Consider the following 115,343-nt stretch of genomic DNA (forward strand, 5'->3'; position numbering starts at 1 on the left):
GGGCGGCAGCCCCATCTCCCGGCCAACCTTGATGATGATCGCCGCGTTCCGCATCTGACTCGCCTTGTACGGCCCGACCAGCGGCAGGTCGCCGTCGGTCTTGACCGGCTCGGTGTCGCCGCAGCCGAAGGTCGCCGCCGCCAGGTTCTCCTCCTCGGAGGCGAACATCGTCACCAGGAACGCACCGGTGCCGCCGACGCAGCAGAGCAGCGCGAGTACGCCGGTCAGCACCACCGCCAGCGCGACCCGCCGTACCGGTCGCCGGGTCGGACCCCGGTCGGTCATCCCGCACCCACCTCCCCGCGCCCGCTCAGCGCCGTTGCCAGTCCACCGTGTCCACCCGCCAACGCCCCTGCACCGCCACCAGGCCGAGCCGCAGTTCGCCGGAGTCCACCGGTACGACCACCTCGACCAGGCTGTCGTTCTGCGGTACGGCCAGCAGGTCCCCGGTGATCCGGTCCGCCGGCACGGTGGCCGGGTCGACCCCGGTCAACTGCTCGGCGAGATTGTCGGTGGCGAGCTGCCGCAGCCCCGCGTGCCACTCGTCGGCGGTGGTGTCCCGGTGGTCCAGCCAGGCGGTGGCGAAAGACCGGGCCACCTGTGCCGGCTCGGGCGCGCCGGGACTGGTCCGGGGCGACGGCTCCTCGGTCACGGTCAGCCCGTCGTCGCCGGCCTCCGGGTCGGTGATGCTGATCGGGCCGGGCGTACCGCCGACGAGTCCGGGCCGGTCGTCGCCGGGGCCGGCGATCAGCCGGGCCGCGCCGACGATCCCGACCACCAGCACGGCGATGACGATCGCGATCCCGAGCCGGGACCGGAGGAGCCGGGTGAAGAGGAACTCGACGGCGCGCCGCATCCCGTCACCTCGCCTCGGAGCGGATCCGGGGCGCCCGGGGGGCGGGCGTCGGGTCGGGGGCGGGCGCGGAGTCGGGCCGGTAGATCACGTAGGAGGGGTTCTCCACCGGTACGTCGGGCTCGGTCCACTCCGCCGGCCGGCGGCGGGACGGCCGGGCCCGGTCCGGGCGCGAGCCGGAGCCGCCACCCGGGGCCGCCGCCGGGGGAGAGTCGGGTGCCTCGGTACCCCGCTCGGGGCTGCTCTCCGAGCGGCTGCCGGCCCCGGTCTGGGCCGGGTCCTCGTGCCGGGCCTCCGGGCGTACGTTGGTCTGCTGGATCACCACGCTGCGGTTCTTGACCCGGATGTCGGTGCGGTGGTCCGGGTCGTCGAGCTGGGACGCGGCCCGGACGTCCCGGAAGAACCGGCGGTGCCAGGAGCCGGCCGAGGCGATCACCTCGGTGCTGTCCTTGCCGCCGAGTTGGGTGATCCGGCGGTACGGCCGCAGCAGCAGCCAGCCCACCACGCCGCAGAGCCAGACCAGCACCACCTGGAGCCAGCCGGGAATGGTGGAGGTGCTCATCACCAGGTCGACGGCGAAGAGATAGATCGCCGCACCGGTGCCGAAGATGGCGATGTTGAACACGGCGGCGACGACGGCGTTGCCCAGCCGGCGCAGCCCGGCGCTGGCCGGGCGGAGCAGCCCGACCGTGCCGAGCACCGGGGCGGCGATCACCGCCCACCGGAAGAGCAGGAAGCCGAGCAGCACCAGTACGGACGCGGTCAGGTCGAACATCGCGAAGAGGATCGCGGCCAGGATGGCGATCAGCCCGGCGCCGATCCGGTCCGAGTCGCGGGCGCCGCGCAGGTACTCGTACGCCTCCGGGTCCTCCCGCTGGATCTGCTGGGCGACCTTCATCCACTGTTCCTGCTTGGCGGAGACGGTGGTCTGCCGGGTGCCCGGGTTGGCGGCGATCCGGGCGGTCTCCTCCCAGGTGAACGCCTTGGCGTCGTAGAGCGCCCGGCCGTACTTGCGGGCCGTCTCGCTGTCCGAGGAGCCGAGCGCGCCGCGCAGCCAGTTGCGGTAGAGCATCGTCTCGGTCGCGGTGTCACTGGCCCGCAGCGCCGGTGGCCGGTTGTCCTTGCAGCCGGCCGGGTTGAGCGAGCCGCAGCGGTCGGCCGGGATGCTCTTGTCCCGGGGGCCGACCGCCTCGTGCACCACGTTCAGCGTGGTGACCAGGGTGCCGTCGGCGACGTTGGCGGACCGGACCGGCCAGGCGGCGATCGCGGTCACCGCGACCATCACCAGCACCGCCCAGCCGGCGGTGGTCATCGCGTTGCTCATGTCGGACTGCCGGGAGCGCCAGAGCAGGTAGACGCCGACGACGCAGAGGGTGATGATGCCGAAGACGCTGAAGACCCGCTCGTAGACCGCCTTGGTGGCCTGCTCGACCAGCGGGTCGGCCCAGTCCCACATGCTGCTCGGGTCCCAGGCCCGCTCGCGCAGCGCGTTCGAGGCGCCGATGATCGCGGCGGCGATCCGGATCTCGCCGTCCGCGATCTTGTTGAACACCTTGCTGCCCGGGTCGATCACGTCCGAGGCGCAGCCGCCGGAGTCGTCGTACGTCTCGTAGCTGTAGCCGGCGTTGCCGTACTCGGTGTACATCCCCTTCACGCCCGGCTTGCTGCTCGCCTCGGGACGGGTGGCGAACCAGCCGCCGAGCCCCTGGTCGGGCGCGCTCGGGGTGGGCGCCGTGACACAGTCCCGGATGTGCTGGCCGACGTTGGCGAGCCGGTCGACGCAGTCCCGGAAGTTCGCCTCCCACTCGGCGGTGGTGCAGAGCGCGACCTTGGCCTGGCTCGGCACCGGCACGGCGGCGGAGGCCGGCGTGGCGCCGCCGATCACCGGCCAGACCAGGGTGGCGGTCGCCAGCACCCCGATCGCGAGCAGCAGGGCGGCGAGCCGGGCTCCGAACCTCATGGTCAAGCCTCCAGGTCCGCGACGGGGGAGGGCAGGTTGGCCGGGGCGGCCTTCGCCGTGACCGGGGTGGTGTCCAGGTGGTCGAGCAGGCCGGGCACGTACGAGACGTCGACGCGTACCTTCTGCACCCGGCCGTCGACGTCACGCATCACGAACTCGCGGAAGCCGAGCCGGTCCGCCGAGGAGGCGTCCACGCTGGAGAGCGAGGCGAGGGTCGCCTCGTAGCCGTCGTTGACCGGTACCCGGAGCAGCCGCAGCGCCTCGGAGGCGATGTCGACGTCCTCGGCGATCCGGCCGACGAAGACGGTGGAGACGAGGTTCTGCACGTCGAGCCCGAGGATGTCCTTCGGGTTCTGCGAGGAGACCAGCGCGGCGAGGTTCCACTTCCGGGAGTCCCGGGCCAGCCGGACCAGGAACGACCGCCCCGAGCGCCAGCCCTCCATGAAGTGCGCCTCGTCCAGGCCGACCAGCTTGCGCGACGACATCGCGCCGCCGTAGCAGCGGCGTACCGCCAGCCGGTGCGCGGTGTGCAGCATCGGCAGCGCCAGCGCCTCCTCGGCCGACCAGTACTCCCGCTCGATCTTCAGGTCCGGCAGCCGCAGCCCGGCCATGGTGATCACGGTCAGCGTGGCGTCGGCGCCGAGCAGCCCCTCCGGCGGGCGGCCGAAGAAGAGCAGCGCCAACGGCATCTCGGCGGTGTCCAGCAGCAGGTTGGCCAGCTCCCGGCCCTCGTCCTCCAGCCCGGCCAGGCAGGCCACCACGTCGTCCAGGGTGGAGGTCTCCTCGGCCGGTACCTGCCGGACCGCGTGCCGGAAGAGCGTCGCGGTGGACGCCTCCCGGGCCACCTGCGGCGGCACCAGCATCATGCAGATGTCCTGCACCAGCATCCGCCGCTCGGCGCGGGCGTTGGAGACGGCGATCTGGAACTCCCGGTCGCCCGCCGAGCCGGCGGCGAACTCGCTGCGCAGCGGGGTCGGGATCAGCGCGTACGGCGCCAGGGTGCCGTGCTCGGAGCCGGTCAGGTTCAGCACGCGTGAATACGGTCGCAGCTCCGGCATCGCGCAGAGCCGGGCCAGCGGGCCGGACGGGTCGAGCAGGGTCACCTGCACCCCCCGCCGGGCGGCCAGATAGCCGAGCGCGCCGAGCAGGGTCGACTTGCCACCGCCGGGCTCGGCGACGAAGACGGCGAGCCCGGAACGCTCGCGTACCTCCATCGGGAAGTGCAGGTCCAGGAAGACCGGCCGGCGGCAGGTGCCGGCGGTACGACCGATCAGGTCGCCGCGCCGGTCCCCGACCGTCGAGGCGGCCTGCGGCAGTGCGGCCGCCAGCAGGTTCACCGGCATCCGGCGCAGGTAGCCGGTGTTGGCGATCGGTTCGCCGGGAATGAACTCCCGGGCCAGCCAGTCCTGGTTCTTCGGATGCTGGAGCGAGATCCGCAGCTCCCGGGAGTAGAGCTGGATCAGCCGCCGGGCCCGCTCCAGGCACTCCTCCCTGGTCCGCCCGCCGACCGCGATCCGGTGCCAGCCGTGCGCCCGGGCCGACTCCACCGGCAGCCCGGTGGTCATCTCGTCCCCGATCACCAGGGCCCGCTTGGCCAGCCGCTCCAGCTCCGGCGGGGCGTCGATGCCGTGCTCGGCGTAGTCGAGCTGCTGCGAGCGGATCATCCGCAGCCGGTGCTCCAGATTGCGGAACGAGTCGCCGGGACCGAGGATGTCGACCCGGGTGGAGAGCTCCATCGGCCAGGGCAGCCGCTCGTGGAAGTGCAGCCACGGCTCGTGCCGCTCCGGGATCTCCAGCGGCTCCATCCGGCCCACCGCGAGTACCGCGACGTGCCGCTCCTCGCCGGTCATCCGGTTGACCAGCTTCACCGTCGACCCGTACGGGGTGCGGTAGCGCTCCACCTGCTCGGTCAGGGCGAGCAGGTCGCCGCGCTCCCACCGGCCGTTGGTGACCGGCGAGAGCTGGCCGGGCGGGGCCATGCAGAGCGCCACGGAGCGGTACATCAGCCACTCCAGCTCCTCGGCGCTGACCTGCCGCCCCCGCATCCCGAACGCGCCGAGCACCTCGTCGAACTGCTCGACCGTCCGGCCCAGCTTGCGGCGCTCCCCGTCGGGGGTGCCCCGGCCGAAGGCCCGGAGGATCCGCTCGGCCAGCGAGTTGCCGAGCGACCGGCGGGCGAAGGTGACCCCGAGATAGGTCTGCCCCTCGGCGTGGTTGACCGAGAGCAGGTGCCGCTGGGCGGCGACCAGGTGATCCGACCAGCTCGGCGCGCCGGAGACGGTGGCCAGCGGGTGCGGGGTGTGCTGGTCGATCGTCCGGGCCCACTCGTCGGCCGGGAACGGCCGGGTGGTCCGGCGCAGGTGCAACCGGAAGCCGGCCAGCCCGGCGTACTGCTCGGAGATGGCGGAGAGCAGCGCCTCCCGTTCGGCGTCCGGCCGGAACGCCCAGCGCACCTCCGGCAGCCAGTACCAGGCGGTGACGGTGTTCGGGGTGAAGGTCAGGTGGCCGGCGATCTCGGTGATGGCCAGCTCGACGGCGGGATCCCGGTCGCCGAAGCGGAGCTTCGGTGCGCGTACCCGCTGGGGTTTGGTCAGCGGCTGCGGCCGGGTCGGCTTCGGCGTGCTCCGCCGCTGCTTCGGCGCGACCGGCGCGGTCTCCCGCTCCGGTCGCCGGCCGGGCCGCCGGTCCGGCTCGGCCGGGCGGCGGGTCGGCTGTTCGGCGGGCTCGCGGACGATCGGCAGCGCACCGGAGTGCTCGCCGCCGCGCTGCTGTGGCGCCGGGGTCGGCCGCCCGGGGTGTCCCTCGGCGGGAGCGGCGGGCAGGGCTCCGGCGCCGCCCGGCGCGGCTCGGGGGGCGGGTGCGTCGGCCGGCCATTCGACGGCCGGGCCGGGGTCGAGGCTGGCGGGTCCGACCGGGCGAACGGCGGCACCGGGGTCGGCGATGGTCTCGTCCTGCGCCGGCAGGGCGGGCTGGGCGGCCGGCGGAGCGTACCGGGCGGTGGGCTGCCCGGACGCGATCTCCCGCTGCCCGCCGCCACCCGCCGGGAGTTCGTCCGGCTCCCAGGCCGGCAGGCCGACGGCGGCCTCCGGTTCCTCGCCCCAGCGGCCCCGCGGATGCGGTGCGGGCGGGCGGGGCGCGGGGCGGGGTGCCGGCGCGGCGGGTGGGCTCGGCGGCGGCGCCGGCTGGACCGGGCCGGCACCGAAGAGGTCGAGGAAGGGCGAGTCGATGTCCGGGTGCTCGACCGGGGCCGGCGGGCGGGCCGGCGGCGCGGCGGGGGGTCGGGCCGGGCGGTTCCGGGCCGGTGGTTGCGGCGCCTGGAAGACCGCTACCGCACCGTGCCCGGTGTTGCTGAGCAGCGCGGCGTCGTACTCGCTCTCCTCGGCCAGCTCAGACTGGTTGTAGCCGGAGGACTGCGTACCGTTACCAGCGTTCTCGGCCGGGCGACCTGCCGGGTGAGACGAGCCCGGCCGGGAGGGGCGGGTCATGCCGCCGCCTCGCCCGGCCCGGAGGGCTCCACCGTCCAGCGGCAGAGGAATCTGGTTCGCTCGGTCACGCCGTCACCTCGCTGCGGTCGGTCATGTCAACTGCTCCCGGATCCGGATACGGGTCGCGACCAGGCGGGGGTCGCGCTGCTCTGTCGCCGGTTCGCGGGTGCGCCGCCAGTCGGTCAGTGCCGTCCGGATGACCATCCGGGCGGGCCGGTCGGGGTCGACGTACCGGAATACGAACGAGGTGGTGACGATCGCGAGCGCGATCTCCCAGGCGGGGATCAGCTCGACCTTGAGCGTGAAGAGGTAATGAATGAACATGAAGAGCGGCACCAGCAACATGAACAGCCCGTACTGCGTGTAAGGCAGGTGGACGGGCAGTGTGTAGCCGGGCGGCCCCAGGTAGACCAGGCGGGCCCGATAGATGTCGTCGTCGGTGCGCAGCCGCATCTCGTGCTCCGCGGTCTATTCGAAGATCAGGTTGATCAGGTTCTCGCCGACGAAGAACAGCGTCGCCGCCCCGGCGATGAAGGCCAGGCCGAGCAGTGCGATCGCCGAGCTGGTCAGCACCTTGGAGACCTCGCCCTTGCTGGCCCGACCGATGAAGATCACGCCGAGTACGGCGAGCAGGATGGGCGCGATGTTGGTGGCGAAGAAGCCGACGATCCCGTCGGTGTCGATATTGCCCTCGGGCTCGGCCGCCGTCACGAACGCGAGGGTGTGGAGCGCGTGCGTGGCAGCCGGCCATGCCGTCTCCACCAGCTCCATGGCGAACATCGGAATCCTCCCCGGTGCGGTGACGCCCCGCCTCCGCACTGCTGTCAAGCCCGGTCAACCGGGTCGGTCGTGGGGTGTTGATCGACCCTGCGTCTCGCAATCACCGCAAAGGGTGATGGTTTGTGGGCATCTTTGTCCTGATTCGGCCCATCTCTTAAGTTCTGGCATCTGGCTGATGCGAGCGTACGGCGCGTGCCTGTTTGGAACAAGCGGCCCGGAGTGCCACCGATCGCTCCTCCCCGGCCGGTTTTCACGCGCCTCGCCGACGCCGGGCCCGCCACCGGTACCGCACCGATCCCGGGGCGGGGCGGGCCGCGCCCGGCCGGCAGGACCACCGGCGGGACCACCGGCGGGACCCGGGGGCGACCGGGCCCGGAGTCGGGCAGGTGGGTAGCGTCGAGTCGTGACCGAGTCAGTCCAGGGAGCCGCCGCGACCGACGGTGGGTGGCGGGCCGGCGCGGACCTGCTCCGCTCGCCCCGGCCGGTGGTGATCGGCGTCCTCAACGTCACGCCCGACTCCTTCTCCGACGGCGGGCGGTACGCCGACCTCGACGCCGCCGTACGGCACGGGGTCGAGATGCACTCCGACGGCGCCCACCTGGTCGACGTCGGCGGCGAGTCCACCCGGCCCGGCGCCGACCGGGTCGACGCCGAGACCGAGGCCGCCCGGGTGCTGCCGGTCATCCGGGAACTCGCCGCCCGCGGCGTGCCGATGAGCGTCGACACCTACCGGGCCGGTGTCGCCGCCGCCGCGCTGGCCGCCGGGGCGACAGTGGTCAACGACGTCTCCGGCGGACTCGCCGACCCGGACATGGCCAAGGTGGTCGCCGAGGCGGGCTGCCCGTGGATCCTGATGCACTGGCGGGCGCACGCCAAGCGGATGCAGGAACTCGCGCGCTACACCGACGTGGTCACCGACGTACGCACCGAGCTGGCCCAGCGGGTCTCCGACGCCCTCGCCGCCGGGGTCGCCGCCGACCGCATCGTGCTCGACCCCGGCCTCGGCTTCGCCAAGCGACCCGCCGACAACTGGCAGCTCACCGCCCGGCTGCCGGAGCTGCTGGCGCTCGGCTACCCGCTGCTCTTCGGGGCCAGCCGCAAGTCGTACCTCGGTGCGCTGCTGGCCGGCCCGGACGGTACGCCACGGCCGACCGACGGGCGTACCGCCGCCACGATCGCCACCAGCGTGCTCGCGGTCGCGGCCGGCGCCTGGGGGGTACGGGTGCACGACGTACGGGAGACCGTGGACGCGCTCGCGGTGTGGACCGCCAGCGGACGTCCCCGGCTGACCACCGGGGAGGTGGCCGGATGACCGGGCCGGCGGGCGACCGGGGTCGACCGGGGGACGGGTCCACCGGGCTTCCCGGGCCGGGCACCGACCGGATCGTGCTGACCGGGTTGCGGGCGCGCGGGCGGCACGGCGTCTACGACTTCGAGCGGGCCCAGGGGCAGGACTTCGTCGTCGACGTCGTGCTGGAACTCGACCTGACGATGGCGGGCCGCTCCGACGACGTGGCCGACACCGTGCACTACGGCGAACTCGCCGGCCGGCTGGTCGCGATCGTGACCGGCGAGCCGGTCAACCTGATCGAGACGCTCGCCGAGCGGCTCGCCGCCGCCTGTCTCGCCGATCCACGGGTACTGGTCACCTCGGTCACCGTGCACAAGCCGCAGGCGCCGATCCCGCACGACTTCGCCGACGTGGCGGTCACCGTGACCCGGCGGAGGTGAGATGACCCGGGCCGTGCTCTCGCTCGGCAGCAACCTCGGTGACCGGCTCGGACACCTGCGCACGGCGGTCGACGAGCTGCGGGACGTACTCCTGGTGGCCTCCGGGGTCTACGAGACGCCGCCGTGGGGGGATCCGGACCAGCCGGCGTACCTGAACGCCGTCCTGCTGGTCGCGGACGACGCGGCCGGGCCGGGCGACTGGCTCGACCGGGCCCGGGCCGCCGAGGCGGCGGCCGGCCGGGTCCGCGACCCGCGGCGCCGCTTCGGCCCGCGCACCCTCGACGTGGACGTGGTCGCGGTCTGGTCGGCCGACGGCGAGCCGGTGCGCAGCGCCGACCCCGAGCTGACCCTGCCGCACCCCCGGGCCCACCTGCGGGCGTTCGTGCTCCGGCCGTGGATCGACATCGACCCGTACGGGCGGCTGCCCGGCCACGGCTGGCTGACCGACCTGATGTCGACCGAGCCGGTCGCCACCGACGTGCTGGACGTGCGCCCCCGTCCAGATCTGCGGATAGAGTCGGATTGACGGCGACCGCGGCGCGGACCGGACGAGCCAGCAGCACGACCCGGTTCCGGGCGGTCCGTGGGAAGCGGTGCCGACGAGCGGAGTGAGGAAGAGTTGTGACCGAGCGCAGACCCCCGACGCGCGGCCCGGCCCCCGAGCGCGGGCGGATGGGTCCGACCAGACCCGCCTCCCTGGTGGTGGCCGGACTCGCCTCGGCGGCCCTGGCCTGGTTGCTGGTCAGCAGCTTCTACAGCCACATCCCGCCGCTGCCCTGGCTGCCCATCGTCACCCTGCTCGGGCTGGCCGCCCTGGAGGGGTACGCGGCGGCGAACACCCGGGCCCGGATCGAGCGCAGGCCCGGACGGGATCCGGTCGACCCGCTGGCGGTGGCCCGCTTCGTCGTACTGGCCAAGGCGTCCGCGCTGGCCGGGGCGATCTTCGCGGGTTTCTACGCCGGGCTGGACGTCTGGCTGCTCATCGAGCGGACCCGGGCGGCCGCGAACGACGTACCGGCGGCTAGTGCGGGACTCGGCGCGTCGCTCGCCCTGGTGGGTGCGGCGCTCTGGTTGGAACGCGCCTGTCGGGTGCCCGATCGTGATGATCGTAATTCGGAGAGTGACGATCTGGATCGGCGCGACGAGCGCTGAACAGGCCGCGCGGCGAATCGACGCGCACCGGGGGTGACGGCCGGGCGTGCGCGCGGGTACGGTGCCTCCGACCGGGCCGGATCCGCCCGCTTCGCTGGATCTTGCCCACGTCCGACCGCTCCGCCCCCGGATGGCGCCCCGGGTCGGGGCCTGTTCGGCGGGACGAAACAGGAGGCGCGCGCGATGGCGTACGACGATTCCATCTATCGGCGACGGGACCCCGGAGCGGATCCGGTGGGCACCGGTGCCCGGGAGGATCCCCGGTACGGCGCGGACCCCGGTTACGACGCCGACCCCCGTACGTCGTCCAGCCACGTCACCGGCCGGTTCATGGGTGGCGAACCCGCCGTGGCGACCGACCCCGACCCGGCCGAGCCGACCCGGCGGCGGAACGTCCCGCCGGCCGCGCTGGAGAACGTCTTCGACGATCCCGCACACGGCGAGCCCGGGCGGGACCGGATCGGCGTGCACCTGCTCTGGGAGCTGGTCCTGCTGGTCGTGGTGGCGGTGCTGCTCTTCCTCTGCAACCGGGACTATCCCGACCTGCTCCGTGGCGAGCAGCGGGAGAGCCTGCTGGTCTTCGGCACCGCGCTCGGGCTGCTCACCCTCGGCGCCGGGCTGACCCTGCGCACCGCCGCGCCGAACCTCGCGCTGGGTCCGGTCGCCGTCGCCGCCGCGCTGCACTTCGCGGAGAACTCCGACCGGGGCGTCGTCTCGGCGATGCTGCCGGCGGTGGTCGCCGGGGTCGCCGTCGGCCTGGTGATCGCCGTACTGGTGGTGGGCTTCCACGTGCCGGGCTGGGCGGCCAGCCTCGCCGCCGGACTCGCGGTGGTGGTCTTCGTCGAGCAGCGCACCGCCCCGGTCGACGTGCAGGGCGAGTACGACCCGAACCAGCACGCGCTCTACCTCTTCGCCGGCTTCGCCGCCGTCGCCGTGCTGGCCGGCCTCTTCGGCACCGTCAAGACGGTACGCCGAGCGGTCGGCCGGTTCCGGCCGGTGGGCGACCCGGCGCTGCGCCGGGGCGGTGCCGCGGCCGTCATCGTCACGCTCGGCCTGGTGCTGTCGACGGTCTTCGCGGTCGCCGCCGGGATGCTGCTCGCGGCCGGTGCCACCGGGCCGGTGGCGCCGACCACCGGGATCGAGTGGACGGGTCTGGCCTTCGGCGCCGCGCTGCTCGGCGGCGCCAGCGCGTTCGGCCGACGGGGCGGGGTCGCCGGAGGGCTGCTCGCGACCGTCGCGCTCGCCCTGTTCATCCGGTACGCCGACGAGCGCAACCTGGACATCGCGCCGACCGCCCTCGCCGCCGTACTGCTGGCCGTCGGCCTGCTGGTGACCCGGCTGGTCGAGGCGAACGGCCGCCCCCGGTCGTACGCCGAGCGGGACTGGGTGGAGGAGCCGGCGACCCCGGCGAGCTGGGACAGCGCCCAGACGGCCCAGCCACCGGAGCCGTGGAACTCCTCGCTGCCCGGCCAGCCGACCGACCGCTGGGGCGGCGACCGCTGGGACGGCCCGGACCGTTGACCCGGGCCGGGCGGGGCAGGACGGGCCGGCCGGGCGGGCGGGACGGTCGGTGCGGCTTGCGGCGGTTCGGGCCGATAGGCTCGGCGTCATGACGGAATCCGGTCCCGAGTCCCGTACCACGCCGACCTTCGCCGAGCTGGACGCGCTGTCCACCGAGGAGTTGCGCGAGCGGGCCTTCGCGCTGGCCCGGGAACGGCGGGACATCGGCTTCTTCTGGTCGGTGATCCGGCACCTGCCGAACGCGGACGAGGCGGCGGCGCTGGACGGCTCGCCGAACGCGGCCGGTCCGACCGTGGACGAGGCGGTCGCGCTCTGGCGGGAGTTCACCGGCCACGGCTACGAGGAGACCGCGCCGCTGCTCCGGGCCGCGTTCATCGACTATCTACAGAAGCACTGACCGGCTGCCGAAGCACTGACCGGCTGCCGAAGCACCGGCCGGTCGAATCCCCTCATCGGCCCGTCAATGGCGCGGATCGGTTGAAGCCAAGCACATTCCGGGAATCCGGCACCGGGTTTCGCGATCAGATTCCGCTGGGAATTAGCTGTGCATGGCTCTCACCAACAGATACAAGACGGCCACGGGTGCGGGCACGCTCGCCGCACTCGTACTGGTCCTGGTCTTCGGCAGCCCCTGGTATGCCGACTGGGCCGGGGACGAAACCGACGAGAACACGGCGGGTGGCTGGTTCCTCCGGCTGCTCGCCTGGCCGGCGTGGCGGTTCGACTCGGACGACACGATCCAGAACGTCATCGCCGCCGACCTCAAGGCGATCCTGGTGGTGGTGCTCACCTGGGTCTTCCTCTACATGCTGCCCGGCTCGCAACTGGCCCGGGCCCGGGGCACCCTCAGCCAGTTCCTCGCCGGCTGGTCGGCGTACGTCTTCGCCGGTGCCTTCGCCGCGCTCTTCGCCACGCTGATCGGCAGCAACCCGTCGCTGCTCGGCGCATTCCAGGCCGCCGGCAGGGGTGCCGCGTACGGCTTCTTCGTCGGCTGGATCATCGGCCTGGCCACCCTGGGCGGCTGGCGGGGCCGACGCTGAGCCGCACCGGCCGCGCTGGTCCAGCAGGTCGTCGACCTCGACCCGCGGGCGTACCGCCCGCTCGACGGCGCCCGGAGTGCCCGATCGCTTCCCTCCCGCGACCGGCACTCCGGGCGCCGTGCCGTCCGGGGCCAATCGCGAGCCCGTGCACCGGGCCGGGACTGGCGGAGGGCCTTCCACGAGCGGGCGGGGAGAGGTGCCGCGGCGGCGTCAACCGCCGACCGGGTCGGCCGGATAGTCGATGCTGAGGATCTGGTGCCGGCTCACCGTCCCGACCAGCTCGCCACCCTCGTCGGTCACCCGGGCGTCGTCCGAGTTCGTCCGCAGCAGCACCGCCAGCGCGTCGTAGAGCGACGAGCCGAGCGGCACGGTCGGCAGCCCGGCGGTGGTGGCGGCGTCCGGCGGGATCGGACGCAGCAGCTCCCGGGTGACCGGGGTGACCGCCAGCCGCCGGATCGCCCGGTCGGTCCCGACGAACTCCCGGACGAAGGCCGAGGCCGGCTCGCCGAGCAGGGTCGCCGGGCCGGCGTACTGCTCCAGCCTGCCGCCCTGGGAGAGCACCACGATCCGGTCACCCAGCCGGACCGCCTCGTCCAGATCGTGGGTGACCAGCACGATCGTCTTGCGTACCTCCGCCTGGAGCCGCAGGAACTCCTCCTGGAGCCGGGCCCGCGCGATCGGGTCGACGGCCGAGAACGGCTCGTCCATCAGCAGCACCACCGGATCGGCGGCCAGCGCCCGGGCCACCCCGACCCGCTGCCGCTGGCCGCCGGAGAGTTCGTGCGGATAGCGCGGCCCGAAGGTGGTCGGGTCGAGCCCGACCAGGTCCAGCAGTTCTGCCGTACGGGCCGCGATCCGGGCCCGGGACCAGCCCGACAGCCGGGGTACGGTGCCGACGTTCGTGGCGATGGTCTGGTGCGGGAAGAGCCCGACGTTCTGGATCACGTAGCCGATCCGCCGCCGGAGCTGGACCGGGTCGGCCCGGGTGACGTCCTCGTCGCCGAGCAGGATGCGCCCGGAGGTCGGCTCGATCAGCCGATTGATCATGCGGAGCACGGTGGACTTGCCGCAGCCGGACGGCCCGATCAGCACCACCAGTTCGCCGGCCTTGACCTCCAGGCTCAGCTCGCCGACCGCCACCGTGCCGTCGGGATACTGTTTGCGTACCTGGTCGAGGGTTATCGCGGCGGCACCCGTGGTGCCGGCGGGCCCGGCGGAACCGGCCTCCGGGGTAACGTCCACGTATGTCCTTCCGGGTGATCGACCGGGCGCACCCGGGTAATCCGTGGTTCTCCTGGGACTATGTGCAGGGCAATTCGGAGACCATTCTCGCCGCCCTGCGGGAGCATGCCGCCCTCACCGCCCAGGCGGTGTTGATCGCGGCCCTGGTCGCGATCCCGCTCGCCGTGCTGGCGTACTGGTTCCGGCCGCTCACCGGGCCGATTCTCGCACTCTCCGGCGTGCTGTACACGATCCCCTCGCTGGCGCTCTTCGCCTTCGTCGCACCGTACCTCGGCACCGGGACCACCACGGTGCTGCTCGGACTGGTCCTCTACGCCCTGCTGCTGATCGTCCGGAACGCGCTGGCCGGGCTCAACCAGGTGCCGGAGGAGGTCCGGGACGCGGCCCAGGGGATGGGGTACGGCCGGTTCGCCCGGCTGCTCCGGATCGACCTGCCGCTGGCGTTGCCGGGCATCTTCACCGGGCTGCGCCTGGCGACCGTCTCCACGGTGGCCCTGGTCACCGTCGGGGTACTGGTCGGGCACGGCGGCCTCGGGCAGCTCATCCTCGGCGGATTCCGGAACAACTTCTTCAAAGCCGAGATCATGACCGGGACGCTGCTCTGCGTACTCCTGGCCCTGGTCCTGGACCTGGTCCTCGCCGGCCTCGGTCGGCTGCTCACGCCGTGGGCCCGCCGTCGCGGAGCCGCAGGATGAGCGCGAGAGGTGAGTACGAATGAACCCGATCGAGCAGGCCGTGGTCTGGCTCAACGACCCGCTGAACTGGACCAATCCCGGCGGGGTCCTCGACCGGCTGGTCGAGCACCTCGGCATCTCCGCCGCCGCCGTGGCACTCGGTTGCCTGGTCGCCTGGCCGCTCGGGCTCTGGCTCGGGCACACCGGCCGGGGCGGCGGCGCCGTGGTGCTGGTCTCCAACGTCACGCTGGCGATCCCGACCATCGCGCTGCTCACCATCCTTCCGCTGACCGCGCTCGGCTTCGGCAAGCCGCCGGTGATCATCGCGTTGGCGGTCTTCGCGGTGCCGCCGCTGCTGGCGAACGCCTACACCGGGATCCGGCAGGTCGATCCGGAGGTGCGGGACGCGGCGCGCGGGATGGGGCTCTCCGGCGGGCAGTTGCTGCGCCGGGTGGAGTTGCCGCTCGCGGTGCCCTACCTCGCGGCCGGGTTCCGTACCGCCGCCGTGCAGGTGGTGGCGACCGCCGCGCTCGCCTCGTTCGTCAACGGCGGCGGGCTGGGGCAGATCATCAGCGCCGGGTTCGGGCTCGGCATAGCGGTCGGCGGCGGTCAGATCCTGGCCGGCGGGCTCCTCGTCGCCCTGCTCGCACTGCTGGTCGAACTGGTCTTCGCGCTGGTGGAACGGCTGGTCACCCCGAGGCCGCTGCGCCGGAACCGGCGCCGGACCATCCGGCGGGCCGACCAGCGGGCGGCGGCGGCGATCACCGGCTCCTGACCCGCCGGCAGCCGACCGGCCGGTCGGCCCGTCGGTGTGGGTCTGATCACGTTCGGCGACCCTCGGCGCACCCGACGGGGCCACCCGGCACGCGTGATTATCGCGAAGAGTAGTCGCCTCTGCGCGCCTCGTGTCCGTTTGCGTGACGATCCGATGACGAAGCCGGCATCGGATTGTCGTACCAGACGGGAGGATGTTTCGTGAGTACTCGCGGGCGGCCGTCCTGTCCTGTCGCCCGTCGGACACGCGGCCGGCCCACCCGGGCCGCGCCGGGACACAGGAGGCGGGCGTTTTCATGCGTACACGTACACGTCTGGCAGTCGGCGCCGCCGGTGCCGTCGTCGCGGCCGGTTTTCTCGCCGGCTGCGGTGGAGCCGGCTCGTCCGGCACCCAGGCCCCGGCAACCGGGGCGCAGGGCGCCGGTTGCGCACCGGTGGCCGGATCCAGCCTGGTCGTGCTCGACGACGACAAGAAGCTCCAGAACACCGACAACATCATCCCGGCCATCAACAGCAAGGTGGCCCAGCCGCAGTTGGTCGCGGCCCTGGACAAGGTCTCGGACAGCCTCGACACCAGCAAGCTGATCGGGCTGAACAAGGCGGTCGACGTCGACCGCAAGACCCCGAAGGTGGCCGCCGAGGAGTTCGCCTCGGCCAACAACCTCACCGCCGGCATCCCGACCGGTGGCACCGGCTCGATCACCGTCGGCGCGGCCAACTTCAGCGAGAACCAGACCCTGGGCGAGCTGTACCGGATCGCCCTCACCGCCGCCGGCTACCAGGTCAAGGTCCAGCAGATCGGCAACCGCGAACTCTACGAGCCGGCGCTGGAGAAGGGCGACATCCAGGTCGTTCCGGAGTACGCGGCGACGATGGCGGACTTCCTGAACAACAAGGTGAACGCGAAGGGCGGGGCCACCCCGCCGCCGATCTCCTCCCCGGATCTCAACCAGACCGTGAGCGGGCTGAAGGCGGCCGGTGAGAAGGTCGGCATCACCTTCGGCAAGCCGTCGGCGGCCCAGGACCAGAACGCGTTCGCGGTCACCAAGGAGTTCGCCGACAAGTACGGCGTCCGCACCCTCAGCGAGCTGGCAGCGAAGTGCTCCGGCTCGGCGACCGTACTGGGCGGCCCGCCGGAGTGCCCGCAGCGGCCGAAGTGCCAGGCCGGGCTGGTCCAGGTCTACAACTTCAACGCCGGCCGGTTCGACTCGCTCGACGCCGGTGGTCCGCAGACCAAGTCGGCGCTGACCAGCGGCACGATCAGCGTCGGGTTGGTCTTCTCCTCCGACGGCGCACTCGCCACGAGCTGACGAGCGATGCCCGGGGGCCGCAGCTTCCGGGTGCGAGCGGTGGAACCGACCGGGGCCGGTCGACGGCAGTGCACGTGCCGTCGACCGGCCCCGTACGCTGGCGCCGCCATTTCCGTCCCCGGCAACTGTGGGTAGGCTCGACTGCCATGTCAGCCCGCGAGGCCTCCGAGGAAACCCGCCGTCGGCCGCTGCTGACCGTACTCTTCTGGGTCGGGGTGGGGTTGGCTCCGCTGGCCGCCCTGTTACTGCTGGTCGGGCAGGGGAACGGGCCGCTGCGGATCGCGGCGGTGCTCGCCGTGTTGGCGGTCGTACTCATCGGACTGTCGATCACGTTGCGTGGCGACTCGGAGGGTGTCCGGCTGGACCTGGAGGAGACCCTCATCGAGGAACTCGACGACCTGCGGGGCGAGCTGCGCAACGACATCGCCACGGCCGCCCGCGCCACGCACAAGGCGTTCGGCGAGAAGCTGGAGGTCGTCCAGGGCAACGTCGAGGCGCTGCGTGGCCAGATCGAGGCCGTCCGGGCTGCCGCCGCCGTACCGGGTGCCTCCGCTCCGGCCGCCGCGACCGGTGCGGCCGCCACGGCGGCGGTGGTCGGTGGCGCGGCCGGTTCCGCCAGCGTGCCCGCCGGGCGGGCGGCGGCCGAGCCGGGCGGGAGCGGCTGGGCCGGCACCGATCCGGGCCGGACCGGTCGGGTGCCGGACGAGCCTGCCTCGGCAGGCTGGGCGCCGGGCGGACCGGGCCGGGAGGGTTCCGGCGCCCGCCCCGACGGGCCACGCCGAGCGGGAAGCGGTCCGGCTCCGTCGCACGCCGCAGGTTCGCCGCACGCCGTGGGTCCGTCGCATGCGGCGGGTCCCTCCCACGCCGCCGGTCCGTCGCATGCTGCGGGTCCGGCGCACTCGGTGGACCAGGGCGACACCGGCGAGTTCCACGGTGGGCCGGGCGGCGGCTACCAGGGTGCTGCCGGCTACCGAGGCGGCAGTTATCCGGGGAGCGGCCGTCCCGACGGTGACCGGACCGGGCCGGGCCGGGGGCGGTACGGCCGGGACGAGGGCGCGGCGGCTGAGCCCGGGCAGTACGGCCACTCGTGGGCGCAGGGCGCCCGGCCGCGCGGCCCGGGCGGGATGGCGGGCAACCCGGGTGGCGTCTCCGGGCCCCCGCTCGGCCGGGGCGTGGTACGGCACACCGAGACCGTGCAGGTGACCACCCGGCAGACCATCGTCGGCGGGCACGAGGACGACGACCATGCCGGCTACGGCGGCGGCACCTACGGTGGCGGTGTCTACGGCGGCGGCGCCCAGCCGGGCGGCTACGGCAACGGCGGCTACGGCGGCGCCGGCCAGCCCGGCGGCTACGACGGTTACGGCAGCCAGGCTGGCTACGACGGCCAGGCTGGCGGCTACGGCGACGGTGGCCAGCGAGGCGGCTACGGCGCCGCCCAGCCCGGTGGCACCTACGGCGGTGGCACCTACGGTGGCGGCACCTACGGCGGTGGCGCCTACGGCGGTGGCGCCTACGGTGGCGGCGAGGAGCCGGCCGGTGGCCCGGGTCGAGGCGGTGACGGGCGTCGGGGTGGTGCCGGCCACGCCGGCGGCAGCGCCTACAACGGCGGCGGCAGCGGCTACGGGGGCGGCCCCGAGCGGGACGGGCGCGACGGGGACCCGGACGACTGGCGGCCGGCGCAGGGGCGGCAGGCCGCCGAGCCCGCCGACGAGGGGCGGGACGGACGCCGGACCGGCGGAGACGGCGGCTGGCGTGGCCGTTCCGCCGACCCGGATCCGGATCCGGGGATCGGCGACCCGGCCGACGACTCGTACTGGGCCGAACTGCGGGCCGGCGACCGCTGGACCTCGGTACGCAGCGACGACCGTGGCCGCGAGGTCCGGATGGGCGAGCGGCGGGCGTCGATGCGCTCCGACGAGTCGGGTACCGAGCTGCGGGTCGAGGACCGCTGGGCGGAGATGCGCCGGGAGGAGCCGGGGCCGGGCGAGGACCGGCGGGCGGGTCGCCAGTGGTCGGAGTCCCGGGACGACGACCGGCGCTCCGAGGGTCAGAGCGGTCAGCGCGGTCAGAGCGGTCGCAGCGGTCAGCGCGGTCAGCGCGGTTCCGGCGGGTGGGCTGCCGACGACGCCGTCCCGCGCGGCGATGCTGGCGACTCCGGCGACGGTCGGGGCTGGGAGCGGTCCGGGGGTGCGCCGGCGCTGCCCGCCGGAGGTGTGGACCCGGCGTCCGTCTGGGGTCCACCGCGACAGGAGCCCGAGCCGGAGCCGGCCCGGCGGGGGCGGCGGCACCGGGACGACGAGGAGTACGGCTACCCGCCGCTGGACGAGGCGCCCCGGGCCGGCGGTACCCGACGGTCGGAGTACGGCTACCCCGCCGAGGGCGACTGGCGCTGACCGGTGCGCCACCGTTCCGGGCCACCGGAGTGTTCCGCCCGGCGGTGCGGCCGGTACGTCACTTGTCGATGTCGCCGACGACGAAGAACATCGAGCCGAGGATCGCGATCAGGTCCGGCACCAGGCAGCCGGGGAGGAGCGTGGCCAGGGCCTGCACGTTGGCGTACGAGGCGGTGCGCAGCTTCATCCGCCACGGCGTCTTGTCGCCCCGGGACACCAGGTAGTAGCCGTTGATCCCGAGCGGGTTCTCGGTCCAGGCGTAGGTGTGCCCCTCCGGCGCCTTCACCACCTTCGGCAGCCGCACGTTCACCGGACCGCTGATCCGGTCGACCTGGTCCAGGCAGCGTTCCGCGAGGTCGAGCGAGACGTACACCTGGTCGAGCAGGACCTCGAACCGGGAGTGGCAGTCACCGGCGCTCCGGGTGACCACCGGCACGTCCAGCGAGCCGTACGCCAGGTAGGGCTCGTCGCGGCGCAGGTCGAGGTCGAGCCCCGAGGCCCGGGCGACCGGGCCGGAGGCGCCGTACGCGGCCGCGTCGGCGGCGGAGAGCACCCCGACCCCGACGGTACGGGCCAGGAAGATGTCGTTGCGCCGGATCAGGTTGTCCAGGTCCGGCAGGCGGCGGCGTACCTCGCCGATCGCCGCCCTGGCCCGCCGGGTCCAGCCGGCCGGCACCTCCTCCTTGAGCCCGCCGACCCGGTTGAACATGTAGTGGATCCGGCCGCCGGAGACCTCCTCCATGACCGCCTGGAGGGTCTCGCGTTCCCGGAAGGCGTAGAACATCGGGGTGATGGCGCCGATCTCCAGCGGGTAGGAGCCGAGGAACATCAGGTGGTTGAGCACCCGGTTCAGCTCGGCGAGCGCGGTACGCAGCCAGACGGCCCGCTCCGGCACCTCGATCCCCATCATCCGCTCGACCGCCAGCACCACGCCCAGCTCGTTGGAGAAGGTCGACAGCCAGTCGTGCCGGTTGGCGAGCACGATGATCTGCCGGTAGTCGCGTACCTCGAAGAGTTTCTCGGCGCCCCGGTGCATGTAGCCGACGATCGGCTCGGAGGAAATCACCCGCTCGCCGTCGAGCACCAGCTTGAGCCGGAGTACGCCGTGGGTCGACGGATGCTGCGGCCCGATGTTCAGCACCATGTCGGCGGTTTCCAGGCCCGCCCCGGTGCCGACGGTCAGTTCCCGCAGCGCCCCGGTGTCGGCAGTCATGCCCGTCATCGTGCCACGATCCGCCCGGCCGCATCGCCGGCCGGCGCGACGTCCGGTCCGGCGCCGAGCCATCCAGCCGTCCCGGCACCGAGCCATCCGTCAGGTCCGGGGTCGACGCCGACCGGTTGCAGCAGCCACCAGTGGCCGCCGAGGCCGGCCGGGTCGGTCAGTTCGGCCGCCGTGGAGGCCCGGGCGAGCGCCCGGACGTAGCCGGCCGGGTCGGTCGAGGCCAGCGTCAGCGCCGGTCGTCGCCCGTCGGCCCCGAGCGCCCGCAGCGCACGGTGCTGTTCGACCAGGGTGTACGGCAGGCCGGCCCGCGCCGTACCGGCCGCCGCCACCGAGTCGACCGCGACGTGCGCGGTCAGGTCGCAGCTTCCGTCCGGTACCGGGTCGACCTGCCGGCCGGCCCGGAACCCGGTCAGCGTGCCGCGCACCGGGCGCGCGTCCCGCAGGTGTCCGTAGTCGACGGCGAGGGCCAGCCCCCGGTGCAGGCTGCCGACCGCCTCGGCCCAGGCGGCGTCCCGGGGCAGTCCGATCTCGACCCGCTCCGGCGGGCGCGGGGCGGACCCGTCCCGGCCCGGGGTCGGCCACCAGCGGGCCAGCCACTGCGTCTCGGCCGGGTCGAGCGGGCCGCCGGGGGACTCGGCACCGGTGGCCGGGTCGACGAGTACCCGCCGCCAGCCGGCCGGGCCGGCCTCCGCCACGTCCAGCGGTACGTTGTCCAGCCACTCGGTGCCGAGCAGCAGCCCGACGATCCGCTCCGGCGGCTCCGGCCGCCAGTCGATCGTCTCCGGCAGCGCATCCGGGCGCGGGGCGAGTTCGACCCCGGTCAGCCGGAGCCGGGCGGCGAGTTCCGGCGGGGCGAGCCGGGCCAGCGTGCCGAGGAGTTCACCCCGGCCGGCACCGACGTCGACCACCTGCAACGGGTCGGGCCGGCCCAGCGCGGCGTCGAGCCGGTCGAGCAACCGCAGCAGGGCAGCGCCGAGCACGGGTACGGCGTGCGCGCTGGTCCGGAAGTGCGCGGCCGGTCCGGCACCTCCGACGAAGAATCCCCGGTCACCGTAGAGCGCGGTGGTCATCGCGGCTCGCCATCCGATCGGCACCGGCCCAGGTTATGCGGCGCCGGTCACCCCGGGCCGCCACCCGCCCCGGACAGCAGGCGACCGGCGGTGAAGGTTTTCACAACCTCTTGGTCCCGAGCTGGCCGGACGGCGCATACTTGCGATCGACCGGTACCACTTATCGAGGACTGGATCACGCTATGAGCGCTTCCGCGCGCCCGCAGGCCGGCACCTCCGGCGGGTCGGCCCGGCCATCGGCCGCCGCCCCGAGCCGTGATCCGGCCGGTCAGGGCCAGTCGCACCCCATGATCCCCCGCCAGCTCACCGTCGGCGTGATCGGCGCCGGCCGGGTCGGAGCGGTGCTCGGCGCCGCGCTGGGCCGGGCCGGACACCGGGTGGTCGCCGCCGCCGGGGTCTCGACCGCCGCCCGGGACCGGATCGCCCGGCTGCTGCCCGGGACCTCGGTACGCCCCGCCGACGAGGTGGCCCGCGCCGCCACCGACCTGCTGCTGCTCGCCGTACCCGACGACTCGCTGGCCCCGGTCGTGGCCGGGCTGGCCGGGACCGGCGCGCTCCGCCCCGGGCAGGTGCTGGCGCACACCTCCGGCGCGCACGGGCTCGACGTGCTCGCCCCGGCCGTGGCGGTCGGGGCGCACCCGCTGGCGCTGCACCCGGCGATGACCTTCACCGGTACCGCCGAGGACCTGCGTCGGCTGCCCGGCATCTCGTACGGGGTGACGGTCCCGGAGCCGCTGCGGCCGTTCGCCGTCCGGCTCGTCGCCGACCTCGGCGGGGTACCCGAGTGGGTCGCCGAACCGGATCGCCCGCTCTACCATGCCGCGCTCGCGCACGGCGCGAACCACCTTGTCACGCTGGTCAACGAGGCGGTGGAGTTGCTCCGCGCCGCCGGGGTGGCCCAGCCGGCGAAGGTGCTCGGGCCGCTGCTGCGGGCCGCCCTGGACAACTCGCTGCGGCTCGGCGACGCGGCGCTGACCGGGCCGGTGTCCCGGGGCGACGCCGGTACGATCGCCCGGCACCTGGACCGGCTGGCCGCCACCGCCCCGGAGTCGGTACCCGGCTACCTGGCGCTGGCCCGCCGTACCGCCGACCGGGCGATCGCCGCCGGCCGGCTCCGCCCGGCCGACGCCGAGGCCCTGCTCGGGGTCTTGGCGGACCGGGACCGGAAGGTCACCGCCGCGTGACGACCGAGCGGCGGGAAGAGCGGCAGGTGACCGGGGAGGAGTGGGGAGCGAGATGACCACGGTGTTGCGCACCCGGGCGGAGTTGGCGGCCACCCTGGCCCCGCTGCCCGGGAGGCTGGCGGTGGTGATGACCATGGGCGCGCTGCACTCCGGGCACGAGGCGCTGCTGCGGGCGGCCCGGGAGCGGGCCGACACCGTACTGGCGACGATCTTCGTGAACCCGCTCCAGTTCGGCCCGAACGAGGACTTCGACCGGTACCCCCGGACCTTCGAGGCCGACCTGGCGGTCTGCCGGGCGGCCGGGGTGCGGTACGTCTTCGCCCCGTCCCGGGAGGAGCTGTATCCGGGCGGCGAGCCGATGGTCCGGGTCGACCCGGGCAGCCTCGGCGAGGAGTTGGAGGGCGCCAGCCGCCCCGGCTTCTTCACCGGGGTGCTGACCGTGGTGGCGAAGCTGCTCAACCTGCTCCGGCCGGACGTCGCGCTCTTCGGCGAGAAGGACTACCAGCAGCTCACCCTGGTCCGCCGGATGGTCCGCGACCTGGAGCTGGACGTCGAGATCGTCGGCGTGCCGACCGTACGCGAGTCGGACGGGCTGGCGCTCTCCAGCCGCAACCGCTACCTGTCGGCCGAGGAACGGGTCTCGGCGCTGCGGCTGTCGGCGGCGCTGCGGGCCGGCAGCGACGCCGCCGGGGCCGGGCGGGGTGCCGACGGTACGCTCGCCGCCGCCTACCGGGCCTTTGGCGAGGGTACGACCGGCGCGAAGCTGGACTACCTGGTGCTGACCGCCCCGGACCTGGGCCCGGCACCGGTCACCGGACCGGCCCGGATGCTGGTGGCCGCCTGGGTCGGCTCCACCCGACTGATCGACAACATGCCGGTCGACCTGGCTCCGGCTCCCGCTCCGGCCGGCTGAGGCCCCGACCGTCCGACGACCGCCAGCGACATCCCTGCACCACGGAGGACGTACCGATGTTCCGCACGATGCTCAAGTCGAAGATCCACCGGGCCACGGTGACCCAGGCGGACCTGCACTACGTCGGTTCGGTGACCATCGACGCCGACCTGCTGGACGCCGCCGACCTGCTCCCCGGCGAGCAGGTCGCGATCGTGGACGTCACGAACGGGGCCCGGCTGGAGACGTACGTGATCCCCGGGGAGCGCGGCAGTGGCGTGATCGGCATCAACGGCGCCGCCGCGCACCTGGTGCACCCGGGTGACCTGGTCATCCTGATCTCGTACGGCCAGATGGACGACGCCGAGGCGCGGACGTACCAGCCCCGGATCGTGCACGTCGACGCGGCGAACCGGATCATCGAACTGGGCGCCGACCCGGCGGATGCCGTACCGGGAATGGTCGGCGACCCGGTCCGGGGCGACCTCGTCGCCACCGCCTGATCCGCCGACCTCTCTTGGAGCGACCCGCCGGGGATCCTGGAGCGACCCGCCGGGGAGATGATCTTCCCTTCCGGGTGACCCCGCCGGTTAACGTAGGGTGCAGCCATCCGGACCGTTGGTCGCCCTGGGGAGGACGCGATGCGCCGTTGGACGAGCGCCCTGGCGCTGGCCGGGGCGGTGCTGCTCGGCGTCGCCGGCTGTGCGCCTCCGGGTGGCACCGACGGCGACCTCACCAACGACTGGGCGCCGGTCGGCGAGCCGGCGGTCTTCACCCCGGCGGCCGAGACCTGCCACTCGGCGGACTTCTCCGAGACGGTCTACCTCTCCTCGTACCTGCCGGTGGAGTGCACCAGCAACCACCGGCTGGAGACCGTGCACGTGGGCACCTTCGCCGGGGCGGCGGGCGAGGCGGAGAAGCCGCCGGCACCGGGCTCGGCCGGCTTCACCACCGCGTACGCCGAGTGCGACAGCCGGGCGCGCGGATTCCTCGGCGCGGACTGGCGTACCGGGCGGCTCTGGCTCGGTGTGGCGGTGCCCTCCCCGAAGGGCTGGTCGGCCGGGGCCCGGTGGTTCCGCTGTGACCTGACCGAACTGTCCAACGTCGAGGAGGACGGCGACGCGGTGAGCCGGACGGCGAGCCTGAAGGGCGCGCTGCGCGAGGCCGGACCGCTCCGGTTGGGCTGCTACGCCACCACCCTGACCCGGACCGAGACGATCGACCGGATGCCCCCGGTGGAGTGCTCGGCCCGGCACAACACCGAGTTCGCCGGGGTGTGGCGGGCACCGGCGACGTTGAAATACCCGACGGCGGAGCGGGACTGGCAGCCCTTCTACGACGGCTGCTACACCATCGCGGCCCGGTTCGTCGGGGTGTCGCAGAGCACGGTCCGGTTCCGTACCGGGGTGGTGACGCTGCCCGGCGGGCGGGACGACTGGACGTCGGGCAACCGTGGGGTCCGGTGCTACCTGTGGGTCTCCGACGGCAAGTTCACCCGCTCGCTGAAGGGTGCCGGCGCGAACGGGCTGCCGATCCGGACCGGTTGATCTCGATCGATCCGGTGCCGGGCGCCTCGTCGTCCGGTCGGCGGAGCGTCTTCGCCAGAGCGTCGTAGGCCACTTCTCCCGCCCCCGGGGCGCCCCGGCCCACCCGTACGCGGTTGACTGGAGCGATGCAGTTTCCGACCGTCGACCTGCCGGTGGTACCCCGGCTGCTGGCCGCGCCGGCACCCGGCTGGGTGGAGACCACCGACGTGGTCGTGATCGGGTCGGGCATCGCCGGGCTCACCGCCGCACTACACCTGCGCGAGGCGGGACTGCACGTGACCGTGGTGACGAAGGTCAACATCGACGACGGCTCGACCCGGTGGGCGCAGGGCGGCATCGCAGCCGTACTCGATCCGCTGGACACCCCGGCCGCGCACGCCTCGGACACCGAGCTGGCCGGGGTCGGGCTCTGCGACCCGGCGGCGGTCCGGGTGCTGGTGGAGGAGGGGCCGACCCGGCTGCGGGAGCTGATCCGGGCCGGGGCCGAGTTCGACCGCAACCCGGACGGTTCGCTGATGCTGACCCGGGAGGGCGGGCACCGGGCCGACCGGATCGTGCACGCCGGCGGGGACGCGACCGGGGCCGAGGTGCAGCGGGCGCTGCACGCCGCGGTCGGCCGCGACCCCTGGATCCGGCTGGTCGAGCACGCCCTCGTCCTCGACCTGCTCCGGGCCCCGGACGGCGGCTGGGCCGGGCCGGGGCGGGCCTGCGGGATCACCCTGCACGTGCTCGGCGAGGGCAGCGAGGACGGCGTCGGCGCGATCCTGGCCCGGGCGGTGGTGCTGGCCACCGGCGGGATGGGGCAGGTCTTCGCCGCCACCACGAACCCGGTGGTCTCCACCGGCGACGGCGTCGCCCTGGCGATGCGGGCCGGTGCCGCCGTGACCGACCTGGAGTTCGTCCAGTTCCATCCGACCGCGCTGATGGCGCCGGCCGCGGCCGGGGTCGACGGCGTCACCCCGGCCCGCTCCGCCCAGCAGCCGCTGGTCTCCGAGGCGCTGCGCGGCGAGGGCGCGCACCTGGTCGACGCGGACGGCAAGCGGTTCATGGTCGGCCAGCACGAGTTGGCCGAGCTGGCCCCCCGGGACGTTGTGGCCAAGGGCATCCACCGGGTACTCCTGGCCACCGGCGCCGACCACGTCTTCCTGGACGCCCGACACCTCGGCGCGGAGTTCCTGGCCCGGCGCTTCCCCACCATCGTCGCCTCCTGCCGTTCGGCCGGGATCGACCCGGCGGAGCAGCCGATCCCCGTCGCCCCGGCCGCGCACTACGCCTCCGGCGGGGTACGCACCGACCTGCACGGCCGCACCTCCATCCCGGGCCTGTACGCCTGTGGCGAGGTCGCCTGCACCGGCGTGCACGGCGCGAACCGGCTGGCCAGCAACTCGCTGCTGGAGGGGCTGGTCTTCGCCCGGCGGATCACCCAGGACATCGCCCGGGACCTGCCGGCACAGGCCGAGCCGGCGTCGACCGGGGCGTGGCGGGGCGGCGAGGGCGCGACGGTCGACCCGGCGGTGCGGGCGAGCCTGGCCCGGGCGATGACCCGGGGTGCCGGGGTGCTCCGCTCCGCCGACTCGCTCCGGGCGACCGCCGCCGAGCTGGTCACCCTCGGGGCGACCCGGGGTGCGCCGCGTACCGCGAGCTGGGAGGCGACCAACCTGCTCACGGTGGCCGCCGCGCTGGTCGGTGCGGCGTACGCCCGGCAGGAGACCCGGGGCTGCCATTGGCGTGAGGACTTCTCACAGGCACGCGATGATTGGCTCGGACACCTGGTCGGGTCGATCGGTCCGGCGGGCGAACTGCGACAGGACTGGGAGGCACTGTGCTGACGGACCCGACCACGCGGGCGCTGCGGGACGCCGGGCTCGACCCGGCGGAGGTGGAACGCGTCGTCCAGGCGGCGCTCGACGAGGACCTGGGGCCGGAGCGGCTGGACGTGACCAGTGTGGCGACCATCCCGGCCGAGCAGGTCGACACCGCCGAGGTGGTGGCCCGGGCCGGTGGCGTGGTGGCCGGGCTGGCCGTGGCGGCGGCCGTCTTCGAGCTGGCCGGCGGCCCGGACGTACGGGTGCTGCCGGTGGTCGCCGACGGTGCCGAGGTCGCCGTGGGGGACGTACTGGCCAGGGTGACCGGGCCGACCCGGGGGCTGCTCACCGCCGAGCGGACCGCGCTGAACCTGCTCTGCCGGATGTCCGGGGTGGCGACGCACACCAGGGCCTGGGTCGAGGCGCTGGGCGGCAGCAAGGCGACCGTGCTGGACACCCGGAAGACCACGCCGGGGCTGCGCGCGCTGGAGAAGTACGCGGTACGGGCCGGTGGCGGCGCCAACAAGCGCCTCGGGCTCTACGACGTGGCGATGATCAAGGACAACCACAAGCTGGCGGCCGGCGGCATCGCACCGGCGTACCGGCGGGTCCGGGAGGCGTTCCCGGCGGTGCCGATCCAGGTCGAGGTGACGACGGTGGCCGAGGCGCTGGAGGCGGTGGAGGCGGGTGCCGACTTCCTGCTCTGCGACAACATGTCCCCGGCGCTGCTGGCCGAGGTGGTGACGGCGGTCGGCGACCGGGCCGAGCTGGAGGCGACCGGCGGGCTGACCCTGGCCACCGCCGCCGAATACTCGGCGACCGGTGTCGACTACCTCTCGGTTGGGGCGCTGACCCACTCCTCCCCTATCTTGGACATCGCACTGGACCTCCGCTCGCGCGCCGCGTAGCGGCGGGACGCGCCACGACTCGGGGTTCGGACGGACGACATGCTGCTCTGCATCGACATCGGCAACACCAACACCGTGCTGGCGACCTTCGAGGGCGAGAAGCTGGTGCACTCCTGGCGGATCAAGACCGATGCCCGGTCCACCGCCGACGAGCTGGGTCTGAAGCTGCGCGGCCTGCTGGCCGGTGACGCGGTGGAGATCACCGGGGTGGCCGCCTGCTCGACGGTGCCGGCGGCGCTGCGCTCGCTGCGTACGATGCTGGCCCGCTACTACGGCGACATCCCGAACGTGATCGTGGAGCCGGGGGTGAAGACCGGGGTGCAGTTGGCGATCGACAACCCGAAGGAGGTCGGCGCCGACCGGGTGGTGAACACGCTGGCGGCGCACACCCTCTACGGCGGACCGTCGATCGTGGTCGACTTCGGCACCACCACGAACTTCGACGTGATCAGCGGGCGGGGGGAGTTCCTCGGCGGGGCGTTCGCGCCCGGGATCGAGATCTCCTTCGACGCGCTGGCCGCCCGGGCGGCCCAGTTGCGCAAGGTCGAGCCGGCGGTGCCCCGTTCGGTGATCGGCAAGAACACCGTGGAGTGCCTCCAGGCCGGAATGTACTTCGGCTTCGCCGGCCAGGTGGACCGGATCGTCGAGCGGATGATCGGTGAGCTGGGCGAGGTGCGGGCGGTGATCGCCACCGGCGGGCTGGCGTCGCTGGTGATCGGCGAGTGCCGGACGATCACCCACCACGAGCCGATGATCACGCTGATCGGGCTGCGGATGGTCTACGACCGCAACCGCTGACCGCCCCGTCCCGGTCGGCCGCCGCCGGCCGGTTCAGCGTCGGCGGGCCCGGAAGACCAGGGTCCGGTACGGCAGCGCGAAGCTCTCCCGTCCGGCCAGGTCCGGGTGGCTGGCGGTCAGCTCCCGGATCTTGGCCGCCACCTCCCGCTGCTGCTGGGGGCTGGCGGTGATGTAGTGCGACCGGGTGCTGATCATCCCGACCAGGGCCTCCGGGGTGAGGGTCAGGCCGTGCCGGAACTCGTTCCGTTCGACCGGCTCGAAGTCGGGGCCGAAGCCGTCGATGCCGGGTCCGTCGTCCCGGGCGCCGCGCCCGCCGAGCACCTCTACGGTGATCGCGGTCAGCGCGGCCACCCAGGGCACCGACTCGTCCCGGTGGTTGAAGATCGCGGCGTACGTCCCGCCGGGGCGGAGCAGCCGGGCCCCCTCGGCGTGCGCCACCGGATGGTCGAACCAGTGGTACGCCTGCCCGGCGACGATCGCGTCGACCGACCCGTCCGGCAGCGGCACCCGCTCGGCCGACCCGGGCCGGGCGACCGTCCCCGGGGTGGCGGTGTCGAGCCGGGCCCGCATCCCCGGGTCCGGCTCGACCGGCGTCACCCGGTAGCCGAGCCGCAGTAGTACCCGGGTGAGGATGCCGGTGCCGGCGCCGAGGTCCAGCACCTCGGCCGGGGCGGGACGGCCGACCGCCCAGCCGACCGCCGGCTCGGGATAGCTGGGCCGGTACCGGTCGTAGCTCTCGGCCGCGGCACCGAAGGAGAGGGCGTGGGACTGGTCGACCATGCCTGGAGGTTATCCAGTGCTCCGGGGCCGACGCACTTGAGTACGCTCGGGGCCGAACTCCGCCGACACGATTTCCCGAGGAAGCATGCCGTGAGCCAGCAGATCCCGAACCCCGCCGATCCCGTGGACGACCTTCCCGAGCAGATGCGGGTCCGCCGGGAGAAGCGGGACCGCATGCTCGCCGAGGGCGTCCAGCCGTACCCGGTGGGATATCCGCGTACCGCGACGCTCGCCGAGATCCGGGCCCGTTACGCCGATCTTCCGACCGATACGGCGAGTGGGGACGTCGCCGCCGTCACCGGCCGGGTGATCTTCGTCCGCAACACCGGGAAGCTCTGTTTCGCCACGCTGCGCGATGGCGACGGGACGGAACTCCAGGCGATGTTCTCGCTCGACCGGGTCGGGCAGGACCGGCTCGACGCCTGGAAGCGGCTGGTCGATCTCGGCGACCATGTCGGGGTGACCGGTGAGGTGATTACCAGCCGGCGCGGTGAGCTTTCCGTCCTCGCCGATTCGTGGGAGCTGACCGCGAAGGCGCTGCGGCCGCTGCCGGTGGCACACAAGCCGCTTAGCGAGGAGGCCCGGGTCCGGCAGCGTTATGTCGATCTGATCGTTCGTCCCCGGGCCCGCGAGATGGTACGCACGAGGGCGGCGACGCTGCGTAGTCTGCGCGATTCGCTGCACGCCCGGAGTTTCATCGAAGTTGAAACCCCCATGCTGCAACCGCTGCCCGGCGGGGCCACGGCCAGGCCATTCGTGACGCACAGCAATGCGTTAGACACGGATCTGTATCTGCGAATCGCCCCCGAGCTTTTTCTCAAGCGGGCGGCGGTCGGCGGCATCGACCGGGTCTTCGAGATCAACCGTAACTTCCGTAATGAGGGGGTCGACTCTTCGCACTCGCCCGAGTTCGCCATGCTGGAGGCGTACGAAGCGTACGGTGACTATGACACTATGGCGACCCTCACCCGTGACCTGGTGCAGGCGGCGGCGCTCGCTGCGACCGGGTCGCATGTGGTGACCCATGCCGACGGCACCGAGTTCGACCTCGGCGGGCAGTGGCGTTCGGTGACCCTCTACGGCACCCTTTCCGAGGCGCTCGGCGAGGAGGTGACCGTCCGCACCGGCATGGCCGACCTGCTGGGGTACGCCGAAAAGGTCGGTCTCGCGGTCGACCCCAAGTGGGGGCCGGGCAAGCTCGCCGAGGAGCTTTTCGAGGAACTGGTCGTACCCACCCTGCGGCAACCCACCTTCGTCCGGGACTACCCGGAAGAGACCAGCCCGCTGGTGCGGGCGCATCCCGACCAGCCGGGACTCACCGCCAAATGGGACCTCTACGTCCTCGGTTTCGAGCTGGCCACCGGCTACACGGAGCTGGTCGACCCGGTGGTGCAGCGGGAGCGGCTGGTGGCCCAGGCACAGCGTTCCGCCTCCGGCGACGACGAGGCGATGCGCCTCGACGAGGACTTCCTGCGGGCCATGGAGTACGGAATGCCGCCGCTCGGGGGCATGGGAATGGGAATCGACCGGCTGCTGATGGCCCTCACCGGCCTCGGAATTCGGGAAACCATCCTCTTCCCGATGGTCCGCCCGGAGTAGTTGCCGCCGCGCGGCCTGTCGCGTAGTTTCGCCATCCTATTGACGGAGCAAGCATCTAACGGGCTATTGTGCTCTTGTTTGCGGCGAACCTGCTCGAAAGGATAGCGACACGTGGCCAAGCAGATCATTCACAAGCTGGTCGATGACCTGGACGGCGGAGACGCGGACGAGACGGTCAAGTTCTCGCTCGACGGCGTGCAGTACGAGATCGACCTGTCGAACAAGAACGCCGGCAAATTGCGGGACCTATTCGCCCCGTACGTCGCGGCCGGCTCGAAGGTGGGCCGGGGCGGCGTGGTGGTCGGCGGTCGTGCCGCACGGGGGCGGGGTGGCGCCACCGCCGACCGCGAGCAGAACAAGGCGATCCGGGCCTGGGCCAAGAAGGAAGGCAAGGACATCTCCGACCGCGGGCGCATCCCGCAGGAGATCGTGGACGAGTACCACGCCAAGGCGGGCCGCTAGGCGTCGGTGCTTTCCCGACCCGCGCGCGGGGTGGGTGGACGGCTTCGTCCACCCACCCCGTTCATTTTTCCCGTGCTGGGCGGTATGAGACGATTGGTGCGGGTGTCCGCTTCGTCGACATCGGTGGCCCGGGAACATCCTGGCGGCCCAGGCGTTGTCCACATCCAGTGGACGAAGTTGTCCACAGCCTGTGGATGACGCGGGGCCGCGTCGCCCGGGCGGGGACTCGAAATTTCGCTCTGCGCGTACAGCGGACGGTCCGGGAAGCATCGCTGAGCGTGGACGGTTGGGAAAAACGTCGCGTACGTGGCTCATTCCGGGAACACACGACCTCAGGAGAGTCGGCTCGCGGCGATAGAGTAAGGGAGCACGGATGTCCGCCTCGGGCGTCCGGGTGGTGGCCCCGCCACGATGCTTGGCCATCAAGATCGAGTGCGCACGGCACGTGAGGAGCACGAGGGCATGTTCGAGCGGTTCACCGACCGAGCGCGGCGGGTTGTCGTCCTGGCTCAAGAAGAAGCCCGGATGCTCAACCACAACTACATCGGTACGGAACACATCCTGCTAGGCCTCATCCACGAGGGTGAGGGCGTCGCCGCGAAGGCCCTGGAGAGCCTGGGGATCTCGCTGGAGGGCGTCCGCCAGCAGGTCGAGGAGATCATCGGCCAGGGTCAGCAGGCGCCGAGCGGGCACATCCCGTTCACGCCGCGGGCCAAGAAGGTGCTGGAGCTGTCGCTGCGCGAGGCGTTGCAGCTCGGCCACAACTACATCGGTACGGAGCACATCCTGCTCGGCCTGATCCGTGAGGGCGAGGGCGTCGCCGCCCAGGTGCTGGTGAAGCTCGGCGCCGACCTCAACCGGGTCCGCCAGCAGGTCATCCAGCTCCTCTCCGGCTACCAGGGCAAGGAGCCGGCCGCCGCCGGCACCGCGCCGGGTGAGGCCGCGCCGTCGACCAGCCTCGTGCTGGACCAGTTCGGTCGCAACCTGACCCAGGCCGCCCGGGAGGGCAAGCTCGACCCGGTCATCGGCCGGGAGAAGGAGATCGAGCGGGTGATGCAGGTGCTCTCCCGCCGTACCAAGAACAACCCCGTCCTGATCGGCGAGCCCGGGGTCGGCAAGACCGCGGTCGTCGAGGGGCTGTCCCAACGGATCATCAAGGGCGAGGTGCCGGAGACGCTCAAGGACAAGCAGCTCTACACGCTTGACCTGGGTGCCCTGGTCGCCGGCTCGCGATACCGCGGTGACTTCGAGGAGCGCCTGAAGAAGGTGCTCAAGGAGATCCGCACCCGCGGCGACATCATCCTGTTCATCGACGAGATCCACACCCTGGTGGGTGCGGGTGCCGCCGAGGGCGCGATCGACGCGGCGAGCATCCTCAAGCCGATGCTGGCCCGTGGCGAGCTGCAGACCATCGGCGCGACGACGCTGGACGAATACCGCAAGCACCTGGAGAAGGACGCCGCCCTGGAGCGGCGGTTCCAGCCGATCCAGGTGGGTGAGCCGTCGCTGGCGCACACCATCGAGATCCTCAAGGGCCTGCGGGACCGCTACGAGGCGCACCACCGGGTGAGCATCACCGACGCCGCGCTGGTCGCGGCGGCGACGCTCGCCGACCGCTACATCTCCGACCGGTTCCTGCCGGACAAGGCGATCGACCTGATCGACGAGGCCGGTGCCCGGATGCGGATCCGCCGGATGACCGCGCCGCCGGACCTGCGCGACTTCGACGAGCGCATCGCCCAGGTGCGCCGCGACAAGGAGTCCGCGATCGACGCGCAGGACTTCGAGCGGGCCGCCCAGCTCCGCGACAAGGAGAAGCAGCTCCTCGGCCAGAAGGCGCAGCGGGAGAAGGAGTGGAAGGCCGGCGACCTCGACGTGGTCAGTGAGGTCGACGACGAGCAGATCGCCGAGGTGCTGGCGAACTGGACCGGCATCCCGGTCTACAAGCTCACCGAGGAGGAGACCTCCCGGCTGCTCCGCATGGAGGACGAGCTGCACAAGCGGGTCGTCGGCCAGGAGGACGCGGTCCGCGCGGTTTCGAAGGCCATCCGGCGTACCCGGGCCGGCCTGAAGGACCCGAAGCGGCCGTCCGGCTCGTTCATCTTCGCCGGCCCGTCCGGCGTCGGTAAGACCGAGCTCTCCAAGGCGCTCGCCGAGTTCCTCTTCGGCAGCGAGGACGCGCTGATCCAGCTCGACATGTCCGAGTTCCACGACCGGTACACCGTGTCGCGGCTGGTCGGGGCGCCCCCCGGCTACGTCGGCTACGACGAGGGTGGCCAGCTCACCGAGAAGGTGCGCCGCCGGCCGTTCTCGGTGGTCCTCTTCGACGAGATCGAGAAGGCCCACCCGGACGTCTTCAACACCCTGCTCCAGATCCTGGAGGACGGGCGGTTGACCGACGGCCAGGGCCGGATCGTGGACTTCAAGAACACGGTCATCATCCTGACCACCAACCTGGGCACCAGGGACGTGGCCAAGGCGGTCTCGATGGGCTTCCAGGCCTCCGAGGACTCCGACTCGAACTACGAGCGGATGAAGCAGAAGGTCAACGACGAGCTGAAGCAGCACTTCCGGCCGGAGTTCCTCAACCGGATCGACGACACGATCGTGTTCCACCAGCTCAACCAGACCGAGATCCTCTCGATCGTGGACATCATGATCCAGCGGATCGAGACCCAGCTCCGCAACAAGGACATGGGCCTCGAGCTGACCGACAACGCCAAGAAGTACCTGGCGAAGAAGGGCTTCGACCCGGTGCTGGGCGCCCGGCCGCTGCGGCGGACGATCCAGCGCGACATCGAGGACAACCTGTCGGAGCGGATCCTGTTCAACGAGTTGACCCCGGGGCAGATCGTCGTCGTGGACTGCGAGGGCGACCCGGACAACATCGACAAGTCCAAGCTGGTCTTCCGCGGCGCGGACAAGCCGGTCCCGGTGCCCGACGCGGTGCCGGCCGACCTTGGCAACACCGCCGCGGCCGGCGCGGACGAGTAACCGAGCGGCAGCTCGGAGAGCGGATGAACGGTTCGGCCCGGTGGCAGTCGCCACCGGGCCGAATTCGTCTTCCCGGCCGGGCTGTTCAGCGGCCCGGCTATCCGTCGGTGCCGCCCTCGCCGGCCAGCACACACGTGTCGTCGCGCATCTCGACCAGGCCGTCCTCGATCAGCCCGGCGAGTGCCCGGGACCGTTGCAGGTCGTCGGACCAGACCAGGTCCAGCCGGGCCCGGGGCACCGGGCCGGTCGCCTCCCGGAGTACGGCCAGCAGCCTGCCCCGGACCTGCCGGTCGGTGCCGGCGTACCGCTGGGGCCGGCGGGTCGGGCCGGCCGGCGCGGTACGCCCGGACGCCAGCCAGGCGCACCGGTACGCCAGCGGACAGTCGACACAGCGGGGCGCCCGGGCGGTGCAGACCAACGCGCCCAGCTCCATGAACGCGGCGCTGGCCCGGGCGGCCCGGTCCGGCGCCACCGGCAGCAGCGCCTCGGTGGCGACCAGGTCGGCGGGACGGGTCGCCGGACCCGCGTCAGGTTCTCCGGCGACGGCCCGGGCCACCAGCCGGCGTACGTTGGTGTCCACCACCGGGTGCCGCTGCCCGTACGCGAACGCCGCCACCGCCCGGGCCGTGTAGGCACCGACGCCGGGCAGCGCCAGCAACTCGTCCAGTCCGGTCGGCACCTCGCCGCCGTGCCGCGCCAGCACGGCGACCGCGCACTCGTGCAGCCGCAGCGCCCGGCGGGGATAGCCGAGCCGCCCCCACATCCGGATCGCCTCGGCCGGGGTGTCCGCGGCCAGGTCCGCCGGCCGGGGCCACCGGGCGAGCCAGGCCCGCCAGGCGGGGAGTACCCGGACCACCGGGGTCTGTTGCAGCATGACCTCGCTGACCAGGATCGGCCACGCCCCGATGCCGGGCTCCCGCCACGGCAGGTCGCGGGCGTTCTCGTCGTACCACCGGATGGCGTCGGCGGCGAGTTCCGAAGTTGTCGTCGACATGGCGCCGTCGATCCTGTCATGCCGGACCGGCGGGCGGCCGGCGGCCGGGGCGGGCACGGGGTCTGCGTCGTCCCGGAGCGTGGGCCGGAGGTCGGGTCGGGCCCCGGGCGGCCGGTTGGTCGGGCAGACTGCCCGGATGAACGAGCTCGCGATCACCGTCATCGGTCCGGACCGGCCCGGCATCGTGGCCGACGTGACGGAGGCGCTCGCCCAGGTCGGGGCCAACCTGACCGACTCGACCATGACCCGGCTGCGTGGGCACTTCGCGATGACGCTGATCTGCGTCGGCCCGTCCGGTGCCGAGGCGGAGGCGGCGCTGACCCCGGTCGTCGCGGACGGCCCGCTGGTGGCGACGGTCCGCCAGGTCGGTGCCGAGGCGTCGAGTACCCCGTTCGGCGAGCCGTACCTGATGGCGGTGCACGGGGCCGACCGGCTCGGCATCGTCGCCGCGCTGACCCGGGTACTCGCCGAGGCCGGCGGCAACGTCACCGACCTGACCACCCGGCTGACCGGCCCGCTCTACGTCCTCCTCGCCGAGGTGGAGCTGCGGCCGGACACGGCCGACGCGGTCGCCGCCCGGCTGGCCGAGGTGGCCGCCGGACTGGACGTGGAGGTAACCCTGCGGCGTGCCGACTCGGATCTGCTGTGACGGCGAAGGACGGTTCCGGGATGGCCGAGGCGTGCGGCCTGGGTGACTGGACACCCGAGTTGCTCGGCGACCGGGGCGCGGTACGCGCGGTGGTGACCGCCCCGGCCGGGGTGTTGAGCCGGGAGGGTGCCACCGTCGACCCCTGCGACGACGACGTGGTGCGGCTCGCCGCCGACCTGGTGGCGACCATGCGGGTCTCGCCCGGCTGCGTCGGCCTGGCCGCACCACAGATCGGGGTCGGGGCCCGGGTCTTCGCGGTGGACGTGACCGGGCATCCGAAGACGGTCACCTCGCACGGCACCTTCGTGCTCTGCAACGCCGAGGTCGTCGAGGCGAGCCGCTGGCGGCCGGGGCGGGAGGGCTGCATGTCGGTCCCCGACCTCACCGGCGACGTGAAGCGGGCCAGCCGGGTGGTGGTCCGGGCAGAGCTGCCCGGCACCGGAGCGGCGGTCCGGCTGGTCACCGACGGTTTCGAGGCCCGGGCGCTACAGCACGAGATCGACCACTGTGCGGGCCGGCTCTTCCTGGACCGGGTGGCCGGCGCGCACGCCGTCTACCAGCGGAAGGTCTATCTGTGATCGGCGGCGCCGAGACGGCGTGCCGGGCCTCCGGCGCGTCGCGGGGATCCGGGCGACCCGTGCCGATACGGTGAAACCATTATGCGTCTGACGGTTGGCCCCCTTCCGCCCGCCGTGTATTGGCGGCGTCGAGCCGTCGTGCTCGGCGCCCTGCTGCTCTTCCTGGTCGTGATCCTCTACTCCTGCGTCAACACAGCGGGCGATCCCGGAAAGGACAAGACCGCCAACCCTGGGCCGTCTGCGACGCTCACCCCGCACGTCGACCCGTCGGCGTCCGGCCCGCCTCAGTCGGGTGCCCCCGAGTCCGGTGCTCCGGAGCCGGGCGGCCCGGGTGGCGAGCCGACCGACGCACCTCCGGCGGGTGAGGAGGAGACCGCCGTCGAGCCGGCGGGCGGCCAGGTGCCGCCGGCACCGCCGCCGGTGCCCAACGAGTGCACCGACCAGGAGATCTCGGTGATACCGGTGCCGTCGCAGACCTCCGTGCAGCGGGGCCAGACGATCGAGCTACGGCTCAAAATCAAGAACGTCTCCAACCGGACCTGCAACCGGGACGTCGGCGCCGACCTCCAGGAGCTGTACATCAAGTCCGGGGCCCGCAAGGTCTGGTCGTCGGACGGGTGCAGCGAGGTCCGGGCCAACGACATCCGGCCGTTCCCGCCCAACCACGAGAACGCGTACACGATCTCCTGGAACGGGCGCGAGAGTTCCAAGTGCGCCAACCAGCTCGCCGCCGGGCCCTATCCGGTCGCCGGCAGCTACGAGCTCTTCGGCCGGCTCGGCAACAAGCTCAGCAAGCCGGTCCGGATAACCATCACCGGCTGACGGGCGACGACTCGGACGGGTCCCGGCAGGCCGCCGGCCGTCCAGCCGTCAGACGTACCGCTCCAGAATGGACGCCTCGGCGAGCCGGGAGAGCCCCTCCCGTACGCCCCGGGCACGGGCGTCACCGACCCCGTCGACCGCCTGTAGGTCCTCGACGGTGGCGCCGAGCAGCCGTTGCAGGCTGCCGAAGTGCCCGACGAGCCGGTCGACCACCAGCCCGGGCAGCCGGGGCACCTTGGCGAGCAGCCGGAACCCGCGCGGGCTGACCGCCGCGTCCAGCGCGTCGGAGGCACCCGGGTAGCCGATCGCCTTGGCGACCGCGACCAGGTCGATCAGCTCGGTGGCGGTGAGCAGGTCCAGCTCGACCAGGGCCTCGTCGAGGGTCCGCGCCTTGCGCCCGGTCGGCAGGTAGTCGCGGATCACCAGGGTCCGGTCGGCGTCCACCCCGGCCATCAGCTCGTCGAGCTGGAGGGCGAGCAACCGGCCGTCGGTGCCCAGCTCGACCACGTAACCGGCGATCTCGTCGGCGATCCGGCGGACCATCTCCAGCCGCTGCACCACGGCGACCGCGTCCCGTACGGTGACCAGGTCCTCGATCTCCAGCGCGGAGAGGGTGCCGGAGACCTCGTCGAGGCGGAGCTTGTAGCGCTCGAGAGTGGCCAGTGCCTGGTTGGCCCGGGAGAGGATCGCGGCCGAGTCGTCCAGCACGTGCCGCTGGCCGTTGACGTAGAGGCTGATGATCCGCATCGACTGGCTGACCGATATCACCGGGAAGCCGGTCTGCCGGGCGACCCGCTCGGCGGTGCGGTGCCGGGTGCCGGACTCCTCGGTCGGGATCGACGGGTCGGGCATCAGGTGCACGGCGGCCCGGACGATCCGGGTGCCGTCGCTGGAGAGCACGACGGCGCCGTCCATCTTGCACAGTTCGCGGACCCGGGTCGCGGAGAACTCGACGTCGAGCGGGAAGCCGCCGGTGCAGAGGGTTTCGACGACCCGGTCGTAGCCGAGCACGATCAGGGCGCCGGTCCGGCCGCGCAGGATGCGCTCCAGCCCGTCCCGCAGTGCCGTGCCCGGCGCCATCAGCGCCAGGTTGGCCCGCAACGGGTCGCCGGTCGGGCCCGTCCCGTTCATGGTCATGTTGCCGACCCCGACGGGGCGGGTCGAGGTGCCGGCGCTGGTGCGGACAGGAGGAGCCGCGCTGGCGGTACGGTTCGCGTCGCGGTCGATCGGCACTCGGACATTCTACGGACCGCCCTGCGTTCGGTGCTGTCGCGGTTACTGTGACGTGCCACTGTGCCTGCTTCCTCCCATCGGCGCGCCGTCGGTACCGTCTGGGACCCGCCGCGTAGTGTCCAGTTTGTAGCTGATTGGCAAGCCTTGCCGGGCGTGCCGTCCCGTCTGGCCGCAGGTGGCAACGGCCGTAAGCATGCCACGCCCCGGCCAGCCGCAGCGCGGCGTGACCGTATGGTTACTCAGCCGACACCCGCGCCACGCACTGCAGCGCCGATCGTACGTCGGTGACTTCCGTCACCCGCATGTTCTCCGGGGCCACCCCGCTGGCGCTCGGCCCGCAGCCCGTCGGCACCAGGGCGTACTTGAAGCCGAGCCGGGCCGCCTCGGCCAGCCGCCGGGGCACGGCGGCGACCCGACGCACCTCGCCGGTCAGCCCCACCTCCCCGATCGCCACCAGATTCGGCGCGATCGCCAGGTTGAGCCCGCCGGAGGCGACCGCCAGCGCGACGGCCAGGTCGGCGGCCGGCTCGACCACCCGGATCCCACCGACGGTGGCGGCGAAGACCTCCCGGTCGTGCAGGGTCAGCCGCTCGGTCCGGCGTTGCAGCACCGCGAGCACCATCGCCAGCCGGGCGCTGTCCAGCCCGGAGACGGTCCGCCGGGGTGACCCGGCCACCGTGGCGCCGATCAGCGCCTGCACCTCGGTGACCAGCGCCCGCCGCCCCTCCATCGCCACCGTCACGCAGGTGCCGGGGACCGGGTCGGCGGAGCGGGTCAGGAAGAGCCCGGACGGGTCGGCGAGGCTGCTGATCCCGCCCTCGTGCATCTCGAAGCAGCCGACCTCGTCGGCGGTGCCGAACCGGTTCTTCACGCCGCGCACCATCCGCAGCGACGAGTGCTTGTCGCCCTCGAAGTGCAGCACCACGTCGACCAGGTGCTCCAGCACGCGGGGGCCGGCGACCTGGCCGTCCTTGGTGACGTGCCCGACGAGTACGGTGGCGATCCCCCGCTCCTTGGCGACCGCGACCAGGGCGGCGGTGACCGCCCGGACCTGGGTGACCCCGCCCGGCACCCCCTCGGTGCCGGGGGTGGAGACGGTCTGCACCGAGTCCAGCACCAGCAGGCCCGGCTTGACCGCGTCGAGGTGGCCGAGGACGGCGGAGAGGTCGTTCTCGGCGGCCAGGTAGAGCCGGTCGTGCAGGGTGCCCATCCGCTCGGCCCGCAGCCGGACCTGGCTCACCGACTCCTCGCCGCTGACCACCAGCGACGGGCTGCCGGCGCCGGCCGCCCACTGCTGGGCCACGTCGAGCAGCAGCGTCGACTTGCCGACCCCCGGCTCACCGGCGAGCAGCACCACCGCGCCGGGCACCAGACCGCCGCCGAGCACCCGGTCCAGCTCGGGAACGCCGGTCGGACGCGCCCGGGCCGGTGCGGCGCTGATGGTGGCGATCGGCCGGGCCGGCTCGGCCGGCGCCCGGGAACTGACCACCCGGCCGGAGACGGTGGGGCCGGTGAGGGTCGACTCGACGACGGAGCCCCACTCGCCGCACTCCGGGCACCGGCCGACCCACTTCGGCGGCTGGTGGCCGCAGGCGTCGCACTCGTAGGCGGGGCGGGGGTCGCGGCTCGCGGCACGGCCGCGCCCGGTCGCTGGGCGGGGCGTGGCTCGGCTGGTCGTCACCCGAGCACGCTAACCAATCCGTACGACGGAACCGGCGCGACCCGGCCGATCACCGAGCCGCGCCCAGACTGCCGACTACTCGTGTTCCTCGTTCTCGCCGACGACCGGGGTACCGACCGGGGCCGGCGTCACCGGCACCGCGACCGGCGCCCACACCGACACCTGGGTGCCGCCGAAGTCGAAGATCAGCTCGATGCTGCCGCCCGGCAGCAGCGGCTCGGCCAGCCCGGAGAGCTGGAGCCAGCTGCCGACGGTCTTGTTCAGGATCACGAACCCGGCGGCCGGGAGCCGGATCTCGGCCGGCGACGTCGGGGACGCCGTCGGCGACGGGGCGGCGGCACCCTCGGTCGGGGTCGCCGACGGCGAACCGCCCGGCGACGGGCTGCCCGAGGTCGCCTCCGGCGACGGGCTGCCCTGGGTCGCCTCGGGCGACGGGCTCGACGAGACGGTGCCGGCCGGGGTCGGCGCGGTCGGGGTGCCGGCCAGTACCACCGCACGGGCACCGGCGGTGCTGACCCGCACCGTGACGGCCTCACCGGAGTCGTTGTAGAGGGCGACGTTCATCGGCGCGTCGGCGCCGGCCGGATAGCCCTGGGTGTTCAGGTAGTCGATCGACAGGTTGCGGACCTTGAAGTTGTTGTCCGCCGACTGGGCGTTGGTGCCGACGCTGGTGGGGATCTTGGCGGCGGTCTCGGCGATCTGGCCCGCGCCGCAGCCGGACAGCAGCAGGGTCGCGGCGGTCGCCGTACCGGCCAGCACCGCAGCGGCTCGCCGAGCCCCCCTGATCGAGCGCGTCACCTGGTCCTCCTTCGTGCGATCCCGGTCGCCGTCGCGATCGGCGGGTCGGGGCGAACGGGCAACGGTGGCCGTACCCGGGCCCAACGGGCTCCAGGGTAGTGGGCGGTGATCGGCTCTCGTACGCCGACCCGGTATCCCGGCCCGGCCCGATCGGGCGGTACCGGCCGGTGCCGGGGCTGGCTCAGCCGACCCGGCCGCTGGTCACCAGCAGCAACACATCGATCAGCGCGACGAGCATGACGGCCCGGAAGACGGCCACCGGGCGGTCGCCCCGGGCGGCGGCGGCCCGGCCGGCGTACCAGCCGACCGCCGGGACCACGGCGGCGACCGCGACCGCCGCCAGCCCGGCCCAGGACGGCGGCCCGGGCGGGCCGGCCACCAGGGTCGCGGTGGCCGCGAGCAGCAGCCCGGCGGCGGCCAGCCGGGAGCCGGTCGGGCCGAGCCGGTGCGGCAGGCCCCGCACCCCGGTCCGCTCGTCGTCGGTGAGGTCCGGCAGGACGTTCGCGAAGTGCGCCCCGGCGCCGAGCAGCGCACCGGCCGCGACGAGCCAGGCCGGCGGGGTCGGCGCGCCGGGCAGCCCGAGTACGACGACCGCCGGCAACGTCCCGAACGAGACCGCGTACGGCAGCACCGAGAGCGGGGTGGACTTCAGCGGCCAGTTGTAGAGCAGCGCGGAGACCAGGGCGAGGGTGACCGCCCCGGCGGCGGCCAGGTTGAGGGTGAGCGCCGGCAGCGGGGTCAGTACGGCGGCGAGCACCCCCGCGGCGCCGACCAGCCGTCGACTGATCATGCCGCTGGCCACCGGCTTGTCCCGGCGCCCGACCGCGGCGTCCCGGTCGGCGTCGAGCCGGTCGTTGAGCCAGCCGATGGCGAGCTGGCTGAACAGCACGGTGAGGGCCACCGTGGCGACGCCGCCGGGTGGGTGGCCGACGCCCCAGGCGAGCAGGGCCGAGACGGTGGTCACCGCGGCCGCCGGCTCGGGGTGGCTCGCCCGGACCAGCCCTAACACCACATGCGACATATGGGAAGTCTGGTTGTTACCGCTCGGTCGTGCCAGGCTCGATCGCATGCGGACAGCGCGGACCGGGCCGGACGCCGGGGCCACCGCGCCCGGCAGCCGGGCCGGGCGGCTGCCCCGCAACGACCCCCGGCAGTACGACGACCTCGCCGACGAGTGGTGGCAGCCGGACGGCGCCTTCGCGATGCTGCACTGGCTGGCCGAGGCGCGGGCCGCCCTGGTGCCGCCGGCCACCCGTCCCGGGGCGCTCCTGGTCGACCTCGGCTGCGGCGCCGGGCTGCTCGCCCCCCGGGTGGCCGGCAGGGGCTACCGGCACGTCGGGGTGGACCTGGTCCGCTCCGCGCTCGCCCAGGCCGCCGCGCACGGGGTGACCCCGGTGAACGGGGACGTCGGGGCGGTGCCGCTGGCCGACGGCTGCGCCGACGTGGTGGCCGCCGGTGAGGTGCTGGAACACGTACCGGACTGGCGGCGGGTGGTGGCCGAGGCGGCCCGGCTGCTCCGGCCCGGCGGCACGCTGGTGCTGGACACCCTCAACGCCACCGCGCTGAGCCGCCTGCTGGCGGTACGGGTGGCCGAACTCTTCCCCGGGGTGCCCCGGGGGATCCACGACCCCCGGCTCTTCGTCGACGCGCGGGAACTGGTCGACGAGTGTGCCCGGCACGGGATCGCGCTGCGGGTCCGGGGCATCCGGCCGGCGGTCTGGGGTACGGCACGCTGGCTGCTGCGCCGGGCGGTCCGGCGCGCGGCTCCGCCCGGGAGCGGCCGGACCGGGGCCCCGGACGCGCCACGGATCGTTCCGACCTGGTCGGCGGCGGTCCTCTACCAGGGGTGGGGGACCAGGCAGGGTTAGCCGGGCGGCAGCTCCGGCCGACCGGCCGGTGCGGAAAGGACACGGATGACGGTGGACGCGCTCGCAGCGGCACGCCGGGTGGCGCCGAGATTCGCCGCCCGGGCGGCCGAACACGACCGGGACGGCACGTTCCCGGTCGAGGACTTCGCCGATCTGCGGTCGGCCGGGCTCCTCGGCCTGATGGTCCCGCCGGAGCTGGGCGGTCTGGGGGCCAGCTTCGCCGGGTACGCGGCGGTCGCCACCGAGCTGGCCCGGGGCAACGGCGCCACCGCGCTGGTCTTCAACATGCACGCCTCGGTCACCGGTGCGCTCGGCGCGCTGACCGAGGAGCTGGCCGAGGCGCTCGGCGTACCGGCCGAGGCGCTGGCGGCCCGGGACCGGCTGCTCGCCGAGGCGGCGGCCGGTGCCTGGTACGCGGTGGCGATGAGCGAGCGGGGTGCCGGTTCCCGGCTGTCGAAGTTGACCACCACGTACGAGCCGGTGGACGGCGGCTACCACATCAAGGGTGCCAAGACGTTCTGCTCCGGGGCCGGGCACGCCGACGCCTATCTGGTGGCCGCCCGGAGCGTCGCCGACCAGTCGGTGGTCTCGCAGTTCCTGGTGCCGGCCGGGCCGGAGGGGCTGCACGTCGAGCCGACCTGGGACTCGCTCGGGATGCGGGCCACCGCCTCGCACGACCTGCACCTGGACGTGACGGTGCCGACCGACCGGCTGCTCGGCGGGGTGGAGGGGCTGGCCCTGGTGGTCGCCCAGCTCATGCCGCACTGGCTGGTGGCCAGCTACGCGGCCGTCTACGTCGGGGTGGCCCGGGCGGCGATCGACGCCGCCGTCGAGCACCTGACCGCACGCGGGCTGGACGGCCTGCCGGCGGTACGCGCCCGGGTGGGTCGGGCCGACGCCGCCACCGCCGCCGCCGGGCTGGCGGTGACCGAGGCGGCCCGCCGGGTCGACGAGGCGCCCGGCGACGCCGAGACGAACCGCTGGGTGTGGCGGGCGAAGCTGCTGGCCGGGACGACCGCGGCCGAGGTGGCGGCCTCGATGGTGGAGGCGGCGGGCACCTCGGCGACCCGGCGCGGGCATCCGCTGGAACGCCTCTACCGGGACGCCCGGTGCGGGTCGTTGCATCCGGCGACCTCGGACGTCTGCGCGGACTGGCTCGGCGTCGCGGCGCTCGGCGGCGATCCGGACCGGGACGCCTCGACGCCGCGGTGGTGAGGAGCCGGCTGACTGGGTACCTGATGGTGCGCGAGCCGGCGGCCCGACCGCCACCGGTCGGGCCGGGTCGCGATCAGGCGCGTCGGCGCGGCGCGAGTCCCGAGGTCACGCTCGGCGGTTGGGCTCGGTGGGCGCGTGGAGCGCGCAGGGGTGCGCGGTGTCGCGATCGGAGGACGGCATGGGAAGCGGAAGCGGGCAGGACGGTTCCGGGGTGATCGCCGGCGTGGGTGTGGCGCTGCCGCCCACGGCCAGCCAGCAGGAGTTGTGGACGGGCTTCTTCGCGCGGCACTTCTCCGGGGCCACCCGGGCGCTCGCCGAGCGGATCTTCGCCAACTCCGGGGTACGGCACCGGCAGGCGGCGGTGAACCCGCTGCTGGAGGACGTCTCGGACTGGCCTACCGAGCGCCGGATGCGCCGGTACCAGATCGAGGCGCTGCCGCTGGGCAAGGAGGCGGTCGGGCGGGCACTGACCGACGCCGGCCTCTCGGCCGACCAGATCGGCCTCTTCGTCGTCTGCTCCTGCACCGGGTACGCGACGCCGGGGCTTGACATCCTGCTGGCCCGGGACATGGGGATGGCCCCGGACACCCAGCGGATGTTCGTCGGCCACATGGGTTGTTACGCGGCGCTGCCCGGGCTGGCCGCCGCCAACGACTTCGTCACCGCCCGGGGCCGCCCGGCGCTGCTGCTCTGCGCCGAGCTGACCAGCCTGCACATCCAGCCGTCGACGGCCCGGATGGACACCCAGCAGATCATCTCGCACGCGCTCTTCTCCGACGCCGCCGTCGCGGTCGTGGTCGCCCCGGGCAGCCGTCCCGGGTACGTCGTCCGCGAGGTCACCGCCGTCACCGACACCTCGACGGCCGACCACATGACGTGGGAGCTGACCGACACCGGTTTCCGGATGGGACTGTCGCCGAAGGTGCCGCAGGTGCTGGCGGCACACGTCCGTGACCTGGTCACCGACCTGCTGGGCCGGCACGGCCGGCGGATCGGTGAGGTGGACGGCTGGGCGGTGCACCCGGGCGGCCCACGGATCCTCAACGTGGTGGAGACGGAACTCGGCCTGCCGCCGGAGGCGATGGCGGCGTCCCGGGCGGTACTCGACGAGTACGGCAACTGTTCGTCGCCGACGTCTCTGCTCATCCTGGAACGACTTCGGCGAGCTGCCGCCGCACCCCGTACCGTGGTGATGCTCGCGTTCGGACCCGGGCTGACCCTCTACGCGGCACTGCTCGACCGGCAGCCCGGAGCGGCACGGGCGGACGGCACGCGGCCGGTCCACGAAACCGGCCCGGGTGGCGACTCCTAGGACATCTCCGCCGGACCGGCGGGAGGAGGCGACCGGTGCGCAGGGTGGCGTTGACGATGGCAGCGGTGCTGCTGGTCGGGATCGGTGGCTGGTGGTCGGTCCGGTCGGCTCCGGAGCCGCCCCGGCCGGGCCAGACGGGGGTCGGCGGGGCGCAGGTGGCGCCCGGGGTCGGCGGGGCGGACCTGGCCGGCGAGCGGAGCGGGAGCGTGGCCGGGCAGAGCCTGCCGCGCTTCCGGGACACGGTCTGGCGGGAGACGGCGACGCTGAACCAGCGCCGGTTCGTCACCTGGTCGATCGACACCCGGCCGGGCGGCCGCTATCTGCTCCAGTACGTCTGCCTCAGTCCGGGGGAGCTGCACGTCCGGGTGTTCCGGGGGGTGACGCAGAGCTGGTCGAGGTCGGTGAGTTGCCCGGGACCGTTCGGCAGTGTGCAGCTCGTCGCGGCGGGGGACGAGATGTCGATCGGGGCGCGACGGCTGAACCACCGGCACGTGGAGGTCGCCCTCCAGGTGGTGGCGCTGCCCTGACCGGGAGGTTGCTTCCCGGCTGAACCGGGTGGCCGGCTCAGGCGGGGGTCAGCAGGCGCGGCAGGTCGGCCTGGTAGTCGCCCGGCGAGCCAAGTTCCGGCACGGTGCGGAGGATCTGCCCGGACCGGCTGGCGAGTACGGCGGAGGGTCTGCCGTTCGCCAGGGGCAGGTGCAGCGCGGCCCGCAGCTCGGAGGTGGGGTCCGTCAGGTAGCGGGGCGGTCTGCCGCCGGGCGGTGGCATGCTCCGGGCGCCGGGTACGGTCCGGCGGGTGCTGACCGCCACCACGGCGACTCCGGGTGGGGCGGCCCGGACGGCGGCGTCGAGGTGCTCCTCACAGCTACAGCCGTCGATCAGGATGACCACGGCGGGGAGCAGCCCGCGCAACGGGACGACCCGGCCGTCCTCGCCCAGCAGGTCCAGCGCGGGCAGGGCGCGGGCGGCCGGGTTCGTCGGGCCGCTCGGGCTGCCGGGGGTGCTTCGGCCGGTGGCGACCGGCCGCTGCGGGTTTGGCCAGGTGATGGCGAAGAGGCTGGTCAGGGTCGCCAGCAGGGCGACGGAGAGGATCAGCAGGCAGAGTCGCAGCGGGGCGGGGCCGGCGGTGCTGGTGGAGAGCCCGAGGCGCCGGCGCCAGCCGTCGCGGCGGGCGCGTAGCCGCAGTTCGCGGCGGATCTGGGCGGCTTCGGCGGCGAGTTCGCCGGGGTCGTCGGGGATGACGATCCGGCCCCAGTCGGCGGGCAGGTCGGGCACGCCGTCGAACGGGCCGTTGTCCGGCCGGCCGTCGCCGTCCGCCGACGTGCTCATCGCGCACCCCCTGGCTGCTCACCTGAGGTGTGAATCGGGCTCCGCTCCAGCCTCCCCCACCGGGGGGCGTATCGCCAGTGGGCGGCGGTGCCGTGTGCCGGAGAGATATGCTGGAGGGACCGCAACGCCCTACATCCGATTTTTCCGATCCGCCTTGTCGGCCGGTGATCCGTGTGTCACGCAGCGTGCCTAAATCTACGGATCGCTGTCTTGTCAAGCCGAAGAAAGACCTCTCACAGGGCCTCTGAGCTGCGCTAACGGTCAGGACTGCGGTGGGACATCGGTGCCTGAGCGTGTTACCCTAGACACAGCGAAAGGGGTTTCGAACCTATGGTTTTCAGTGTCGGCGAGACCGTTGTTTACCCCCACCACGGGGCCGCACTCATCGAGGCGATCGAGACTCGGGTCATCAAGGGCGAGCCCAAGCAGTACCTCGTCCTCAGGGTCGCTCAGGGTGATCTGACGGTCCGGGTGCCCGCCGAGAATGCCGAGATCGTGGGCGTGCGCGAAGTGGTTGGCGAAGAGGGCCTGGGCAAGGTCTTCGACGTCCTCCGTGCCCCGCACACCGAGGAGCCGACCAACTGGTCGCGGCGTTACAAGGCAAATCTGGAGAAGCTGGCCTCCGGTAATCCCCTCAAGGTGGCCGAGGTTGTCCGCGACCTCTGGCGCCGGGAGCGGGAGCGGGGCCTGTCGGCGGGTGAGAAGCGAATGCTCGCCAAGGCCCGCGACATCCTCGTCGGTGAGGTGGCGCTCGCCGAAAAGAGCACCAAGGACGAAGCGGAAACTCTTCTCGACAAGGTGCTCACCGAGGCATAGCACTCAGGCTGGCACTTCCGCCGGTGCCGGCGACGTACCGGAAGAAAGTCCGAGGACCGCGACGTGACCGCGCAGCTCAATCCGCGCGGTGACGTCGCGGTCCTCGTTCCGGCTGCGGGTGCCGGCGTCCGGCTCGGGCCGGGCGGCCCCAAGGCGCTCCGTCGGATCGGTGGCGAACCCCTGCTGGTGCACGCCGTGCGACGGATCGCCGCCGCACCCTCGGTGCACACCGTCGTGGTGGCGGCGCCACCCGGCGACGAGGACGCGGTCCGGGACCTGCTCGCCCCGGTGGCCGAGCTGACCGTGGTGACCGGCGGCGCCACCCGGCAGGAGTCGGTCGCCGCCGCGCTGGCAGCGGTGCCTGCCGGCCCGGAGATCGTCCTGGTGCACGACGCCGCCCGGGCGCTCACCCCGACCGCCCTGGTCGAGTCGGTCGTCCAGGCGGTCCGTGCCGGTGCGGAGGCCGTGATCCCGGTGCTCCCGGTGGTCGACACGGTCAAGGAGGTCTCGCCGGCCGGTCTGGTGCTCGGCACCGTGGACCGGTCCGCGCTGCGGGCCGTGCAGACGCCGCAGGGTTTCCGGCGGGCGGTGCTCGCCGCCGCGCACGCCGCCGCCGTCGATCCGCTCACCGACGACGCGGGCCTGGTCGAGAAGCAGGGCGTACCCGTCACCTGCGTCCCCGGCTCCGAATACGCGCTGAAGATCACCCGCCCGTTCGACCTGGCCCTGGCCGAGCACCTGCTCGGCGCCGTACCGCTCGCCGGGCACCACTGATCGCCTACGCTTTCGCACGTGATCCTTCCGCTGGTCGGTGTCGGCACCGACGTGCACGGGTTCGAGGCGGGCCGGGCCTGCTGGGTGGCCGGCCTGCACTGGCCCGGCGTGGACGGGCTGGCCGGGCACTCCGACGGTGACGTCGCCGCGCACGCCGCCTGCGACGCGCTGCTCTCCGCCGCCGGCCTCGGCGACCTGGGCAGCAACTTCGGGGTGGCCGAGCCGGAATGGGCCGGTGCCGCCGGGGTGACGCTGCTGGCCGAGACCGCCCGCCGGGTCCGGGCCGCCGGCTTCGAGATCGGCAACGTCTCGATCCAGGTCATCGGGGTACGCCCGAAGATCGGTCCCCGCCGTGCCGAGGCGCAGCGGACGTTGACGGCGGCGGTCGGTGCCCCGGTCACCGTCTCCGGTACCACCACCGACGGGCTCGGGCTCACCGGCCGGGGCGAGGGGCTGGCGGGTATCGCCGTCGCCCTGGTCCACCGGTCATCCCAGGGTTAGCCTCGGCAGGCCAACCGGAATGAACGGCGGAGGCGATTCTCCGAATCTTGGTGAATTGAGGTTCGTGGCCGATTCTGATTCAACAAGAATCTTGGTGCGGCGGGCTCGTGTGCCGTTGGCGGGGAAGCCAGTAGACGATTCGGGCGGCCAGTTCGCGGGGATCAACGGTGGGTAGGTCCTGTAAGGCATGTTGGAGTTGGCCCGCGAGGTAGATCAGTAAGCCGATCCGGTTGTCCCGATAGGCGTGTAGCAGGTTGAGGCGGGCCGGCTGGCAGGGCCACGGTGCGCCACAGGTCCGGCATCGGAACGAGGGGCGGGCCGGCGTGTGCGGTCGGAACCGGGCGTGCGGGCCGTACATCACGGACGCGCGGTCACTGGAGCTCGGCCTGTCGGGCCCGACCGGCCCGGGCCGGCGTCTGCCCGCCGGCCCGGCTGTTGGCCAGGTGCGGGCGGGTGGGCGCGACCCACGCCGGGCGGGCGTTGGGGTGCCGGTTCCGGGCCGGTGGCGGCGGCGGATCCGGGGGTACCCGGACCAGCGCCGGTCTGCCCGTCGGTGGCGGCCCGGGGCGGTGGGGCGCCGCGATGGTGCGCGGGCAGCGCCAGCGGCGGCCGCAGGAGCAGAAGATCCAGAGGAAATACCAGGCGCGGTAATGCCGGATGGGTTTGCGGTGTCGCCTGGACATTGATCACCCTTTCTCGTTGTTTCCCGGGCTGACGCGAGGTGGTTCCACCCTGGACTGTTTCCCGCGATCCACAGAAGATGGAGCCAGGGCACTGGAGGCGGATAACGGATACCCATCCACATACGGGAGCATTGGGTGAGCGATCTTCGAGAGATCCTGAGAAAGCAGCGCGCGGCGAAAAGGTTGACCCAGGATCAGGCTGGTGCCGCGATCAACGTCAGTGGATCATTGATTGCCGCGTTCGAATGCGGTCGACTGGTGCCGCAGCCCGACACGGCCGAACGGCTCGACGCGTTCTTCGGAACCGGCGACGAGATCCGGCGCACCGCCGAGACGGCCCGGGAAGACGCCCAGGCTCCCTGGCTGCGCCCGTGGACCGACAACGAGAAGCGCGCGGTCCTGCTGCGTACGTTCGAGCCGAACCTGATTCCCGGGCTCCTCCAGACCGAGGCGTATTCGCGCGCCGTGCTGCGCGGCACCCGGTTGCCGGACGAGGCGGTCGAACGGACCACCCAGGTTCGCAAGGATCGGCAGGCGGCAACGGTCGATCGGGCCGACCCGCCGATGCTGACCGCTGTGCTGGGCGAGGCCGCCCTGCACTGTGGTCCGCCCGACGTGCTGAAGGAGCAACTCGACCACCTGGTCGACGTCGGGCACCGCCCCCGGGTGCAGATCCGGGTAGTGCCCCGTAGTGCCGGACTGCACGGCGGGCTGTCCGGCGCCTTCGTGCTGGCGACGCTCCCCGGTGGGGTGCGGGCGGGCTATCTCGACGACCAACTGCGCGGCCGGGTGGTGACCGACGTCGATGACCTGCACGGTCTAGAGTTGGCCTGGGACATCGTCAGTGGTCTCGCCCTCCCGGTCGACCAGTCGCGGGACCTGATCGTGAAGGCGGTTGAGGAGCATGACTGAGCAACCGAACTGGCGCAAGAGCAGTCGTAGCAGCGGCAACCAGGGCAACTGCGTGGAGGTCGCGGACAACCTCCCGCACCGCGTGCTGGTCCGGGACAGTAAGGATCGGTCGGGGCCGGTGTTGACGTTCGGGCCGGCGGCCTGGCGCGGCTTCGTCCGGGACCTCGCCGCAGACCGCTAGTCCAGCAGCCGAGCGCCCCCGCGACCGTGTGGCAGCACGGGCGCGGGGGCATCGCCGTGTCCGGGCCGGGACGACAGTCCCCTTGACGGGATTGTGTCGGGGCCGCGATCACGGGGGGAGGCGGGTTGGGCTCAGCAGCGGGAAGTCGTCCACCAGGTGACCGGGGGCAGTAAGGGACCAAGCCTGACGCCACGGGGGGAGCGCCAGGCTTGGTCCCGTCTACGGTACCGCGCATCGGGCGGCATGGGGAGTGGGCATTCGGCGGGTCGTCGGGCAACTGGCCGGTGCGGTCCGGCAACCCGCCCGGAGAGTGGGTGTTCGGCGGGTCGGGCGTGCTGAGCCGGCGGGACAGCGCCGGTTAGGCTCGGCCCGTGTCCAGCGACGCCGATTCCGACCAGTCCTCCTCCGCCGAAGGGTACGTCCAGCGCGCCGAACTGCTCGCCGAACTCGGCCGGTACGACGAAGCTGCCGCCGAAGTCGGGTTCGCGATCGCGCTCGACCCGTCCAATGTGCGTGCGCTGGTCATGCTCGCGATGGTCCGGCTCGCCGGGGAGAAGCCGGAAGAGGCGCTGAGCGCGGCGGACTCGGCGGTGGCCGTCGCGCCGGAGCTGATCCATCCGCTGGTGATCCGGGGACACGCCCTGGCCGACCTGCGCCGGTTCAAGGAGGCGGCGGCGACGGCCGACGAGATCCTCGCGCTCGGGCCGGACGACGCGTACGCCCAGCGCAGCGCGGCGGCGATCCTGGGTGAGTCGCGTAACGGACAGCAGGCGCTCAACGCCGCGTGGCGGGGTGTCGAGCTGGCGCCGGAGGAGCCGCAGGCGCACCTGGTGCTGGGCCTGGTGGCGGCCAGGATGGAGATGTTCGAGCTGGCCGAGCGGGCCTACCGGGAGGCGCTGCGGCTGGACCCGGAGCTGGCGGCGGCCCAGCACAACATCGGGGTGATCCGGCTGGAGCAGCGGCGCTACTCGGAGGCGCTGGAACATCTCGCCGACGCGGCGGCACTCGACCCGACCAGCCGGGACGGCGCCCGGGCGATCGGCGGTGGGCTGCGCCAGCTCCTGATGTACGGCGCCGGCTACACCATCGTGGTGTCGGTACTGGTGGCCTGCCTGGCGGCGGCGAACCCGGTCTCGTCCCGGCTCTGGGCCGGGCTGGCGGCGGTGACCGGCGGCATCCTGGTCTGGCGGTTCGCCCGGCGGGTGCCGAACCTGGGCCGGGGGCGGCTGCCCGACCTGATCCGCGCCGACCGGATGCTGGCGCTCGCCGTCTACGCCGTGGTCGCCGGCCCCTGCCTGATCCTGCTCTACGCCATCCTCGGCACGCCGTGGCCGCTGGTGCTGGCGATCCTCGCCACCGCCGCGACCGAGCTGGCAGTCCTCTTCGGCTGGTCACCCGACCGCGACTGACGGCAGCGGGCGCATCGAACGGCCGGGACGAACAGGTAGAGTCGGGACAGAACATCCCGCTTCTGCACGGCCTGCCGTGCCGACGGCACGTTCGGGGGTGCGATGTCTCGACAGTGGACTCGGCGACTCGGTGTGACCCTCTGCGGGGTGTTGGCGCTCACGGGCTGCACCGACGAGAGCGCCCCGGAGCCGCCGGCACCCAAGGTGACCACCCAGGAGTTCGCGCAGCGGCTCACCGAGCACCTGTCCCGGGCGGTGACCGGGGCGTTGGAGGCCGAGGCGCGGGCCACCGCGCCGAACCACTCGCAGAGCGTGGGCTGTGCCGACCTGCCCGGAGGCGGCCCGAGCTGGGGCGTCCGGCCGCGAGCCGAGCTGACGGTCACCGCGGGCGAGAAGGCGGGGAAGTACCTCGACGACGTGGACACGTGGATGATCCGCGAGGGTTTCGGTGAACGTACCAAGGGGTGGCGGGTCGACACGCCCGCCGACGTCCAGGAGATCACCGGCGAGCACGACGACGGCACCGAGTTGCTCATGGAGATGGCTCGGGACAGCGGGACGTTCACCGTCGAGCTGACCGGGCCGTGCACCTGGCCACCGAACCGGTCCGGCGGTCCGCCGCCCTCCGGGCAGCTCCCGCCCCTGCCGGCGCCGTCCGGTCAGACACAGACCCGCAGCGAGGATTCCGACCAGCCGTGCACGTCACCGAAGCTCTACGTCTACAACCTCACCTCCCGGCCGTTCGCCGGCCGGGGTCCGCACCTGATGGCGCTGGTCAGATACGCCGACGAGCGGGAGATGGAGTACGCCGAGATCCTGCTGCCCAACGCCTGGGAGCCCCGGTACGCGCCGGGCACCTCACAGCGGAACCTCGACGAGGTACAACTCCTCGTCTGCGTACGGGTGACGGCGACCCGGGACTCGGGTAAGGACGTCACCTGCAGCTACACGAGTGAACCGGCGGCACCGACCGGCGGTCTGCCGTTCACCTTCGACCTGTTCGAGAGCGTCTACCAGGTCACGGTGCGGGAGGCCCGCAGCGGCAGGGTGGTCAGCGAGTTCACCATCCCGGGTCGGCAGAACGGCGAGGACAACTGTCCGTTCCGGATGGACTACAACCGGAAGCTGGCCCGGGGCATCGACGAGCGGGCCTTCGAGCGAAGGTTGAAGTCCCTCGTCGAGGCACGCAGGTGACGAGGCTGCCGGCGCGGTAGGGCTCAGCCGGTGGTCCGGCCGGACCAGGTCCAGGCGTACCCGGTGTCCTCACAGGAGAGTGCCGGGCCGCAGAGGTCGAGCGGGCGGAAGGTGTCGACCATGACGGCCAGCTCGTCGAAGCTCTCCGCCCCGATCGCCCGCTCGGGGGCGCCGGGCTGCGGGCCGTGGGTGAAACCGCCCGGGTGCAGCGAGATCGAGCCCTGCTCGATCCCGGAGCCGCGCCGCGCCTCGTAGTTGCCGCCGGTGTAGAAGAGCATCTCGTCGGAGTCGACGTTGTGGTGGTTGTACGGCACCGGGACGGCCAGCGGGTGGTAGTCGACCTTGCGGGGTACGAAGGAGCAGATCACGAAGTTCGGCCCCTGGAAGGTCTGGTGCACCGGCGGTGGCTGGTGGATCCGGCCGGTGATCGGCTCGAAGTCGTGGATGGAGAACGCCCACGGGTAGAGGTGACCGTCCCAGCCGACCACGTCGAAGGGGTGGTTGGCGTAGACGTGCCGGGTCCAGCCCCGGCGGTGCTGGACGTAGACCTCGACGTCGGTCTCCTCGACCAGCAGCGGCGCCTCCGGGCCGCGTACGTCCCGCTCGCAGTAGGGGGAGTGTTCGAGGAACTGGCCGCGTACCGAGAGGTAGCGCTTGGGCGGGCCGATGTGCCCGGACGCCTCGATGGCGAGCATCCGCAGCGGCTGCGGGGCGACCGGGACGATCCGGTACACCACCGAGGTCGGGATGATCACGTAGTCCCCGGCGGTCACCCCGAGCACCCCGAAGCTGGACTCGATCCGGGCGGCGCCGGACTCGACGTAGAGGCACTCGTCGCCGATGGCGTTGCGGTAGAGCGGGGAGGGCTGGTCGGCGACGACGTACGAGATCCGGACGTCGTCGTTGGCCAGCAGGTGCTGCCGGCCGAGGATCGCGTCGGCGCCGGCACCGCCGTCGAGCTTGTGGGTGCGCAGGTGGCGGGGCTTGAGCGGCAGGTTCGGCACCCGCTGCCAGGCCGGTGGGGTGAACTCCTCGGCGGCGACGATCGCGGTCGGCAGATAGCGGTGGTAGAGCAGCGACGAGTCGGAGGAGAAGCCCTCCTGCCCCATCAGCTCCTCGGCGTAGAGGCTGCCGTCGGGCTGCCGGAACTGGGTGTGGCGCTTCCGGGGAACCTCGCCGACGCTGCGGTAGTACGGCATGATCGCCTCCCTTTTGTCCCAGTCACCGGCCGAGAACGTCCGATAATCGGACGGTGTTGTCCGCTAGTCGTAGCGTCCCGTAAGTTCTCTGTTCGTGTCAACGCAGGTGCCCCGGCTCTTCGCCGGGCTGGTCGACGACGCCGCCGTCTTCCCGCCCGGCAGCGCGAGCCTGCCCGACGCGGTCGCCGCGCACCGCCGGCACCGCAATGCCTGGTACGCCCCGCTGGTCGGCCCCCTGCTGCTGCCCGCCTCCGCCCTGCCCACCCTGCCGGCCCTGCTCGCCGACGACGAGCGGATCGACGTCGGGGTGATCGGCGACGTACCCGTCGAAGAGCTGTACCCGCTGCGCGACCGCACCGACCCGCGGATCCGGATCCGGCAGGTCGAGATGGCGGTGGCCAAGCGGGGCGAGGACCCGCTGCCCGGCCTCGCCGCGCTCGCCGGCCTCCCCGCCCAGCTGGACGACGCGGACGTCTACGCCGAGGTCCCGCTCACCTGGGGGCTGCTCGGCGCGCTCGACCGGCTGGCCGACGAGCGGGCCGCCGGCAGGCGGATCGCGGCCAAGTTCCGCACCGGCGGGCTGGCCGCCGAACTCTTCCCCACCCCGGTCGAACTGGCCGCCGTGATCGGCGCCTGCCGGGACCGGGAACTGCCGTTCAAGCTCACCGCCGGACTGCACCACGCGATCCGGCACATCGACCCGGAGACCGGCTTCACCCACCACGGCTTCGTCAACATCCTCGCCGCCACCGCCGTCGCCTGTTCCGGCGCCGAGGTGGCCGCGGTGGCCGAGACGCTGGCCGCGACCGACCCGCTGCCGCTGGTCGAGGCGGCCCGGTCCCGACGCGAGGAACACCGTCCACTCTGGATCGGCTTCGGCTCGTGCAGCGTGATGGAACCGCTGATCGACCTGGTCCGGCTGGGACTGGTGAACGGAGGCTTCGAGTCGTGACAGTTGGAGGAGACGCGTGACCTGGGTGGCGGAGGCGGCCGGATCGGCGTACGGGGTGCACAACCTGCCGTACGGGGTCTTCCGGTCGGCGGGGCGGGCGCCCCGGATCGGCGTACGGATCGGGAACCTGGTCCTGGACCTCGACGGCGCGGAGGCGGCCGGGCTGGTCCTGGCCGGCGGCGCGCTGCGGCAGCCGACCCTGAACCCGTTCCTGACGCTCGGCCGGGCGCAGTGGAGCACCGTCCGGACCCGGATCGTGGAACTGCTGACCGAGGAGGAGCACCGGGCGGCGGTGACCCCGCTGCTGGTCCCGCTGGACCGGGTCGAGCTGGTGATGCCCTTCGAGGTCGCCGACTACGTCGACTTCTACTCCTCCGAGCACCATGCCAGCAACGTCGGGAGGATCTTCCGGCCGGACGGGCAGCCGCTGCTGCCGAACTGGCGGCACCTGCCGGTCGGCTACCACGGTCGGGCCGGCACGGTGGTGGTCTCCGGTACCCCGGTGGTCCGCCCGATGGGGCAGCGCAACACCCCCGACGGTCCGGTGTACGGGCCGTCGACCCGGCTGGACATCGAGGCCGAGGTCGGTTTCGTGGTCGGCGTACCGTCCCCGCTCGGCGAGCGGGTCGGGGTGGACGACTTCGCCGCGCACGTCTTCGGGGTGGTACTGCTCAACGACTGGTCGGCCCGGGACATCCAGGCGTGGGAATACCAGCCGCTCGGGCCCTTCCTCGGCAAGTCGTTCTGCACCTCGATCTCGCCCTGGGTGGTGCCGCTGGAGGCGCTGGCCGACGCCTGGGTGCCGGCCCCGGAGCAGGAGCCGGCGGTGCTCGACTACCTGCGGGACGTACCGCACCTGGGGCTGGACCTGCGGCTGACGGTGGACTGGAACGGCACCCGGGTCAGCGAGCCGCCCTTCGCCGGGATGTACTGGACGCCGGCCCAGCAGCTCGCGCACCTGACGGTGAACGGGGCGGCGCTGCGTACCGGCGACCTCTACGCCTCGGGCACGGTCTCCGGGCCGCTCCGCGAGCAGGTCGGCTCGTTCCTCGAACTGACCTGGGGCGGCCGGGAGCCGGTGAAGCTCTCCGACGGCTCGACCCGGACCTTCCTGTCCGACGGCGACACGGTCGGCATCGGCGCCACCGCGCCCGGGCCGGACGGCACCACGGTCGGCCTCGGCGAGGTCGTCGGGACGATCGTCCCGGCCCGCTCGGCCTGACACCTTCCGATCCGTCCAGCGTACGCACAGCCGGTCTCCAGTCGGCGTTCAGCCGGCTCTCTCCCAGCCGGTCGGACGAACTGTGCGATTGACCGGCCGGGACGAGTAACAGGATTGCTCATCGCGCGTTGAGTTACCCGGATGGGGACAAACCCGTCATCAATGGTGATTCACCTTGAAAGGGTACAAAAATGTTCAACGCGGAAGTTGCTCGCTGGCGCAAGAGCAGCCGTTCCAACGACCAGGGACTCTGCATCGAAGTGGCCGACAACCTGCCCGGGGTGGTCGGCGTGCGCGACTCGAAGGACCCGGACCCGGTGCTGTCGTTCGAGCCGGCCAGTTGGGCGGCGTTCGTGACCGCGACCAGGACGGGCGCGTTCGGGAGCTGATCCACACCGCGCGGTTCCGAGCACTGTCGGGACCGCGCGGTCACGGGGGACCCCGCCCCGGCACCGGGCGTGGCGAGGCCCGCCGACCCGGGTTGAGTCGCGCCGCGCTGTCACGTTCTGATCACTCTGCGGCGGTCCGCACTGTGGTCTGCCCCTTCCGCCCCGTACCGTGGTGGTCGGGGAGGTGCCCATGTCGACGGTGGCGTTCAGCCGACTGATCGAGGCGCCCGCCGACGAGCTGTGGCGGGTCTTCACCGACCTGCCCGCCCGCCCCCGATGGCTCTGCCAGGTCGACCAGGTCGAGGTGCTGCACCCGGCCGGGCCGCCGACCGAGACCGGACTGCCGACCGAGACCGGGCTGTCGACCGAGAGCGGGCTGTCGACCGAGAGCGGGCGGTCGACCTACAGCGGGTTCGGGGTCGGGACTGTCTGGCGGGAGAGCCGGACCGGCCCGGACGGCACCGTGATGGCCGAGGAGTTCGCCGTCCAGGAGGCGACACCGCCCCGGCGACTCGTGGTCAGCTCGACCGGCAACGGGGTGGACTACCTGACGACGTACACCTTCGCTCCGGTGCCGGGCCGGCGGCCGGGCCGGCACCGGACGGTGGTGACGGTCAGCCACCAGGGTGTGCCGACCGCCCGGTACGGCCGGCTGTTGGCGGTGATCTTCGGCGGGCTCGCCGCCCGGGCGGGCGAGGGCGCGCTGCGCCGGGACCTGGCCGACCTCGCCACCGCCACCGGGCCGGACCGTCGCGGCCCCGCCGTCGCCGCCTGATCCCCGCGCCGCCCCCGCGCCCGTCACCTCTCTGATCGTCCCCGGCCGGTCACCGGATCGTGCACCTGCCAGGCGGCGGACGCCCGGCGGTCGATAGGGTTCGGGCGGAGGTGTCCGGGCATGGCAACGCCGAACGGCGCGCGGAACTGGTGGCGGCCGGCGGTCGCCATCGCGGTGGCGGTGCTGGTCGTGGTCGGATCCGCCGTGATCGTGCACCGGGTGCTGGCGCCGGCCGAGGTGGTCACCCCGGCCCGGGCCGACTATCCGGCCCCGGTGACCGTCCGGCCCGGCGTGGTCGGCACCCTGAACGCGGCACCGCTGATCGTCGACGACCGGATCCGGGTCTACGCCACCACCCGGCAGATCCGGGCCGACCGGCCGGTCGACGCACCCACCCGGCGTACGCCCTACTGGTCGTACCGGCGCTGGCCGGCGCAGGTGGCGGGGCTGGTGGCCGACGGCGGCACGGTGGTGACCCGCTGGTCGGACGGCGAGCTGGTGGCACTGGACGCGCGTACCGGCACCGTGCGCTGGCGGGCCACCGGACCCAGCCCCGGGCACGGCTACCTCGGCCGACGCACCGGAGCCGCCACCGTCTACGCCCCGACCGGCCTGCACACCGCCCGCACCTCGACCGGCCGGCCCGTACTGGTGGTCGGTGGGACCGCCGACCGGCGCGGGATCGACCTCGACTCCGGCCGGGAACTGTGGCGCCTCGCCGCCGATCCCACCTGCTCCGACGGGGGCCCGGACGACGAGGCCGCCGCCGGCGCGGGGCAGGGGCTGACCACCACCGACGGGTTCTTCGCCGTCCTCGACACCTGTGCCGGTTCCCGGGAGGTCGAGTTCCACGACGTGGCCACGGGCAGCCTCGCCGGTCGTTGGCGTCCCGACGACTCCGGGGGGCCGGTGCAGGTCAGCCCGGTCGGCTGTGCGGCCGGGCGGTCCGGCTGCCGGGCGCTGCGGACGGTCAGCGCCGGGGTGACCCGGGGCTGGCTGGTCGAGGGGGCCCGCCCGGTACCCGCCCCGGCCCTGGACTCGCCCGATGCCGTACTGGTCGACGAGGTCGCGGTGGCGCCGGCCGGAACCGGGCTGGTGGCCCGCTCGGCGCGCAACAATGCCGAACTCTGGCGCTGGTCCGAGGCGGGTCAGGCGCGGCTGGTCGCCGCCCAACCGGGTCGGGTGCACCTGCGTACCGCCGAAGGGGACCTGGTCACCCTCGACGCCGCGACCGGGGCGGAAAGGTCCCGCTTCCCGTTCACGTACGGGCGGGACTCGACCACCTGGTCGCCCGGGTTCGCCTACGCCGCCAGCGGCTTCGTCGCGGTGGAGCGGCTGGCCGAGCCGGTCGACCCGACCGCCGGGGACGACCGCTACTACCTGGCCGCCCAGCCGGTCATCCTGGCCGGCACCTGACCCGGCCCACTCCGGCGGACGTGTCTCCTCCGGCGACGCCCCGGCCCCCGCTGCTCCGGCTACGGCTCGGTCTGCGCTGCTCCGCTACGACCCGGTCCGCGCTGCTCCGACGACGACGCGTGCTCTGCGCTGCTCCGGCTACGACGCGGTATCTGCGTCGACCCTGCGACGGCGGTGTGCCCGGCGGGTGACGACCAGGAGTCCGCCGGCCACGAGCAGGCCGGCCAGCAGCGAACTTCCGAGGATGCCCCACGGGGTGCGCAGCGGCCCGAAGAGGGTGCTCGGCTCGCCCACCCCACCCGGATCGGGGAAGGTGATCCTCCCGGTACCGGTCTGTCGCACGGTGCCGCTCTGTAGCGCTATGTCGACCTTCCAGGGGCCGTTCGGCAGTTCCCGGGGAAACCGTACGCCGACCGTGCCCGACGCCCCGGGTCCGAGCGTCGTACCCTCGATCACGTCGAACGGGCCGGCCCGCGTCCCGGCGGGACCCTCGGAGAGGGAGACCGTTCCGCCGAGGTCCAGCGCCCGCCCGCCGGTGTTGCGCACCTCGATGCCGACCGACGGTACGCCCTGGGCGTCCCGGGCCGGCACCACCTCGCCGATGGTGAAGCTGGAGGGTGGCTCGCCGCCGATCCCGATGTCGAGATAGACCCGTACGCCGACCCGGTGCACCTGGGTGACGTTGGCCGACTTCTTCGGCGGGGACTTCGTCGAGGCCCAGATGACGGCGTACCGCTCGCCCTTCGAGGCCGGCGGTGGCACGTCGAGGGTGGCCCGGACCCGGGCCTGCCCGCCGGGTGGGAGGTCCAGCCGGTCCCGGTCCAGGGAGATCCAGGAGCTCAGCTCGTTCTGGGTCCGGCCCTCGCCGAACCGGAACCGGCCCTCGTCCAGGGTGGCCGCCGCGGCGTAGAGGTCGATCCGCTGGGTCCGGGCGGTCTTGTTCACCACCAGCAGGTGCCGCCGGATCAGGGTGCCCGGCGGCAGGTGGTCCACGATGTAGCGCAGCGCCCGTGGGTCGCCGCGCCGGTCCACCGGCGCCTCCAGCAGTTGGATGCCGATGCGCTCCACGTCGGGGTCCCGTGCCGCCGCGCCGGCCTGGGCGGGTGACAGGCCCAGTCCGGCGAGGCAGGCGAGGAGCAGCGGTACCCAGCCCGCCGGGCGCGGCACCGGTCCGGCCGGTACCGCCGTGCTGCGGGGGCTACGCCACCGAATGCGTCACCGTCCCGGTGTAGGTGCCGGCCTCGGCGCCCAGCGGCACGTTGACGATGATGCCCGGGTTCCAGGTGGCGGAGTTGTTGCCGGTGCCGCCGACGTGGCTGAACGCGACCACCGGGGTGACGTTGTCCAGCGGTTCGGCGTCGTCGCTGGTGGCCTGGCCGGGGGTGAAGGTGCCGTTGCCGGTGGTGGCGGTCGCCGGCCCGGACCAGTACTCGACCTCGGTGGCGAGGATGGTCTGGCTCGGCGTACCCGTGCCGGTGGTGAAGACGGTCGACGTCACGCTCGCCTCCCAGGAGGCGTCGCCCGAGGCGCGGGCGTCGGTGACGGTGACCGCGCCGAGGGAACCGGCGATGGTGGTGCCCGGTGCGCCGGCGCCGAGGTCGGCCGAGGCGGGCGCGTCGATGTCGAGGGTGCCGGCGGTGACGTCGAAGGTGACGGTGGTGGTGTCGGTCGGTGCCGCCACGGCGGGTGCGGCGGCGAGTCCCACCGCCGCCGTGGCGGCCACCCCGATCACGAGCATTCTGGCAAGTCGCACGGGCGGTACCTCACGTTTCTCGAATGGTCCGGTGATCTCGGGAGCCGGAGCAGCTCCGCTACCCATTCGAGAAGATAGAGCGTATCGTCCTATTTGTGCGTTAAACGCCCTTAATTACCATCGGTTTCGCGTTATCGCTGGTTAGCGAGCTGGTCGGCAACCGCCAGGAAGGCGTCGTTCTCCGCCGGGGTGCCGATGGTGACCCGTACGCCCTCGCCGGCGAAGGGGCGGACGATGATCCCGCGCGCCTCACACGCCTGCGCGAACGGCACCGACCGGTCCCCGAGCGGCAACCAGACGAAGTTCGACTGGCTCTCCGGCACCGTCGCGCCGACCGGCCCGCCCGACAGCCGCTTGCGCAGCGCCTCGGTGACCCGGTCCCGCTCGGCCACCACCAGCGCGCAGCGCCGCCGCACCTCGTCGGCCTGGGCGAGCGCGGCGAGCGCCCCCGCCTGGGCGGCCAGGCTGGTGGAGAACGGGGTGACCACCTTGCGAACCGCCGCCGCCACCTCCGGATGCCCGACCAGGAAACCGATCCGCAGCCCGGCCAGCCCCCACGCCTTGGAGAAGGTGCGCAGCACCACCACGTTCGGCCGGTCGCCGTACACCGCCAGGCCGTCCGGCACCTCGGCGTCGGTGACGAACTCCCGGTACGCCTCGTCGAGCACCACCAGCACGTCGTCCGGCACGGCGGCGAGAAACCGGTCCAGCTCCGCGCGACGCAGACTCGTCCCGGTCGGGTTGTTCGGGTTGCAGACCAGGATCAGCCGGGTCCGGTCGGTCACCGCCGCCGCCATCGCCGCCAGGTCGTGCCCGTGGCCGGCGTCGTTGGGCACCCGCACGCTGGTCGCGCCGCTGGTCGCCACGATGATCGGGTACGCCTCGAAGGAGCGCCACGAGTAGACCACCTCGTCCCCGGGCAGGCAGGTCGCCCGGACCAGGTGCTCGGCCAGCGCCACCGACCCGCAGCCGGTGGCGATCCGGTCCGGGTCCACGCCGTGCCGTTCGGCGAGCGCGGCGCGCAGCGCCAGTACGCCCATGTCCGGGTACCGGTGCGCGCCGGCCACCGCCTCGGCGACCGCCTCGACCACCCCGGGCAGCGGCCCGTACGGCACCTCGTTGCTGGCCAGCTTGATCGCTTCCGGCAGCCCCAGCTCCCGGGCCAGGTCGGCCGGGCTGCGCCCGGGCACGTAGTTCGGCAGCGCGTCGAGATCGGCGCGGGTCAGCCGGGGAGCCCCGGGCCGCCGGTCGGGGCCGGGGGTGGAACTGGTCGGACCGGTCATGACTCGGGACCTCCGATGCGATCAGGCGGGCTGCCGGTGGGCTCGGCCGGGGGAGGGGCCGAGGAGGTCGACCGGACCACCACGGTCTGCCCCCGCTTGTCGTGCAGGGCCTGCCGCAGCGGCCGGTCGAAGAACGCGAGCGCGCAGTCGACGAGCTGGATCAGGAAACCGATGCCGCAGCAGCTCCAGAGGAAGACCGGCAGGCCGAGCATGTTCCACCGCCGGAAGGAGCGGCCGAAGCCCAACTGCTCGGTCTCGGCCAGCGGTACGACCTTGATCCCCATCACCCGCTTGCCGAAGGTCTGCCCGGTGTTGGCCACCGACGGCACCTCGTAGGCGAACCAGAGCGCGACCGCGATCAGCAGGATGACCACCTGGAGGCCGTCGGCCTGCGGGCTCACCTGGGGCAGCCCCTCGGTGGTCGACTCGCCGGCCAGGGCACGCCGCCAGATCTCCCGGGTGACCGGCTCGACCTCCTGGACGAAACGCCAGACGAACCAGCCGTTGACCACCACGTTGAGCAGCAGCACCAGGCTGATGTCGATCAGCCGGGCGAGCACCCGGGCACCGAGCGGGGCCAGCTCCAGCCCGTGCGGCCGGGGCGGTGGCGCGGCCCAGTACGGATGCGGCCAGCCTGGCGGCGGCTGCCCGTACGGCGGCATCCCGGCCGGCGGCCCGTACGGCTGGCCCGCCGGACCCGCACCGGGCCAGCCCGGCGCGGCCGGTGGCCCGGAGGCCGGCGGTCCGCTCGGCGGTGCGCCGCTGACCGGCGGCGTCCCACCCTGCGGCGGAGCGCTGACCGGTGGCCCGGCCCAGGGCGGTCCGCCCCACGGCGCGGCCGGTCCGCCGGGCGCCCCGGCCGGGGGCGGCGCCGCCGGTGAGCCGGGCGCGGCGGGCGAACCCGGTGCGCCGGCTCCGCTGGACGGTGCGGGGGCCGGCTCGGGCTCCTCGGCCGGCGGCGGGCCGGGCGGCGGAGTGGCGTCGACGGGCAGCGGTGCGCCCACCCAGCCCTCGCCGTCCCAGTACCGCTGGGTGGTCGGCTCGGCGGGATCGGCGTACCAGCCCGGCTGCACCGTCACCGGGACGACCTTGGTTGAGTCCTGACGTTCACGCTGGAACCTTAACCACCACGGTCCGGGCGAACTTGTCGTGGAGGCACTGCTGGTACGGCTTGTCCCAGAGCTGCCAGAGCCCGTCGACGTAGGTCAGCCCGGGAACCAGCCCGCCGCCCGCCTGCACCAGGAAGCGCCGGGCCAGCGGCGTCCGGCCGATCGAGCCGGCCGGATCCAACGGGATGATCTTCAGTTTCATCACCCGCTTGCCGATGGTCTGCCCGGTCCGTTTCGGCATCTCCACGTGGTAGACGTACTGGAGGGCGAGCGCGACCACGAGCAGGCCGGCCTCCACCGCCAGCAGCGGCAGCAGGAAGTCGAACGGGTTCATCTCGATCGTGCCGGTCTCCGGGTCGGGGACGGTGAAGAGATCCGCGCCCACCGTGGCGAAGAAGACGAAGAAGACCGGGATCGCGATCACCATCACCGTCCCGCCGAGGATCGCCCCGTCGATCAGGTACGCCAGCAGCCGGTCGCCGAACGAGGCGAGCGGCTGGCCGGAGGGGCTGACCGGCGGCGGTGCCACCGGGTAACCGGGCACCGGGGCGTAACCGGGCCGGCCCGGCGGGTACCCGGGCGGGCCGGCCGGCGGGTACCCGGGCGGGCCGTAGCCGGGCGGCGGAGCGTACCCCTGCGGGGGCGGCCCCGGACTGCCCGGCTGCGGCCCGGGGCCGGGCTGCCGGGGGTGCGGTGCGAAACCGCCGGGCGGCGGTGGCATGGACGGAGGCTGCGAAGTCACGCCGGACAGTGTTACAGGTTTCCGCGCGCCTCTTGTTCCCGCTCGATGGCCTCGAAGAGCGCCTTGAAGTTGCCCTTGCCGAAACCGAGGGATCCGTGTCGCTCGATCAGCTCGAAGAAGACCGTCGGCCGGTCCTGCACCGGCTTGGTGAAGATCTGCAACAGGTAGCCGTCCTCGTCCCGGTCGACCAGGATCTTCCGGGCCTTCAGCTCCTCGATCGGGGCGCGCACCTGGCCGATCCGGGCCCGCAGCTCCGGGTCGTCGTAGTACGAGTCCGGGGTGTCCAGGAACTCGACGCCGGCCGCCCGCATCGCGTCGACGCTGGCCAGGATGTCGTTGGTGGCCAGCGCGATGTGCTGGGCGCCCGGCCCGCCGTAGAACTCCAGGTACTCGTCGATCTGCGACTTGCGGCGGGCCACCGCCGGCTCGTTCAGCGGGAACTTGACCTTGCGGGTGCCGTTCGCCACCACCTTCGACATCAGCGCCGAGTAGTCGGTGGCGATGTCGTCGCCGATGAACTCGGCCATGTTGGTGAAGCCCATGACCCGGCGGTAGAAGTCCACCCACTCGTCCATCCGGCCCAGCTCCACGTTGCCGACGACGTGGTCGACGGCCTGGAAGAACCGCTTCGGCTGCACACCTGCGTCGATCATCGGCTGCCGGTCCACGATCGGGCCCTGCGCGACGAAGCCGGGCAGGAACGGGCCGCGGTAGCGGGACCGGTCGACCAGCGAGTGCCGGGTGTCGCCGTACGTGGCGATGGTGGCGACCCGGACCGTCCCGTGTTCGTCGGTCACGTCGTACGGGGCGGCCAGGCCGGTGGCGCCCTGCGCCATGGCGTGCGCGTACGCCGCGTCCACGTCCGGCACCGCCAGCGCGATGTCGAGTACGCCGTCGCCGTGCCGGGCCACGTGGTCGGCGTCCGGGGCGTCCGGGCGGACCGCGCCGGTGAAGACGAACCGGGCCGAGCCGCTGGTCAGCACGTACTCGGCGTGCTCCCGGTAGCCCTGCTCCGGCCCCCGGTACGCCACCCGGGTCATCCCGAACGCCGTCGAGTAGTAGTGCGCGGTCTGCTTCGCGTTGCCGACCATGAACCGGATGTGGTCGATGCCCTGCACCGGGAAGGGGTCGGTGGCGTCGTCGTGCGCGACGGCCCCGACGAGCCGGTCGACGTCGACGTCGGGGTCCAGAGCCGATCCGGCGGTGGACGGCTGGTGGAGAGCGCTGGTCATCGTCCTGCCTCCCTGCGGGTGCCGCGACCGGCCGGTGCGTCCGGCCCGTCTTTCCCGGGGAGCATCCCGCTCCGGCGCCGGCTGGGCAACCGATCCGCAAAATGCTGGGCAGGTTGTGCATTTAGTATGGTCGACAGCCGTGACTACTGTGCAAGCTGTCCAGCTCGACCCGCTCGACGTCAGACTGATCGACCTGCTCGCCGCCGAACCCCGGATCGGCGTCCTGGAGTGCTCCCGCCGGCTCCAGGTGGCCCGGGGCACCGTGCAGGCCCGGCTGGACAAGCTGCTGGCCCGGGGCGTGATCGCAGGTCTCGGGCCGCAGCTCGACCCGGCGGCGCTCGGCTTCGCGGTGACCTCCTTCGTCACGCTGGAGATCAACCAGCGGCCCGGCCACGACCCGGTGACCGCACACCTGCGCGGCATCCCCGAGGTACTGGAGGCGCACACCATCACCGGCTCCGGCGACGTGCTCTGCCGGATCGTCGCCCGGTCCAACACCGACCTGCAACGGGTACTGGACCAGATCGTCTCGCACGAGCAGATCGCCCGGGCCTCCAGCATCATCGCGCTGGCGGAGAAGATCCCCTACCGGGTACTGCCGCTGCTCCGCTCGGCCGTGGACGCCGGCGCGGAGGGCGGCGCCTCGGCGGCGAGCGCGTCGCCGAGCGCGGTCCGCTCGTAGCGGACCGACCGGCCGAGCCGGGTCCGGGTGACCAGCCCGGCGTCCCGGAGCACCGCCAGGTGCCCGCCGACGCTGCCCAGCCCGCTGCCGAGCTGGGCGACGAGCTGACTGGTCGTGGCGGGGACGGCCAGGGCCCGCAGCACCGCCGCCCGGGAGGCGCCGACCAGCCGGTCCACCGCGTCCGGGGTACGGCCGGGTGGGGGCGGACCGAGCAGGTCGGCGACGCCCCGGGCGGGATAGACGATCGCGTACGGCCAGGGCGGCTCGGTGTAGCTGATCAGCGGACCGAAGGCGGTGGGTACGAAGAGCAGCCCCCGGCCGGCCAACTCCCGGCTGCCCTGGCCGGAGCAGCCGACCTCGATCACCCCGTTCGCCCCGTCCGAGATCCAGCGCAGCCGGGGGTCGAGGTCGGCGAGCGCGGCGGCCCAGCCGTACGTGCCGAGCTGACCGGCCCGGTGCAACAGGTCCCGTTCCAGCACCGCTCGCAGCCGGGTCCAGTCCGGCGCCACCAGTGCGGTCCAGGCCGCCTCGATCGCGTCGGCGATCCGGTCCACCACGTCCGGCGCCTCGAAGATCCACCGTGCGTACTCCGGCGGGGTCCGGTGCCCGGCCAGGTTGCGGGCCAACTCCTCGCGGGCCTGCTCCAGCGGGGTGGCCCGGATGACGGCCAGCTCGTCGGCGAAGCTCAGCCCGACTCCCGACGGCGGCGGCTGCACGAAGTCCGCGTTGTAGCCGCCCCGGCGCAGCAGCGCCAGCAGCGCACCGACCGCCGGCGAGTCCCGCCGCAACCGCAGGTAGCGGTCCCGGACCCGGGCCAGCCAGGGGTCCAGCGCGGCCGACCGGTGCTGGCCGGCGCAGAGCCGCAACGCCGACATCGCCTCGCCGAGCGGCGAGATGGCGAACCGGCTGGCCGCCACGTCCGCCGAGGTCACCTCGATCCGGATGGTCAGGGAGGACTCCTTCCGCCGCTGCCCGCTGTCCGCCCGCCGGTCCGCCCGCCGCAGCCGCCACGCCCCGCCGCAGCGGCCACGCCCCGCCGCTGCGGCCACGCCCCGCCGCTGCGGCCACGCCCCGCCGCTGCGGCCACGCCCCGCCGCTGCGGCCACGCCCCGCCGCAGCGGCCACGGCCGCCGCAGTCGCTACGGTCGACCTGCCGGCGCCGGCACCTTTCGCTCCTGCCCGAAACCATAGTGCCGGGCGGCGGTGCCGCGCACGCTGGCCCGATGAGCACCGCGACGGGGCCGGCCGAGGGCCGGGCGAGCCGACCGGCGACGTTCGGCAGTGTGCTGGCGGTGCCCGAGTTCCGGGCGCTCTACGCGAGCTTCGGCGTCTTCATGGTCGGCGAGACGGTGAAGATGCTCGCCCTCGCCGTACTCGTCTACGACCGGACCGGGTCGGCGCTGCTCGCCGCGCTGGCGTACGTGGTCGGCTTCCTGCCGCACGCGATCGGCGGCGTACTGCTGCTCGCCCTCGCCGACCGGTGGCGACCCAGGGCCCTGATGGTCGGCTACGACCTGCTGCGGCTCGGCGCCGTCGCGGTACTCGCGCTCGGCCTGCTCCCGCCGGCCGGCATGCTCGGGCTGGTCTTCGCGGTCGGGCTGCTCGCCCCGGTGAGCACCGCCGCCCGCAACGCGCTGCTGCCGGAGTTGCTGGCCGGGGACGGCTACGTGCTCGGGCGCTCGCTCTTCACCGTCGCGGCGGGCGCCACCCAGGTGCTCGGGTTCGCCCTCGGCGGCCTGCTGCTCGGCCTGGTCGGCCCGTACGGCGCACTCTGGCTGACCGTACTCAGCTGCGCGGTCTCCGCCCTGCTGGTCCGGTACGGCGTGGCGGAGCGGCCACACCGGGCGGTGGCGCACGGGGTGGTCCGGCAGACCTGGCAGGTCAACCGGCTGCTGCTGCACGACCGGCGGGTCCGGGGGCTGCTGCTGGCGCACTGGTTGCCCGGCTCGCTGCTGGTCGGCGCCGAGGGCGTGATCGTGCCGTACGCCGACGGCCTCGGTCCGGGGGCGAGCGCCGGGGTGCTGTTCGCGGCGTCCGCGTTCGGCATGCTGGTCGGCGACCTGGTGGTCGGGCGGTGGGTCGCGCCGGCCCGGCGGGAGCGGCTGGCCCCGTGGCTGGCGCTGCTGCTCGGCGCGCCGATGCTCGGCTTCGCCGCCGGGCCGGGGCTGATTGCCGCCGTCACGCTGTTCGGGCTGGCCACCTTCGGCTTCGCCTTCCAGCTCGGGCTGGCCCGGCGGTTCCTGGCGGCGGTGCCGGAACAGCGCCGGGGGCAGGCGTTCGGGCTGTTGAGTACCGGGCTGATGACCGCGCAGGGGTTGAGCGCCGGGCTGGCCGGGCTGCTCGCCGAGTGGCTCGCGCCGGGCCGGGTGATGGCGCTCGCCGGGGTCGCCTCGATGGCCGCGACCCTGCTGCTGTGGCGCTGGCTCCGCCCCGAGCCCGCCGAAGTGGACCGGGCGGCCGGAATTTGCGACACGGACATAACGTCCTAGCCGTACTTGCCGGACGATCTCGTTTACGGTAACCGGATGGCGAAGGGGAGCGCCCGGAGCGCGGGCGTGATGTCCGCCCTGGCCGTCGCGCTGATCGCGGTGATCGTGCTCGCCGCGACCAACGTCTGGAACCCCTTCCCCGGAGTCTGGGACTGGGTCAACCGCGACGAGCCGATCTCCGAGCCGGACGTCGTCTGGCAACAGCGGATCGGCGGTACGCCGCAGAGCGTCACCATCGCCGGCAACACCGTGGTGATCCGCTACCGCACCCGGGTCGAGTCCCGCAGCCTCACCACCGGGCTGCGCCTCTGGGAACGCAAGGCCGACTGGGCCGCCGTCGCGGGCGGCGACCGCGACCCCGTCGTCGCCGTCGGCAAGCTGCTGAGCAAGGGCTACGAACTGCTCGACCCCGAGACCGGAGCGGTACGCCGCAAGGACAGCGCCGCGGTCGGTGTCTGGACGTACCGCAACGCCCTGGTCGACGTCCGCTGCCGGGAACCCCGGGACTGCACCCTGACCGCCTGGGATCCCCGGGGCAGCAATCCGATCTGGACGACCTTCCTGCCCGGGGTGGAGACCGGGCCGCTGGCCGGCAACCCGGACACCCTCGGCACCCGGCGGCTGACCACCCGGCAGGTGCACGAGGGGGCCGGTGGCCCGGCCGAGATGCCGCCGCTGCTCGGGCTCTCCGTCGACGGCCGGGTACACATCGTGGACACCGCCACCGGCCGGGTGATGCAGGACGTGGAGCCGGGCCAGCAGGACCGGATCGTGGTGGTCGGCGGCCGGATGCTGCGGATCGAGGCCCGCGCCGCCGACGGCACCTGCTACTTCACGGTGGTGGCCCGGGATCCGGCGACCGGGCAGGAGGTGTGGCGCCGCGACGGGCTCAACCTGCGTACCGCCGACGGCGCCGGCTGCGCGCAGCGGGAGGACCCGCAGGGCGGGGAGAACGTCTTCGTCGGCGTCGGGCCGGACGCCCGGGAGACGGTCGTCGACGCGTACGACGGCCGGGTGCTCTGGACCGGCCCCAAAGGCGAGAAGCTGCTCGCGGTCGACGACCGGTACGCGCTCTCCCGCTCCGCCGACCAGCGCTCGGTGATCGGCAGCGAACTCGCCATCGACCGGGCCCGGTGGACCCGGCCGGTCAACTCGGAGGGTGGCGCCGCGCTCGCCCGGAACGTCGCCCTGCTGGTCGACCGCCGACCGAACCGGATCATCGCGCTCGACCCGCGCAGCGGCCGGGAACTGGTCAACGTCCGCTCGTCGGCCGAGGTGCTCGCGGTGGGTCCGGCCGGGATGGTGATCGGCGACGGCCGGGACATCGGGTACCTCCAGTTCTCCGGGGTCTCCACCGGCGGCCCGGCACCGACCGCCGGCCCCGGCGGCCAGGAACCCGAACCCGGCATCGAGTGCGGCGGCCCCAAGCAGCCGGAGTGTCCACCGGAGAACGGCAAGGACGGCTGACCGCCGCTGTCGCACCGGCACCCGGATGAGAGCGGCGTCGCAGGTCGACCCGGCGGGTGGGCCGGCCCCGGTCGGCTGGCCTAGGCTTGCCGGCTATGAGCAGTGGCGCGCCGTTCTCGTACTCCCCCCTGTTGCCCGTCGGCGCCGACCAGACCGAATACCGACTGGTCACCGACGAGGGCGTCGACGTGGTCCACGGGCCGGGCGGCCGCCGTTTCCTGACCGTGGAGCCCTCGGCGCTGACCGCGCTGACCGCCGAGGCGATGCACGACATCGCCCACTACCTGCGGCCGGCACACCTCGCCCAGTTGCGGGCCATCATCGACGACCCGGCCGCGTCGCCGAACGACCGCTTCGTCGCGCTGGACCTGCTGCGTAACGCCAACATCGCCGCCGGGGGCGTACTGCCGATGTGCCAGGACACCGGCACGGCGATCGTGATGGGCAAGCGGGGCCGGCACGTGTTGACGGACGGGTCCGACGACGAGGCGGTGTCCCGGGGGGTCTACCAGGCGTACACCCGGCTCAACCTGCGGTATTCGCAGCTCGCCCCGCTCACCACCTGGGAGGAGAAGAACACCGGGAGCAACCTGCCGGCCCAGGTGGAGATCTACGCCGAGGACCCGGACGGGCAGCCGGACGCGTACAAGTTTCTCTTCATGGCCAAGGGGGGCGGCTCGGCCAACAAGTCGTACCTCTACCAGGAGACCAAGGCGCTGCTCAATCCGAGGCGGATGATGCAGTTCCTGGAGGAGAAGCTGCGGCTGATCGGCACCTCGGCCTGCCCGCCGTACCACCTGGCCGTGGTCATCGGCGGCACCTCCGCCGAGTACGCCCTGAAGACCGCGAAACTGGCCTCCGCCAAATACCTGGACAACCTCCCCACCCAGGGCTCGATGCTGGCGCACGGCTTCCGCGACCTGGAGCTGGAGGCGGAGGTGCTGGAGCTGACCCGGCAGTTCGGCATCGGCGCGCAGTTCGGCGGTCGCTACTTCTGCCACGACGTACGCGTGGTCCGGCTGCCCCGGCACGGCGCCTCCTGCCCGGTCGCGATCGCGGTCTCCTGCTCCGCCGACCGGCAGGCGATGGGCAAGATCACGCCCTCCGGGGTCTGGCTGGAGCGACTGGAGACCGACCCCGCCCGGTTCCTGCCGGACGTCACCGACGCCCAGCTCGACCAGGGCGCCGAGGTGGTCCGGGTCGACCTGAACCGGCCGATGGACGAGATCCGCGCCGAGCTGTCGAAATATCCGGTGAAGACCCGGCTCTCCCTGACCGGCCCGCTGGTGGTGGCCCGGGACATCGCCCACGCCAAGATCGCCGAGCGGCTGGACGCGGGCGAGCCGATGCCGCAGTACCTGCGCGACCACGCCGTCTACTACGCCGGGCCGGCGAAGACCCCCGAGGGGTACGCCTCCGGCTCGTTCGGCCCGACCACCGCCGGCCGGATGGACGCGTACGTGCAGAAGTTCCAGGCCGCCGGCGGCTCGCAGGTGATGCTCGCCAAGGGCAACCGGTCGAGCCAGGTGACCCGCTCCTGCCACGAGCACGGCGGGTTCTACCTCGGCTCGATCGGCGGCCCGGCGGCCCGGCTGGCGCAGGACTGCATCAAGCACGTCGAGGTACTGGAATATCCGGAACTCGGCATGGAGGCGGTCTGGAAGATCGAGGTGGTGGACTTCCCGGCCTTCATCGTCGTCGACGACAAGGGCAACGACTTCTTCGCCGAGGTCACCAAGCCGGTGCTGACCGTCGGCCGCCGCTGACCGGGCCTGGTCGCTCAGCGGCTGCTGCCGGGTGGGCATCCGGGTCGTCCCGGCGGGCGCCTGGTCGGGTAACCGCCTGCATTCACCTGGACGCCAGAGGCGTAACCGGAGCCCGATAACGCCTCTGGTGTCCAGGTGATCGCCAGGACGATCGTGGACCCGACCGGGTGCCGACGCGGGCACGGGGGCGGGCCAGGTGGTGGCCTTCACCGGCCGGGGCACTTTCGGCACACCGGAGTCCTGACGCCAGCCGTCCGGGTCGCCCGTAGCGCCATGAGCCACCTCGCCGAGGTGACCAGGTCGATGTTGCCCGTCGGGCGGCGCTGGCCGACGGGCAACTACTCGACTCAGCCGGTGCGTGACAGTGCACTGGTGCGGACCAGCACCTGCCGTTCGGGACCGGCGCTGCCGTCCCCGCGCAGCTCCACGCCGCGCAGGGACAGCCACTCGAGCCGTGGATACCGGCCGAGATCCGCGCCGACCCGGGTGACCCGGAGGACGAGCGGGCCGGTTCCGTAGCAGTAGTCGGATTCGGCGAATTGCAACACGTCCCCGGCGGCCGGCACCGGCCGGGACCGCTCGGCTCTTGCAGAGGCGTCCATTTCCTGGCGTCTCCTCAGGTGTGGATGGCGGCGAAACCGCTGCTCCGACACGGTGCGTCCGTCGCCCCCACGGGCCGGCGGGCGCACCGCCCCCGTCGATGTGTCTCACCTGTGTCGTGCGTCCCAGCGCACAGTGTGGGCGGTGGCACTCTCGTTCCACTGCCAGGCCGCTATCAAGTCGATTCTGCTCCGCGTGATTGTCGGGTTACTCTGCTGCCGGACGCGACCTCGGTCAGGAGCTGGCGCATGCGGTTCGGGATCCTTGGGCCGCTTCAGGTGAGCGGCGGTGAGTCGACGGTGACCGCCGGCCGGGACAGGGTTGTCCTGGCGGTACTACTTCTGCATGCCCCGCAGGTGGTACCGGTCGACGAACTGGTCGACGCGGTCTGGGACGCGGACCCGCCGGTCACCGCGCGCGGACAGTTGCAGACCTGCGTCTCCCGGCTGCGCCGGCTCTTCGTGGCGGCCGGAGTGCCCGGTGAGACGATCGTCACCGGACCGGCCGGCTACCGCATCGTGCTCGGGCCGGACGACCTGGACGCGCACCTCTTCGAGCGGCTGGTCGCCGCGGCCCGCAGCGCCGCCGCCGAGCAGCACTGGCCGGAGGCCCGGGAGGGCTACCGGTCCGCGCTCGCGCTCTGGCGCGGTCCGGCGCTCGCCGGGATCACCGGTACGGCGGTCCGCCGGGGCGCCGCGTCCCTCGACGAGCAGCGCATGCTGGCGATGGAGGACAGCTTCGAGATCGAGCTGCGGCTCGGCGGCCGCAGCGGTGACCTGGTCGCCGAACTGACCGACCTGGTGGAACGCCACCCGCTGCGGGAACGGCTCCGGGGCCAGCTGATGCTGGCGCTCGCCGACAGCGGCCGGCGGGCCGAGGCGCTCGCGGTGTTCCGGGCCGGCCGGGAGATCCTCGCCGGCGAGCTGGGCATCGAGCCCGGGGCGGCGCTGCGGGAAATCCACCGACGGGTACTCGCCGGCGAGATCGGGCCGGCGGAGGACGAGCCCCCGCCCCGGTCACCGGTACGCGCCCTGCCCCGGGCCATCGAGGACTTCACCGGCCGGCACGAGACCATCACCCGGCTGCGCAAGGAGATCGAGGAGGCGGGTCCGAACTTCTCCGCCGTCTACGTCATCGACGGCATGCCGGGCAGCGGCAAGACGGCGCTGGCCGTACACCTGGCGACGGCGCTCGGCGCCGCGTACCCGGACGCGCACCTCTTCGTCGACCTGCACGGGCACAGCCTGCACAGCCCGCTGCCGACCAGCACCGCCGTCGGCACGCTGCTGCGGCAACTCGGCATACCCGGGGAGCGGATCCCGGCCGACCTCGACGACCGGCTGGCGCTGTGGCGTACCGAGCTGGCCACCCGGCGCGCCCTGCTGGTGCTGGACAACGCGGCCAGTACCGCCCAGGTCGGGCCGCTGCTGCCGGCCGCACCCGGCTGCCTGACCGTGGTGACGAGCCGACGCCGGCTGGTCGGGCTGGACGGGGTACGCGCGCAGTCGCTGACGGTGCTGGAGCCGGTCGAGGCGGTCGACCTGCTGGCCCGGATCGTCGGCCCGGAACGGGTCCGGGCCGAGCCGGCGGCGGCCGAGGAGGTGGTCCGGCGCTGCGGGTACCTGCCCCTGGCGATCCGGCTCGCCGGTGCCCGGCTGGCCCACCGGGCACGCTGGCGGGTGGCCGACCTCGCCCAGCGGCTCGGCGACCCGGACCGCCCGGTACTCGCCGAGTTCGCCGTCGAGCACCGGACCCTGGCGGACGCCTTCGCGCTGTCGTACGCCCAGTTGCCGGAGCCGGTACAGCGGACGTTCCGGCTGCTCGGGGCGCATCCCGGTGTGCAGCTCGACCAGTACGCCTGTGCCGCCCTGACCGAGCTGCCGCTCGGGGTGGTCCGGGAACACCTCGACGAACTGGTCGACGCGCACCTGGTGGACGAGGTGGACGCCGGGCGGTTCCGCCTGCACGACCTGGTCCGGGAGTACGCGGCCGAACTGGTCACCGTGGTCGGCGGCGAGTCGGAGCGGCGGCAGGCGTTGCAGGCGCTGCTCGACTACTACCTGCACACCGCCGCCTCGGTGAGCCAGGTGCTCGAACCGACCGGAAACCTGCGGATGGCCGTACCCGGGCAACCCGCCCGCCCCGACCTGGTCGCCGCCGCGGCCCGGGACGGGCGGAACTGGCTGGAGGCGGAGCGGCGCAACCTGGTGGCGCTGGTCCAGCTGGCGGTGCAGGAGGGGCTGCACCGGTACGCCTGGCAGCTCGCCCGGGCCAACTGGCGGCAGCTCTATCTCGGCGGCCACCTGGACGAGTTGATCCAGACGCACACCGACGGGCTGCGGGCGGCGGAGGCGCTCGGCGACGACGCCGGGATCGCCATCATGCACAACTACCTCACCTCGGCGTACTTCCGGCGCGGCGAGTACCAGCGCTCGGTGGAGTCGCTGCGGGTGGTGATCGCGATCTGGGAGCGGCTCGGCGACATCGCCGGGCGGTCGGTGGCGACGGTGAACCTCGGCCTGCCGTTGATGATGCTCGGCCGGACCCGGGAGGCGGTGCACCACCTCGAACTCGGGCTGGAGCTGGCCCGGCAGACACCGGGCTGGCACGCGATGCCGAACGCGCTGACCAACCTGGCCAGCGTCTACCTCACCGTCGGCCGCTACTCCGACGCGCTGCGGGTGCTGCGCAACCGGCTCTTCATGGCCCGCCAGGTCGGCAAGATCGCCATGGTGGCGGACACCCTGGGCTCGATCGGCGGGGTCTACGGGCGGCTGGGCCAGCGTGACCGGGCGCTGCGGCACATGTCCGTGGCGTTGCGCATCCAGCAGGCCCGGGGGAACCCGTTCGCCGTCGCGGACCTGCTCAACGAGATCGGCAGCATCGAGCGGCAGTGCGGCCGGCCGGAGGTGGCGGTGCAGCGACACCGGGAGGCGCTGGCCGCGATGCGGGACGCCGGGGACCGGGCCGGCGAGTGCGCCGCCCGGAACCTGCTCGGCCGCGCCCTGCTCGATCTGGGTGACACCGCCGCCGCCCTGGACCTGCACCGGCAGGCGCTGCTCGGCGCGACGAAGATCCAACTGCCGTACGAGCAGGCGCGGGCGCTGGACGGGCTCGCCTGCTGCCTGCGGGACAGCGATCCGGCGGCCGCCCGGTCGTACTGGACCCGCGCGCTCGCCCTGCTGGTCCAGATCGACTCGCCGGACCAGCACGACGTACGGCGGCGGCTGGCCGAGCTGGACTGAGCGGTCCGGGCGGCCGACCCCCGCCCGGTTCCCGGGGCCCGGATCCGTGACGGCGATCATCTGCGAGCCGGCCCGGGTCGAGGCAGGATGGAACGCGTGACCACACCAGAGGCGGCCGGCTACCGGATCGAACGCGACACGATGGGCGAGGTGGAGGTGCCCGTCGACGCGCTGTGGCGGGCCCAGACGCAGCGCGCGGTGCAGAACTTCCCGATTTCCGGACGGGGGCTCGAATCGGCGCACATCCGGGCGTTGGCCCAGATCAAGGGTGCCGCCGCGATGGTCAACGCCGAGCTGGGGGTGATCGACGAGGCCGTCGCCGGAGCGATCGTCACCGCGGCCGCGCACGTCGCCGACGGCGGCTACGACGACGAGTTCCCGATCGACGTCTTCCAGACCGGATCCGGCACCTCGTCGAACATGAACGCGAACGAGGTGATCGCCACGCTGGCCGCCCGCGAGCTGGGCCGCGAGGTGCACCCGAACGACGACGTGAACGCCGCCCAGTCCAGCAACGACGTCTTCCCGTCCTCCATCCACCTGGCCGCCACCCACGCCGTGGTGCACGACCTGCTGCCGGCGCTGCGGCACCTCCAGTTCGCGCTGGAGTCCAAGGTGGACGAGTTCGCCGAGGTGGTGAAGGCAGGGCGGACCCACCTGATGGACGCCACCCCGGTGACGCTGGGCCAGGAGTTCTCCGGCTACGCCACACAGCTCCAGTACGGCATCGAGCGGCTGGAGAGCTGTCTGCCCCGGCTCGCCGAACTGCCGCTCGGCGGTACCGCCGTCGGCACCGGGATCAACACCCCGGTCGGCTTCGCCCCGAAGGTGATCGAGAAACTGCGCGAGATGACCGGGCTGCCGCTGACCGAGGCGCGCAACCACTTCGAGGCGCAGGGCGCCCGGGACGGGCTGGTGGAGGCATCCGGTCAGCTCCGTACGGTCGCGGTCGGCCTCTACAAGATCGCGAACGACATCCGCTGGATGGGCTCCGGCCCCCGGGCCGGGCTGCGCGAGTTGCAGATCCCCGACCTGCAACCCGGTTCGTCGATCATGCCCGGCAAGGTCAACCCGGTGGTCTGCGAGGCGGTCCGGCAGGTCTGCGCCCAGGTGATCGGCAACGACGCCACCGTCGCCTTCGCCGGTTCGCAGGGCGACTTCGAGCTGAACGTGATGCTGCCGGTGCTGGCCCGCAACGTACTGGAGTCGATCCGGCTGCTCGCCAACGTCAGCCGGCTGCTCGCCGACCGCTGCGTGGTCGGCCTGGTCGCGAACGTCGACGTGGCGCTGGCGTACGCCGAGGGCTCGCCGTCGATCGTCACCCCGCTCAACCGCTACCTCGGCTACGACGAGGCGGCCTCGATCGCCAAGGAGGCGCTGGCCAAGGAGCTGTCGATCCGCGAGGTGGTGCTCGCCCGAGGGCACGTCGAGGCGGGCCGGCTCACCGCCGAGCAGCTCGACGAGGCGCTCGACGTACTCCGGATGACCCACCCCTGACGTTCCCGGCCCGGCGGCGCCTACCCTCGTACCCGTGGGGGTGCGCACGATCGTCTTCGACGCGGACGAAACCCTGCTGGACCTGCGGCCGGCGGTGACCGGTGCGCTGGTGGCCGTACTGGCCGAGATGCGGCGGCTCACCCCGGCGGCCCGGGCCGTCACCCTGGCCGAGATCGAGGGGGACTGGGACGCCGTCTTCGCCGCGCACGCCACCGAGCCGGTGACCCGGATCCGCCGGGCCGCGCTGGCCCGGTCACTGGCCCGGGCCGGCCTCACCGCCGAGCTGGAGCCGCTCGCCGAGCTGTATTTCGCCCGGCGGTTCGCGCTGACCCGCCCCTTCGCCGACACTCTGCCGGCGCTCGCCGCGCTGCGCCGGTCGTACACGCTCGGCTTCGCCACCAACGGCAACAGCCGGGCGGACCGGTGCGGGCTGGCCGCCGAGTTCGCCTTCGAGGTCTACGCGCACGTCGGAGGCGTACCCAAGAAGCCCTCACCGGCGTTCTACGCCGCGGTACTGGCGGCGGCCGGGGTGCCGCCCTCCTCGGTGGTGCACGTCGGCGACTCGCCGGGCAAGGACGTCGAGGCGGCCCAGGCGGCCGGGCTGCGCGCGGTCTGGCTCAACCGCACCGCCCGCCAGCGCCCGCCCGGCCTGCACCCCGACGCCGAGATCCGCTCCCTCGCCGAGCTGCCTGCGGTGATCGAGCGCTGGTAGCGGCACCGTCGGCGGAACGAGTGGCCTCCCGAGCCGCCGGGACCACTCTCTTCCGGAAACTGCGTGATCTTCCTCAGGCGAGCGCGGCGGCGATCTCGGTGGCGGCGGTGCGGACGTGCGGGCCGGTCTTGGTCATGTCCAGCGGGGCCAGGGCGACCACGCCGACGCTGGCCTCCAGGCCGGGGACCCCGAGTACGGGTGCGGCCACGCCGTACGCGCCGGGCTGGAGTTCGCCGCTGGTCGCGACCGGTTCGGCCCGGCCCTGCCGCCCGGCCAGGATCGCCCGGCCGGCCGCGCCCCGGCCCAGCGGGTGCCGCGCCCCGGTCCGGTACGCGACGTGGAACGACGTCCAGCTCGGCTCGACCACCGCCAGCGCCACCCCCTCGGCACCGTCGACCACGGTCAGGTGCGCGGTCGCCCCGGTCTGCTCGGCCAGCCGGCGCAGCGCCGGCAGCGCCCCGTCGGCGAGCAGCGGCTGGGCCCGCCGGGCCAGGTGCAGCAGCCCCGCGCCGAGCCGCAGCCGGCCACCCGCGTCGCGGCGGACCAACCCGTGCTCGCTGAGCGCGCCGAGGAGTCGGTAGACCACCGCCCGGCCGACGCCGAGCCGGGCGGCCGCCTCGGTCACGGTCAGTCCACCGGAGGCGTCGGCGACCAGGTGCAGCAGCCGCAGTCCCCGGTCCAGGGTCTGCGCGGTCTCGCCGGCCCGGCCCGGGGGCTCCTTCGCTGGGCCGGCCGCTCCGCCGCCCGCCACCCTCGCCACACCAGGCAGCGTACGGCCGGCACCGGCCGGTACGGCACCGGGCACAACCCGCACCGGCGGCGGGCACGTTGGCGGCGGCACGTGTGGCGGCGGGTTGGGCGGTGCCGCTCTCGGCGGTGGTCGCGGGGTGAGCCGCGGCAGGCATCGGTCGGTACCCTTGTACGGTGACGCTACGCCTCTATGACACCGCCACCCGATCGGTGCGGGACTTCGTCCCCAAGCACGCCGGCAAGGTGGGGGTCTACCTGTGTGGCCTCACCGTCCAGTCTCCGCCGCACATCGGCCACCTCCGGGGCGGCGTCAACTACGACGTGCTGCGGCGCTGGCTGCTGCGCAGCGGCTTCCAGGTGGACTTCATCCGCAACGTCACCGACGTCGACGACAAGATCCTGACCAAGGCGGTCGAGCAGGGCCGCCCGTTCTGGTCGATCGCGTACGCCAACGAGGTGCTGCTCGGCGCCGCCTACCGCAGCCTCAACGTGCTCCCGCCGACGTACGAGCCGAGGGCGACCGGGCACATCCCGGAGATGCACGAGCTGATCAAGAAGTTGCTCGCCGACGGGCACGCCTACGTCGCCGACGACGGTTCCGGAGACGTCTACTTCGACGTCCGGTCGTACCCGGAATACGGCGACCTGTCCGGTCAGCGCCCCGACGCCACCCAGACGCAGATCGCCGAGGAGGTCGTCGAACGGGGCAAGCGGGACGCCAACGACTTCGCGCTCTGGAAGGGTGCCAAGCCGGAGGAGCCGGCGGACGCGGCCTGGCCGTCGCCGTGGGGGCCCGGCCGGCCCGGCTGGCACATCGAGTGCTCGGCGATGTGCTGGCGCTATCTCGGCGCCGAGTTCGACATCCACGGCGGCGGGCTCGACCTGACCTTCCCGCACCACGAGAACGAGCAGGCCCAGTCCCGCGCCGCCGGCCTGCCCTTCGTCCGGTACTGGGTGCACCACGGCCTGCTCAACCTCGGCGAGGCCAAGATGAGCAAGTCGCTGGGGAACGTGGTCGACCTCGACCACGTCGCCTCGATCGGGATCCGCCCGGTGGAGCTGCGCTACTACCTGGTCGCCCCGCACTACCGGTCCCGGATCGACTACTCGGACGAGTCGCTGCGCGAGTCCGCCGTGGCGTACCGCCGGGTGGAAGGCTTCGTGCGGCGGGCCGTGGAACGGGTCGGCGCGGGGGCGCTCGGTGAGCTGCCGGCCGGATTCGGCGCCGCCCTGGACGACGACCTCAACACCTCGGCCGCGGTCGCGGTGCTGCACGACACGGTCCGGGACGGCCAGATCGCGCTGGCCGGCGGGGACGACGCCGGGACCAGGGCCGCGCTCGCCGTGGTCCGTGCCATGCTCGACGTGCTCGGTCTCGACCCCCTCGACGCGGCCTGGCGCAGCGAGGGGCAGGATGGGCAACTGCGGTCCGTGGTCGACGCGCTGGTGGCGCTGGCCCTGGAGCAGCGGGCACAGGCCCGCAGCCGCCGGGACTGGGCCGCCGCCGATTCGGTACGGGACCAGCTCAAGCACGCGGGCGTGGTGGTCGAAGACACCCCGCACGGACCGCGTTGGACGATCGGAGAACAGGACTGATGCCCGGAAATTCGCCACGCAGAGGGCGTCGGGTCAGCGCCAAGAAGGGCGCCACCACGGGCTCCGGAGGCAAGAACCGGGATGCGCTCAAGGGCCGGGGCAAGACGCTGCCCGCCGACGAGCGGCCCTGGCACAAGGCTTACTCCGGCACCGAGCAGTTGCCGCAGCGCACCGCCTGGAAGCAGGCGAAGGAGCGCCGGGCCGCCGCCGAGGAGGGCCGGGCGCCGAAGATCGGCGTACCGGGGAGCAAGGACACCACCTGGGGTGCCGGCGGCGCCGGTACGAAGAAGGGCGGCCGCAAGTCGGTCAGCGCCGGTCGGGGTGCGGCCACCGCCGGGCGTACCGGTGGCAAGCCGGCCCCGCGCCCGGGTCCCCGGGTCGCGCCGGGCCGCCGCTCCGCTCCCGGCCGGGAGGCGGCCGAGCTGCTGGTCGGCCGGAACCCGGTGGTGGAGGCGCTCCGGTCGCAGGTGCCGGCCACCGCGCTCTACGTCGCGCAGGGCATCGACATCGACGACCGGGTCAACGAGGCGGTCCGGACCGCCGCCGACCGGGGCATCGCGATCCTGGAGGTCAGCCGCAACGAGCTGGACCGGATGACCGGCGGGGTGCTGCACCAGGGGATCGGCGTGCAGGTGCCGCCCTTCGCCTACCAGCCCTACGAGGACATGCTCGCGGTGGCGCTCGAGCAGCCCTCCCCGCTGCTGGTCGCGCTCGACGGCATCACCGACCCGCGCAATCTCGGCGCGGTGATCCGTTCGGCGGCCGCCTTCGGCGCGCAGGGTGTCTTCGTACCCGAGCGGCGGGCCGCCGGGATCACCGCGACCGCCTGGCGGACCAGTGCCGGCGCGGCGGCCCGGGTACCGGTCAGCCAGGTCACCAACCTGACCCGGGCGCTCAAGCTCGCCCAGCAGGAGGGGTTCATGGTGGTCGGGCTGGACGCCGACGGCGAGACCGACCTCTACGACCTGGAGGTGGCGGTCGGCCCGCTGGTGGTGGTGGTCGGCTCCGAGGGGCGCGGCCTGTCCCGGCTGGTCGGCGCCACCTGTGACCTGCGGGTCAGCATCCCGATGGTCTCCGAGGTCGAGTCGCTCAACGCCAGCGTCGCCGCGGCGGTCGCCCTCGCCGAGGTCTCCCGGCGCCGCCTCGCCGCCTGACGCTCCGCGTCCCGCCCGGCTCCCCGCGCAGAGTGGCTTCCGTGCGGACCGGGACCGCACGTGCCCGGAAAGAGCGTGATCATCACGCGCGGGGTCGGGCGGGCCGGGGGTGGGGGCCGGGACGTAGCATGCGGGGCCGGGTAATCCCTCGCCCTGCGGAGGAGTCGGGTAATGGCGGGTCAGGACGGAGGGTACGGGCTCGGGGTCGACCTCGGGACCTCGCACACCGTCGCGGTGCTGCGCTGGCCGGACGGCCGGACCAGGCCGCTGCTCTTCGACGGGCAGCCGATCCTGCCGTCCGGCGTCTTCCTCGACGACGCCGGACGGTCACACGTCGGGCGGGACGCCCAGCGACTTGCCCAGGCCGACCCGGCCCGCTACGAGCCGAACCCGAAGCGACGGATCGACGAAGCCGCCGTACTCCTCGGTGACCGCGAGATCGCCACCGTCGACCTGCTGGCCGGCGTACTCGGTGCGGTGGCCGGGGCGGCGGTGGAGGCGGTCGGGTTCCTGCCGCCGGCCGTACTCAGCTATCCGGCCAGTTGGGGAGCCCGCCGCCGGGACACCCTGGCCGCCGCCGTCGCCCGGGCCGGCTGGCCGCCGGTGACGGCCGACACCGACGGGTCGCCCCGGCCGCCCGGCGGCACGCTGCTGGTGCCCGAGCCGGTCGCCGCCGCCCGCTACTTCGCCGACGTGTTGCGCCGGCCGGTGCCGGTCCGGTCCGCGCTGGCGGTCTTCGACTTCGGCGGCGGCACCCTGGACATCGCGGTGGTCCGCAACGAGGGGACCGACGGGAACGGCCGGGCCCGGTTCGTGGTGGTCGGCTCGGGCGGCGTCGCCGACCTCGGCGGGCTCGACCTCGACGCGGCACTGGTCGAGCACCTGGGCGGGGTGATCCGGGCCGCGCACGGGCCGATCTGGGAGCAACTGTGCCGACCGGCCACGGCCAGCCAGTGGCGCGCCCGCCGGCAGTTCTGGGACGACGTACGCGGGGCCAAGGAGATGTTGTCCCGGGCCACGACCGCGCCGGTACCGGTGCCCGGCGTCGAACAGGCGCTGCACCTGACCCGGGACGAGTTGGAGAGCGTGGTCACCCCGCTGCTGCGCAGGGGTGTCTTCGAGGCCGCGTCGGTGATCGCCGGCTGCCGGCTCGGCGACGACCAGCTCGCCGGGCTGTTCCTGGTCGGCGGCTCCTCCCGGGTGCCGCTGGTGGCCCGGATGCTGCACGCCGAACTCGGCATCGCGCCGACCGTGCTCGAACAGCCGGAGTTGCCGGTCGCGGAGGGGGCGCTCGCCGAACTCCCGGGCACGACGGCACCGGCGGCGGCCCGGGGCAGCGCCGGGGTGCCGGGACAGATCCCGGGGCAGATTCGGGGGTACGAGGTCGGGGCGGCGATGGTCTCCGCCCCGCCGGCGGTCGGCGGCTATTCCGGGCAGCCGGGTCAGCCGCCCGCGCCGGGCGGGCCGGGCGTGCCGGGTCAGCCGGTGCCGCCGAGCCAGCCGCTCGTGCCGGGTCAGCCGGTTGGGCCGGGTCAGCCGGCCGGCCTGGTACGCCGCCGGGCGGTCTGGATCGGCGTGGGTGCGCTGGTGGCGTTGGTCGGGGTGGTCGTCGCGACGCTGCTCTACCTGACCCGCGATCCCTATCCCGGCCTCGACTTCGCCTCGTTCCGGGAGGTCGACCGGATCGCCACCCGCGAGGAGAACCCGTCCGCGCTCTTCACCGCCACCGCCGGCGAGCGGGCGTACGCCGGCTACCAGCGGACCGACCGGCGGCTGGACATCGCGGTGCTGGCCGCCGAGTCGGCGAAGGTCGAACGGTGGATCACCACGGAGGTCGGCGCCGAGCGGTGGGACTGGATCAAGGCGCTGCCGGACGTACTGCTGGTCAAGGCGAAGGTCATCGGCAGCGGTACCCCGGGTGACATGATCGCCTTCGACCCGGCGAACGGCGCGAAGCTGTGGAGCCGGCAGGTCAACGGCGACGACGGGATCTTCCTCTTCGACGAGTACGTCGTGGTGCTGGACGAGACCGCCGACACGCTGGTCGGGGTCGACGCGCGCAGCGGCCGGGTATGGACCCTGCCGAACCCGAAGGGCGAGTACGACAGCGACTCCGTCGTCTACCCGGTGCGGACGGCCCGGCAGCTCGGCGGTGCCGACGAACCGACCGTGGAGGCGACACCGCCGAATCCGGGTGACGAGCCGCGACTCGTGCAGATCGGCGCGGACGACTCGATCCGGGTGGTCGACGTGACGAACGGCAGGGTGCTGAAGTCCCGGGCCGCCGCCGCCGACACCGACGACAAGGTACTGGCGTACGAGGGGCAGCTCTTCGTCGCCCCGTCGACCGGCGGCTACGCGCTGGCCCGGTACGACCTGGCGTCGCTCGGCGCGCCGACCACCATCTACAACGCGGTGGACAAGAGCCGCCGGCCGACCGCCCTGGAGCCCTGCGGTGAACAGCAGGTCTGCCTGCTGGAAACCGCCGGGTCGAGCGGCGAGAGCACCGAGCTGGTGGCGGTCCGGACCGACCAGGGCGGCAACCAGCAGGCCGCCTGGCGGAGGAAGGTGCCGCAGGCGCAGGGGCTGCTGCCGATCGGCGAGCGTGTCCTGGTCCGGCTCGATTCCAGCGACCCGGTGGCGAAACTCTTCTCCGCCGAGGGGGACGAGAAGCTGAGCCGGGACGGGTTCGCCGTCCGGGTCGACGGCGGCAACCTGCTGGTCTTCGCCGAGGCGCCGGCACCGTACAACCAGGACGCCAGCGTCGCCGGGGTGGTCGCCGAATCCGGCGAGCTGACCGAACTCGGCCAGCTCAAGCAGGTGGTCCCCGCCTCCTGTTCCTGGAACAGCTCGGTCATCGTCTGCGGCGCCCGCTCCGAGTTCGTGGTGGCCCGTTTCGTCGCCGGATAGCACGGCACCCCGCCCGAGGTCGCCGGCTGGCCCGGGCCGGTCGTCGGCGGCAAACTACGTTCATGAATATCCAGCCGATCCGGCGGTCGGTCCTGCTTCTCGGGGTACCCGCGCTGGTGCTCAGCGCGGTGGCGACGCTGCTGGCCGGTGCGGCGCTGCGTGCGGCCGGCCGCGACCCCGGGCCGGACCCCGTCGTCCGGTTCACCGCCGCGGTCAAGCTGCTCGCCGACCCGTCCGAGGTGGTACGCGCGGGCGGCGTACACGCCTTGGAGGGGCTGCTCCGGGAGGCGCCGATCGAGCAGCCGACCGTCACCTCGGTGCTCGCCACCTTCGTACGTCGACAGTCGCAGGCGGACGTGGCCGGTGCGGTGGACGGCTCCGCCGGGCGGCCGGCGGGTGCCGGGCGGCGGCCCGGGGTGGACGTGCAAGCGGCGTTGACGGTGATCGGCCGGCGGGACGTCCGCTGGGACCGCCCCGGTGACCGGGTGGACCTGACCGGGGCGGTGCTGACCGGGGTGTCGCTGGTACGGGCGCGGCTGACCGGGGCGTTGCTGACCGGTGCCCGGCTCGACGGGGCCGACCTGACCGGCGCCCGACTCGACCGGGTCGACCTCGACGACGCCGACCTGCGCGGTGCCGTACTCGATCGGGCGAGCCTGCGGGAGGCCCGGCTGCACGGCGCGGACCTGACCGAGGCGCGGATCAACATGGCGATGCTCGACCGGGCGACGCTGGCCGGTGCCGTGCTGGTCCGGGCGGCGCTGGACGGGACCGGGTTGACCGGTGCGGTACTCGTCGGTGCGGACCTGCGCGGCGCCCGGCTCGACGCCACGAACCTGACCGCCGCCGACCTGACCGGGGCGAACCTCAGCGACGCGTACCTCGGCTCGGTGACCGCGCCCGGAGCGGAGCTGGTCCGGACCCGGCTGGTCGGGGCCAACCTGGTCGACATCGACCTGACCGACGCCCGGCTGACCGGGGCGAACCTCAACCGTGCGCTGATGCACGGGGCCACGATGATCGCCACCGAGGTCACCGCCGAGCAGATCAGTTGTGCGGTGCTGAGCGACCGGACCCGGCTGCCGGCCGCGATGACCACCCCCGGGTCCCCGGCTCCGACCTGCGCCGACTGATCCCGGGCGGGCGACCGCCGTCCGGTGTGGCGCCGGCCACCGTACGGTCGGTGTTCCCGGGCAGCGAGATCTGTCCACTCAGGGGGGCGATCATCCCGTTCTGATCGGGTACGATCCTCATCCACCACGTGCCTGAACTGCGGTTTGGGGCTCCGTCCTGCCCGGATCTTCCGCTCGAAGGTGAACATGACACCTCTTGAATCGTCGGGTCGTCCCTCGCCCGGGGGCCGCTCGGTGTGGCTGGCAACCTTTTTCTTCACCGTCCTGGCTGGTGCGGCGGCCGTTGGCGCCGCCGTGCTCGACACCGACCGGCAGCGGTGGGCGGCCACCGGGCTGGCGGCGGCCGCCGCCGGGCTGACCCTGGTGCTGCTGGCGGTGCTCCGGCGCCGGCAGCGGGCCGCCCGGGCCGCGCTCGACGCGCGTGAGCGGGAGTTCGAGCGTCAGGTGCGCAGCCACCAGCACCAGTTGGTGGAGCGTGAGACGCAGTGGCGGGAGCGGGACGAGGCCCGATCGGCGGCGGTGGAGCGCGCCCTCGAACACCTGCTCCGGGTCCGGCTCCCGGCGGTGCTGGCCGGGTCGCCGGTGCCGTCCACCCCGCGCGACCCGCTGCTGGACGACCGGACGGCCGGCCTGGTCGACGGCATCCTCGCCGAGGCGACCAGCGCGTTGAAGCGGTCGGACGAGCGTGAGGAGTCGTTGCGGCTCGCGGTGGTGGCGCTCTCCCGACGGGTACAGACGGCGGCGCACTCCATCCAGGAGCAGGTCTCACTGATGGCCGAGCGGCACCAGCACGATCCGGACGTGGTGGAGTCCAGCATGCGGGTGGACCACGCCGCCGCGCAGCAGGCCCGGCACGCGCAGAGTCTCGCCGTGCTCTGTGGAGAGTGGCCGGGGCAGCAGTGGCAGGAGCCACTGGCCATGGTGGACGTGGTGCGGGCGGCCTCGGCCCGGATCCTGGCGTACCAGCGGGTCGAGGTCTCCGGTGACCAGGACGTGGCGGTCGCCGCCGAGGTGGTGGAGCCGGTCATCCACCTGGTGGCGGAGTTGCTGGCCAACGCCACCCAGTCGTCGCCGCCGGCCACCAGCGTGCCGGTGACGGTGCGGCGGGTGCAGCGCGGTGCGGTGATCGAGATCGACGACGGTGGCATCGGGATGGACGACCACCGGCTGGAGCAGGCCCGGGAGACGGTTTCCGGGCGGCGTGCGGTCGGGCTGGGCGAGCTGGGTGAGATTCCGCAGACCGGGCTCGCCGTCGTCGGCCACTACGTACGCCGGCACGGGTTCCGGGCGGATCTGAGCGAGTCGCCGTACGGTGGGCTGCGGGCCGTGGTGCTGATCCCGTCGAAGGTCGTGGAGACGGTGGACCCGCCGGAGGCGGTCGTGATGCGCCCGCCCGTCGCGGTCGCGGCGCCGGCCGTGGCACCGGAACCGGCAGCGGAGCCGGGGCCGAGGCCGGTCGAGGCGGAGCCCGTCGACCCGGCGTCCGGTGTGACGCTGCCGCGTCGGCGGTCGCGTCGGGGCGAGGCGGTGTCGGCCGCCCCGGAGGCGGCGGAGCCGGTGGTGTCGGCTTCGGAGCCGACGCCGGAGCAGGCCGGTTCCTGGATGGGCGCCTTTCTCTCCGGCGGCCAGACCGGGACCGGGCCTGGTCCGGAGGGCTCCCACTGACCGCCGACTACCACGGAGGATGACGAACGATGAGCGCGCAGCAAGACCAGAGCTGGATGCTGGCCGAGGTGGTCTCGGTGCCGTACGTCCGGCACGCGGTGGTGCTCTCCGCCGACGGTCTGGCGATGGTCCGGTCCGAGCACACCGAGCAGGACGTCGCCGACCGGCTCGCCGCGGCCTGCTCCGGGTTGCAGTCGCTGGGTCGGAGCGTGGGTCGGGAGTTCGGGTCGGGCGGGCGGTCCCTTCGTTCTCTGCTGATCGAGTTCGACGGCGGTTACCTCTTCGTCCGGCGGGCCGGTGACGGCTCGCACCTGGCTGTGGTGACCGAACCGGCTGTCGACCCGGCACTCATCGCCCACCAGATGCAGGCCCAGGTCAACAAGATCGGTGAACGCAACCTCGCCACCACGGCCCGGCACGGCGTCGGAGCGGTACCGGGGGCCGGAACATGACTGATCGGACCGGGGAGCCTGGATGATCTCTCCTGACGACCGGAGCCGCGGATACCGCGACTCGGCGCTGCGGCCGTACGTGCTCACCAAGGGCCGGGCCCGCCCGTCGCGCAACACGATCAGCGTGGACACCCTGCTGATCGCGACGGATCCGGCGCCGTCGCTACCGCTCTCGGCCGGTCGTCAGGAGCGCGCCCTGCTGGCGATGTGCCGGGGGCTGCTCTCGCTCGTCGAGGTCGCCGCCCGGCTGGAGTTGCCGGTGAGCGTCGTACGCGTGCTCGCGAGCGACCTGGTCGACTCCGGCCACCTGACCGCACGGGCCGGCAGCCCGGATACCGCCCAACCCTCCCGGGAACTACTGCAAGAGGTGCTGAATGGACTCCGTGCCCTCTGACGGGTACCTGCCGGGCAGCGTGACCAAGTCGGTGAAGATCCTCGTGGTCGGCAGCTTCGGAGTCGGCAAGACCACGCTGATCGGCTCGGTCAGCGAGATCACCCCGCTCCGGACCGAGGAGACCCTGACCCAGGTCAGCGAGGGGGTGGACGACCTCACCGGCCTGGAGGGCAAGCGCACCACGACGGTGGCGATGGACTTCGGGCGGATCACGCTCAACGAGACCCTGGCCCTGTACCTCTTCGGTACGCCCGGACAGCGGCGCTTCTGGGACCTGTGGGAGGGGCTCGCCTCCGGTGCGGCCGGCGTGTTGGTGCTGGTCGACACCCGCCCCGGGCGGCTGGAGGCCAGCTTCGAGGTGTTCGACCAGTTGGAGATCGGCACCCAGATGCCGTTCGTCGTGGCGGTCAACCACTTCCCGGACACGGTCCGGCACGGCGCCGAGGAACTGCGTACCGCGTTGGATCTGCTGCCGGAGACCCCGATCGTGGACTGCGACGCCCGGGACCGGGCCTCGGTGCTGAACGCGTTGACGACTCTCGTCGAGTACGCCGTCGATCTTGCCGGCGGCTCGACTCCGGCCCGGAACACTCCGGCTCCCCAGAAGGTGATCTCGTGACAGCCGCGATCTTCCGCCGGGAGCCGGGCGCTCCCACCTCCCTCGACGACATGACCGGGTTGACGCCGCTCATCTCCACGACGAAGTGTCCGGAGCCGCGGCACGTCTTCCAGAAGCTGCGGGAGGAGTACGGCCCGGTCGCGCCGGTCGAACTCGAACCGGGGATCAACGGCTGGCTGGTCCTGGGCTACCAGGAGATCCTGACGGTCGCCCGGCAGGAGCAGGCGTTCTCCGCCGACCCGGCCAACTGGTCGGTGTACCAGGAGAACAGGCTGGCGCCGGACTCGCAGGTCCGGGCGATGATGTCACCGTACGACAACGCCTTCTTCACCGACGGCGAGCGGCACCGGCGGCTGCGCGCCCCGATCGACGGTGGGCTCGGCAGGATCGACCAGCGGCAGATGCGACGTGCCGTGGCCGCCCTCTGCACCGAGGTGATCGGCGACTTCGCCGGCCGGGGCGAGGCGGACCTGGTCGCGGACTACGCCGCGGTCATCCCGGTGCTCGCCATGGCCGACGTCTTCGGCATGGACGCCGCCCAGGGGCGCGCCCTCTATCGGGGGTTGCTGGAGCTGTATTCCTGGCAGGGTGACGCGGCGGCCGCCCGGGAGCGGGTCGTGGGGCTGATCGCCGAGGCGGTCGCGGCGCGCCGGGCGGCGCCGACGAAGGACCTGACCAGTTTCCTCGCCGGCCATCCGAACCTGCGCAGTGACGCGGAGATCTACGACACGGTCCTGCTGCTGATCGTGGGGGCGAACGAGAACGCCATCAACTGGATCAGCCAGACGCTCCGGCTGATGCTCACCGACGAGCGGTTCGGCGGGCGCCTCCGGGGCGGCCGGCTCGGCGTGGACGACGCGCTGGACGAGGTGCTGTGGCGGGATCCGCCCTTCACGAACGTGGCGGCCCGGTACGCGCTGAAGGACACCGAGCTGGCCGGGCAGCCGATCCGGCGCGGCGACGCGCTGATCCTCGGGCTGGCCGCCGCCAACGCCGATCCCCGGATCCACACCGGCGGCGAGACGTTCAGCGAGGTCGGCAACCGGGCGCATCTCTCCTGGGGTGCCGGTCCGCACTCCTGCCCGGCTCGGCTTCCGGCCCGGCTGATCGTCCGTACCGCCGTCGAGACCGCCCTGCACCGGCTGCCGGGGGTCCGGTTGGCGATTCCGGCGGAGGAGGTGGCGCCGGTCGACTCGGCGTGGACCCGTGGTCCGGCGTCGCTGCCGGTACGCTTCACGCCCGTCCAGCAGCTCGACGCCGCGCAGTCCTGACCCGTTCCCGGCCGGGGTCGGCGGGGGTCAACCGGTGGCGGTTCCCCGGCTGAGTCGGCGGGTGGTGGCGTGCAGGCCGAAGAGGGTGTAGCCGACCAGGATCGGGGTCAGCGGGGGCAGGATCAGCACGCAGAGCAGGGTCGCCAGCGCGACCGTGCCGGCGGTGCCGAGCAGGGTCACCGGGCGGTCCCGTACGGTCCGGGACGCCTCCCGGAGCGCGTCCCGCCAGCCCTGGCCGCCCCGCTGGCCGAGGCGTACCACGGTCAGTCCGGCGAAGCCGCCGGCCGCCGCCGCCAGTGCGGCGGTGACCGCGACCAGCACCGGGCCGCCCGGTACGACACCCCGGGTCAGCGCGAGCAGGTTCACCGCGAGCAGGACGGCGGCGATCCCGGCGAGCAGGCTGGGCAGGATTCCGGGGAGTACGGCCCGGCGGAAGTCGCGCAGCACCGGGCGTACCCCCGGCCAGCTCCCGGTCTCGATGGAGGAGTGCAGCGCGGCGCTGCCGGTGGCGACCGCGGCGCCCGCGGTGACCACCGGCAGCGAGGCGATGGTGACGACGATGCCGAGCAGCGCCAGGTCGCTGGCGGTACGCAGGGTTTCCCGCCAGTCCGGTCGGGGTGCCGCCGACAGCGGCTCCTCCGGCCAGGCCGGTCCCTTCTCCGGCGCCCGACGCGGGCTCTCAGCCATCGTCGTCACCTGCGCCCGCATGCGCTACCACCACACCACTCCACCCGTGCCCTCCCGGTTCATCCTTTCAGCCCGCTGGTGTTGATGCCCTCGACCAGCATCCGCTGGAAGGCGATGAAGAAGAGGAAGACCGGCAGCAGCGAGAGCAGCGACATCGCGAACATCGGGCCGACCGCGCTCTGGCTGGTCGAGTCGATGAAGAGGGTCAGCGCCACCGGCACGGTGTAGTCCTCTAGGTCGGAGAGGTAGACCAGTTGCCGGAAGAAGTCGTTCCAGGTCCAGATGAACGAGAAGATCGCCGTGGTGACCAGCGCGGGGCGGCTCAGCGGCAGGATCACGTGCCGGAAGATACCGTACGAGCTGGCCCCGTCGATTTTGGCCGCCTCGTCCAGTTCGCGCGGAATGCCCCGCATGAACTGCACCATCAGGAAGACGAAGAACGCCTCGGTGGCGAGGAACTGCGGCAGCACCAGCGGCAGGTACGGCCAGGCGGCGCCGACCATCCCGGTCTTCTGGAACAGGATGTACTGCGGCACGATCAGCACGTGCCCGGGGAGCAGCAGTGTCCCGATCATGACGGCGAACCAGAGCCCGCGCAGCCGGAACCGCAGCCGCGCGAAGGCGTAGGCGGCGAGCAGGCAGGAGATGCCGTTGCCGACAACGGTGAGCAGGCTGACCACCGCGCTGTTGAAGAAGAACCGGCCGAAGTTGACGTCGAAGTTGGTCCAGCCGTCGGTGAAGTTGCCCGGGGTGAACTCGCGGGGGAGCAGCCCGATGTTGCTGACGATCTCCTCCTGCGACTTGAACGAGGTGCCGATCATCCAGAAGAGCGGATAGAGCACCACCGCGAGGATTGCGATCAGGATCAGCAGCCGGACGGCCTGCCGGCCGGCGCCGCCCGGGCGACGGCGGGCGGTCGCCCGGCCGCCGGGGCGGGGCAGGGTCGGAGTCTGGGCGACCATCAGTTTCCGTCTCCGTCCGAGTAGTGCACCCAGAACCGGCCGGTGCTGAAGAAGACCACGGTGATCAGGGCGATCGCGACCAGGAAGACCCAGGCCATCGCGGAGGCGTAGCCCATCTCCAACTCGGTGAAGCCGGTGATGTAGAGGTTCAGCGTGTACATCAGGGTGGAGTCGACCGGTCCGCCGGTGCCGTTGCTGAGCACGAACGCCGCGGTGAAGCCCTGGAACCCGTTGATCGTCTCCAGTACCAGGTTGAAGAAGATCACCGGGGAGAGCATCGGCAGGGTGATGTTGACGAACTGCCGGAGCTTGTTGGCGCCGTCGACCGCCGCCGCCTCGTACAGCTCGGTCGGCACCTGCTTCAGCCCGGCCAGGAAGATCACCATCGGCGCGCCGAACTGCCAGATGGCGAGCACCATCAGGGTCTCCAGGGACCACTCCGGGTCGTTGACCCAGGGCTTGCCCTCGATCCCGAAGAGGCTGAGGAACGAGTTGAACGCGCCGTCCCGGTTGAACATGCTGACCCAGACGATCGCCAGCGCCACGCTGCCGCCGAGCAGCGACGGCAGATAGAAGAGACCCCGGAACAGCCCGACTCCGCGCCAGGCGCGGTTGAGCAGCAGCGCGACCCCGAGCGCCGCGGCCAGCTTCAGCGGTACGGCGATCAGCCCGAACGAGAGCGTCACCTGCACCGCGTGCCAGTACGACGGGTCGGCGGTGAACATCCGCTCGTAGTTCGCCAGCCCCACCCACTCGACGTCCGACAGGTCGGTCAGGATGTCGTAGTTGGTGAAGCTGAGATAGAGCGACAGCAGCATGGGAATCGCCGTGATGGCCATCAGGCCGATCAGCCAGGGCGACAGGAAGACGTAACCGGCCAGACCCTCGCCGTGCCGGGTCCGTCCGGGCCTCCGCGACTTGGCGGAGGCCCGGACGGTTTCCCTGGCCGGCGGAGTCGGGTTGGGCGCCGTGGTCAACGCCACGAGCCAACTCCTCTCCGAACGTGTGACCGCGCTACGCGATCGCTGCCTTGGCGGCCTCGTAGTAGGCGGCGGCGGCCTGGGCCGGGGTCTGCCGCCCGTACTGGACCTCCTCGGCGAACTTGATCAGCTCGGACCGGACCTTGCTGTGCCCCTTCAGCGGCACCTGCGGGGACGGGCCGAACTTGGCGCCGAGTTCGTTCTCGACCTGGATCGACTGCTTCATCGCCGGGTCGGTCACCGAGTCGCTGACCGCCTTGCGGACGTCCAGGTTGGACGGCAGGCCACGGTCGGTACCCAGGATCTTGCCGGCCTCCGGGTCGTTGGCCAGGAAGTTGATCACGTCGACGGCGACGTCCGGGTGCTTGGTCTTGCCGAAGACCGAGAAGTACATCGAGGCCCGGGCCCACTGCGCGCTCGGGTCACCCGGGTAGGAGACGACGCCCAGCTCGTCCTTGGTGTTCTTCTTCAGCTCCGGCATCTGGTTGGCCCAGACGAACGAGGTACCCGCCTTGCCGGTCACCACGAGCTGCTTGGTGATGTCGGTGGCGTTGCCCTCGTGGATCACGTCCGGGGTCGGGGTGGCCCCCTGGTCGCGGGCGCCCTTCCACAGCTCGAACCACTTGGTCACGTCGTCGGCGGTGAAGCCGAGTTCCTTGCCCTTGTAGAGGTCCTTGCCCTGCTGGCGCAGCCAGACCCAGAACGCCTTGTAGTCGGCGCTCGGGTCCATCGTGCCGGGGATCTTGGTGACCTTGCTGGCGTTCGCCGCCCAGGCGATGAACGCCTCCCAGGTCATCCCGATGGTCGGCTCCGGCAGGCCGTGCTTCTGCAACAGCGACTTGTTGTAGACCAGACCCTGGGTGTTCTCCCCGAACGCGACCCCGGCGAACTTGCCGTCGACCACGCCGTACTCGTAGAGGCTCTTCGGGAACTTGCTGACGTCGAGCTTCCCCTCGTCCTTGTACTTCGTCAGGTCGAGCGTGGTGTTCCGGGACGCGTACTCGGTCAGGTAGTTGTCGTCGATCTGGAAGATGTCCGGGGCGTCGCCGCCGGCGGTCAACGTGGCGAGCTTGTCGAAGTAGCCCTGGTTGGCCTGCCAGGTCTTCTTGAACGTCACGTTGGGGTGCTTGGCGGTGTAGAGCGCCAGGGCCTCCTCGGTGAGCTTGGCGCGCGCCTCCCCACCCCACCAGAAGATCGAGAGTTCGACCTTGGCGTTGGGGTCGGTGCTCGCCTCCTCGCCGCCGCCGCAGGCGGTGGCGCCGAGCACGAGGGGAAGGGCGACCATCGCGGCGGTGATCCGGAGCAGGCCTCGACGGTGCAGGGTACGGCGGCTACGCGCGGCAGGCACGTTTGCCCTCGGGGGTGTGGCGGGGTGCATTTTCGCTCACTCCTTGGCGTTAGGAGGCGACACTTTCGGGGGTGGCCGCGGTCACGTCGCCCGGGACCGGATGGCCGTGCGGGCCCGGGCGAGCAGGAGATGCCGCGCCCGGACGGTCGGCTGCTGCCGCCGTTCCGGGCCGGTCGGCCGAAGCCGCCGGACCGACACCCGTCGAGTCGCGGATGACCAATTCGGTCTGCAGGCTTACCTGTGCGGTGGTGCGACGGTCGTCGGTGGTGCTGGTCCGTCCACCGCCGCGACCGGCGCGAGCGGAGGCGGAACCGTCGTGTTGCAGGAGCATGTCGACGGCCGTCCGGCCGGCGGCCGCGGTTGGCGTGGCCACCGTCGTCAATTTGGGCCGGGTGAGGCGGCTCAGCGCGATGTCGTCGATGCCGACCACGCTGATGTCCCGGGGCACCCGTAGCCCGAGTGAGTCCAGCCCTTCCATCAGGCCGATGGCCATCAGGTCGTTGTAGGCGAGTACGGCGGTGGCGCCGCTGCGGCGTACCTGTTCGGCCATGGCGATGCCGCCGCCCTCGGTGGGCGGGTTGGGGCCGAGCACGGTCAGCGAGGCGTCCGCGGCCCGGGCGGCGGCGGTGGCCGAGCGGCGGATCTCCCGGTTGGTCCAGGAGCCGCGCGGCCCGCCGAGCAGGGCGAGGTCGCGGTGTCCGAGCCCGGTCAGGTGTTCGACGGCGAGCCGGGCGCCCTGGCCGACGTCCATCACCACCGCCGGCAGGCCGGTGACCTGGCGGTTGATCACGACCAGCGGCACCTCGCGGCTGAGCTGCTCGATCAGGCTGTTGCTCATCCGGGGGCTGCACAGCAGCACGCCGTCGACCTGCTTGGCCAGGGCGTGCACCAGGTCCTCCTCGGCCGCCGGGTCCTCGTTGGTGTCGGCGATGAAGATGTGGTAGTCGCGCTGCCGGGCCTGGCTCTCCGCCGCCTTGATCAGCGGCGGGAAGAACGGGTTGGCGATGTCGGCGATGATCAGGCCGATGTTGTGGGTGCGCCCGGTGATCAGGGCCCGGGCGGCCCGGTTGGGCCGGTAGCCGAGGTGTTCGGCGCAGGCCAGCACCCGGTTCCGGGTCTCCGGATTGACCAGGTGTGGGGCCGAGAACGTCCGCGAGACGGTGGAGATGTGCACCCCGGAGGCCCGCGCGACGTCTCGAATGGTGGCTGGCACGCGAGTCCTCTCTGTGGCTGCCGGTGTGTCTGCCGTCACTTGGTTGGCCAATTAATGCAAACGGTTGCTCACGTGTCAACGGGGATCGGTTACGGCTTTGTTGCGGTACGCAGCTATGGGAGTGCTCCCATAGTTACAAATCCGGATATAGGCCGCAGCTTTGCTACCGGCCGTTGACGGGTGCCCGGGTTGCGTGGTTACTTCTCCTGCAAACCTTTGCAGCCAACGGAGGCGAGCTGGGATGACGGTAACCCCGGGAAGGCAGCGTTTCGCCCTGGTCGGCACGGGCGCGCGCGCGGAGATGTTCGTCCGCGCCCTGGTGCTGGACCACCCGAACACGGCCGAACTCGTCGCCTTCGCCGACGTCAACCCGGCCCGGATGAACGCGCACAACGGCTGGCTCGCCGAACTCGACTTCGAGCCGGTGCCGACCTACCTGGCCAGCGAATTCTCCAGCATGCTGGAGAAGGAACGGGTCGACGTGGTGCTGGTGACCACGGTGGACCGGACGCACGACGAGTACATCGTCGCGGCGCTGCGGGCCGGCTGCGACGTGATCACCGAGAAGCCGATGACCACCGACGTGGCCCGGTGCGAGCGGATCCTGTCCGCCGTTGCGGAAACCGGCCGGAAAGTTTCGGTCGCCTTCAACTATCGCTACAACCCATTGCACGAGAAGGTCCGGGAGGTGCTCGCCGAGGGCGCCATCGGCGAGATCGGCTCCGTGCACTTCGAGTGGCTGCTCGACGTACGCCACGGTGCCGACTACTTCCGGCGCTGGCACCGGGACAAGGCCAACTCCGGCGGGCTGATGGTGCACAAGGCGAGTCACCACTTCGACCTGGTCAACTGGTGGCTGGACGCCAGGCCGGTGCAGGTCTACGCCGCCGGCCGGCTCTTCTTCTACGGCGACGTCGCCGGGAAGCGGCACGGCTACGCCCGCCCGTACGACCGGGCGCACGGCTCGCCGGCCGCCGCGGACGACCCGTTCGCGCTGCACCTGGCCGACCACCCCCGGCTGCGGGCGCTCTATCTGGAGGCGGAGGCCGAGGACGGCTACCACCGCGACCAGAACGTCTTCGCGCCCGGGGTGACCATCGAGGACGACATGGCGGTGCTGGCGCAGTACGACAGTGGTGCCACCATGACCTACCACCTGACCGCGTACGCACCCTGGGAGGGCTACCGGGTGATGTTCAACGGCAGCCGGGGACGGCTCGAACTCGAGGTGGTGGAGAGCGACTTCGTCAGCCCGCAGGCGGCCGGCGAGCTGAAGGGTGCCGCGCTGCACGGCGTACAGGCAGCCGTGGAGGAGGGCTGGGCGAAGATCACGCTGCGGCCGTTCTGGGAGCAGCCCCGGGAGGTACCCGTCTCCGGCTACACCCGCACCGGACACGGCGGCGCGGACGCCCGGATGACGGCGGTGCTCTTCGGCGGCCACACCGACCCGATGGACCGGGCGGCCACCGCCCGGGACGGCGCACTCGCCCTGCTCACCGGCCTGGCCGCGAACCGATCCTTCGAAACCGGGCAGCCGGTCCGCGTCGCCGAGCTGCTCACCATCCCCTGATCGCAAGGAGCCGACCCGTGTCCGCACCGTCCGACCGGCCCGACCTGCTCTTCCCGTCCGAGCCCAGCCAGCGGGCCATCGCCCGCGAGCTGTACGCGCTGGTCCGGGACCGGCCGCTGATCTCGCCGCACGGGCACGTGGACCCGGGCATCCTCGCCGACGACGTCGCCTTCCCGGACCCGGCACGGCTGATCATCGTGCCGGACCACTACCTGACCCGGATGCTGCTCAGCCAGGGCGTCACCCCGGCCGAGCTGGGCGTACCGGCGGTGGACGGCGAGCCGGTGGAGACGGACGGCCGCACCATCTGGCGCCGGTTCGCGGCGCACTGGCACCTGTTCCGGGGCACCCCGAGCCGGCTCTGGCTGGAGGAGACCTTCCGGAACGTTTTCGGAATCGAGACCCGCCTCTCCCCGGCCACCGCCGACGAGATCTACGACGCGATCGCCGCGCAGCTCGGCCAGCCGGAGTTCCGGCCCCGGGCGCTCTTCGAACGCTTCAACATCGAGGTACTGGCCACCACCGAGTCGCCGCTCGACGAGCTGGGCCGGCACGCCAAGCTCGCCGCCGACGGCTGGGGCGGACCCGGCGGCCGGGTGATCACCACCTTCCGGCCGGACAACGTCGTCGACATGGAGTTCGACGGCTGGGCCGGCAACGTCGCCCGGCTCGGCGAGATCACCGGCGAGGACACCGGCCGGTACCCCGGCTACCTCGCCGCGCTGCGCAGCCGCCGCGAGGCGTTCATCGCCGCCGGGGCGACCTCCACCGACCACGGCCACCCGACCGCGCTGACCCTGCGGCTGACCGAGGCGGAGGCGGGCGCCCTCTACGAGCGCGGGCTGCGCGGCGAGGCCACCGCGGAGGATGCCGAGGCGTTCCGGGCGCACATGCTGGTCGAGTTCGCCAGGATGTCCATCGAGGACGGGCTGGTGATGCAGCTGCACCCCGGCTCGGTACGCAACCACAACCGCTGGCTCTACGCCAAGCACGGCCGGGACGTCGGCGGCGACATCCCACAGGCCACCGAGTACCTGCACGCGCTCACCCCGCTGCTCGACGCGTACGGCAACGATCCCCGGCTGCGGCTGGTCGTCTACACGCTGGACGAGTACACCTTCACCCGGGAACTGGCCCCGCTGGCCGGCGGCTACGCGGCGCTCTACCTCGGCGCGCCCTGGTGGTTCCTGGACTCGCCGGAGGTGCTGCGCCGGTTCCGCGAGGCGGTCACCGAGACCGCCGGCTTCTACAACACCGCCGGGTTCGTCGACGACACCCGGGCGTTCTGCTCCATCCCGGTACGCCACGACGTGGCCCGGCGGATCGACGCCGGCTTCCTGGCCCGGCTCGTCGCCGAGCACCGGCTGCCGGCCGACGAGGCGGCCGAGACCATCGTCGACCTCGCCTACCACCTGCCCAAGAAGGTCTTCAAGCTCGGAGGCACTGACAGGTGAGCGCGAGGAATGAGCGAGCGCAGCGAGTGAGTCCCGCAGTCGCGAACGAAAGGCAAGCTCAGTGAGTGTGACCATCACCGGCGTCGACGTGCACGACGTGCGGTTTCCGACGGCGGCGGCCGGGGACGGCTCGGACGCGATCAACCGGGGCGACTACTCGGCCAGCTACGTCGAGTTGCGCACCGACGCGCCGGACGGGACCTTCGGGGCCGGGTTCACCTTCACCAACGGCCGGGGCAACGAGCTGACCTGCGCCGCCATCCGGGCCCTCGCCCACCACGTCGTCGGCAGGACGATGGCGGAGATCGTCGCGGAGCCGGTGGAGTTCTGGCGGTCGCTCAGCGCCGACGTGCAGCTGCGCTGGCTCGGGCCGGAGAAGGGCGTCATCCACATGGCGACCGGCGCCCTGGTCAACGCGGTCTGGGACCTGCGGGCCAAGCTGGAGGGGAAGCCGCTGTGGCGGCTGCTCGTCGAGATGCCGAGCGAGGAACTCGTCCGCAACGTCGACTTCCACCACATCATCGACGCGATCAACCCGGCCGAGGCCGCCGCGATCCTGGACAAGGGACAGGTCGGCCTCGCGGACCGGCTCGCCGAGCTGGAACGGGACGGCTTCCCCTCCTACACCACCTCGGTCGGCTGGCTCGGCTATCCGGACGACAAGGTCCGGGCGCTGACCCGGGAGGCGTACGCCCAGGGGTGGCGGGCGATGAAGATGAAGGTCGGCGGCCCGGTCGAGGACGACGTACGCCGGGCGCGGATCATCCGCGAGGAGATCGGCCCGGACGCGCTGCTGATGATGGACGCCAACCAGGTCTGGGACGTCGACGAGGCGATCGAGAACATGTCCCGGCTGGTCGAGTTCGACCCGTACTGGATCGAGGAGCCGACGCACGCCGACGACGTACTCGGGCACGCCCGGATCGCCGAGGCGGTGACCGGGCTCTCCGGCGGGCGCTGCCGGGTCGCCACCGGCGAGGTGGCGGCGAACCGGGTCATCTTCAAGCAACTCATGCAGGCCGAGGCGATCGGGGTCTGCCAGATCGACGCCTGCCGGATCGGCGGGGTCAACGAGGTGCTCTCGGTGATGCTGATGGCGGCGAAGTTCGGCGTGCCGATCTGCCCGCACGCCGGCGGCGTGGGGCTGTGCGAGTACGTCCAGCACCTGGCGATCTTCGACTATCTGCGGGTCGGCACCTCGCTGGACGGCCGGATGGTCGAGTACGTCGACCACCTGCACGAGCACTTCGTCGACCCGGTACGCACCCGGGGCGGCCGCTATCTGCTGCCGGAGCAGCCCGGTTACAGCTCGACGATGAAGCCGGGCTCGATCGCCGAGTACTCCTTCCCGGACGGCCCGGTATGGGCGTGACCGTCGGCGCGTCGCGGCTGGGCCTCGGCGCACTGCGCAAGCTGCCGGAGGCGAGCCGCCCGCTGGTCCGGCCCGGTGCGGTACCGGCCGGGATCGTGCACCTCGGGCTGGGCGCGTTCCACCGGGCCCACCAGGCGGTCTACACCGAGGAGGCGGTGGCGGCGGCCGGTGGTGACTGGGGGATCGTCGGGGTGGCGCCGCGCAGCACCGACATGATGACCAAGCTCGCCGCCCAGGACTGCCTGTTCAGCGTGACCAGCACCTCCGGGGCGGGCAACCAGACCCGGGTGATCGGGGCGTTCGCCGAGGTCCGGCACGCGGCCAGCGACCCGGCGGCGATCGTCGCGCTGCTGGCCGACCCGGCCATCCGGGTGGTGACGCTGACGGTGACCGAGAAGGCGTACCAGCTCGATCCGGCGACCGGCCGGCTCCGCCCGGACGAGGCGGTGCTCGCCGACCTGACCACCGACCGGCCGCCGCAGACGGTGCCCGGCCTGCTGGTCCGGGGCCTGCTGGCCCGGGCGGTCGCCGGTGCCGGGCCGATCGCCCTGGTCAGCTGCGACAACCTGCCGTCGAACGGGGAGCGGTTGCACAGCCTGGTCGGCCAGGCGCTCGGGGTGGTCGGTGCGGGTGCGGGCGGCCGGTCCGAGTGGATCGCCGACTGGCTGCGCGAGAACGTCAGCTTCCCGGGCACCATGGTGGACCGGATCGTGCCGGCGAGCACCGCGCAGACCCTGGCCGACGCGCAGGCGGCGCTCGGGGTGAGCGACCTGGCGGCGGTGGCCGCCGAGCCGTACCGGCAGTGGGTGATCGAGGACCGGTTCCCGGGCGGGCGACCGGCCTGGGAGCGGGCCGGTGCGGTACTCACCGACGACGCCGGCCCGTGGGAGCGGCTCAAGCTGCGGGCGCTGAACGGGGTGCACTCGGCCACCGCCTATCTCGGTGCGCTGGCCGGTCGGGAGACCATCGCCGAGGCGCTGGAGATCCCGCACCTGGCCGGGGTGCTGCGCCGGCTGATCGCCGAGGACGTGGCGAGGAGCTTCACCCCGCCGGACGGCGTCTCGGTGGTCGACTACGGCGAGGAGGTGCTGGAACGCTTCGCCAACCCGGTGATCCGGCACCGCACCATCCAGATCGCCATGGACGGCTCGCAGAAGCTGCCGCAGCGGGTGCTGCACACCATCGAGGACCTGCGCGCGGCCGGGGCCCGGCCCCGGTGGGCGGCCCTGGTGGTGGCGGCCTGGATGCGCTTCGCCCAGGGCCGGGCCGACGACGGTACTCCGCTGCCGCTGGACGACCCGCTCGCCGACCGGATCCGGGCGGTCCTGGCCGACGGAAAGCAGTCGCCGGCCGGGACGGTGGAGGCGCTCTTCGGGCTGACCGAGGTGTTCCCGGCGGAACTGGCCGCCGACGACGAGGTACGCGACCTCGTGGTCGAGTGGCTCACCGCACTGGACCGGCACGGGGTGGAGAAGACGTTGGCGGGTGCGGCATGACCGGGCTCGGGGCGCCGCCGAGGGTGGCACTGGTCGGGGCGAGCGGGCACGGCATGTGGCACCGCCGGATCATCGCCCCGCTGCACGACGCCGGGAAGCTGGAACTTGTCGCGCTGGTCGACGTACGCCCGGTGGAGGCGGCGCCGGACGCGCCGGTACCACCCGGTACGGGCGTCTTCACCGATCACCGCGAGATGCTCGCGGCGGCCCGGCCGGAGGTGGTGGTGGTCTGCACCCCGCCGCACACCCACCTGCCGATCGCGCTGGACGCGATCCGGGCCGGCGCCGACCTGCTGCTGGAGAAGCCGCCGGTGCTCTCGCTGGCCGAGCACCGCACGCTCGCCGCCGCGCTGGCCGAGCACGGCCGGGTGGCCCAGATCGGTTTCCAGGCGCTCGGCTCCGAGGCGCTGCGCGAGCTGACCTCGGCGGTGGCCGACGGCCGGCTGGGCCGGGTCACCGGGATCTCCACGGTGGCGTCCTGGCAGCGCACCGACGGCTACTACGCCCGTGCCCCGTGGGCCGGCCGGCGCAGCCTGGACGGGCGGCCGGCGCTGGACGGCGTACTCGTCAATCCGTTGGCCCACGCGGTGATGCAGTGCCTGGCGGTGGCCGGGTCGGCGGTGTCGGCCGGCGCGGTCTCGCCGTCGGGCGCGGTCGACGGCGCGCCGCCGGACTGGCCGGCGCAGGTGGAGCTGGAGCGCTACCGGACCCGGCCGATCGAGGTGGACGACACCGCCGCGCTGCGGGCGACCCTCGGCTGCGGCCTGCCGGTGCTGGCCGCGGTCACGCTCGCCGGTGAGGACTTCGTCGCCGGTGAGGTGATCGTGCACGGTACGGCCGGTCGGGCGGTGCTGGAATACCCCACGGACCGGTTGACGCTGCCCGGTGACCCGGGGCCGCGCGAGGTGTCGGGCCGGGTGAACCTGCTGGAGAACCTGTTGGCGCACCGGGCGGATCCGGCGGGCGTGCCGCTGATCGCGCCGCTGTCCCGTACGGCGGCGTTCACCGCCCTGGTGCAGGCGATCTCGGCCGCTCCGGAGCCGGCGTCGGTCGGCGCCGAGTGGGTGGTGGCGACCGGTGCGGGGCCGGAGCGGGTACTGACGATCCGGGGCGTCAACGCGGCGCTGCGCCGGGCGGCGGCGGAGGGCGCACTCCTGTCGGAGCTGGGTGTGCCGTGGGCGGTGAAGCCGCACCGGACTGCGGTGGAGAGGGAGACGGGCGATGCGTGACGGCCGGGCCGGCTGCGTGAGAACGGACGACGGACTGCAAATCTCGGGGACAATCGTCCGATAGAAATCGGACCGAATATCCTCTACTCGGCACAGGGCCGCCGAGCTAATCATTATTGTCCTCGTTCGATGCAACATATCTGCAAACAGAACGCATTGACACCTTTAAGCGCTTCTCCCTACCGTTCAATAAGAAGAGATTTCGTAAGCATTACGAGATCCGGCGAACGGTAGACAGACGCGGAGAGTGTGATGCGATCGAGCAGGTTGACCGCGGCCGTGGTCGGTGGTCTTCTCGTGGTCTCCGGCGCCCTGGTGGCGGCGCCCGCGACGGCCGGCGCACACGGTGCGGACGGACTGTCCTGGGGAGCCCGTCTGCTGGGCCGGCAGGCGTTGCCGGCCGGTGACGGCTGGGCCTCGGCCGGACCGGGCACCACCGGCGGGTCGGCGGCCGCCGCGGACCAGGTGCACCTGGTCCGGACCCGCGGCGAGCTGGTCCGGGCGCTCGGTGGCGACAACGCCACCAACAGGAACAACGCTACTCCGAAGATCATTTATGTCAAGGGGACGATCGACGGGTTCGAGTCCGACGACGGGCGGCTGCTCGACTGCGCCGACCTGGCCGACCCCGAGTACTCGCTCGACGCGTACCTGGCCGCGTACGACCCGGCGACGTGGGGGCGGGTGCCGCCGTCCGGGCCGCTGGAGCAGGCCCGGGTCCGGTCGGTGGCGAACCAGACCCGACAGACCCAGATCAACGTCGGTCCGAACACCACCATCGTGGGGCTGCGCGGCGCGACCCTCACCGGGCTGACCCTGATGGTGGACACCGCCAACAACGTGATCGTGCGGAACCTGACCTTCGCCGACGCCCGGGACTGCTTCCCGGCCTGGTCGCCGACGGACGGGGAGGCCGGAGCCTGGAACTCCCAGTTCGACCTGATGTCGGTACGCCGCAGCGAGAACGTCTGGGTCGACCACAACACCTTCACCGACGGCGACAACCCGGACAGCGGGCTGCCGGTCTATTTCGGACGGCCGTACATGGTGCACGACGGGTCGCTCGACATCACGCACACCGCCAGCCGGGTGACCGCCTCGTACAACCGGTTCGTGGCCCGGGACAAGGTGATGCTGATCGGCTCCTCGAACACCGTCGGCCCGGACGTCGGCCGGCTCGACGTCACGCTGCACCACAACCTCTTCGACGGCACCAGGCAGCGGCTGCCCCGGGTGCGGTTCGGCCGGGTCGACATCTACAACAACGCCTACCGGCTCGCCGGTGACGGCTTCAGCTATGCGATCGGGATCGGCGTGCAGTCCGCCGTCCACGCCGAGAACAACCACTTCACCCTCGGCACCGGCATCACCGCCGCGGACCTGCTCTACGACTGGGACGGCACGGTGCTCACCGAGCGGGGCAACTGGGTACGCGAGGGCCGGAAGCCGGCCCGGCCGGTGAGCCTGCTGGCCGCGTACAACGCCGAGCACGACCCCGACCTGGGTGGCGACGCCGGATGGACGCCGACGCTGCGGGCCGGACCGGTGCTGCCCGCTCCCCTCGTACCGCTGGTGGTGCAGGCCCTTTCCGGAGCCGGCCGGCTGCCGGTCTGACGCCCGACCCGCTCGTCCTGCCGGTGTGACCGCTGGCCCGGCCGTCCCGCCGGGTCCAGCCAGCGGCGGCGCGGCGCCGCCGAGAACGCAGTACCCCCACACCGCCGCCGTCGCCGCGCCGACGGCGGCCCACACCCCCACCACCGCCACAGGGAGGTTCACCGTGCACGCAGACCAGTCCCGGGGACGACCGAGATGGCGGCTGACCGCCGTCGCGGGCGCGGCCGGGTTGCTCACCGCCGCCGCGATGACGGTGGCGATGCCGGCCGCCTTCGCCGACACCCTGCTCACCGACAACTTCGAGGACGGCAACTCCTCCGGCTGGTCGACCTCGGGCGGGAGCTGGTCGGTGGCGACCGACGGCAGCCGGGTCTACCGGCAGTCCGGGCAGAGCAGCGACGCGCGTACCCTCACCGGCACCACCTCCTGGCGCGACTACGCCGTGCAGGCCCGGGTCAAGCCGACCGGGTTCGGCGGCGCGAACCGGCACGTCGGGGTGATCGCCCGGGCACAGAGTTCCAGCCGCTACTACGCGCTCGTGGTGACCAGCGGCGGTGGGGTGCAGCTCGTCAAGCGCGACGGTTCGGCGCCGGTCGCGCTGGCCAGCGGTTCCGGCGCGGTACCGCTGAACACCTGGGCCACGCTCCGGCTGGAGGCGACCGGCAGCACGCTGCGCGGGTACGTCAACGGCAGCCTCTCGGTGCAGGCCACCGACTCCGTACTCTCGACCGGGCGGGTCGGCCTGGCCGCCTCGTACGCCAGCGGCTCCTTCGACGACGTCGAGGTGGCGACGGTGACCGGTACGCCGCCGACCGGTGGCCCGACCGGCGGGCCGACGCTGCCGCCGACCGGTCCGCCGCTCGACCCGGGCGCCCCGCCGATCGGCTTCGCCTCGGTGAACGCGCTCGGCCAGAACGGCACCACGGGTGGGGCCGGCGGCCCGACGGTGACGGTCTCCACCGCCACCGACCTGCTCACCGCGATCGGCCGGTCCGGCCCGCTGAACATCCGGGTCAACGGCATGATCGCGCTGCCCGGCCCGATGCACGACGTGACGTCCGACAAGACCATCGTCGGGGTGGGCGCCAGCTCCGGGATCACCGGCGGCGGGTTGAACATCGGGCTGCCGGTCAGCGACGCGACCAGCCCGCCGGCGAACGCCGTACACAACGTGATCATCCGGAACCTGAACTTCCGGAACACCGTCGACGACGCGATCAACGTGCAGATGTTCTCGCACCACGTCTGGATCGACCACAACGACCTGTCGGCCGGTTACGACGGCCTGATCGACGTCAAGCGGGGCGCCAGCTACGTGACGGTGTCGTGGAACCACACCCACCACCACACCAAGAACATGCTGCTCGGGCACGACGACAGCAACGCGGCGCAGGACACCGGGTATCTGAAGGTCACCTACCACCACAACTGGTTCGACCGTACGCCGCAGCGCAATCCGCGGGTCCGGTTCGGCGACCCGGTGCACGTCTTCAACAACTACTTCGTCTACAACACGGACGTCGGGGTGGCCTGCCAGATGAACTCGGGCTGCGTGGTCGAGGGGAACTACTTCGAGGACGTCGAGGTGCCCTGGTCGATCAGCTACGCCGGAGACCGGGGCCGGCTGGTGGCCCGCAACAACGTGCTGGCCGGTACGAGCGAGCCGGGTGACTCCGGCGGTTCGGTGACCGAGCCGAGCAGCTACTACTCCTACACCGTCGCCGACCCGAACGGCATCCGGGCGACGGTGATGGCGGGCAGCGGTACCGGGAAGCTGTCCTTCTAGCGGTCCCCGCGCGCGGCGGTGCCGGTCGCACCGCCGCGCGGCCCGCCGCACCTCTGTGCCTGGTCCGCCGCACTTCGTCCCGGGCCGACCCGGCTCCTAAAGATCGACAACTGTCAATGGATGGCTTCCTGGATCGAGGCCGGTGCCCGAAAGGGCAGACACATAACCGAGGAGGTTCCGTGAGTACCACCGACACCCGGCGGAGACATCGTCGTCGCGGGCTCCTGCTCGCGACCGGCTCCGCGTTCGTCGCGGTCGCCCTCGCGATCGGGATGGGCGCCACCGCCCAGGCCGCGACGCTCTTCTCCGACGACTTCGAGGACGGCAATTCCACCGGCTGGACCACGTCCGGCGGCTCCTGGTCCGTCGACACCGACGGCAGCCGGGTGTACCGGCAGTCCGGCACCAGCAGCGACGCCCGGGCCCTGGCCGGCACCACGAGCTGGGCCAACTACACCGTGCAGACCCGGGTCAAGCCGACCGCGTTCAACGGCTCCAACCGGTTCGTCGCGCTGCTGGCCCGGGTGCAGAGCAACACCAGCTACTACTACCTGGCGCTGCGCAGCAACAACACCGTCGAGCTGAAGCGGCTCTCCGGCGGCTCCTCGACCACTTTGGACACCGCCAGCGTGACCGTCGGGCTGAACAACTGGCACACGCTGCGGCTCGACGTGTCGGGCAGCTCGCTGCGCGGGTACGTCAACGGCACGCTGCTCACCGAGGGCACCGACAGCTCCTACGGCACCGGCCGGATCGGGGTGGCGACCTTCAACGCCACCGCCAACTTCGACGACGTACTCGTCAGCGACAGCGTGAGCACCCCGACCACGCCGCCGACCGGTGGCCCGACCACCACCCCGCCGCCGACCGGCAACCCCGGCGCCAACGTGGCCGACGGCTGGGCCGGAGTCAACGCGCTCGGCCAGAACGGCACCACCGGAGGGGCGGGCGGCCCGACCGTCACCGTCAACTCGGCGGCGCAGTTCGTCACCGAGGCGGCCTCGGCCGGACCGAAGATCATCCAGGTGAGCGGGATGATCGACCTGCCCGGCCCGATGCACGAGGTCAGCTCGGACAAGACGATCGTCGGCCTCGGTGCCAACTCCGGCTTCACCGGCGGCGGCCTCAACATCGGCCTGCCGATCGACGACGACATCACCTCGCCGCCGTCGAACGCCGTGCACAACGTCATCCTGCGGAACCTCAACTTCCGGGACTGGGACGACGACGCGGTCAACGTGCAGATGTTCTCGCACCACATCTGGATCGACCACAACACCTGGACCACCGGTGGCGACGGCGGCGTCGACGTCAAGCGCGGCTCGTCGTACGTGACGATCTCGTACAACCACGCGGACGGCACCGACAAGAACATGCTGCTCGGGCACGACGACGGCAACGCCGCCCAGGACGTCGGCTATCTGAAGGTCAGCTACCACCACAACTTCTTCGACAACACCAACCAGCGCAACCCCCGGGTCCGCTTCGGCGACCAGGTGCACGTCTACAACAACTACTACCTGAACACCGGGAACTACGGTGTCGCGTCGACCGAGAACGCCGGCGTGATCGTCGAGGGCAACTACTTCGAGAACGTCGACGACCCGTACCACCTCGGCGAGGGGGACTCCGGGGACGGCCGGCTGGTGGCCCGGAACAACTGCCTGATCAACTCGGGCTCGGGGCAGACCGGCGGCAGCGTCAGCAACCCGCCGTACCCGTACACCATCCAGACCGCCTGCGACATGAAGGCCGTCGTCTCGGCGCAGGCCGGGGTGGGCCGGGTCGGGTTGCCCGGCGGCCCGACGACGAACCCGACCACCAACCCGACGACGCCCGCGCCCACCACGCCGGCCGCCACGACGCCGCCGCCGACCAGCGGCCCGCCGCAGACCGGTCTGGTCGGCTGGGCCGCCCAGGCCGGTGGCACCACCGGCGGGGCCGGCGGTGCCACGGTGACGGTGAGCAGCTTCGCCGACTTCCGGACCCAGGCGCAGTCCTCGGGAGCCAGGACCATCCTGGTCAACGGCATGCTCAGCGGCTCGGGGACCGTGGAGATCACGGCGAACAAGACGATCCGCGGCGTCGGGGCGAACTCCGGCGTCTCCGGCACCACCCTCAACATCGAGGACATGCAGCCGGCCAACGTGATCATCCAGAACATGAACATCCGTGGGGTGACCGGCGGGGACGCGATACAGATCGAGAACGCCACCCACATCTGGCTCGACCACAACACGTTCTCCAGCACGATCGAGGACGATCCCGACTTCTACGACGGCATGATCGACATCACCCACGCCGGTGACTACATCACGGTGTCCTGGAACGTCGTCCGCAACCACTGGAAGACCTCGCTGGTCGGCCACTCCGACGGCAACTCCGGCGAGGACGTGGGTCACCTGCGGGTCACGTACCACCACAACTGGTTCGACCGGACCTTCGAGCGCAGCCCCCGGGTGCGCTTCGGCGAGACGGTACACGTCTTCAACAACTACTACTCCAACGTCAACAACAACGCCGACTCGTACGCGATCGCGTCCACCATGAATGCCGGGGTACTCGTCGAAGCCAACGTCTTCGAGAACGTGCAGCAGGCGTGCTGGTCGGCGAGCGGGTACGCCGACTCCGACCCCGGACGGCTGGTCGCCCGGAACAACTCGCTGACCAACTCCGGCCCGTGCGAGGTCAACGGCTCGGTGGCCGCGGTCCCGTACGGCTACACCGCCGACAACGTCGGCACGGTCAAGGCATCCGTCACGGCGGGTGCGGGTGCGGGCAGGCTCTGACCGGCCCGATCGGCCGCCGACGCCGCTCGGCTCCGCCGTGACCTGATCGGCGCCCGCCGGAGTCGCCCGGCACCGCGAGCCCGGCGGAAGGTCCGGTGGAAAACGATCGGGGCGGTCGCTTCCAGCAGGAAGCGACCGCCCCGATTCGGTCGGTCGGCCGGATCAGATCCGGTTGCCGGTCACGGCGTGGAAGGCGTGGTTCCGACCGGTACGCGGCTTCACGTAGACGGTGTCGCCCATGTTCGGCATGTTCCGCCGGTCGGTACGCACCACGAACCGCTCCGAGGTGCCGTCGATCGCGGCGTGGCCGTAGACGTTCGCGTCCGAGCCGAGGTCCTCGACCAGCTCGACGACGAGGGCGAGGCCGCCCTCGCTCTGCGAGACCAGGTCGCAGTCCTCCGGACGGAAGCCGACGGTCACCTTGCCGTTGCCGCCCTCGGCCCTGGCTGCGGCCACCTGCTCGCGGGTCAGCGGGATGGCCAGGTCGGCGAACATCGCCCCGCTGTCGGTCAGCGGCACCGTCTTGATGTTCATCGCCGGGGAGCCCATGAAGCCGGCGACGAAGACGTTCGCCGGGGTGTCGTAGAGCTCACGCGGGGTGTCGACCTGCTGGAGCACGCCGTCGAGCATGACCGCCACCCGGTGGCCCATGGTCATCGCCTCGACCTGGTCGTGCGTGACGTAGACGGTGGTGACGCCGAGCTTGGCCTGGAGGGTCGCGATCTGGGTACGCGTCTGCACCCGGAGCTTGGCGTCCAGGTTCGACAGCGGCTCGTCCATCAGGAAGACCTGCGGCTCCCGGACGATCGCCCGGCCCATCGCGACCCGCTGGCGCTGACCGCCGGAGAGCGCCTTGGGCTTGCGGCTGAGGTAGTCCTCCAGCTGGAGCAGGGCGGCCGCTTCCTTGACCCGCCGGTCGATCTCCGACTTCGAGGTCTTGCGGAGCTTCAGCGCGAACGCCATGTTCTCGTAGACCGTCATGTGCGGGTAGAGCGCGTAGTTCTGGAAGACCATCGCGATGTCGCGGGCCTTCGGCGGCAGGTGGGTGACGTCCCGGGTGTCGATGTAGATCGAGCCGTCGTCGACGTCTTCCAGCCCGGCGAGCATGCGGAGGCTGGTGGACTTGCCACAGCCGGAGGGGCCGACCAGGACGAGGAACTCGCCGTCGCCGATCTCCAGGTCGAGGTGGTCGACCGCTGGGCGCTCCGTACCCGGGTAGATCCGGGTGGCCTTCGAGTAGGTGACCGTAGCCATGGTGCAGCGCTTCCTTCCACCGGCAGGAACGTGCCGGACGATCCGAGTGAAAGAACGACCGGCGCGCTACCGCACCGGTCCGTGGACGGCATCCGGCCGGCCGTGGCCAGCGTCGGGTGTCATCCGCGTCACGCCACGGTAAACGGGTTTTTCTCACATGCCAAGGTGAGGCGGCGTTTCTGGGATGTACCTGACGAACATTTCGGGCATCCGGGCATGGTCCGTCACCAAGCGCTTCCGAGGCCACCCGGTGTCGGGTATCGGAATCGGTGCCACCCATGGTAGGAGGGCATCTGTCGCTATGCTGACCACGAACATCGCGCCCCTGTAGCTCAGTTGGCCAGAGCACTCGCCTTGTAAGCGAGTGGTCGTCGGTTCGAGTCCGACCGGGGGCTCCAACTACACCAGGCGTTCCGCGACGGGAGCCCGTTCGGTCGGCCGGGTTGACAGCAACGCCGATCATGACAGCCGCCCGTCGAGCTTGCCGAGCGCTTGACGCATCGCGTCAAGATTGGCGTGAGCGTAGACCTTGAAAGTGATTTTCACGTCGGCATGCCGGGCGATGGCTTGGACGACATGCGGCGGGACACCCAGCTCCATCAGCAGCGATACGACAGTGTGTCGTAGATCGTGCAGGCGGACGCCGGGCAACCCGGCAGTCTCCCGGAGCAACTGTGTCGTCGAAGACATCTGGGAGCCCAAGAACGGCTAGCGACCTCTGGACTCGGGGCCGCAGCGTAGAGACGGTGTGGCCTCTTTGTCTCCCTGTTTAGATGTGTGCGACGGGAAGGAGCGCGGCCGGCTGCCGGCGAAGGTGGTTCAAACTCTCTGTACGTCTTCAAGGCGGCCCTGAACGGGCCGCAAGCGCCGCCACCTGGGCGCGCGCCGACCGCTGCCGCTGTCGCTCTGCGGCCGTCACGCCGGATGCCCGGCGGCTGGCGCGGAGAGCGGGAAGCCCGGAGGGCCGCCGCAGAACGACAGACCTTGAGGGCTGTGGTGGTGGGCTGGCAGCCGGCCGGGCCGCGCGGCCACGAGCCCGCCCGGCGTAGGGGAGCGCACTCCGGCCGCGTCGGCGAGCTGGCGGCGGTCGCGGGGTTGCGGTTAGGGCGCCTCCGGCGGGGGCGCTCCGGCTCCAGGATGGCCGGGGCTGCGCGTCGGGTCCAGGTCCGTGGGTGGTTGCGGTAGGCCATCCCGCCTGCCATCGACCCGGGCAAGCCGAGCAGACCACCGCCCGACCCGCCAGCGTCCGAACCTGCGTCAAGGTCCGCTTGACGTGGCGGGCCGGGCGGCGGCCCGCTCCCCAGAGGACGGGTCGACGGCAAACGGGATGGCGAAGCTAGCTGCTGGTCCGCGCCGTAGAGCACGGCTCCGAAGCAAATCCTGACGCAACCAGTCGGTCGATCGCTCGATCAATGTGATTGGGAGTGAAGAGCTTCGCCTTGCGAGGTGTCCAGGACGAGACGTAGTCGTAGACGCTAGGTCGATCGCGCAATGCAGGCGTGGCGTGGGTGAGGGCCCAATGGACCGTGGAAAGAAGCTCAAGCCCGTAGGGCGTCTCCCAACCAGCCACTAGTCGCGACACGGCCATCAGATGCTCCAGCGTTGCTGAATGATCATCGAGGTAGTGTCGAGCTTCCACGTCCGCGCCATCAAGGACCGAAATTTGCGGCTCCCTACTTCGGTCGCCATATCCGGAAGTGAAGTGCCCCTCCATCGTTACGAGCACGTGGTTCAAGTTCTCGGCGTAAGGTCCGTAACGGGCGCGTACGTAGTTCAGTTTGAGCGCCTCGCCGCTTTCCTGAAGGAAGTACGCCAGCTTCTGCACTTCTAGCGCCGAGAGTCGGAACGAATCAGCTTCACGGTATTGCTTCAAGAGCAGCAGCAACGACGCACGACCTAACGTCATGTTAGGGCGCTTCGTGCGGATAGGCATTTGCTCTGCTTCAGGAGCGCCGTTAGGAACGAACAGTAGGACGTCCGCGTCGATGCCAGCGAGGCGCTGGATGATCAGCTCGCGCACTTCGCTCCATTGCAGTCCGCCGTTCCCGCATCCCAGCGGGGGAATCGCAATAGAACGGATCCCGTGCTCGTGTATGACCTCGACGAGGTCGTGGAGCCCGGCATCGATATCTTGGATACGACTCCCGCCCCTCCAGTGACGCTTGGTGGGGAAGTTGATGATGTATCGGGGGGATGTCAGCTGCCCTGTCTCCCACACGAACATCTTGCCTGGGACGACTTCACCCTGTTTTGCCGCTCGCTCGTACGCTCGGAAGTTGCCAGGGAAGGCTTGGCGGAACTGTAGCGCTATCCCCTTACCTGCCACACCCACCGTGTTGACGGTATTAACCAGGGCATCAGCTTCTGCACGTAGAAGATTGCCTGTCAGTTCCTTGATCACTTTTTCACCTCCCAATCCTAGCCATAGTACCACCCTGGACGCTTGATGCAGCGTATGCCGAGGGAGTGCTTCATCACGATTTCCTCTAGCGCTAAGCGCACTGACTCCGTTCGCGCGCCGAGGGCCATGATTGCCGGTAATGGCACCCGCTCCCAGACTAGAAACTCCGCCTGCCGGCGCCGCTTTCGGTCGGGGTCGGCGTCTGTGTCATTCCAGTACTTCTGTTCCATCAGCGGCAAGTCGACCTGCTCCAGGTCCCGCAGGTCGTTATAGAATGCTTTTGGCTCACGGATTGGATGCCCATCCGTAAAGGCAAATGGGAACCCATTCTGGACTATAGTCTCGGCTGTTGTGGCAAAGTAGATGATATCGTCCTGATTCTCGGGCTTCCCGGTCACGTTCCCGTTTTTGTAAGTAAACAACATCGGTGAACGGGTTCCGAAATAGAAGGGTACATACTTGTCGAGCGTTTCCCCCGGCGGAACCTCCACGAGTGTAATCGCCCGTTGTTCCTTCAGATTCGGATAAGCAATATTCCGTGCCGCCTGTCCTGAGGCGCGACACAGGCTGTCACAGAGGAGAGCTCCCGCCTCGATAACCTTCTCCAGGTTTGTGATGTGCGTGAAGTGGTAGATGGGCGTCACCTGAGCGTCACCTTCACTTCACCCCTCCCTACCACCGCCCGGTGTGCCGGTGAGCGTACCGGGGGCCTCCGACACTCGCCATGGAGCGTGGCAGGAGGACGCGCATGGCGGTGGCACGGCCTGGGGCAGGCAAACATGCCCGCCTCCGACCTTTGATCAGATGACTTTTAAAGGCAAGGCGGCAGTCAGCGCGACGGCCAGCGGGTCGGCTGCGGTGGCATGGCAGTCGGACGGATCCCGAGAGCGACCTGGGCGTGGGTGCGCAGCACCTCGCTGCCGATCCCCACAGGAAGGCTGGCGTAGTTGTGGGCCAGCGCGACGGGGATGACCGCATCTTGATAGAGCCGCGTGCCGACGGCGTCGAGGAACTCCAAGCTTGACCGGAGCGTGGGATAGGCGGTCAGGTCCACTCCATCCCGATCGTCGATCACGGTGCCACCCTTCAGGCGAGGCACGGACAGGACATGGACGCGCGCGTCACGGGTGCGGTAGATGAAGCGGCGACCGAAGTCGGTGTCCCTGCCGTAGGCACTGGCGGGACCGGGGACAACCCACCGTCGCAAGTACCCGTCGGGCAGGGAGACGAGGGTGCCGGGGGGAAGAAGGCCGAGGGCAGCCAGCTGCCGAGCGTGGTCCACCAGCACCCCAGTCTTCTGTAGCCCGAGGATTGGGGGACTCAACCACCCCCTTCTGCTGACGGAGGTGTGCACGGCCTGGAGGAAGCGCTCCGCGTGCCTCTTGAGGTCGGCGGCTGCCCCGCTGACCAGCAGCGGCCCATCGAGGACGAACGCGGTGTGCTGGTATTCGGTACCACGGGCGAAGCAGCGAATGAACCAGAGGAAGACGAGCACTTCGACAACGCTCATAAGGCGGCCCAGCGCCATGAGATTGCTGCCCTCGGGGGCAACCTCAATGTGCAACTGAAGGACGTCGATCGGGTAGATCGGCTCATTGCAGCTGGGACACGAGATTGGATCCGCCCCCACCATGTGCGGCCCGGCGAACCCACACGACGGGCACTTGGACACGGACAGGGACGTCGCCGGGACGTCGGGGGTACCAGTCCACACGTAGAACAACACGTCCAGCAGGGAGGCGAGGTCGTCCTCCCGGTCTCCCATGCGGGGAACCCGGAAAATGGTATCCACAGCTTCGCGGAAGGCCGACTTCTGGTCTTGCCCGTCCCGATAGTTGATCACGGAGGTGGGGATCACGTTCTTCAGCACGTAGCCGACCGCTGCACGGCCGATCTCTCCGGGGTTGACGAACCGGTCCGAGGGAGGAGCGAGCATCCGCCGCAGGTCCACATGTGCGACGGCGACCTGCAGGTAGCCGACGCGGGCCGCTGGAAAGTCGGGTAGAACCTCAACTTCCGCTGGGCTCCCATCGACGGCCACCGCTCGGCTCGTCGGCCGGCTAAGCAGCGGAAGGTCCGGCCCCGAAGTGCGCAGCGCAACGATGTCGTTCTCGATCGCCTGTCGCGCCTCGGCGCGGTCGGGAAGATTCATGTTGCGCAGCGCCGTGGTCACGGCAGGGTCGGCGACGAGGCCTCGGTGGTTGAGCCGGTCGGCGCGCTCGGAGCGGCCGTACTCATCGTTGTAGGGCATGGGGAACTACCACCGATCGTCGAGGTCGCCGCCGAACAGGTCATCACGGTGCACCGGCGCCGCCGGTCCGAGGGCATCACCGGACGGCAAACCAGGCGGGACCACCTGGGCGGCTTCGGCGGTGGTGCGGGCCGCGGCGATCATGGCCACGTCGAACTTGGCGATCTGAACCGGCACGATGTACCGCCCGCTCATGGTCTTTAGGCGGACAAAGCCCCGGTCCTCACTGCCCCGGATGGCGTCACCGAAGGACTCGAAGTCGTAGTACTTCGACAGTTCGTTGACTTCGTGCTTGCTGTTGAGGTGAGCAACGATCCAGTTGTAGGTGTTGCTCAGGACCTCGTCGGCCACGGAGCGTACCTCCTGGGTGGCGTACATCAGACCGATCTTGAGCTTGCTTGCGGTCCGCGCGAGCAGCACGTAGGGATCCCGCTCCTGGCTGCCGAACTTCGACTTCTCGAAGAGGGTGTGGGCCTCCTCGATGACAATCTGCATCTTCGGCGGCTCCTCGTTCTGGCGGAACACTTCCCCACCTTTGTCGAGAACGTGCATGATGATCCGCTCGGAGATCGCTTGGAGCACCGACTGCGTGCCGCGGGACAGCTCGACGATGACAATCTTCCCCTCGGAAAGCTCGTCGTAGATGTCGAGCGCGAAGTTGCCGTTAGCGTGCGGATTGTGGAACGGAGCGACGTCGCGCATGCGGGCGATGCCGGCGCGGTTGGTGCTGGACTCGAAGACGCCCATGACGGCCTGGGTAGCCTCTTCGCGCAGCCAGTAGGCAATGGTGCCCTGGGTCGTGCTCGGCCCTTCGTCCTTGTGCTCGACGAGCCACTCGCAGACCTTGATCAGATCCTGCCGACTCCTGATGGTGACGCGCCCGCCGCTGACCTTTGTAATCCCGGCCTGTGTGTCGGTGATGATCCGGTCGGCGATCGCGGCCGCCATCTTGAGGCTGTAAAACCATCGCTGGGGCAGACGAAAGTCTGCCTTCGCAAGCAGGGCGTAGAAGAACATGCGCGCCCGAGCGACGTGGTCCTTCGCGCTGTTGAGCGCCTGCGGGTTCGGGTAGTCGGCGGGGTCCGGGTCGGAGAGGTCAGCACTGACGAAGCGCGTGACGTACTTGGCGTTACTGGCACCAGCGAGCAGCACGTCCGCAATGACCTGACGCGCCGGCTCGAGCATCCCCGGATCGAAGAAGTTCAGCTGCAGCGCCCGGCCAGGTTCGTCGGCGCGGAGACCATAGCGATAGATGCTCACGTACTCCGCGCCCAAGTCGGCCAGCGCTGTGCCGTCCTGCTTGTTGACGTTCGCGTACTCGCCCTGCGGATCGAA

Annotated in this window: 102 protein-coding genes and 1 tRNA gene (2 of these 103 only partly in view); 65 read left to right on the top strand and 38 right to left on the bottom strand. The window is 72.3% G+C overall.

The genetic code is table 11. The features are described 5' to 3' along the window. The 6 genes from C6361_RS10145 to C6361_RS10170 form a co-directional block, all read right to left on the bottom strand. Window positions 1–285 carry the 5' portion of a M23 family metallopeptidase gene (locus C6361_RS10145; protein ID WP_107267575.1) on the bottom strand. Its footprint begins 852 nt before the window's first position, so only the first 285 of its 1,137 coding nucleotides appear in the window; its start codon is at window positions 283–285; its stop codon lies off the left edge, out of view. A 25-nt stretch (window positions 286–310) separates the two neighbouring features. Further along, a complete protein-coding gene (locus tag C6361_RS10150; protein ID WP_107257382.1) occupies window positions 311–856 on the bottom strand; it encodes a hypothetical protein in 546 nt (181 codons plus the stop codon). A 4-nt stretch (window positions 857–860) separates the two neighbouring features. Continuing rightward, window positions 861–2,813, bottom strand: a complete 1,953-nt coding sequence (locus tag C6361_RS10155) for a hypothetical protein (protein WP_107267576.1) — start codon at window positions 2,811–2,813, stop codon at window positions 861–863. A 2-nt stretch (window positions 2,814–2,815) separates the two neighbouring features. After that, window positions 2,816–6,298 (bottom strand): ATP-binding protein, encoded by a 3,483-nt coding sequence (locus C6361_RS10160; protein ID WP_107257384.1) that lies wholly within the window; start codon window positions 6,296–6,298, stop codon window positions 2,816–2,818. Between the two features lie 90 nt (window positions 6,299–6,388). Further along, entirely contained in the window at window positions 6,389–6,751 is a 363-nt protein-coding gene (locus tag C6361_RS10165; protein WP_107257385.1) for a hypothetical protein, read from the bottom strand. 15 nt (window positions 6,752–6,766) lie between these two features. Further along, window positions 6,767–7,078 (bottom strand): hypothetical protein, encoded by a 312-nt coding sequence (locus tag C6361_RS10170; protein WP_107257386.1) that lies wholly within the window; start codon window positions 7,076–7,078, stop codon window positions 6,767–6,769. Window positions 7,079–7,541: 463 nt separating this feature from the next. On the opposite strand from C6361_RS10170, the gene folP reads away from it, so the two are divergent. The 7 genes from folP (at window position 7,542) to C6361_RS10205 (ending at window position 12,522) form a co-directional block, all read left to right on the top strand. Then, complete coding sequence (folP, locus tag C6361_RS10175) at window positions 7,542–8,390, top strand: dihydropteroate synthase (protein WP_369931417.1); 849 nt, start codon at window positions 7,542–7,544, stop codon at window positions 8,388–8,390. Beyond that, on the top strand, window positions 8,387–8,809 hold the full coding sequence (gene folB / locus C6361_RS10180) for a dihydroneopterin aldolase (RefSeq protein ID WP_107257388.1): 423 nt from the start codon (window positions 8,387–8,389) through the stop codon (window positions 8,807–8,809). The genes folP and folB overlap by 4 nt, the downstream gene beginning before the upstream one ends. Window position 8,810: 1 nt before the next feature. Next, window positions 8,811–9,335 (top strand): 2-amino-4-hydroxy-6-hydroxymethyldihydropteridine diphosphokinase, encoded by a 525-nt coding sequence (folK, locus tag C6361_RS10185; RefSeq protein ID WP_107267578.1) that lies wholly within the window; start codon window positions 8,811–8,813, stop codon window positions 9,333–9,335. A gap of 146 nt (window positions 9,336–9,481) precedes the next feature. Beyond that, the gene (locus tag C6361_RS10190; RefSeq protein ID WP_107267579.1) at window positions 9,482–9,961 is read left to right on the top strand and encodes a DUF3180 domain-containing protein; all 480 of its coding nucleotides are present in this window, start codon (window positions 9,482–9,484) and stop codon (window positions 9,959–9,961) included. A 183-nt stretch (window positions 9,962–10,144) separates the two neighbouring features. Further along, window positions 10,145–11,482 carry an ABC transporter permease gene (locus tag C6361_RS10195; RefSeq protein WP_107267580.1) on the top strand — a complete coding sequence of 446 codons (1,338 nt, stop codon included), beginning with the start codon at window positions 10,145–10,147 and terminating at the stop codon, window positions 11,480–11,482. A gap of 88 nt (window positions 11,483–11,570) precedes the next feature. Then, a complete protein-coding gene (locus C6361_RS10200; protein WP_107257392.1) occupies window positions 11,571–11,879 on the top strand; it encodes a hypothetical protein in 309 nt (102 codons plus the stop codon). Between the two features lie 151 nt (window positions 11,880–12,030). Next, window positions 12,031–12,522, top strand: coding sequence for a hypothetical protein (locus tag C6361_RS10205; protein WP_107267581.1), 492 nt, complete (start codon window positions 12,031–12,033; stop codon window positions 12,520–12,522). A 210-nt stretch (window positions 12,523–12,732) separates the two neighbouring features. On the opposite strand, the gene C6361_RS10210 is transcribed toward C6361_RS10205, so the two are convergent. Beyond that, window positions 12,733–13,764, bottom strand: coding sequence for an ABC transporter ATP-binding protein (locus C6361_RS10210; RefSeq protein WP_107257394.1), 1,032 nt, complete (start codon window positions 13,762–13,764; stop codon window positions 12,733–12,735). 2 nt (window positions 13,765–13,766) lie between these two features. On the opposite strand from C6361_RS10210, the gene C6361_RS10215 reads away from it, so the two are divergent. The 4 genes from C6361_RS10215 (at window position 13,767) to C6361_RS36945 (ending at window position 18,918) form a co-directional block, all read left to right on the top strand. Then, complete coding sequence (locus C6361_RS10215; protein WP_107267582.1) at window positions 13,767–14,459, top strand: ABC transporter permease; 693 nt, start codon at window positions 13,767–13,769, stop codon at window positions 14,457–14,459. Between the two features lie 19 nt (window positions 14,460–14,478). Further along, on the top strand, window positions 14,479–15,213 hold the full coding sequence (locus C6361_RS10220; protein ID WP_107257396.1) for an ABC transporter permease: 735 nt from the start codon (window positions 14,479–14,481) through the stop codon (window positions 15,211–15,213). A gap of 295 nt (window positions 15,214–15,508) precedes the next feature. After that, window positions 15,509–16,522 (top strand): glycine betaine ABC transporter substrate-binding protein, encoded by a 1,014-nt coding sequence (locus C6361_RS10225; RefSeq protein ID WP_107257397.1) that lies wholly within the window; start codon window positions 15,509–15,511, stop codon window positions 16,520–16,522. A gap of 146 nt (window positions 16,523–16,668) precedes the next feature. Next, window positions 16,669–18,918 carry a hypothetical protein gene (locus C6361_RS36945; RefSeq protein WP_159079272.1) on the top strand — a complete coding sequence of 750 codons (2,250 nt, stop codon included), beginning with the start codon at window positions 16,669–16,671 and terminating at the stop codon, window positions 18,916–18,918. Window positions 18,919–18,976: 58 nt separating this feature from the next. Here C6361_RS36945 and C6361_RS10235 read toward each other — a convergent pair whose 3' ends face one another. After that, window positions 18,977–20,140, bottom strand: coding sequence for an NADH-quinone oxidoreductase subunit D (locus tag C6361_RS10235; RefSeq protein ID WP_107267584.1), 1,164 nt, complete (start codon window positions 20,138–20,140; stop codon window positions 18,977–18,979). After that, complete coding sequence (locus tag C6361_RS10240) at window positions 20,137–21,234, bottom strand: SAM-dependent methyltransferase (RefSeq protein ID WP_304598531.1); 1,098 nt, start codon at window positions 21,232–21,234, stop codon at window positions 20,137–20,139. Before C6361_RS10240 ends, C6361_RS10235 begins: the two co-directional genes overlap by 4 nt. Window positions 21,235–21,497: 263 nt before the next feature. Between C6361_RS10240 and C6361_RS10245 the strand changes: the two genes are divergently transcribed. From C6361_RS10245 to C6361_RS10275, 7 genes are all read left to right on the top strand, one after another. Next, window positions 21,498–22,394 carry a Rossmann-like and DUF2520 domain-containing protein gene (locus C6361_RS10245; protein ID WP_107263738.1) on the top strand — a complete coding sequence of 299 codons (897 nt, stop codon included), beginning with the start codon at window positions 21,498–21,500 and terminating at the stop codon, window positions 22,392–22,394. A gap of 52 nt (window positions 22,395–22,446) precedes the next feature. Beyond that, window positions 22,447–23,307: a pantoate--beta-alanine ligase gene (panC, locus tag C6361_RS10250; RefSeq protein ID WP_107270867.1), complete on the top strand. Its 861-nt coding sequence runs from the start codon at window positions 22,447–22,449 to the stop codon at window positions 23,305–23,307. A 56-nt stretch (window positions 23,308–23,363) separates the two neighbouring features. Continuing rightward, window positions 23,364–23,789 (top strand): aspartate 1-decarboxylase, encoded by a 426-nt coding sequence (gene panD / locus C6361_RS10255; RefSeq protein ID WP_107257402.1) that lies wholly within the window; start codon window positions 23,364–23,366, stop codon window positions 23,787–23,789. 138 nt (window positions 23,790–23,927) lie between these two features. After that, window positions 23,928–24,833 (top strand): septum formation family protein, encoded by a 906-nt coding sequence (locus C6361_RS10260; protein WP_107257403.1) that lies wholly within the window; start codon window positions 23,928–23,930, stop codon window positions 24,831–24,833. Between the two features lie 125 nt (window positions 24,834–24,958). Next, complete coding sequence (locus C6361_RS10265; RefSeq protein WP_107267586.1) at window positions 24,959–26,662, top strand: L-aspartate oxidase; 1,704 nt, start codon at window positions 24,959–24,961, stop codon at window positions 26,660–26,662. Beyond that, entirely contained in the window at window positions 26,659–27,546 is an 888-nt protein-coding gene (nadC, locus tag C6361_RS10270) for a carboxylating nicotinate-nucleotide diphosphorylase (RefSeq protein WP_107270868.1), read from the top strand. Before C6361_RS10265 ends, nadC begins: the two co-directional genes overlap by 4 nt. Window positions 27,547–27,585: 39 nt before the next feature. Continuing rightward, window positions 27,586–28,344, top strand: a complete 759-nt coding sequence (locus C6361_RS10275) for a type III pantothenate kinase (RefSeq protein WP_107267587.1) — start codon at window positions 27,586–27,588, stop codon at window positions 28,342–28,344. A 33-nt stretch (window positions 28,345–28,377) separates the two neighbouring features. On the opposite strand, the gene C6361_RS10280 is transcribed toward C6361_RS10275, so the two are convergent. After that, the gene (locus C6361_RS10280; protein ID WP_107267588.1) at window positions 28,378–29,124 is read right to left on the bottom strand and encodes a class I SAM-dependent methyltransferase; all 747 of its coding nucleotides are present in this window, start codon (window positions 29,122–29,124) and stop codon (window positions 28,378–28,380) included. 144 nt (window positions 29,125–29,268) lie between these two features. On the opposite strand from C6361_RS10280, the gene lysS reads away from it, so the two are divergent. From lysS to C6361_RS10295, 3 genes are all read left to right on the top strand, one after another. Further along, the gene (lysS, locus tag C6361_RS10285; protein ID WP_369931418.1) at window positions 29,269–30,723 is read left to right on the top strand and encodes a lysine--tRNA ligase; all 1,455 of its coding nucleotides are present in this window, start codon (window positions 29,269–29,271) and stop codon (window positions 30,721–30,723) included. A 111-nt stretch (window positions 30,724–30,834) separates the two neighbouring features. After that, window positions 30,835–31,185: an Lsr2 family protein gene (locus C6361_RS10290; protein ID WP_101369180.1), complete on the top strand. Its 351-nt coding sequence runs from the start codon at window positions 30,835–30,837 to the stop codon at window positions 31,183–31,185. Between the two features lie 462 nt (window positions 31,186–31,647). Continuing rightward, window positions 31,648–34,179, top strand: coding sequence for an ATP-dependent Clp protease ATP-binding subunit (locus C6361_RS10295; RefSeq protein ID WP_107267589.1), 2,532 nt, complete (start codon window positions 31,648–31,650; stop codon window positions 34,177–34,179). Window positions 34,180–34,276: 97 nt separating this feature from the next. On the opposite strand, the gene C6361_RS10300 is transcribed toward C6361_RS10295, so the two are convergent. Further along, the gene (locus C6361_RS10300; RefSeq protein WP_107270869.1) at window positions 34,277–35,173 is read right to left on the bottom strand and encodes an A/G-specific adenine glycosylase; all 897 of its coding nucleotides are present in this window, start codon (window positions 35,171–35,173) and stop codon (window positions 34,277–34,279) included. A gap of 136 nt (window positions 35,174–35,309) precedes the next feature. Between C6361_RS10300 and C6361_RS10305 the strand changes: the two genes are divergently transcribed. The 3 genes from C6361_RS10305 (at window position 35,310) to C6361_RS10315 (ending at window position 37,222) form a co-directional block, all read left to right on the top strand. Beyond that, window positions 35,310–35,822 carry a glycine cleavage system protein R gene (locus C6361_RS10305; RefSeq protein ID WP_107257410.1) on the top strand — a complete coding sequence of 171 codons (513 nt, stop codon included), beginning with the start codon at window positions 35,310–35,312 and terminating at the stop codon, window positions 35,820–35,822. Between the two features lie 20 nt (window positions 35,823–35,842). Next, complete coding sequence (locus C6361_RS10310) at window positions 35,843–36,400, top strand: peptide deformylase (protein ID WP_107270870.1); 558 nt, start codon at window positions 35,843–35,845, stop codon at window positions 36,398–36,400. Between the two features lie 81 nt (window positions 36,401–36,481). Continuing rightward, entirely contained in the window at window positions 36,482–37,222 is a 741-nt protein-coding gene (locus C6361_RS10315; RefSeq protein ID WP_107267590.1) for a hypothetical protein, read from the top strand. A 48-nt stretch (window positions 37,223–37,270) separates the two neighbouring features. On the opposite strand, the gene disA is transcribed toward C6361_RS10315, so the two are convergent. The 4 genes from disA to C6361_RS10335 all read right to left on the bottom strand — a co-directional run bounded on the left by disA (window position 37,271) and on the right by C6361_RS10335 (window position 42,003). Then, the gene (gene disA, locus C6361_RS10320; RefSeq protein ID WP_107257412.1) at window positions 37,271–38,455 is read right to left on the bottom strand and encodes a DNA integrity scanning diadenylate cyclase DisA; all 1,185 of its coding nucleotides are present in this window, start codon (window positions 38,453–38,455) and stop codon (window positions 37,271–37,273) included. A gap of 235 nt (window positions 38,456–38,690) precedes the next feature. Further along, entirely contained in the window at window positions 38,691–40,136 is a 1,446-nt protein-coding gene (gene radA, locus C6361_RS10325; protein WP_107257413.1) for a DNA repair protein RadA, read from the bottom strand. Window positions 40,137–40,211: 75 nt separating this feature from the next. After that, the gene (locus tag C6361_RS10330; protein ID WP_159079273.1) at window positions 40,212–40,934 is read right to left on the bottom strand and encodes a hypothetical protein; all 723 of its coding nucleotides are present in this window, start codon (window positions 40,932–40,934) and stop codon (window positions 40,212–40,214) included. Between the two features lie 181 nt (window positions 40,935–41,115). Then, window positions 41,116–42,003: a UbiA family prenyltransferase gene (locus C6361_RS10335; RefSeq protein ID WP_199853316.1), complete on the bottom strand. Its 888-nt coding sequence runs from the start codon at window positions 42,001–42,003 to the stop codon at window positions 41,116–41,118. On the opposite strand from C6361_RS10335, the gene C6361_RS10340 reads away from it, so the two are divergent. The 4 genes from C6361_RS10340 to C6361_RS10355 all read left to right on the top strand — a co-directional run bounded on the left by C6361_RS10340 (window position 42,002) and on the right by C6361_RS10355 (window position 45,856). Beyond that, a complete protein-coding gene (locus tag C6361_RS10340; RefSeq protein WP_107267592.1) occupies window positions 42,002–42,802 on the top strand; it encodes a methyltransferase domain-containing protein in 801 nt (266 codons plus the stop codon). The genes C6361_RS10335 and C6361_RS10340 overlap by 2 nt on opposite strands. 45 nt (window positions 42,803–42,847) lie before the next feature. Further along, a complete protein-coding gene (locus tag C6361_RS10345) occupies window positions 42,848–44,017 on the top strand; it encodes an acyl-CoA dehydrogenase family protein (RefSeq protein WP_107267593.1) in 1,170 nt (389 codons plus the stop codon). A gap of 178 nt (window positions 44,018–44,195) precedes the next feature. Further along, window positions 44,196–45,329, top strand: coding sequence for a type III polyketide synthase (locus C6361_RS10350; protein ID WP_107257418.1), 1,134 nt, complete (start codon window positions 44,196–44,198; stop codon window positions 45,327–45,329). Window positions 45,330–45,364: 35 nt separating this feature from the next. Continuing rightward, window positions 45,365–45,856, top strand: a complete 492-nt coding sequence (locus C6361_RS10355; protein ID WP_159079274.1) for a hypothetical protein — start codon at window positions 45,365–45,367, stop codon at window positions 45,854–45,856. Window positions 45,857–45,893: 37 nt separating this feature from the next. Here C6361_RS10355 and C6361_RS10360 read toward each other — a convergent pair whose 3' ends face one another. Next, window positions 45,894–46,658, bottom strand: a complete 765-nt coding sequence (locus C6361_RS10360) for a hypothetical protein (protein ID WP_107267595.1) — start codon at window positions 46,656–46,658, stop codon at window positions 45,894–45,896. Window positions 46,659–46,988: 330 nt separating this feature from the next. Between C6361_RS10360 and C6361_RS10365 the strand changes: the two genes are divergently transcribed. From C6361_RS10365 to ispF, 3 genes are all read left to right on the top strand, one after another. Continuing rightward, window positions 46,989–47,474: a CarD family transcriptional regulator gene (locus tag C6361_RS10365; protein WP_007073334.1), complete on the top strand. Its 486-nt coding sequence runs from the start codon at window positions 46,989–46,991 to the stop codon at window positions 47,472–47,474. A 63-nt stretch (window positions 47,475–47,537) separates the two neighbouring features. Continuing rightward, entirely contained in the window at window positions 47,538–48,248 is a 711-nt protein-coding gene (ispD, locus tag C6361_RS10370) for a 2-C-methyl-D-erythritol 4-phosphate cytidylyltransferase (protein ID WP_107267596.1), read from the top strand. Between the two features lie 18 nt (window positions 48,249–48,266). Beyond that, on the top strand, window positions 48,267–48,749 hold the full coding sequence (gene ispF, locus C6361_RS10375) for a 2-C-methyl-D-erythritol 2,4-cyclodiphosphate synthase (RefSeq protein WP_107267597.1): 483 nt from the start codon (window positions 48,267–48,269) through the stop codon (window positions 48,747–48,749). A 371-nt stretch (window positions 48,750–49,120) separates the two neighbouring features. Here the strand turns inward: ispF and C6361_RS10385 are convergent, their stop codons facing one another. Then, a complete protein-coding gene (locus C6361_RS10385) occupies window positions 49,121–49,432 on the bottom strand; it encodes a hypothetical protein (RefSeq protein ID WP_107267598.1) in 312 nt (103 codons plus the stop codon). A 135-nt stretch (window positions 49,433–49,567) separates the two neighbouring features. Between C6361_RS10385 and C6361_RS10390 the strand changes: the two genes are divergently transcribed. The 4 genes from C6361_RS10390 (at window position 49,568) to C6361_RS10405 (ending at window position 53,128) form a co-directional block, all read left to right on the top strand. Beyond that, window positions 49,568–50,344, top strand: a complete 777-nt coding sequence (locus tag C6361_RS10390) for a helix-turn-helix transcriptional regulator (RefSeq protein WP_159079275.1) — start codon at window positions 49,568–49,570, stop codon at window positions 50,342–50,344. After that, window positions 50,337–50,525 (top strand): DUF397 domain-containing protein, encoded by a 189-nt coding sequence (locus C6361_RS10395; RefSeq protein WP_107267600.1) that lies wholly within the window; start codon window positions 50,337–50,339, stop codon window positions 50,523–50,525. Before C6361_RS10390 ends, C6361_RS10395 begins: the two co-directional genes overlap by 8 nt. A gap of 371 nt (window positions 50,526–50,896) precedes the next feature. After that, window positions 50,897–51,934, top strand: coding sequence for a tetratricopeptide repeat protein (locus C6361_RS10400; RefSeq protein WP_107267601.1), 1,038 nt, complete (start codon window positions 50,897–50,899; stop codon window positions 51,932–51,934). Window positions 51,935–52,081: 147 nt separating this feature from the next. Continuing rightward, complete coding sequence (locus tag C6361_RS10405; protein WP_159079276.1) at window positions 52,082–53,128, top strand: hypothetical protein; 1,047 nt, start codon at window positions 52,082–52,084, stop codon at window positions 53,126–53,128. 23 nt (window positions 53,129–53,151) lie between these two features. On the opposite strand, the gene C6361_RS10410 is transcribed toward C6361_RS10405, so the two are convergent. Further along, the gene (locus tag C6361_RS10410; protein ID WP_107257428.1) at window positions 53,152–54,327 is read right to left on the bottom strand and encodes a homogentisate 1,2-dioxygenase; all 1,176 of its coding nucleotides are present in this window, start codon (window positions 54,325–54,327) and stop codon (window positions 53,152–53,154) included. Between the two features lie 94 nt (window positions 54,328–54,421). Between C6361_RS10410 and C6361_RS10415 the strand changes: the two genes are divergently transcribed. The 5 genes from C6361_RS10415 (at window position 54,422) to C6361_RS10435 (ending at window position 59,081) form a co-directional block, all read left to right on the top strand. Further along, window positions 54,422–55,279 carry a hypothetical protein gene (locus C6361_RS10415; RefSeq protein WP_107257429.1) on the top strand — a complete coding sequence of 286 codons (858 nt, stop codon included), beginning with the start codon at window positions 54,422–54,424 and terminating at the stop codon, window positions 55,277–55,279. Between the two features lie 16 nt (window positions 55,280–55,295). Continuing rightward, complete coding sequence (gene fahA / locus C6361_RS10420) at window positions 55,296–56,501, top strand: fumarylacetoacetase (protein WP_107267603.1); 1,206 nt, start codon at window positions 55,296–55,298, stop codon at window positions 56,499–56,501. A 191-nt stretch (window positions 56,502–56,692) separates the two neighbouring features. Next, window positions 56,693–56,890 carry a DUF397 domain-containing protein gene (locus C6361_RS10425; protein WP_107257431.1) on the top strand — a complete coding sequence of 66 codons (198 nt, stop codon included), beginning with the start codon at window positions 56,693–56,695 and terminating at the stop codon, window positions 56,888–56,890. A gap of 190 nt (window positions 56,891–57,080) precedes the next feature. Then, window positions 57,081–57,665, top strand: coding sequence for an SRPBCC domain-containing protein (locus C6361_RS10430; RefSeq protein WP_107267604.1), 585 nt, complete (start codon window positions 57,081–57,083; stop codon window positions 57,663–57,665). A 120-nt stretch (window positions 57,666–57,785) separates the two neighbouring features. After that, window positions 57,786–59,081 carry a PQQ-binding-like beta-propeller repeat protein gene (locus tag C6361_RS10435; protein WP_107267605.1) on the top strand — a complete coding sequence of 432 codons (1,296 nt, stop codon included), beginning with the start codon at window positions 57,786–57,788 and terminating at the stop codon, window positions 59,079–59,081. A gap of 138 nt (window positions 59,082–59,219) precedes the next feature. Here C6361_RS10435 and C6361_RS10440 read toward each other — a convergent pair whose 3' ends face one another. The 6 genes from C6361_RS10440 to hppD all read right to left on the bottom strand — a co-directional run bounded on the left by C6361_RS10440 (window position 59,220) and on the right by hppD (window position 65,200). Beyond that, the gene (locus C6361_RS10440; RefSeq protein WP_199853317.1) at window positions 59,220–60,248 is read right to left on the bottom strand and encodes a hypothetical protein; all 1,029 of its coding nucleotides are present in this window, start codon (window positions 60,246–60,248) and stop codon (window positions 59,220–59,222) included. A 31-nt stretch (window positions 60,249–60,279) separates the two neighbouring features. Further along, on the bottom strand, window positions 60,280–60,834 hold the full coding sequence (locus C6361_RS10445; protein WP_234359435.1) for a hypothetical protein: 555 nt from the start codon (window positions 60,832–60,834) through the stop codon (window positions 60,280–60,282). A gap of 131 nt (window positions 60,835–60,965) precedes the next feature. Further along, the gene (hisC, locus tag C6361_RS10450) at window positions 60,966–62,117 is read right to left on the bottom strand and encodes a histidinol-phosphate transaminase (protein WP_107267607.1); all 1,152 of its coding nucleotides are present in this window, start codon (window positions 62,115–62,117) and stop codon (window positions 60,966–60,968) included. Next, window positions 62,114–63,196 (bottom strand): RDD family protein, encoded by a 1,083-nt coding sequence (locus C6361_RS10455; RefSeq protein WP_107267608.1) that lies wholly within the window; start codon window positions 63,194–63,196, stop codon window positions 62,114–62,116. The genes hisC and C6361_RS10455 overlap by 4 nt, the downstream gene beginning before the upstream one ends. 28 nt (window positions 63,197–63,224) lie before the next feature. Then, window positions 63,225–63,968 (bottom strand): RDD family protein, encoded by a 744-nt coding sequence (locus tag C6361_RS10460; protein WP_234359436.1) that lies wholly within the window; start codon window positions 63,966–63,968, stop codon window positions 63,225–63,227. An 11-nt stretch (window positions 63,969–63,979) separates the two neighbouring features. After that, window positions 63,980–65,200 carry a 4-hydroxyphenylpyruvate dioxygenase gene (gene hppD, locus C6361_RS10465; protein WP_107267610.1) on the bottom strand — a complete coding sequence of 407 codons (1,221 nt, stop codon included), beginning with the start codon at window positions 65,198–65,200 and terminating at the stop codon, window positions 63,980–63,982. Window positions 65,201–65,339: 139 nt separating this feature from the next. Here hppD and C6361_RS10470 point away from each other — a divergent pair, with 139 nt between their 5' ends. Beyond that, a complete protein-coding gene (locus C6361_RS10470) occupies window positions 65,340–65,882 on the top strand; it encodes an Lrp/AsnC family transcriptional regulator (protein ID WP_107267611.1) in 543 nt (180 codons plus the stop codon). Here the strand turns inward: C6361_RS10470 and C6361_RS10475 are convergent. Continuing rightward, window positions 65,786–66,826, bottom strand: coding sequence for a DUF5937 family protein (locus C6361_RS10475; protein ID WP_107270873.1), 1,041 nt, complete (start codon window positions 66,824–66,826; stop codon window positions 65,786–65,788). The genes C6361_RS10470 and C6361_RS10475 overlap by 97 nt on opposite strands. A 279-nt stretch (window positions 66,827–67,105) precedes the next feature. On the opposite strand from C6361_RS10475, the gene C6361_RS10480 reads away from it, so the two are divergent. From C6361_RS10480 to C6361_RS10490, 3 genes are all read left to right on the top strand, one after another. Then, window positions 67,106–68,371 carry an MFS transporter gene (locus C6361_RS10480; protein ID WP_107267612.1) on the top strand — a complete coding sequence of 422 codons (1,266 nt, stop codon included), beginning with the start codon at window positions 67,106–67,108 and terminating at the stop codon, window positions 68,369–68,371. A 36-nt stretch (window positions 68,372–68,407) separates the two neighbouring features. Then, window positions 68,408–69,838: a PQQ-binding-like beta-propeller repeat protein gene (locus C6361_RS10485; protein WP_369931375.1), complete on the top strand. Its 1,431-nt coding sequence runs from the start codon at window positions 68,408–68,410 to the stop codon at window positions 69,836–69,838. Window positions 69,839–69,933: 95 nt separating this feature from the next. Then, entirely contained in the window at window positions 69,934–71,604 is a 1,671-nt protein-coding gene (locus C6361_RS10490) for a fumarate hydratase (RefSeq protein ID WP_107267613.1), read from the top strand. A gap of 347 nt (window positions 71,605–71,951) precedes the next feature. Here C6361_RS10490 and C6361_RS10495 read toward each other — a convergent pair whose 3' ends face one another. Then, window positions 71,952–72,206: a hypothetical protein gene (locus tag C6361_RS10495; protein ID WP_159079277.1), complete on the bottom strand. Its 255-nt coding sequence runs from the start codon at window positions 72,204–72,206 to the stop codon at window positions 71,952–71,954. Between the two features lie 246 nt (window positions 72,207–72,452). Here C6361_RS10495 and C6361_RS10500 point away from each other — a divergent pair, with 246 nt between their 5' ends. The 3 genes from C6361_RS10500 (at window position 72,453) to C6361_RS10510 (ending at window position 77,658) form a co-directional block, all read left to right on the top strand. Next, window positions 72,453–75,449, top strand: coding sequence for a BTAD domain-containing putative transcriptional regulator (locus C6361_RS10500; RefSeq protein WP_107257443.1), 2,997 nt, complete (start codon window positions 72,453–72,455; stop codon window positions 75,447–75,449). Between the two features lie 96 nt (window positions 75,450–75,545). After that, window positions 75,546–76,946: a class II fumarate hydratase gene (locus C6361_RS10505; protein WP_107263744.1), complete on the top strand. Its 1,401-nt coding sequence runs from the start codon at window positions 75,546–75,548 to the stop codon at window positions 76,944–76,946. A gap of 34 nt (window positions 76,947–76,980) precedes the next feature. Further along, window positions 76,981–77,658: an HAD family hydrolase gene (locus tag C6361_RS10510; protein ID WP_107267614.1), complete on the top strand. Its 678-nt coding sequence runs from the start codon at window positions 76,981–76,983 to the stop codon at window positions 77,656–77,658. Window positions 77,659–77,731: 73 nt separating this feature from the next. Here C6361_RS10510 and C6361_RS10515 read toward each other — a convergent pair whose 3' ends face one another. Further along, window positions 77,732–78,409 carry an IclR family transcriptional regulator gene (locus C6361_RS10515; protein WP_107267615.1) on the bottom strand — a complete coding sequence of 226 codons (678 nt, stop codon included), beginning with the start codon at window positions 78,407–78,409 and terminating at the stop codon, window positions 77,732–77,734. 173 nt (window positions 78,410–78,582) lie between these two features. On the opposite strand from C6361_RS10515, the gene cysS reads away from it, so the two are divergent. The 9 genes from cysS to C6361_RS10560 all read left to right on the top strand — a co-directional run bounded on the left by cysS (window position 78,583) and on the right by C6361_RS10560 (window position 89,602). Beyond that, window positions 78,583–80,004, top strand: a complete 1,422-nt coding sequence (gene cysS, locus C6361_RS10520) for a cysteine--tRNA ligase (protein ID WP_107257446.1) — start codon at window positions 78,583–78,585, stop codon at window positions 80,002–80,004. Then, on the top strand, window positions 80,004–81,158 hold the full coding sequence (gene rlmB / locus C6361_RS10525) for a 23S rRNA (guanosine(2251)-2'-O)-methyltransferase RlmB (protein ID WP_107257447.1): 1,155 nt from the start codon (window positions 80,004–80,006) through the stop codon (window positions 81,156–81,158). The genes cysS and rlmB overlap by 1 nt, the downstream gene beginning before the upstream one ends. A gap of 171 nt (window positions 81,159–81,329) precedes the next feature. Next, window positions 81,330–84,068 (top strand): Hsp70 family protein, encoded by a 2,739-nt coding sequence (locus C6361_RS10530; RefSeq protein ID WP_107267616.1) that lies wholly within the window; start codon window positions 81,330–81,332, stop codon window positions 84,066–84,068. A gap of 62 nt (window positions 84,069–84,130) precedes the next feature. Then, window positions 84,131–85,201 carry a pentapeptide repeat-containing protein gene (locus tag C6361_RS10535; RefSeq protein ID WP_107267617.1) on the top strand — a complete coding sequence of 357 codons (1,071 nt, stop codon included), beginning with the start codon at window positions 84,131–84,133 and terminating at the stop codon, window positions 85,199–85,201. Window positions 85,202–85,435: 234 nt separating this feature from the next. Continuing rightward, on the top strand, window positions 85,436–86,866 hold the full coding sequence (locus C6361_RS36950) for an ATP-binding protein (protein ID WP_159079278.1): 1,431 nt from the start codon (window positions 85,436–85,438) through the stop codon (window positions 86,864–86,866). 29 nt (window positions 86,867–86,895) lie between these two features. After that, a complete protein-coding gene (locus C6361_RS10545; RefSeq protein ID WP_107257450.1) occupies window positions 86,896–87,318 on the top strand; it encodes a roadblock/LC7 domain-containing protein in 423 nt (140 codons plus the stop codon). Window positions 87,319–87,340: 22 nt separating this feature from the next. Then, complete coding sequence (locus tag C6361_RS10550) at window positions 87,341–87,712, top strand: DUF742 domain-containing protein (protein ID WP_107257451.1); 372 nt, start codon at window positions 87,341–87,343, stop codon at window positions 87,710–87,712. Continuing rightward, a complete protein-coding gene (locus tag C6361_RS10555; protein ID WP_107267618.1) occupies window positions 87,693–88,331 on the top strand; it encodes an ATP/GTP-binding protein in 639 nt (212 codons plus the stop codon). Before C6361_RS10550 ends, C6361_RS10555 begins: the two co-directional genes overlap by 20 nt. Beyond that, window positions 88,328–89,602 (top strand): cytochrome P450, encoded by a 1,275-nt coding sequence (locus tag C6361_RS10560; RefSeq protein WP_199853319.1) that lies wholly within the window; start codon window positions 88,328–88,330, stop codon window positions 89,600–89,602. Before C6361_RS10555 ends, C6361_RS10560 begins: the two co-directional genes overlap by 4 nt. Window positions 89,603–89,629: 27 nt before the next feature. On the opposite strand, the gene C6361_RS10565 is transcribed toward C6361_RS10560, so the two are convergent. From C6361_RS10565 to C6361_RS10585, 5 genes are read right to left on the bottom strand one after another with little or no spacing between them, the layout of a single operon-like run. Continuing rightward, window positions 89,630–90,289 carry a hypothetical protein gene (locus tag C6361_RS10565; protein ID WP_234359437.1) on the bottom strand — a complete coding sequence of 220 codons (660 nt, stop codon included), beginning with the start codon at window positions 90,287–90,289 and terminating at the stop codon, window positions 89,630–89,632. Between the two features lie 59 nt (window positions 90,290–90,348). After that, on the bottom strand, window positions 90,349–91,251 hold the full coding sequence (locus C6361_RS10570) for a carbohydrate ABC transporter permease (RefSeq protein ID WP_107257454.1): 903 nt from the start codon (window positions 91,249–91,251) through the stop codon (window positions 90,349–90,351). Then, entirely contained in the window at window positions 91,251–92,234 is a 984-nt protein-coding gene (locus C6361_RS10575) for a carbohydrate ABC transporter permease (protein WP_107257455.1), read from the bottom strand. The genes C6361_RS10570 and C6361_RS10575 overlap by 1 nt, the downstream gene beginning before the upstream one ends. 31 nt (window positions 92,235–92,265) lie before the next feature. Next, the gene (locus tag C6361_RS10580) at window positions 92,266–93,609 is read right to left on the bottom strand and encodes an ABC transporter substrate-binding protein (protein ID WP_107257456.1); all 1,344 of its coding nucleotides are present in this window, start codon (window positions 93,607–93,609) and stop codon (window positions 92,266–92,268) included. A gap of 19 nt (window positions 93,610–93,628) precedes the next feature. Continuing rightward, a complete protein-coding gene (locus C6361_RS10585; RefSeq protein WP_107267619.1) occupies window positions 93,629–94,792 on the bottom strand; it encodes a LacI family DNA-binding transcriptional regulator in 1,164 nt (387 codons plus the stop codon). A 241-nt stretch (window positions 94,793–95,033) separates the two neighbouring features. Here C6361_RS10585 and C6361_RS10590 point away from each other — a divergent pair, with 241 nt between their 5' ends. The 8 genes from C6361_RS10590 (at window position 95,034) to C6361_RS10625 (ending at window position 108,102) form a co-directional block, all read left to right on the top strand. Next, window positions 95,034–96,362 (top strand): Gfo/Idh/MocA family protein, encoded by a 1,329-nt coding sequence (locus tag C6361_RS10590; RefSeq protein WP_107267620.1) that lies wholly within the window; start codon window positions 95,034–95,036, stop codon window positions 96,360–96,362. Between the two features lie 17 nt (window positions 96,363–96,379). After that, the gene (gene uxaC, locus C6361_RS10595) at window positions 96,380–97,816 is read left to right on the top strand and encodes a glucuronate isomerase (protein ID WP_107267621.1); all 1,437 of its coding nucleotides are present in this window, start codon (window positions 96,380–96,382) and stop codon (window positions 97,814–97,816) included. A 61-nt stretch (window positions 97,817–97,877) separates the two neighbouring features. After that, window positions 97,878–99,188, top strand: coding sequence for an enolase C-terminal domain-like protein (locus C6361_RS10600; protein ID WP_107267622.1), 1,311 nt, complete (start codon window positions 97,878–97,880; stop codon window positions 99,186–99,188). Beyond that, window positions 99,179–100,684 carry a mannitol dehydrogenase family protein gene (locus C6361_RS10605; RefSeq protein WP_107267623.1) on the top strand — a complete coding sequence of 502 codons (1,506 nt, stop codon included), beginning with the start codon at window positions 99,179–99,181 and terminating at the stop codon, window positions 100,682–100,684. The genes C6361_RS10600 and C6361_RS10605 overlap by 10 nt, the downstream gene beginning before the upstream one ends. After that, on the top strand, window positions 100,681–101,913 hold the full coding sequence (locus tag C6361_RS10610; RefSeq protein ID WP_107267624.1) for a Gfo/Idh/MocA family protein: 1,233 nt from the start codon (window positions 100,681–100,683) through the stop codon (window positions 101,911–101,913). Before C6361_RS10605 ends, C6361_RS10610 begins: the two co-directional genes overlap by 4 nt. 252 nt (window positions 101,914–102,165) lie before the next feature. Then, window positions 102,166–103,527 (top strand): polysaccharide lyase family 1 protein, encoded by a 1,362-nt coding sequence (locus C6361_RS10615; RefSeq protein WP_107257463.1) that lies wholly within the window; start codon window positions 102,166–102,168, stop codon window positions 103,525–103,527. Window positions 103,528–103,690: 163 nt separating this feature from the next. Then, window positions 103,691–105,313, top strand: a complete 1,623-nt coding sequence (locus C6361_RS10620; protein WP_234359438.1) for a polysaccharide lyase family 1 protein — start codon at window positions 103,691–103,693, stop codon at window positions 105,311–105,313. A gap of 179 nt (window positions 105,314–105,492) precedes the next feature. Further along, the gene (locus tag C6361_RS10625; protein ID WP_159079279.1) at window positions 105,493–108,102 is read left to right on the top strand and encodes a family 16 glycoside hydrolase; all 2,610 of its coding nucleotides are present in this window, start codon (window positions 105,493–105,495) and stop codon (window positions 108,100–108,102) included. A gap of 162 nt (window positions 108,103–108,264) precedes the next feature. Here C6361_RS10625 and C6361_RS10630 read toward each other — a convergent pair whose 3' ends face one another. Continuing rightward, the gene (locus tag C6361_RS10630) at window positions 108,265–109,356 is read right to left on the bottom strand and encodes an ABC transporter ATP-binding protein (protein ID WP_107257465.1); all 1,092 of its coding nucleotides are present in this window, start codon (window positions 109,354–109,356) and stop codon (window positions 108,265–108,267) included. Window positions 109,357–109,677: 321 nt separating this feature from the next. On the opposite strand from C6361_RS10630, the gene C6361_RS10635 reads away from it, so the two are divergent. Beyond that, window positions 109,678–109,754 (top strand) — tRNA-Thr (locus tag C6361_RS10635). Between the two features lie 61 nt (window positions 109,755–109,815). Here the strand turns inward: C6361_RS10635 and C6361_RS10640 are convergent. From C6361_RS10640 to C6361_RS10660, 5 genes are all read right to left on the bottom strand, one after another. Beyond that, entirely contained in the window at window positions 109,816–110,046 is a 231-nt protein-coding gene (locus C6361_RS10640; RefSeq protein ID WP_234359439.1) for a tyrosine-type recombinase/integrase, read from the bottom strand. A gap of 646 nt (window positions 110,047–110,692) precedes the next feature. Continuing rightward, window positions 110,693–111,757 carry a macro domain-containing protein gene (locus tag C6361_RS10645; protein WP_107267626.1) on the bottom strand — a complete coding sequence of 355 codons (1,065 nt, stop codon included), beginning with the start codon at window positions 111,755–111,757 and terminating at the stop codon, window positions 110,693–110,695. A 17-nt stretch (window positions 111,758–111,774) separates the two neighbouring features. Next, window positions 111,775–112,401 carry a DUF4433 domain-containing protein gene (locus C6361_RS10650; RefSeq protein WP_107267627.1) on the bottom strand — a complete coding sequence of 209 codons (627 nt, stop codon included), beginning with the start codon at window positions 112,399–112,401 and terminating at the stop codon, window positions 111,775–111,777. A 185-nt stretch (window positions 112,402–112,586) separates the two neighbouring features. Next, the gene (locus C6361_RS10655; protein WP_107267628.1) at window positions 112,587–114,008 is read right to left on the bottom strand and encodes a hypothetical protein; all 1,422 of its coding nucleotides are present in this window, start codon (window positions 114,006–114,008) and stop codon (window positions 112,587–112,589) included. 6 nt (window positions 114,009–114,014) lie between these two features. Beyond that, a protein-coding gene (locus C6361_RS10660) for a helicase HerA domain-containing protein (protein WP_107267629.1) crosses the window boundary here: on the bottom strand, window positions 114,015–115,343 show its 3' portion. It continues 840 nt past the right edge of the window; the window shows 1,329 of its 2,169 coding nt (coding positions 841–2,169); its start codon lies off the right edge, out of view; it ends in the stop codon at window positions 114,015–114,017.

The sequence above is a fragment of the Plantactinospora sp. BC1 genome (assembly GCF_003030345.1).
In the GTDB taxonomy this organism is placed as follows: domain Bacteria; phylum Actinomycetota; class Actinomycetes; order Mycobacteriales; family Micromonosporaceae; genus Plantactinospora.

Bases quoted from the DNA above. Each gene is read 5' to 3' on its own strand.
- C6361_RS10430 (WP_107267604.1), top strand. From the start codon at position 57,081: ATGTCGACGGTGGCGTTCAGCCGACTGATCGAGGCGCCCGCCGACGAG.
- C6361_RS10195 (WP_107267580.1), top strand. From the start codon at position 10,145: ATGGCGTACGACGATTCCATCTATCGGCGACGGGACCCCGGAGCGGAT.
- C6361_RS10260 (WP_107257403.1), top strand. From the start codon at position 23,928: ATGCGCCGTTGGACGAGCGCCCTGGCGCTGGCCGGGGCGGTGCTGCTC.
- C6361_RS10235 (WP_107267584.1), bottom strand. From the start codon at position 20,140: ATGACGGGCATGACTGCCGACACCGGGGCGCTGCGGGAACTGACCGTC.
- C6361_RS10490 (WP_107267613.1), top strand. From the start codon at position 69,934: ATGAGCAGTGGCGCGCCGTTCTCGTACTCCCCCCTGTTGCCCGTCGGC.
- C6361_RS10365 (WP_007073334.1), top strand. From the start codon at position 46,989: ATGGTTTTCAGTGTCGGCGAGACCGTTGTTTACCCCCACCACGGGGCC.
- C6361_RS10215 (WP_107267582.1), top strand. From the start codon at position 13,767: ATGTCCTTCCGGGTGATCGACCGGGCGCACCCGGGTAATCCGTGGTTC.
- C6361_RS10300 (WP_107270869.1), bottom strand. From the start codon at position 35,173: ATGTCGACGACAACTTCGGAACTCGCCGCCGACGCCATCCGGTGGTAC.
- C6361_RS10345 (WP_107267593.1), top strand. From the start codon at position 42,848: ATGACGGTGGACGCGCTCGCAGCGGCACGCCGGGTGGCGCCGAGATTC.
- C6361_RS10610 (WP_107267624.1), top strand. From the start codon at position 100,681: ATGACCGGGCTCGGGGCGCCGCCGAGGGTGGCACTGGTCGGGGCGAGC.
- C6361_RS10385 (WP_107267598.1), bottom strand. From the start codon at position 49,432: ATGTCCAGGCGACACCGCAAACCCATCCGGCATTACCGCGCCTGGTAT.
- C6361_RS10225 (WP_107257397.1), top strand. From the start codon at position 15,509: ATGCGTACACGTACACGTCTGGCAGTCGGCGCCGCCGGTGCCGTCGTC.
- C6361_RS10605 (WP_107267623.1), top strand. From the start codon at position 99,179: ATGGGCGTGACCGTCGGCGCGTCGCGGCTGGGCCTCGGCGCACTGCGC.
- C6361_RS10220 (WP_107257396.1), top strand. From the start codon at position 14,479: ATGAACCCGATCGAGCAGGCCGTGGTCTGGCTCAACGACCCGCTGAAC.
- C6361_RS10565 (WP_234359437.1), bottom strand. From the start codon at position 90,289: ATGGCTGAGAGCCCGCGTCGGGCGCCGGAGAAGGGACCGGCCTGGCCG.
- C6361_RS10410 (WP_107257428.1), bottom strand. From the start codon at position 54,327: ATGCCGTACTACCGCAGCGTCGGCGAGGTTCCCCGGAAGCGCCACACC.
- lysS (WP_369931418.1), top strand. From the start codon at position 29,269: ATGCGGGTCCGCCGGGAGAAGCGGGACCGCATGCTCGCCGAGGGCGTC.
- C6361_RS10570 (WP_107257454.1), bottom strand. From the start codon at position 91,251: ATGGTCGCCCAGACTCCGACCCTGCCCCGCCCCGGCGGCCGGGCGACC.
- hisC (WP_107267607.1), bottom strand. From the start codon at position 62,117: ATGACCGGTCCGACCAGTTCCACCCCCGGCCCCGACCGGCGGCCCGGG.
- C6361_RS10530 (WP_107267616.1), top strand. From the start codon at position 81,330: ATGGCGGGTCAGGACGGAGGGTACGGGCTCGGGGTCGACCTCGGGACC.
- C6361_RS10630 (WP_107257465.1), bottom strand. From the start codon at position 109,356: ATGGCTACGGTCACCTACTCGAAGGCCACCCGGATCTACCCGGGTACG.
- C6361_RS10580 (WP_107257456.1), bottom strand. From the start codon at position 93,609: ATGCACCCCGCCACACCCCCGAGGGCAAACGTGCCTGCCGCGCGTAGC.
- C6361_RS10495 (WP_159079277.1), bottom strand. From the start codon at position 72,206: ATGGACGCCTCTGCAAGAGCCGAGCGGTCCCGGCCGGTGCCGGCCGCC.
- folK (WP_107267578.1), top strand. From the start codon at position 8,811: ATGACCCGGGCCGTGCTCTCGCTCGGCAGCAACCTCGGTGACCGGCTC.
- C6361_RS10395 (WP_107267600.1), top strand. From the start codon at position 50,337: ATGACTGAGCAACCGAACTGGCGCAAGAGCAGTCGTAGCAGCGGCAAC.
- C6361_RS10545 (WP_107257450.1), top strand. From the start codon at position 86,896: ATGAGCGCGCAGCAAGACCAGAGCTGGATGCTGGCCGAGGTGGTCTCG.
- C6361_RS36945 (WP_159079272.1), top strand. From the start codon at position 16,669: ATGTCAGCCCGCGAGGCCTCCGAGGAAACCCGCCGTCGGCCGCTGCTG.
- folB (WP_107257388.1), top strand. From the start codon at position 8,387: ATGACCGGGCCGGCGGGCGACCGGGGTCGACCGGGGGACGGGTCCACC.
- C6361_RS10435 (WP_107267605.1), top strand. From the start codon at position 57,786: ATGGCAACGCCGAACGGCGCGCGGAACTGGTGGCGGCCGGCGGTCGCC.
- hppD (WP_107267610.1), bottom strand. From the start codon at position 65,200: ATGACCAGCGCTCTCCACCAGCCGTCCACCGCCGGATCGGCTCTGGAC.
- C6361_RS10245 (WP_107263738.1), top strand. From the start codon at position 21,498: ATGATCCCCCGCCAGCTCACCGTCGGCGTGATCGGCGCCGGCCGGGTC.
- C6361_RS10485 (WP_369931375.1), top strand. From the start codon at position 68,408: ATGGCGAAGGGGAGCGCCCGGAGCGCGGGCGTGATGTCCGCCCTGGCC.
- rlmB (WP_107257447.1), top strand. From the start codon at position 80,004: ATGCCCGGAAATTCGCCACGCAGAGGGCGTCGGGTCAGCGCCAAGAAG.
- C6361_RS10280 (WP_107267588.1), bottom strand. From the start codon at position 29,124: ATGGTCGACCAGTCCCACGCCCTCTCCTTCGGTGCCGCGGCCGAGAGC.
- C6361_RS10615 (WP_107257463.1), top strand. From the start codon at position 102,166: ATGCGATCGAGCAGGTTGACCGCGGCCGTGGTCGGTGGTCTTCTCGTG.
- C6361_RS10155 (WP_107267576.1), bottom strand. From the start codon at position 2,813: ATGAGGTTCGGAGCCCGGCTCGCCGCCCTGCTGCTCGCGATCGGGGTG.
- C6361_RS10655 (WP_107267628.1), bottom strand. From the start codon at position 114,008: ATGCCCTACAACGATGAGTACGGCCGCTCCGAGCGCGCCGACCGGCTC.
- panD (WP_107257402.1), top strand. From the start codon at position 23,364: ATGTTCCGCACGATGCTCAAGTCGAAGATCCACCGGGCCACGGTGACC.
- C6361_RS10315 (WP_107267590.1), top strand. From the start codon at position 36,482: ATGCGTCTGACGGTTGGCCCCCTTCCGCCCGCCGTGTATTGGCGGCGT.
- C6361_RS10265 (WP_107267586.1), top strand. From the start codon at position 24,959: ATGCAGTTTCCGACCGTCGACCTGCCGGTGGTACCCCGGCTGCTGGCC.
- C6361_RS10170 (WP_107257386.1), bottom strand. From the start codon at position 7,078: ATGTTCGCCATGGAGCTGGTGGAGACGGCATGGCCGGCTGCCACGCAC.
- C6361_RS10350 (WP_107257418.1), top strand. From the start codon at position 44,196: ATGGGAAGCGGAAGCGGGCAGGACGGTTCCGGGGTGATCGCCGGCGTG.
- C6361_RS10205 (WP_107267581.1), top strand. From the start codon at position 12,031: ATGGCTCTCACCAACAGATACAAGACGGCCACGGGTGCGGGCACGCTC.
- C6361_RS10200 (WP_107257392.1), top strand. From the start codon at position 11,571: ATGACGGAATCCGGTCCCGAGTCCCGTACCACGCCGACCTTCGCCGAG.
- C6361_RS10640 (WP_234359439.1), bottom strand. From the start codon at position 110,046: ATGTCTTCGACGACACAGTTGCTCCGGGAGACTGCCGGGTTGCCCGGC.
- C6361_RS10275 (WP_107267587.1), top strand. From the start codon at position 27,586: ATGCTGCTCTGCATCGACATCGGCAACACCAACACCGTGCTGGCGACC.
- C6361_RS10590 (WP_107267620.1), top strand. From the start codon at position 95,034: ATGACGGTAACCCCGGGAAGGCAGCGTTTCGCCCTGGTCGGCACGGGC.
- C6361_RS10555 (WP_107267618.1), top strand. From the start codon at position 87,693: ATGGACTCCGTGCCCTCTGACGGGTACCTGCCGGGCAGCGTGACCAAG.
- C6361_RS10360 (WP_107267595.1), bottom strand. From the start codon at position 46,658: ATGAGCACGTCGGCGGACGGCGACGGCCGGCCGGACAACGGCCCGTTC.
- C6361_RS10160 (WP_107257384.1), bottom strand. From the start codon at position 6,298: ATGACCCGCCCCTCCCGGCCGGGCTCGTCTCACCCGGCAGGTCGCCCG.
- C6361_RS10150 (WP_107257382.1), bottom strand. From the start codon at position 856: ATGCGGCGCGCCGTCGAGTTCCTCTTCACCCGGCTCCTCCGGTCCCGG.
- C6361_RS10310 (WP_107270870.1), top strand. From the start codon at position 35,843: ATGGCCGAGGCGTGCGGCCTGGGTGACTGGACACCCGAGTTGCTCGGC.
- C6361_RS10480 (WP_107267612.1), top strand. From the start codon at position 67,106: ATGAGCACCGCGACGGGGCCGGCCGAGGGCCGGGCGAGCCGACCGGCG.
- C6361_RS10500 (WP_107257443.1), top strand. From the start codon at position 72,453: ATGCGGTTCGGGATCCTTGGGCCGCTTCAGGTGAGCGGCGGTGAGTCG.
- C6361_RS10550 (WP_107257451.1), top strand. From the start codon at position 87,341: ATGATCTCTCCTGACGACCGGAGCCGCGGATACCGCGACTCGGCGCTG.
- panC (WP_107270867.1), top strand. From the start codon at position 22,447: ATGACCACGGTGTTGCGCACCCGGGCGGAGTTGGCGGCCACCCTGGCC.
- C6361_RS10305 (WP_107257410.1), top strand. From the start codon at position 35,310: ATGAACGAGCTCGCGATCACCGTCATCGGTCCGGACCGGCCCGGCATC.
- C6361_RS10425 (WP_107257431.1), top strand. From the start codon at position 56,693: ATGTTCAACGCGGAAGTTGCTCGCTGGCGCAAGAGCAGCCGTTCCAAC.
- C6361_RS10340 (WP_107267592.1), top strand. From the start codon at position 42,002: ATGCGGACAGCGCGGACCGGGCCGGACGCCGGGGCCACCGCGCCCGGC.
- C6361_RS10335 (WP_199853316.1), bottom strand. From the start codon at position 42,003: ATGCGATCGAGCCTGGCACGACCGAGCGGTAACAACCAGACTTCCCAT.
- C6361_RS10165 (WP_107257385.1), bottom strand. From the start codon at position 6,751: ATGCGGCTGCGCACCGACGACGACATCTATCGGGCCCGCCTGGTCTAC.
- C6361_RS10190 (WP_107267579.1), top strand. From the start codon at position 9,482: ATGGGTCCGACCAGACCCGCCTCCCTGGTGGTGGCCGGACTCGCCTCG.
- C6361_RS10295 (WP_107267589.1), top strand. From the start codon at position 31,648: ATGTTCGAGCGGTTCACCGACCGAGCGCGGCGGGTTGTCGTCCTGGCT.
- C6361_RS10535 (WP_107267617.1), top strand. From the start codon at position 84,131: ATGAATATCCAGCCGATCCGGCGGTCGGTCCTGCTTCTCGGGGTACCC.